At 60.4% G+C, this 113803-nt stretch carries 109 protein-coding genes, 1 tRNA gene and 1 pseudogene (2 of these 111 cut by a window edge); 59 read left to right on the top strand and 52 right to left on the bottom strand.

Annotated features, from left to right (window positions below):
• The 5 genes from alaS to mtnK form a co-directional block, all read left to right on the top strand.
• On the top strand, window positions 1-725 hold the 3' end of the coding sequence (alaS, locus tag HK22_RS08010; RefSeq protein ID WP_086648899.1) for an alanine--tRNA ligase. It extends 1915 nt beyond the left edge of the window; only the last 725 of its 2640 coding nucleotides appear in the window; its start codon lies off the left edge, out of view; the stop codon is at window positions 723-725.
• Between the two features lie 117 nt (window positions 726-842).
• Window positions 843-1526, top strand: coding sequence for a carbonic anhydrase (locus HK22_RS08015; protein WP_062033621.1), 684 nt, complete (start codon window positions 843-845; stop codon window positions 1524-1526).
• A 17-nt stretch (window positions 1527-1543) separates the two neighbouring features.
• Window positions 1544-2386, top strand: a complete 843-nt coding sequence (locus tag HK22_RS08020; protein WP_086648900.1) for an endonuclease — start codon at window positions 1544-1546, stop codon at window positions 2384-2386.
• A 69-nt stretch (window positions 2387-2455) separates the two neighbouring features.
• Window positions 2456-3154 carry a hypothetical protein gene (locus tag HK22_RS08025; protein WP_086648901.1) on the top strand — a complete coding sequence of 233 codons (699 nt, stop codon included), beginning with the start codon at window positions 2456-2458 and terminating at the stop codon, window positions 3152-3154.
• Window positions 3151-4338, top strand: coding sequence for an S-methyl-5-thioribose kinase (mtnK, locus tag HK22_RS08030; RefSeq protein ID WP_086648902.1), 1188 nt, complete (start codon window positions 3151-3153; stop codon window positions 4336-4338). Before HK22_RS08025 ends, mtnK begins: the two co-directional genes overlap by 4 nt.
• A 38-nt stretch (window positions 4339-4376) precedes the next feature.
• Here the strand turns inward: mtnK and HK22_RS08035 are convergent, their stop codons facing one another.
• The 3 genes from HK22_RS08035 to rpsD all read right to left on the bottom strand — a co-directional run bounded on the left by HK22_RS08035 (window position 4377) and on the right by rpsD (window position 7326).
• Window positions 4377-5924, bottom strand: coding sequence for a peptide chain release factor 3 (locus HK22_RS08035; RefSeq protein ID WP_086648903.1), 1548 nt, complete (start codon window positions 5922-5924; stop codon window positions 4377-4379).
• 214 nt (window positions 5925-6138) lie between these two features.
• Complete coding sequence (locus HK22_RS08040) at window positions 6139-6543, bottom strand: hypothetical protein (protein ID WP_233142490.1); 405 nt, start codon at window positions 6541-6543, stop codon at window positions 6139-6141.
• Window positions 6544-6708: 165 nt separating this feature from the next.
• On the bottom strand, window positions 6709-7326 hold the full coding sequence (gene rpsD / locus HK22_RS08045; RefSeq protein ID WP_062033641.1) for a 30S ribosomal protein S4: 618 nt from the start codon (window positions 7324-7326) through the stop codon (window positions 6709-6711).
• A gap of 365 nt (window positions 7327-7691) precedes the next feature.
• Between rpsD and HK22_RS08050 the strand changes: the two genes are divergently transcribed.
• Complete coding sequence (locus HK22_RS08050) at window positions 7692-8162, top strand: BON domain-containing protein (RefSeq protein ID WP_062033644.1); 471 nt, start codon at window positions 7692-7694, stop codon at window positions 8160-8162.
• Between the two features lie 99 nt (window positions 8163-8261).
• Entirely contained in the window at window positions 8262-9476 is a 1215-nt protein-coding gene (locus tag HK22_RS08055; RefSeq protein WP_086648904.1) for an MFS transporter, read from the top strand.
• On the opposite strand, the gene HK22_RS08060 is transcribed toward HK22_RS08055, so the two are convergent.
• Window positions 9430-10827, bottom strand: coding sequence for an MATE family efflux transporter (locus HK22_RS08060; RefSeq protein ID WP_077802401.1), 1398 nt, complete (start codon window positions 10825-10827; stop codon window positions 9430-9432). The genes HK22_RS08055 and HK22_RS08060 overlap by 47 nt on opposite strands.
• Window positions 10828-10912: 85 nt before the next feature.
• Between HK22_RS08060 and cysS the strand changes: the two genes are divergently transcribed.
• Genes cysS through HK22_RS08080 form a run of 4 tightly spaced genes read left to right on the top strand, consistent with a single transcriptional unit; the run spans window position 10913 to window position 14945 of the window.
• A complete protein-coding gene (gene cysS / locus HK22_RS08065; protein WP_086648905.1) occupies window positions 10913-12271 on the top strand; it encodes a cysteine--tRNA ligase in 1359 nt (452 codons plus the stop codon).
• Window positions 12272-12273: 2 nt separating this feature from the next.
• Window positions 12274-13050, top strand: a complete 777-nt coding sequence (locus tag HK22_RS08070) for an RNA methyltransferase (protein WP_062033653.1) — start codon at window positions 12274-12276, stop codon at window positions 13048-13050.
• A 4-nt stretch (window positions 13051-13054) separates the two neighbouring features.
• A complete protein-coding gene (locus HK22_RS08075; protein WP_082780247.1) occupies window positions 13055-14047 on the top strand; it encodes an ion channel in 993 nt (330 codons plus the stop codon).
• 13 nt (window positions 14048-14060) lie between these two features.
• Window positions 14061-14945 (top strand): aldose 1-epimerase family protein, encoded by an 885-nt coding sequence (locus tag HK22_RS08080; protein WP_086648906.1) that lies wholly within the window; start codon window positions 14061-14063, stop codon window positions 14943-14945.
• Between the two features lie 49 nt (window positions 14946-14994).
• Here HK22_RS08080 and gltX read toward each other — a convergent pair whose 3' ends face one another.
• The 5 genes from gltX to alkB form a co-directional block, all read right to left on the bottom strand.
• Window positions 14995-16329: a glutamate--tRNA ligase gene (gltX, locus tag HK22_RS08085; RefSeq protein WP_086648907.1), complete on the bottom strand. Its 1335-nt coding sequence runs from the start codon at window positions 16327-16329 to the stop codon at window positions 14995-14997.
• Window positions 16330-16427: 98 nt separating this feature from the next.
• Window positions 16428-16892, bottom strand: coding sequence for a hypothetical protein (locus HK22_RS08090; protein WP_062110661.1), 465 nt, complete (start codon window positions 16890-16892; stop codon window positions 16428-16430).
• Complete coding sequence (locus tag HK22_RS08095) at window positions 16889-18103, bottom strand: nicotinate phosphoribosyltransferase (protein ID WP_086648908.1); 1215 nt, start codon at window positions 18101-18103, stop codon at window positions 16889-16891. Before HK22_RS08095 ends, HK22_RS08090 begins: the two co-directional genes overlap by 4 nt.
• Window positions 18103-19491 (bottom strand): class II 3-deoxy-7-phosphoheptulonate synthase, encoded by a 1389-nt coding sequence (locus HK22_RS08100; protein WP_062033665.1) that lies wholly within the window; start codon window positions 19489-19491, stop codon window positions 18103-18105. Before HK22_RS08100 ends, HK22_RS08095 begins: the two co-directional genes overlap by 1 nt.
• 47 nt (window positions 19492-19538) lie before the next feature.
• Window positions 19539-20192, bottom strand: coding sequence for a DNA oxidative demethylase AlkB (gene alkB, locus HK22_RS08105; protein WP_086648909.1), 654 nt, complete (start codon window positions 20190-20192; stop codon window positions 19539-19541).
• Window positions 20193-20422: 230 nt separating this feature from the next.
• On the opposite strand from alkB, the gene HK22_RS08110 reads away from it, so the two are divergent.
• Both HK22_RS08110 and HK22_RS08115 read left to right on the top strand, forming a co-directional pair.
• The gene (locus HK22_RS08110) at window positions 20423-20836 is read left to right on the top strand and encodes a hypothetical protein (RefSeq protein ID WP_174694416.1); all 414 of its coding nucleotides are present in this window, start codon (window positions 20423-20425) and stop codon (window positions 20834-20836) included.
• A gap of 66 nt (window positions 20837-20902) precedes the next feature.
• Window positions 20903-21727 carry an alpha/beta fold hydrolase gene (locus tag HK22_RS08115; RefSeq protein WP_062033674.1) on the top strand — a complete coding sequence of 275 codons (825 nt, stop codon included), beginning with the start codon at window positions 20903-20905 and terminating at the stop codon, window positions 21725-21727.
• Between the two features lie 6 nt (window positions 21728-21733).
• Here the strand turns inward: HK22_RS08115 and HK22_RS08120 are convergent, their stop codons facing one another.
• The 3 genes from HK22_RS08120 to HK22_RS08130 all read right to left on the bottom strand — a co-directional run bounded on the left by HK22_RS08120 (window position 21734) and on the right by HK22_RS08130 (window position 26165).
• Window positions 21734-23773: an FUSC family protein gene (locus tag HK22_RS08120; protein WP_062033676.1), complete on the bottom strand. Its 2040-nt coding sequence runs from the start codon at window positions 23771-23773 to the stop codon at window positions 21734-21736.
• A gap of 80 nt (window positions 23774-23853) precedes the next feature.
• Complete coding sequence (gorA, locus tag HK22_RS08125; protein ID WP_198945509.1) at window positions 23854-25248, bottom strand: glutathione-disulfide reductase; 1395 nt, start codon at window positions 25246-25248, stop codon at window positions 23854-23856.
• A 29-nt stretch (window positions 25249-25277) separates the two neighbouring features.
• Complete coding sequence (locus HK22_RS08130; protein WP_086648912.1) at window positions 25278-26165, bottom strand: ferredoxin--NADP reductase; 888 nt, start codon at window positions 26163-26165, stop codon at window positions 25278-25280.
• Window positions 26166-26300: 135 nt separating this feature from the next.
• Between HK22_RS08130 and HK22_RS08135 the strand changes: the two genes are divergently transcribed.
• A complete protein-coding gene (locus HK22_RS08135) occupies window positions 26301-28820 on the top strand; it encodes a helicase-related protein (protein ID WP_086648913.1) in 2520 nt (839 codons plus the stop codon).
• 38 nt (window positions 28821-28858) lie between these two features.
• Here the strand turns inward: HK22_RS08135 and HK22_RS08140 are convergent, their stop codons facing one another.
• From HK22_RS08140 to HK22_RS08185, 10 genes are all read right to left on the bottom strand, one after another.
• Window positions 28859-29470: a helix-turn-helix domain-containing protein gene (locus HK22_RS08140; protein WP_197460462.1), complete on the bottom strand. Its 612-nt coding sequence runs from the start codon at window positions 29468-29470 to the stop codon at window positions 28859-28861.
• Between the two features lie 255 nt (window positions 29471-29725).
• Window positions 29726-30493, bottom strand: a complete 768-nt coding sequence (locus tag HK22_RS08145) for an META domain-containing protein (protein WP_062110674.1) — start codon at window positions 30491-30493, stop codon at window positions 29726-29728.
• A gap of 12 nt (window positions 30494-30505) precedes the next feature.
• On the bottom strand, window positions 30506-31768 hold the full coding sequence (gene serS, locus HK22_RS08150) for a serine--tRNA ligase (protein WP_062033681.1): 1263 nt from the start codon (window positions 31766-31768) through the stop codon (window positions 30506-30508).
• Between the two features lie 24 nt (window positions 31769-31792).
• The gene (gene tatC / locus HK22_RS08155; protein WP_062033683.1) at window positions 31793-32578 is read right to left on the bottom strand and encodes a twin-arginine translocase subunit TatC; all 786 of its coding nucleotides are present in this window, start codon (window positions 32576-32578) and stop codon (window positions 31793-31795) included.
• Window positions 32575-33186, bottom strand: a complete 612-nt coding sequence (gene tatB / locus HK22_RS08160) for a Sec-independent protein translocase protein TatB (protein ID WP_062033685.1) — start codon at window positions 33184-33186, stop codon at window positions 32575-32577. Before tatB ends, tatC begins: the two co-directional genes overlap by 4 nt.
• A gap of 9 nt (window positions 33187-33195) precedes the next feature.
• On the bottom strand, window positions 33196-33795 hold the full coding sequence (gene scpB / locus HK22_RS08165; protein WP_086649107.1) for an SMC-Scp complex subunit ScpB: 600 nt from the start codon (window positions 33793-33795) through the stop codon (window positions 33196-33198).
• A complete protein-coding gene (locus HK22_RS08170) occupies window positions 33792-34550 on the bottom strand; it encodes a ScpA family protein (RefSeq protein ID WP_086648914.1) in 759 nt (252 codons plus the stop codon). The genes scpB and HK22_RS08170 overlap by 4 nt, the downstream gene beginning before the upstream one ends.
• A gap of 10 nt (window positions 34551-34560) precedes the next feature.
• On the bottom strand, window positions 34561-35697 hold the full coding sequence (locus HK22_RS08175; RefSeq protein ID WP_086648915.1) for an SPOR domain-containing protein: 1137 nt from the start codon (window positions 35695-35697) through the stop codon (window positions 34561-34563).
• Window positions 35694-37502 (bottom strand): arginine--tRNA ligase, encoded by a 1809-nt coding sequence (gene argS / locus HK22_RS08180; protein ID WP_086648916.1) that lies wholly within the window; start codon window positions 37500-37502, stop codon window positions 35694-35696. The genes HK22_RS08175 and argS overlap by 4 nt, the downstream gene beginning before the upstream one ends.
• A 43-nt stretch (window positions 37503-37545) precedes the next feature.
• Window positions 37546-38721 carry a deoxyguanosinetriphosphate triphosphohydrolase gene (locus tag HK22_RS08185; protein WP_062033709.1) on the bottom strand — a complete coding sequence of 392 codons (1176 nt, stop codon included), beginning with the start codon at window positions 38719-38721 and terminating at the stop codon, window positions 37546-37548.
• A gap of 200 nt (window positions 38722-38921) precedes the next feature.
• Between HK22_RS08185 and HK22_RS08190 the strand changes: the two genes are divergently transcribed.
• Both HK22_RS08190 and HK22_RS08195 read left to right on the top strand, forming a co-directional pair.
• Window positions 38922-39266 (top strand): iron-sulfur cluster assembly accessory protein, encoded by a 345-nt coding sequence (locus tag HK22_RS08190; protein WP_086648917.1) that lies wholly within the window; start codon window positions 38922-38924, stop codon window positions 39264-39266.
• Window positions 39267-39270: 4 nt separating this feature from the next.
• Window positions 39271-40047: an exodeoxyribonuclease III gene (locus tag HK22_RS08195; RefSeq protein ID WP_086648918.1), complete on the top strand. Its 777-nt coding sequence runs from the start codon at window positions 39271-39273 to the stop codon at window positions 40045-40047.
• Window positions 40048-40089: 42 nt separating this feature from the next.
• Here the strand turns inward: HK22_RS08195 and HK22_RS08200 are convergent, their stop codons facing one another.
• Window positions 40090-40362 carry a YXWGXW repeat-containing protein gene (locus HK22_RS08200; RefSeq protein WP_062033715.1) on the bottom strand — a complete coding sequence of 91 codons (273 nt, stop codon included), beginning with the start codon at window positions 40360-40362 and terminating at the stop codon, window positions 40090-40092.
• A gap of 340 nt (window positions 40363-40702) precedes the next feature.
• Between HK22_RS08200 and HK22_RS15315 the strand changes: the two genes are divergently transcribed.
• A complete protein-coding gene (locus tag HK22_RS15315) occupies window positions 40703-41167 on the top strand; it encodes a hypothetical protein (RefSeq protein ID WP_086648919.1) in 465 nt (154 codons plus the stop codon).
• Window positions 41168-41279: 112 nt separating this feature from the next.
• Here HK22_RS15315 and aspS read toward each other — a convergent pair whose 3' ends face one another.
• The 3 genes from aspS to HK22_RS08220 form a co-directional block, all read right to left on the bottom strand.
• Window positions 41280-43076 carry an aspartate--tRNA ligase gene (aspS, locus tag HK22_RS08210; protein WP_086648920.1) on the bottom strand — a complete coding sequence of 599 codons (1797 nt, stop codon included), beginning with the start codon at window positions 43074-43076 and terminating at the stop codon, window positions 41280-41282.
• Window positions 43077-43169: 93 nt separating this feature from the next.
• Window positions 43170-44741: an FAD-dependent oxidoreductase gene (locus HK22_RS08215; RefSeq protein WP_086648921.1), complete on the bottom strand. Its 1572-nt coding sequence runs from the start codon at window positions 44739-44741 to the stop codon at window positions 43170-43172.
• Between the two features lie 143 nt (window positions 44742-44884).
• Window positions 44885-45652, bottom strand: a complete 768-nt coding sequence (locus tag HK22_RS08220; protein ID WP_062033911.1) for a DUF2076 domain-containing protein — start codon at window positions 45650-45652, stop codon at window positions 44885-44887.
• A 154-nt stretch (window positions 45653-45806) separates the two neighbouring features.
• Between HK22_RS08220 and HK22_RS08225 the strand changes: the two genes are divergently transcribed.
• From HK22_RS08225 to HK22_RS08235, 3 genes are read left to right on the top strand one after another with little or no spacing between them, the layout of a single operon-like run.
• Window positions 45807-46685, top strand: a complete 879-nt coding sequence (locus HK22_RS08225) for a glycine--tRNA ligase subunit alpha (RefSeq protein WP_086648922.1) — start codon at window positions 45807-45809, stop codon at window positions 46683-46685.
• Window positions 46678-48732: a glycine--tRNA ligase subunit beta gene (gene glyS, locus HK22_RS08230; protein ID WP_086648923.1), complete on the top strand. Its 2055-nt coding sequence runs from the start codon at window positions 46678-46680 to the stop codon at window positions 48730-48732. Before HK22_RS08225 ends, glyS begins: the two co-directional genes overlap by 8 nt.
• 4 nt (window positions 48733-48736) lie before the next feature.
• Entirely contained in the window at window positions 48737-50773 is a 2037-nt protein-coding gene (locus HK22_RS08235; RefSeq protein ID WP_086648924.1) for a DNA/RNA helicase domain-containing protein, read from the top strand.
• Window positions 50774-50845: 72 nt separating this feature from the next.
• On the opposite strand, the gene HK22_RS08240 is transcribed toward HK22_RS08235, so the two are convergent.
• From HK22_RS08240 to HK22_RS08265, 6 genes are all read right to left on the bottom strand, one after another.
• Entirely contained in the window at window positions 50846-52078 is a 1233-nt protein-coding gene (locus tag HK22_RS08240) for a hypothetical protein (protein WP_143412393.1), read from the bottom strand.
• Between the two features lie 34 nt (window positions 52079-52112).
• Window positions 52113-53300 carry a rod shape-determining protein RodA gene (rodA, locus tag HK22_RS08245; protein WP_086648926.1) on the bottom strand — a complete coding sequence of 396 codons (1188 nt, stop codon included), beginning with the start codon at window positions 53298-53300 and terminating at the stop codon, window positions 52113-52115.
• Window positions 53297-55333, bottom strand: coding sequence for a penicillin-binding protein 2 (gene mrdA / locus HK22_RS08250; protein ID WP_086648927.1), 2037 nt, complete (start codon window positions 55331-55333; stop codon window positions 53297-53299). The genes rodA and mrdA overlap by 4 nt, the downstream gene beginning before the upstream one ends.
• Before the next feature lie 63 nt (window positions 55334-55396).
• The gene (locus HK22_RS08255) at window positions 55397-55963 is read right to left on the bottom strand and encodes a hypothetical protein (RefSeq protein ID WP_062110700.1); all 567 of its coding nucleotides are present in this window, start codon (window positions 55961-55963) and stop codon (window positions 55397-55399) included.
• A 5-nt stretch (window positions 55964-55968) separates the two neighbouring features.
• Window positions 55969-56898, bottom strand: coding sequence for a rod shape-determining protein MreC (mreC, locus tag HK22_RS08260; RefSeq protein ID WP_062110702.1), 930 nt, complete (start codon window positions 56896-56898; stop codon window positions 55969-55971).
• 17 nt (window positions 56899-56915) lie between these two features.
• Complete coding sequence (locus HK22_RS08265; protein ID WP_062033912.1) at window positions 56916-57965, bottom strand: rod shape-determining protein; 1050 nt, start codon at window positions 57963-57965, stop codon at window positions 56916-56918.
• Window positions 57966-58275: 310 nt separating this feature from the next.
• Here HK22_RS08265 and HK22_RS08270 point away from each other — a divergent pair, with 310 nt between their 5' ends.
• Complete coding sequence (locus HK22_RS08270) at window positions 58276-58530, top strand: YMGG-like glycine zipper-containing protein (RefSeq protein WP_062110705.1); 255 nt, start codon at window positions 58276-58278, stop codon at window positions 58528-58530.
• 47 nt (window positions 58531-58577) lie between these two features.
• The gene (locus tag HK22_RS08275; protein WP_062110707.1) at window positions 58578-59078 is read left to right on the top strand and encodes a hypothetical protein; all 501 of its coding nucleotides are present in this window, start codon (window positions 58578-58580) and stop codon (window positions 59076-59078) included.
• Between the two features lie 28 nt (window positions 59079-59106).
• On the opposite strand, the gene HK22_RS08280 is transcribed toward HK22_RS08275, so the two are convergent.
• From HK22_RS08280 to HK22_RS08290, 3 genes are all read right to left on the bottom strand, one after another.
• Window positions 59107-59874, bottom strand: a complete 768-nt coding sequence (locus HK22_RS08280; RefSeq protein WP_077802375.1) for a sulfite exporter TauE/SafE family protein — start codon at window positions 59872-59874, stop codon at window positions 59107-59109.
• Between the two features lie 165 nt (window positions 59875-60039).
• Window positions 60040-61611 carry a 2-isopropylmalate synthase gene (locus HK22_RS08285; RefSeq protein WP_062110709.1) on the bottom strand — a complete coding sequence of 524 codons (1572 nt, stop codon included), beginning with the start codon at window positions 61609-61611 and terminating at the stop codon, window positions 60040-60042.
• 209 nt (window positions 61612-61820) lie between these two features.
• Complete coding sequence (locus HK22_RS08290) at window positions 61821-62669, bottom strand: N-acetylmuramoyl-L-alanine amidase (RefSeq protein WP_143412394.1); 849 nt, start codon at window positions 62667-62669, stop codon at window positions 61821-61823.
• Between the two features lie 577 nt (window positions 62670-63246).
• Between HK22_RS08290 and HK22_RS08295 the strand changes: the two genes are divergently transcribed.
• Complete coding sequence (locus HK22_RS08295) at window positions 63247-66087, top strand: Rne/Rng family ribonuclease (protein WP_086648928.1); 2841 nt, start codon at window positions 63247-63249, stop codon at window positions 66085-66087.
• 90 nt (window positions 66088-66177) lie between these two features.
• On the opposite strand, the gene HK22_RS08300 is transcribed toward HK22_RS08295, so the two are convergent.
• Both HK22_RS08300 and xseA read right to left on the bottom strand, forming a co-directional pair.
• Window positions 66178-66537, bottom strand: coding sequence for a hypothetical protein (locus HK22_RS08300; RefSeq protein ID WP_086648929.1), 360 nt, complete (start codon window positions 66535-66537; stop codon window positions 66178-66180).
• Between the two features lie 35 nt (window positions 66538-66572).
• Entirely contained in the window at window positions 66573-68126 is a 1554-nt protein-coding gene (gene xseA / locus HK22_RS08305; protein WP_086648930.1) for an exodeoxyribonuclease VII large subunit, read from the bottom strand.
• Window positions 68127-68192: 66 nt separating this feature from the next.
• On the opposite strand from xseA, the gene purD reads away from it, so the two are divergent.
• Together purD and HK22_RS08315 are read left to right on the top strand one after the other, a co-directional pair.
• Window positions 68193-69422, top strand: coding sequence for a phosphoribosylamine--glycine ligase (gene purD / locus HK22_RS08310; protein WP_086648931.1), 1230 nt, complete (start codon window positions 68193-68195; stop codon window positions 69420-69422).
• 40 nt (window positions 69423-69462) lie between these two features.
• A complete protein-coding gene (locus HK22_RS08315) occupies window positions 69463-70443 on the top strand; it encodes a hypothetical protein (RefSeq protein WP_086648932.1) in 981 nt (326 codons plus the stop codon).
• Between the two features lie 23 nt (window positions 70444-70466).
• Here HK22_RS08315 and HK22_RS08320 read toward each other — a convergent pair whose 3' ends face one another.
• Genes HK22_RS08320 through polA form a run of 3 tightly spaced genes read right to left on the bottom strand, consistent with a single transcriptional unit; the run spans window position 70467 to window position 75564 of the window.
• Window positions 70467-72122 (bottom strand): ABC transporter substrate-binding protein, encoded by a 1656-nt coding sequence (locus HK22_RS08320; RefSeq protein ID WP_086648933.1) that lies wholly within the window; start codon window positions 72120-72122, stop codon window positions 70467-70469.
• A complete protein-coding gene (locus HK22_RS08325; protein ID WP_062033780.1) occupies window positions 72123-72731 on the bottom strand; it encodes an SCO family protein in 609 nt (202 codons plus the stop codon).
• 13 nt (window positions 72732-72744) lie between these two features.
• The gene (polA, locus tag HK22_RS08330) at window positions 72745-75564 is read right to left on the bottom strand and encodes a DNA polymerase I (protein WP_086648934.1); all 2820 of its coding nucleotides are present in this window, start codon (window positions 75562-75564) and stop codon (window positions 72745-72747) included.
• 146 nt (window positions 75565-75710) lie between these two features.
• On the opposite strand from polA, the gene HK22_RS08335 reads away from it, so the two are divergent.
• Both HK22_RS08335 and HK22_RS08340 read left to right on the top strand, forming a co-directional pair.
• Complete coding sequence (locus HK22_RS08335; protein ID WP_086648935.1) at window positions 75711-76640, top strand: alpha/beta hydrolase; 930 nt, start codon at window positions 75711-75713, stop codon at window positions 76638-76640.
• An 86-nt stretch (window positions 76641-76726) separates the two neighbouring features.
• Window positions 76727-76803 (top strand) — tRNA-Arg (locus HK22_RS08340).
• A 6-nt stretch (window positions 76804-76809) separates the two neighbouring features.
• Here the strand turns inward: HK22_RS08340 and HK22_RS08345 are convergent.
• The 6 genes from HK22_RS08345 to HK22_RS08370 all read right to left on the bottom strand — a co-directional run bounded on the left by HK22_RS08345 (window position 76810) and on the right by HK22_RS08370 (window position 79882).
• Complete coding sequence (locus tag HK22_RS08345; RefSeq protein WP_233142493.1) at window positions 76810-77901, bottom strand: tyrosine-type recombinase/integrase; 1092 nt, start codon at window positions 77899-77901, stop codon at window positions 76810-76812.
• Entirely contained in the window at window positions 77898-78137 is a 240-nt protein-coding gene (locus tag HK22_RS08350; RefSeq protein WP_062033789.1) for a hypothetical protein, read from the bottom strand. The genes HK22_RS08345 and HK22_RS08350 overlap by 4 nt, the downstream gene beginning before the upstream one ends.
• Before the next feature lie 377 nt (window positions 78138-78514).
• Window positions 78515-78763, bottom strand: coding sequence for a hypothetical protein (locus tag HK22_RS08360; RefSeq protein WP_167383449.1), 249 nt, complete (start codon window positions 78761-78763; stop codon window positions 78515-78517).
• The gene (locus HK22_RS15095) at window positions 78760-78897 is read right to left on the bottom strand and encodes a hypothetical protein (RefSeq protein ID WP_158093548.1); all 138 of its coding nucleotides are present in this window, start codon (window positions 78895-78897) and stop codon (window positions 78760-78762) included. The genes HK22_RS08360 and HK22_RS15095 overlap by 4 nt, the downstream gene beginning before the upstream one ends.
• Window positions 78887-79351, bottom strand: coding sequence for a hypothetical protein (locus HK22_RS08365; RefSeq protein WP_233142495.1), 465 nt, complete (start codon window positions 79349-79351; stop codon window positions 78887-78889). Before HK22_RS08365 ends, HK22_RS15095 begins: the two co-directional genes overlap by 11 nt.
• Before the next feature lie 87 nt (window positions 79352-79438).
• A complete protein-coding gene (locus HK22_RS08370) occupies window positions 79439-79882 on the bottom strand; it encodes a helix-turn-helix domain-containing protein (RefSeq protein ID WP_158093549.1) in 444 nt (147 codons plus the stop codon).
• Here HK22_RS08370 and HK22_RS15510 point away from each other — a divergent pair.
• Entirely contained in the window at window positions 79881-80120 is a 240-nt protein-coding gene (locus HK22_RS15510; RefSeq protein ID WP_062110739.1) for a helix-turn-helix transcriptional regulator, read from the top strand. The two genes, HK22_RS08370 and HK22_RS15510, sit on opposite strands and share 2 nt — an antisense overlap.
• 677 nt (window positions 80121-80797) lie before the next feature.
• On the opposite strand, the gene HK22_RS08380 is transcribed toward HK22_RS15510, so the two are convergent.
• Window positions 80798-81049, bottom strand: a complete 252-nt coding sequence (locus tag HK22_RS08380) for a hypothetical protein (protein ID WP_086648940.1) — start codon at window positions 81047-81049, stop codon at window positions 80798-80800.
• 64 nt (window positions 81050-81113) lie between these two features.
• Between HK22_RS08380 and HK22_RS08385 the strand changes: the two genes are divergently transcribed.
• The 4 genes from HK22_RS08385 to HK22_RS08400 are packed head-to-tail and all read left to right on the top strand — an operon-like array spanning window position 81114 to window position 83479.
• Complete coding sequence (locus HK22_RS08385) at window positions 81114-81563, top strand: hypothetical protein (protein ID WP_086648941.1); 450 nt, start codon at window positions 81114-81116, stop codon at window positions 81561-81563.
• Complete coding sequence (locus tag HK22_RS08390) at window positions 81560-82762, top strand: hypothetical protein (RefSeq protein WP_086648942.1); 1203 nt, start codon at window positions 81560-81562, stop codon at window positions 82760-82762. The genes HK22_RS08385 and HK22_RS08390 overlap by 4 nt, the downstream gene beginning before the upstream one ends.
• Window positions 82759-82971 (top strand): hypothetical protein, encoded by a 213-nt coding sequence (locus HK22_RS08395; RefSeq protein ID WP_086648943.1) that lies wholly within the window; start codon window positions 82759-82761, stop codon window positions 82969-82971. Before HK22_RS08390 ends, HK22_RS08395 begins: the two co-directional genes overlap by 4 nt.
• 13 nt (window positions 82972-82984) lie before the next feature.
• The gene (locus tag HK22_RS08400; RefSeq protein ID WP_233142497.1) at window positions 82985-83479 is read left to right on the top strand and encodes a hypothetical protein; all 495 of its coding nucleotides are present in this window, start codon (window positions 82985-82987) and stop codon (window positions 83477-83479) included.
• Window positions 83480-83529: 50 nt separating this feature from the next.
• Here the strand turns inward: HK22_RS08400 and HK22_RS08405 are convergent, their stop codons facing one another.
• On the bottom strand, window positions 83530-84459 hold the full coding sequence (locus HK22_RS08405) for a DUF4435 domain-containing protein (RefSeq protein ID WP_086648944.1): 930 nt from the start codon (window positions 84457-84459) through the stop codon (window positions 83530-83532).
• A complete protein-coding gene (locus HK22_RS08410; RefSeq protein WP_086648945.1) occupies window positions 84452-86008 on the bottom strand; it encodes an AAA family ATPase in 1557 nt (518 codons plus the stop codon). Before HK22_RS08410 ends, HK22_RS08405 begins: the two co-directional genes overlap by 8 nt.
• A gap of 519 nt (window positions 86009-86527) precedes the next feature.
• Here HK22_RS08410 and HK22_RS08415 point away from each other — a divergent pair.
• The 3 genes and pseudogenes from HK22_RS08415 (at window position 86528) to HK22_RS08425 (ending at window position 88226) form a co-directional block, all read left to right on the top strand.
• Window positions 86528-87379 (top strand): annotated as a pseudogene (locus HK22_RS08415) (tyrosine-type recombinase/integrase).
• A 41-nt stretch (window positions 87380-87420) separates the two neighbouring features.
• Window positions 87421-87618 carry a hypothetical protein gene (locus HK22_RS08420; protein WP_086648946.1) on the top strand — a complete coding sequence of 66 codons (198 nt, stop codon included), beginning with the start codon at window positions 87421-87423 and terminating at the stop codon, window positions 87616-87618.
• On the top strand, window positions 87615-88226 hold the full coding sequence (locus HK22_RS08425; protein WP_062105699.1) for a DUF3164 family protein: 612 nt from the start codon (window positions 87615-87617) through the stop codon (window positions 88224-88226). The genes HK22_RS08420 and HK22_RS08425 overlap by 4 nt, the downstream gene beginning before the upstream one ends.
• Window positions 88227-88324: 98 nt before the next feature.
• Here HK22_RS08425 and HK22_RS08430 read toward each other — a convergent pair whose 3' ends face one another.
• Together HK22_RS08430 and HK22_RS08435 are read right to left on the bottom strand one after the other, a co-directional pair.
• The gene (locus tag HK22_RS08430; protein WP_062105701.1) at window positions 88325-88591 is read right to left on the bottom strand and encodes a type II toxin-antitoxin system HicB family antitoxin; all 267 of its coding nucleotides are present in this window, start codon (window positions 88589-88591) and stop codon (window positions 88325-88327) included.
• A complete protein-coding gene (locus HK22_RS08435; protein WP_086648947.1) occupies window positions 88588-88857 on the bottom strand; it encodes a BrnA antitoxin family protein in 270 nt (89 codons plus the stop codon). Before HK22_RS08435 ends, HK22_RS08430 begins: the two co-directional genes overlap by 4 nt.
• A 51-nt stretch (window positions 88858-88908) precedes the next feature.
• On the opposite strand from HK22_RS08435, the gene HK22_RS08440 reads away from it, so the two are divergent.
• From HK22_RS08440 to HK22_RS08525, 18 genes are all read left to right on the top strand, one after another.
• Window positions 88909-89223: an HNH endonuclease signature motif containing protein gene (locus HK22_RS08440; RefSeq protein WP_086648948.1), complete on the top strand. Its 315-nt coding sequence runs from the start codon at window positions 88909-88911 to the stop codon at window positions 89221-89223.
• 187 nt (window positions 89224-89410) lie between these two features.
• Window positions 89411-90010 (top strand): hypothetical protein, encoded by a 600-nt coding sequence (locus HK22_RS08445; protein ID WP_086648949.1) that lies wholly within the window; start codon window positions 89411-89413, stop codon window positions 90008-90010.
• A gap of 43 nt (window positions 90011-90053) precedes the next feature.
• A complete protein-coding gene (locus tag HK22_RS08450; protein ID WP_233142499.1) occupies window positions 90054-91775 on the top strand; it encodes a terminase large subunit in 1722 nt (573 codons plus the stop codon).
• The gene (locus HK22_RS08455) at window positions 91772-93094 is read left to right on the top strand and encodes a phage portal protein (RefSeq protein WP_086648951.1); all 1323 of its coding nucleotides are present in this window, start codon (window positions 91772-91774) and stop codon (window positions 93092-93094) included. The genes HK22_RS08450 and HK22_RS08455 overlap by 4 nt, the downstream gene beginning before the upstream one ends.
• Entirely contained in the window at window positions 93087-93905 is an 819-nt protein-coding gene (locus HK22_RS08460; RefSeq protein WP_086648952.1) for an HK97 family phage prohead protease, read from the top strand. Before HK22_RS08455 ends, HK22_RS08460 begins: the two co-directional genes overlap by 8 nt.
• Before the next feature lie 66 nt (window positions 93906-93971).
• Window positions 93972-95192: a phage major capsid protein gene (locus HK22_RS08465; protein WP_086648953.1), complete on the top strand. Its 1221-nt coding sequence runs from the start codon at window positions 93972-93974 to the stop codon at window positions 95190-95192.
• A 26-nt stretch (window positions 95193-95218) separates the two neighbouring features.
• Window positions 95219-95860: a hypothetical protein gene (locus tag HK22_RS08470; protein WP_086648954.1), complete on the top strand. Its 642-nt coding sequence runs from the start codon at window positions 95219-95221 to the stop codon at window positions 95858-95860.
• Window positions 95860-96186, top strand: coding sequence for a hypothetical protein (locus HK22_RS08475; RefSeq protein WP_086648955.1), 327 nt, complete (start codon window positions 95860-95862; stop codon window positions 96184-96186). The genes HK22_RS08470 and HK22_RS08475 overlap by 1 nt, the downstream gene beginning before the upstream one ends.
• Window positions 96183-96605 (top strand): hypothetical protein, encoded by a 423-nt coding sequence (locus tag HK22_RS08480; RefSeq protein ID WP_086648956.1) that lies wholly within the window; start codon window positions 96183-96185, stop codon window positions 96603-96605. The genes HK22_RS08475 and HK22_RS08480 overlap by 4 nt, the downstream gene beginning before the upstream one ends.
• 48 nt (window positions 96606-96653) lie before the next feature.
• Window positions 96654-97610, top strand: coding sequence for a phage tail tube protein (locus HK22_RS08485; RefSeq protein ID WP_233142502.1), 957 nt, complete (start codon window positions 96654-96656; stop codon window positions 97608-97610).
• A gap of 52 nt (window positions 97611-97662) precedes the next feature.
• A complete protein-coding gene (locus HK22_RS08490; protein ID WP_086648957.1) occupies window positions 97663-97926 on the top strand; it encodes a hypothetical protein in 264 nt (87 codons plus the stop codon).
• A gap of 182 nt (window positions 97927-98108) precedes the next feature.
• Window positions 98109-98303, top strand: coding sequence for a hypothetical protein (locus HK22_RS08495; RefSeq protein ID WP_086648958.1), 195 nt, complete (start codon window positions 98109-98111; stop codon window positions 98301-98303).
• Window positions 98304-98306: 3 nt separating this feature from the next.
• Window positions 98307-99041, top strand: coding sequence for a hypothetical protein (locus HK22_RS08500; RefSeq protein WP_086648959.1), 735 nt, complete (start codon window positions 98307-98309; stop codon window positions 99039-99041).
• 3 nt (window positions 99042-99044) lie between these two features.
• The gene (locus tag HK22_RS08505; RefSeq protein WP_086648960.1) at window positions 99045-103760 is read left to right on the top strand and encodes a phage tail length tape measure family protein; all 4716 of its coding nucleotides are present in this window, start codon (window positions 99045-99047) and stop codon (window positions 103758-103760) included.
• Between the two features lies 1 nt (window position 103761).
• Window positions 103762-105438, top strand: a complete 1677-nt coding sequence (locus HK22_RS08510) for a hypothetical protein (protein ID WP_086648961.1) — start codon at window positions 103762-103764, stop codon at window positions 105436-105438.
• 6 nt (window positions 105439-105444) lie between these two features.
• Complete coding sequence (locus HK22_RS08515; RefSeq protein WP_086648962.1) at window positions 105445-106200, top strand: hypothetical protein; 756 nt, start codon at window positions 105445-105447, stop codon at window positions 106198-106200.
• Window positions 106200-107279: a hypothetical protein gene (locus HK22_RS08520; protein WP_086648963.1), complete on the top strand. Its 1080-nt coding sequence runs from the start codon at window positions 106200-106202 to the stop codon at window positions 107277-107279. The genes HK22_RS08515 and HK22_RS08520 overlap by 1 nt, the downstream gene beginning before the upstream one ends.
• A 68-nt stretch (window positions 107280-107347) precedes the next feature.
• On the top strand, window positions 107348-107692 hold the full coding sequence (locus HK22_RS08525) for a hypothetical protein (protein ID WP_086648964.1): 345 nt from the start codon (window positions 107348-107350) through the stop codon (window positions 107690-107692).
• 70 nt (window positions 107693-107762) lie between these two features.
• On the opposite strand, the gene HK22_RS08530 is transcribed toward HK22_RS08525, so the two are convergent.
• Window positions 107763-109151: an SIR2 family protein gene (locus HK22_RS08530; RefSeq protein WP_086648965.1), complete on the bottom strand. Its 1389-nt coding sequence runs from the start codon at window positions 109149-109151 to the stop codon at window positions 107763-107765.
• Window positions 109152-109469: 318 nt separating this feature from the next.
• On the opposite strand from HK22_RS08530, the gene HK22_RS08535 reads away from it, so the two are divergent.
• From HK22_RS08535 to HK22_RS08560, 6 genes are all read left to right on the top strand, one after another.
• Window positions 109470-109973, top strand: a complete 504-nt coding sequence (locus tag HK22_RS08535; protein ID WP_086648966.1) for a lysozyme — start codon at window positions 109470-109472, stop codon at window positions 109971-109973.
• 86 nt (window positions 109974-110059) lie between these two features.
• Window positions 110060-111502 (top strand): hypothetical protein, encoded by a 1443-nt coding sequence (locus tag HK22_RS08540; protein WP_143412395.1) that lies wholly within the window; start codon window positions 110060-110062, stop codon window positions 111500-111502.
• A gap of 67 nt (window positions 111503-111569) precedes the next feature.
• Window positions 111570-111905 (top strand): hypothetical protein, encoded by a 336-nt coding sequence (locus HK22_RS08545; protein ID WP_062105780.1) that lies wholly within the window; start codon window positions 111570-111572, stop codon window positions 111903-111905.
• Window positions 111906-111988: 83 nt separating this feature from the next.
• Window positions 111989-112489, top strand: a complete 501-nt coding sequence (locus HK22_RS08550; RefSeq protein ID WP_086648968.1) for a hypothetical protein — start codon at window positions 111989-111991, stop codon at window positions 112487-112489.
• 73 nt (window positions 112490-112562) lie between these two features.
• The gene (locus HK22_RS08555) at window positions 112563-113315 is read left to right on the top strand and encodes a hypothetical protein (RefSeq protein WP_086648969.1); all 753 of its coding nucleotides are present in this window, start codon (window positions 112563-112565) and stop codon (window positions 113313-113315) included.
• Between the two features lie 88 nt (window positions 113316-113403).
• Window positions 113404-113803 carry the start of a hypothetical protein gene (locus tag HK22_RS08560; protein WP_086648970.1) on the top strand. Its footprint extends 1043 nt past the window's final position, so the window shows 400 of its 1443 coding nt (coding positions 1-400); the start codon lies at window positions 113404-113406; its stop codon lies beyond the right edge, outside the window.

Consider the following 113803-nt stretch of genomic DNA (forward strand, 5'->3'; position numbering starts at 1 on the left):
CGGAAGGCGCCATGGCGCTCTTTGGCGAAAAATACGGCGACGAGGTCCGCGTGGTGTCGATGGGCAAGGGCGACGATGATCGTACGGCCTATTCCATCGAACTGTGCGGTGGCACGCATGTGGGCCGCGTGGGCGAGATCGGACCGTTCCGCATCGTGTCGGAAAGCGGTGTCTCGGCTGGCGTACGCCGGATCGAGGCGGTCTGTGGTCTGGCAGCGGAAGCGCTGGCACTGGAAACCGAGAACCGCCTGAAGCAGATCGCGGATCTGCTCAAGGTTCCCGTGACCGACGCTGCCGCCCGCGTGGCCGCACTGCTGGAAGAGCGCAAATCCCTGACGTCCCAGGTTTCCGATCTTCAGCGCAAGCTGGCGACCGGCGAAGGAGCGAGCGCCACGGAAAGCATCAACGGCATCACGCTTTCGGCGCGCGATCTGGGAGATGTCAGCCCCAAGGAGCTCAAAGGACTGGCAGAAAGCATCTCCCAGCAGATCGGGTCCGGCGTGGTGGCGCTGATGTCCAATGCCGATGGTCGTGGCAGTATTGTGATTGCCGTGACAAAAGACCTGACGGACCGTCTGGATGCGGTCAAGCTCGTCCGTGAGGCGTCTGCTCTAATGGGCGGAAAAGGTGGCGGCGGACGGCCGGATATGGCTCAGGCTGGCGGTCCGGATGCCAATGCGGATGTGGTCTTTGCAATGCTGCGCACGACATTGGGAGCAGCATAAGCAATCGCATCATGGTATGTCAGGGCAGTGACAAAGCATGGGTTGGCCGGAATCATGCTTTACCTGTCCTGATAAAGCCTTCTAACTGCCCGGTAGTTCAAGATGAAGGAGAACACCATGGCCTGTGGTCGTGATACTCTGGCGAAACTGCTGGGCGGCGTCCGGAAATTCGAAACCGACGTTTATCCCGAGAGTGCGGAACTGTTCGAGAGCCTGGCCTCCAGCCAGTCTCCATCAACCCTGTTCATCACCTGCGCAGACAGCCGGATCAGCCCAAGTCTCATCACCCAGACAGAGCCGGGTGAGCTGTTCATCGTACGCAATGTCGGCAATATCGTGCCGGCTTATGGCGAAATGCTAGGTGGAGTATCGTCCGCGATCGAATATGCGGTCGGTGCGCTCAAGGTGAAGAACGTCATTATCTGCGGGCATTCCAACTGTGGCGCCATGGGCGCCCTGATGGATCTGAATTCCCCAAAGCTGGACAATCTTCCGACGGTCAAGAGCTGGATGCGTCATGGCGAAGCGGCCCGGGCGGCCCTTGGGAATCTCAAGGCCGAAGATGCCGGTCCGGAAGATATCCGTTCTCTGGCCGAATACAACGTCATGCTCCAGCTTGTGCATCTTCGCACCCACCCTGCCGTCGTACGGGCACTGGCGCAGGGCGAACTGAAGCTTCAGGGCTGGTTCTACGATATTCCCAAGGGCGAGATCCTCATCATTGATGAGAGCACCCGCAAGACACGCTCCGTCGAGAACGTGCTTGAGGAAATGTGCGCCACCGAAGGACAGGCGGCCTGAAACAGGCCACTGCTTCCATGCTGGCCGGTCTCATCGGGATCGGCAGCATGGGAACGGCTTCAGCACATATTCTGAAACTCTCGACCTGGAACATGGATTGGCTGACCCTGCGCCCTTCGGGCGATGAGGCGCTGCCCGATGATGTTCCAGGTGGAGAGCATCGCGATTTTTCAAAGCTCGCGGCCTATGCCAGACATCTGGATTCAGATGTTGTGGCCTTTGAGGAAGTGGACGGTCCGATCGTCGCTTCCCGCGTTTTCAGCCCCAAAACATACCAGATCGTCATGACGCCTGATGCGGTGGTGCAGAGGGTGGGGGTCGCCGTACGGCGCGATCTGCATGTAACAGTCAATGAAGAACTCTCTGCCCTCAATGTTGCTGCTCCAGACGCACCTCATCAGTTACGCGGCGGGCTGGATGTCACCATCAGCGACGCGCATGCTACTTTGCGCCTGCTGGTCGTGCATTTCAAGACGGGATGCTGGGACCAGCCGCTGAACCAGCGCCAGCACTCTTGCCCTACCCTGTACCAGCAGGTTCGCGTCATGCAGGACTGGATGCTCGAACGACAGGACGAGGGCGAGGCCTATGCCGTTCTGGGAGATTTCAACCGGCGCCTGACGCTGCATGACCCCCTGATGCAGCAGATCGAGACTGAAACGCCCGTGACACTGACGACTGCGGGCAAGGCCAGTCCCTGCTGGGGCGGCGAATATTTCATCGACCATATCCTGCTGGGCAATGCCGCACGCAACTGGCTCGTGCCGGACAGCCTGCGGGTCATGACTTACAGAAACGATACGATCCCCGCCGGACTTTCGGATCACTGCCCGGTTTCGGTCCGGCTGGACATGCCCTGAGAGGCGTTGCGGGCCCGGAGGTTCCGGTCCATGAAAGAGCTCTTTCCGCCGTCCTGTCCGGAGCGACCGATGCCAGATTTCCGATCCGCATGGTTCGTGACCCCTTTAGCCCCTCAGGTCAGGGTTCAGGTTGAGCGGGAAATGCCGGAACTGCCTCCGGAGATCGAAAGCCGTGTGACATCTCACTGGAACGCAGCACTTGCGCAACATCCCACGCTCTATAACGGGCGCGTTTTCTGTGCCGACGTGATCGGAGCAGAGATCATCAGCGGGCACTGGTCGGAATACCGGCGGGTTCTGGCCCAGATGCGGGACCCTGATATTTATGGACCCGAAGTTCTGCGTCCACTGGCGGTTGTAGGACTGCTGCGAACAACGGACGGGATCGTGATCGGGCAGCGGTCGGAGAACTCCATCTATCTGCCTGGATACTGGCAGGGCGCGCCAGCAGGGAATGTGGAAAGCCGCGAAGGTGAAACCCGGATTGATCTGGCCGCACAATTGGCGGCGGAATGTCTTGAAGAACTGGGGCTGACAGATGTGGCATGTCAGGTCGGAGCGTGTCTTCTGGCCTGCGAACATCCGCAGACGCATATCGTGGATGTCGGGATGAACATCACCACCTCGCTGGATTTCGAAACGCTGAAAGAGCGTTGCAGCCGTCTGGGCAATGCGGAATATCAAACATTGATGCTGATCCGGCCTGAGATGACACTACCCGCCCCCCTCGTCCCAACCCTGTCTGCCATGCTGGAGCAAAACCGATGACCTATCGTATTCTGGACGCTACAGGGCTGCGGGAATGGCTTGCACAGCAGCCGGATCTACCAGAGCGGCTTGGAGGTGAGGCTGCGGACTGGACCATCCGGGAGGTCAGCGACGGCAACCTCAACACGGTATTTCTGGTCACGGGTCCGACGGGGGCACTGTGCTGCAAACAGGCGCTGCCTCATGTCCGCGTGGCGCCGGACTGGCCCATGCCGCTGGAGCGGGCTCTGTATGAATCGCGCTATATGCAGACTGTGGCGCCTGCAGTTCCGGGGCTGATGCCGGAATTGTTCGCCTATGATGCCGATCTGTTTCTGATCGTCATGGAATGCCTGACGGTCCATGAAGTCCTGCGATCGGCATTGATCGCGGATCGGGCCGTGCCGGGATTTTCTGCCGTCATCGGGACGTATGTCGCCAGAACGGTGCAGGCGACGGGATGGGTGAACCAGCCATTCGAAACGGGCGCGCGCCTGCTGGAGCAGTTCTCCGGCAATACCGCCCTCACCCGCATTACGGTCGATCTGATCCTGACGGACCCGTATCGCGTCTGCGGCCGCAATCCGGCGCCGGAAGCCGGTCTGTGTGAGGATGTGAAAGCGCTTCAGAACGACCAGACGCTGCATCTTGCTGTCGGCCGACTTCAGGAGCGCTTTCTGACGGTAAGACAGGCGCTCCTTCACGGCGACCTGCATACCGGTTCCATCATGCTGGACGGTTCGGATGTGCGCGTCATTGATGGTGAATTCGCGACGATGGGGCCGATCGGATTCGATTGCGGGCTTTATCTGGGCAATCTGGCGCTGCATCTCTGCGCAGCACCCCACAAGGCTACGATGCTTCGAAGCGAAATGCTGGCCTTCTGGCAGAGCTTCTCAAAAGAACTGCGCTCTAGCCTCTCGAAGGAAGGTGGCGATCTGTGGGCGCTTTCCGGCCCTGCGGCTCGTCAGGACCTGATCGAGACATTCCTGAACGGCATCCTGCGCGATACGGCAGGGTTCTGCGGGCTCGAGATGATCCGGCGCACAGTTGGCTTTGCACAGGTCGCCGATTATGGATTGTGCAACACGGATGCAGCGCGCCTGCTCGCACGCCAGAAGGCGCTCCAGATCGGACGGACGCTGGTTGTGCAGGGGACGCCGCTGCGATCTTTTGCCGACATCCTGTCCCTGATGGGACTGTAAGAAAAACCCCCGCTCCTTACAGAGCGGGGGTTTTCCTCTCAGGCGGCTGACATGCCGATCTGCTTGATGTCGTGAAACGCCAGATCGGGGTTCATCTCGATAGTCCGGCGCATCATGAAGGAGGATGTTGCGAGGAAAACCGGATCTCCATCCAGATCATCGGCCATGGCGGAGCGGTTCATGTCCTGGAACATCTCGATCTTGGTGCGGTCTCCGGTCACCCAGCGGGCCAGCGAATAAGGCGTGCTCTCGAAGCCGATGGTCACACCATACTCGCCCAGAAGACGGGACTGGAGCACGTCAAGCTGAAGCGTTCCAACCACGCCCACGATCGGCGAAAGGCCGTCCTGCGGGCGGAAAAGCTGGACAACACCTTCCTCGGCCAGTTCCACGAGGGCCTGACGCAGCTTCTTGGCCTTCATGGCGTCATCAAGACGGACACGCCGCAGGATTTCGGGTGCGAAGTGCGGCACGCCGGTGAAACGCAGGTCTTCGCTCTCGCTCAGCGTATCGCCGATCCGCAATGTGCCGTGATTTGGAATACCGACGACGTCACCACCGAACGCCTCTTCGGCAAGCTGGCGGTCACGGGCAAAGAAGAACTGCGGCGTGTGCAGGGCGAACTGCTTGCCGGTCCGAACATGCTTCAGCCGCATCCCGCGGGTCAGACGACCGGAACAGACGCGGGCGAAGGCCATACGATCGCGATGGTTCGGGTCCATATTGGCCTGGATTTTGAAAATCAGTGCCGTAACCTGATCTTCGGAAGCCTTGACCTCGCGGGTTTCGGTCTGCTGCGCGCGGGGTGCGGGACCGTAAGCCACAAGCGCGTCGAGCAGGTCCGTCACGCCGATTTCCTTCATGGCCGAGCCGAAGAATACCGGAGACAGATGGCCCGCATCGAAGGACTCCCGATCGAACAGGGGCAGTGCAGCTTCGGCAAGCTCGACTTCCTCGCGCATCTGGATGATACGGGGGTCGTCTTCGCCGACGGGCTCTTTCGTATGCACTGTCTGCGTCCGCAGATCGTACGTGCCAATGAACTTGGCGGCGCGTCCAATCGGCCATGTGGCCGGAGACGTGTCCAGCGCGAGCGTGTTGGCAATTTCGTCGAGCAGCGCAAAACAGTCCTGTGCTTCACGGTCCATCTTGTTGATGAAGGTAACGATGGGAATGTCGCGCAGGCGGCAGATCTCGAACAGTTTGCGGGTCCGGTCTTCAATACCCTTCGCAGCGTCGATGACCATGACCGCACAATCCACGGCCGTCAGGGTACGGTAGGTGTCTTCGGAGAAGTCTTCATGGCCCGGCGTGTCGAGCAGGTTGAAGACGCAGTCGCCATATTCGAAGGTCATGACAGAGGTTACGACGGAAATGCCACGGTCGCGCTCGATGCCCATCCAGTCGGACTTCGTGCGGCGGCGCTCACCCTTGGCGCGGACATTGCCCGCCATCTGGATCGCACCACCCGCCCGCAGGATGCGTTCGGTCAGGGTCGTCTTACCGGCATCCGGATGGGAGATGATGGCAAAGGTGCGCCGACGTGCGATCTCGCGGTTAATTTCTGCGCTCAACGCCTCTGACATGATGCCTCCGGTAAAAAGAAAGACCCGGGACTGGAACCTTCATGGTGCCCAGACAGAGTGCCCAGGCAGGCAGATCACCGGGCAGCAGAAGCAGAGGACAACCCTGATCGAAGCCTATTCCATCGGGAGGCGGCAATGTGCAGAAGGACCCCTTCCCCGTCAAGAGACCGGAGGGCTACTCTTCCGGGAAATGCCGGTTTGGCGGCACCTCTTTCTAGTCCACGGTGTTCCCATGGGGTGCGATCCCGCTTCCCATCGGGCCGGATGTTGCATAGGCCTCGCCGAATTTCCCGATGGCGCTCCCTGAAACAGGGTCATGTAGACTGCCAGAATTAGAGATATCTCCCTTCCCGCCGGGCAGAACGCTGCGCAGGAACTGCCAGGCTTTTCCTGCACGCGTGAGACGGAGTGGGGGCGGCGCCATGGCCCGTGCCTGCGGGGCGTCCACATAATGCCCGGAACCTTCAGAGGTTTGCGCAGACGTCACGGCGTAATTCCGTGGAAGGTCGACCGGGACGTGCACTGGCGGGACAAAAGTATTGATCCCTCGGGAAAGGGCAGGCGCACTGATCAGCGCCGGAAGCATCAGGCATAATCCCCCAGCGGTAAGAGCGCGCATCCCCGGATCCTTTGCAAACGTCATGCAACAGTAATGACCAGTAGACTATCCGTGCAACAGGATACGGCAGCCTGCGGCTCGGGCACAAAAAAAAAGCCGGATGGGAGAACCCATCCGGCTTTTTCCGGTCGCATTCCGATCCGGGCAATAAAGCCCGGCTCAGGATCAGCGGGAGTAGAACTCGACGACCAGGTTCGGTTCCATCTGCACCGGGTACGGCACGTCCGAAAGAACGGGAACACGCAGGAACGTGCCCTTCATCTGGCGGTGATCGACTTCAACGTATTCCGGCGTGTCGCGCTCACCCGTCTGGACAGCGTCGAGCACAATGGCGAGCTGCTTGGAGGTGGAGCGGACTTCGATGACGTCGCCTTCCTTCACGAGGTAGGACGGGATGTTCACCTTCTTGCCGTTGACCGTAACATGGCCGTGGCTGATGAACTGACGCGATGCGAACGGCGTGATCGCGAACTTCAGACGGTACACAACGGCGTCCAGACGACGCTCGAGCAGACCGATCAGGTTCTCGGACGTATCGCCCTTGCGACGAACGGCTTCGTCATAATACTTGCGGAACTGCTTCTCGCTGATGTTGCCGTAGTAGCCCTTGAGCTTCTGTTTGGCCATCAGCTGGATGGAGAAGTCGGACGGCTTCTGCTTGCGGCGCTGACCGTGCTGGCCGGGGCCGTATTCGCGACGGTTGACCGGGGACTTGGCACGGCCCCACAGGTTGACGCCGAGGCGACGGTTGATCTTGTACTTGCTCTCAAGACGCTTTGACATGGGTTGACCCCTGTACTCATCAGAACCGCCCCATGCTGCATGGCGGTCCGTTTTGTTGTGCCGGTAGGCCCTCTCCCGGATTGGAAAGGGCGGGCGCGCACCCAGATGCCGGACCGGCGGGATTGCAGACTCCCGCGCTGTTGGACCGGCCGGTACGTCCACGTTTCCGGCTGTGCCGTCGCGCCTACAGGAGTCCCCGGACGGGGTCAATCAAAACCTGCTTGCAAGCCATGTCATTTTCTTGCAGTGGGGGCGCGGAAAGTACGCAACCACATCAACTCCGGCTGCGCTAACTGTCCGGAACTCCCCTTCGCTTTTTCCCGAGCACTCCTGAAGGGGAGCAACACGTTTTTTCGAGTTTCCGCATGAAAACCTACCGCTTCAATCCCAAAGCCGGCCGTATCGGCGAAGGTTCCCTCGAAGGACTGGTGCAGTCCCTTGATGCGCCTCTGCCCCCCAAGCCCGGGGAGAGCGTCATCAAGCGTGCCTTCAAAAGATTCGGCCTCGCCCAGATGCACATGTCCCATCTGGTGATCGACGACCGCACGATCTATCTGCGCGGCAAGGCGGACAACGCCAAGGACCGCGACCAGATGATCCTTGCGGCAGGCAATGTCGCGGGCGTCTCGGCGGTTGAAGCCGAAATCGCCGTTCCGGCCGGAACGCCGGAGCCGGAGTTTCTGGAAATCAAGACGAGCAAAACGCTGGACGAAGTGGCTGACAAGCTGCCGCAGGACATCACCGGCGATGAGCTGCTTGACGCAAATCAACCGCTTGTCACAGCCAAGGATGACATTTATCCGGGTCAGACCATCCGACTGCCGACCGAGAACTGATCTGTTCGTCGCGGCTCCTCCGAGATGGGGAGCCGCGACAACGTTTCACGATCCGGTACTGGCAGGACGGTCCTGACCTCCATTCCCGGAATTCCCCTTATGGACTCCATCGAACCTCTCGACGTCGAACGGGTGCGCCCACCCCACGGTGTCGGACCGGCCATGCTGTCCCTCATGCTGGCAACATTCACCATCGGCACCGGCGAATTCGCCATGATGGGTCTGCTGCCGGAATTCTCGCACTCCCTGAACATCACCATTTCGCAGGCAAGCTGGGCCATTTCGGCCTATGCCATGGGCGTCGTCATCGGTGCCCCGCTGATTGCGATCCTGGGCGCGCGCCTGCCACGCCGCACGCTCCTGCTCTGCCTGTTATGCCTGTTCATTGCGGGCAATATAGGCAGCATCCTGATGCCCAGCTTCGCGGGCATCGAACTCATGCGCTTCATCACGGGCCTGCCTCACGGGGCTTTCTTTGGCGTTTCGGCTCTGATCGGCGCGTCGATGGTCGAGCGTGCCCGACGCGGACGGGCGGTCGGACGGGTGCTGTCGGGCATCATGATTTCGACTGTTATCGGGTCGCCCCTCTCGACCTATGCCGCCAATCACGTGGGATGGCGCGTGGCCTACGGCACGATCGCGGCTCTGGGCGCCGTATGCTTTGTGGGGATCTGGTTCTTCGCACCGCGTGACAGGCCGCATCCGGGCGCAACCGCACTGACCGAACTCGGTGCGTTCAAACGCCCGCAGGTTCTGCTGACGCTGCTGACCAGCGCGGTCGGGTTTGGCGGGCTTTTCGGGATCTACACGTTCCTGACGACCGGCCTGACGGAGGTCACACAGCTTCCGGGCTGGCTGGTGGCCGTCTATCAGGTCGTGTGGGGACTGGGCATGGTGGCGGGCAATGCGTTTGGCGGGGCCATGGTTGACCGCAGCATCGACCGGACGGTGATCGTCTCCCTGACGGCAAGCATTGTCTTCATGCTAGGGTTCTGGCTGCTACTGCCCTCGCCCTACGCCATGCTGCCAGTCACTTTTCTGGTTCCGGCCGGGATCATCATGCTCTCCCCTGCCCTCCAGACCCGCCTGATGGAAGTCGCCGGGGATGCACAGACCCTCGCCGCCTCGCTCAACCATTCGGCGTTCAATCTCGCCAATGCCTTCGGAGCATGGCTGGGGGCGGTGCTGGTCAGCTCAGGGCTCGGGCTGGGATCCGTTGGCTGGGGCGGGGCGCTGTTCTCTGCGCTGGGACTGGTGATCTACGGACTCACGATGTGGCAGGCACGGGCTTGCGCATCACGCGAAGCAGCCTGATCCCGAAGGCCACACAGGTCGTGGCCAGCGCCAGCGCCATGCCGATCCAGAGGCCTTCCACGCCTACATGCTGGTGGAAGGCCAGCCATCCTCCGAACACCAGACCGACCAGACCATAGCTTGCCACGGCAATCAGCATCGGCGTCACGGCGTCTCCGCAGCCCCGGAGTGCGCCGCTGAAGACGCATTGCAGGCCATCCGCGATCTGGTAGAGCCCCGCAATTTTGAGAAGCGTCACGACCAGCGCCGTGGTTTCGGGGTCCGGCGCACGATTCGAGAAATAGAGCGGCAGGATCTTTTCCGGCCAGAGCAGCAGTAGCGAGGAAGTGGCCAAGCTCCACATCAGGACGATGCCGATTCCGGTCAGAGCCGCACGACGCCCCTGCTCCATGCGGCCCGCTCCCCGCCAGTACGCCACGCGCACATTCGTCGCCTGACCGATCGCCAGACACACCATAAACAGCAGCGAACTGACATTGACCGCCACCTGATGGGCCGCGAGGCTGTGTGTTCCGAGCTCACCGGCGCGCAGACTGGTGATCTGGAACATCAGGATTTCGGCCGCCGCCCCCATCATCATGGGACCGCCCAGCTTCAGCAGATCCTTCATGACAGCCCACTGCACAGGCGCGGGCTTCAGCACCGCCCGCACGCGCTCATGGGTCAGACAGAGGCCGAACAGGGCAAAACTGACGACCCAGCCGGTCAGGGTCGTCGCCGTTGCGGAACCGTAAAGCCCCATCGCGGGAAGCCCCGCCCAGCCGTGGATCAGCGCCGCATTGGTCAGCCCGTTGCAGATCGCCATGGCCGGCATGATCCAGAGCAGCAGCGTCTCGGCGCCCAGCGCCGGCAGCGCGACACGCAGCACCCCGATAACGGCCAGATCAGGCAGAAGTGACAGCAGCAGAATATCAATGAAGCGGCTGCCATGCGTGATCACTTCCGCCGGTTCGCCGATGGAAGTGAAGATGGTTTTTGAAAATGCCAGCAGCAGGGCACACGGAATGAAGACCGCGATGGCGAGCGCGAGCGTCGCGCTCATGACGCTGCGCCCGTCATGGGACGTGCGGCCATGATCCTGCGCGCCACGTCCATGTGACAGAAGCACTCCTGCCCCGCCGAGAACGGCCTGGAACGTCACCATCGTCGTGAAGAAGAACGTGCTGGACAGGCCGCCAATGGCAAGTTCCGTCACCCCGAGACCACCGAGCAGGACCGTATCCGTCACGCCCATCGCCATTTCGGAGAGCTGTGACAGGGCCAGCGGCAGCGCAATCCGCACGAGCGTCAGGGCATGGCTGCGCGGGGTTGTCGGATCGGACGGCGGATGACTGGAAAAGGTGCTGCTCATGCCCTCCTAATACAGGCGTCAAACCTGCCGACAAGAGTAACAAAGCCTGTTGCACCTGAACCAAGGCTGGCGCATTGATCGGCATATGGCCGATCCTGCTGCACACGTGCTCCGCCTGCACGACACCCATCTTCGCGAAAAGCGACCGTTCACGCCCCTCGATCCCGGGAATGTGCGCGTCTATTTCTGCGGACCGACCGTCTATGACCGCGCGCATCTGGGCAACCTGCGCGCCATGATGTGCGCGGATATCCTCATCCGTCTGCTGCGGACGCTGTATCCGCGCGTCACTTACGTCCGCAACGTCACCGACGTGGACGACAAGATCAACGCGCGCGCAAAGGAAAACGGGGAGGACATTTCCGCCCTGACCGAACGCACGACGCAGGCCTTTCATGAAGATCTCGCGTCGCTCTTCATTCTGCCGCCCGATATCGAGCCCCGCGCCACCCATCATATCGACGATATGCTGGAGATGATCGCGCAGCTGATCGAAACCGGACATGCCTATGAAGCTGAAGGGCATGTGCTGTTTGCAGTCCGCAGTTTCCCGTCCTATGGCGCGCTGTCCGGCCGCTCGCTCGATGACATGATTGCGGGAGCCCGTGTTGAAGTCGCGCCCTACAAACGCGATCCTGGCGATTTCGTGCTGTGGAAGCCCTCCGAGCCGGATCTGCCGGGCTGGGACAGCCCCTATGGGCGCGGACGTCCGGGCTGGCATATCGAATGCTCGGCCATGTCACACCGTTATCTGGGCGAGAGCTTCGACATTCATGGCGGCGGAGACGATCTGCTGTTCCCACATCATGAGAACGAACGCGCGCAGTCGATGTGCTGCCATCCGCATGGCAGGTTCGCCACGCACTGGGTCCATAACGGGATGCTGCTGTCGAACGGCGAGAAAATGTCGAAATCGCTCGGCAATTTCTTCACGATCCGCGAAGTGCTGGACCGCTCTCCCGCAGAGCCGCTGCGCCTGCTCTATCTGGGCGCGCAGTATCGCTCCACGCTGGATTTCAGCTGGGACAAGCTGGAGGAAGCCCGTCGGGTTCTGGACCGGCTGTACCGTGCCCTTGAACGCGGCGATGCCCAGCCGGGTGCCGCTGTTCCGGCAGCGGTCATGGACGCGCTATGCGATGATCTGAATACGCCGCTGGCCATCGCCGCCCTTCACCCGCTGGCGGATACCGCCATGCAGGGCGATCAGGATTCTGCCTCAAGCCTGCTGGCCGCCGGAAAAATGCTGGGTCTGTTCAATGTGACGCCTGCAGAGTGGTTCCAGTCCGGTGTGGATGCTGGCGCCATCGAAAAGCTGATCGAAGAGCGTCTTTCAGCCCGCAAATCCCGCGATTTCGCCCGCGCCGATGCCATCCGTGCGCAGCTTGCGGCAGATGGCATTACCCTTGAAGACGGCCCCGGTGGCACAACCTGGCGGAAGGCGTAACCATGACCGGACGTGACGGCGGGGCGGATATCGGCCCCCTTGGAGATTTTGATCCGGTTGTGATCCTGGTACGCCCGCAGCTTGCCGAGAATATCGGTACGACGGCGCGCGCCATGGCGAATGGCGGCCTGTTCCATCTGCGCATTGTCGCCCCGCGCGACGGCTGGCCACAGGAACGCGCCTGGTATGCATCCTCGGGCGCGGACCGGATCCTGGACGCGGCTCAGGTGTTCGAGACGGTGGACGATGCCGTGGCCGACCTGCACCGCATTTTCGCGACGTGCCCGCGCCCGCGCCATGTGGTCAAGCCGGTCATGACTGCGCGAGGTGCCGCCGCCGAACTGCGTGTCGCCTCCACCCGTGGCCTGCGCACCGGCATTCTGTTCGGGCCCGAACGCGCCGGTCTGGATAACGAGGATATGGCCCGCGCCGATACGCTGGTCCGCTATCCGCTCAACCCGAAATTCATGTCGCTGAACCTCGCACAGGCCGTGCTGATCATGGCCTATGAGTGGTTCCTGACCGAAGACATGACGCCACCGCGCGAACTCATGACCAACGAGACGCATGTGGCGACGAAGGGGGAGATGGAGAATTTCATGTCCCACCTCGTCCGCGATCTGGATGAGACCAATTTCCTCAGAAATGAGCAGAAACGCCCCGGAATGTTGCGGAACCTGCGTCATTTCTTCACCCGAGGCGAAGTGACGGAACAGGAGCTTCGCACCCTTCACGGCGTTGTCAGCGAACTGAGCAGCGCTCGCAGGAACAGGAGCTGACCCCATGATTCACTGGCGCCACCGGAAACGGATGCAAGCCCGACCTGATCCAGGGGCGCCAGAATCACAGCACGGACATCCCACCGTCGTCGAGACGGTCAACAGGATCCGGGCGCATGTCCTCGAAGAGAACGGCCGCAGCGACATCATCCGCACAGGTCTGGATTCCGGCGCTCTTGGAGACCTCTATCATACCCTGATGACCATGAGCTGGTTCATGTTCTTCTGGGCCTCGATCGGGCTTTATCTGGTCATCAATATCGCCTTTGCGCTGATGTATTACGTCATCCCGCACAGCGTCAGCGGCATTGCGGACGGGGATTTCCTCGACGATATTTTCTTTAGCGTTCAAACGATTTCGACCGTCGGTTACGGCACCATGTCGCCCGTCGGACGCCTGACGAACACCATCGTCTCGTTCGAAGTTCTGGCAGGCATGATGCTGAACGCGCTCGCCACAGGGCTGGTCTTCGCCCGCTTTTCCCGCCCCCGCGCCCGCGTGCTCTTCAGTCATGTGGCGGTCGTCTCCTATGACGACGTGATCCCCACTCTTACGATCCGCATCGCCAACCAGCGCCGCACCCTGATCCTGTCCGCCAATATCGAGATGACGCTCACGCGCCTTATGCCGGACGAGCGCGGACGTCTGGTCCGGCGGTTCGACCGGCTTACGCTGGTGCAGTCCCATATGCCGATCTTTCGCATCAGTCTGAACGCGACCCATCTGATCGACGCACAGAGCCCGCTTTTCGGTCTGTCAGCCGAGACGCTGATTGATCAGAACGCGGAAATCATCATCACGATGGACGGCACGGACGAAATCTCGTCCCAGACCGTTTTCGCCCGTCATGCCTACGAAATCGGACATGTGAAACACGGCTACCGTTTTTCGGATATGATCGCCAATCGTCCGGATGGACGCGTGGAGGTCGATTTCCGTCGCTTCCACACGACCGAGCCGGGCGATACGCCGCAAACGCCTGATCCTACCCCCTGACAGGAGACATCCCATGACGGATATCGTGACGGACGACAGACATGATTTCGGGACCGGCCTGCTGAAGGCCTCGGTCAGGAGCCATGGCGCCGAACTGGTCGCCTTGCATAACGGGACGGACGATCTGCTCTGGAACGCAGGACCGGCATGGCCGAGACAGTCGCCGGTCCTGTTCCCGATCATCGGCAGGCTCCCCGAGCATGAGATCACGCTCGATGGCGCCCCCGTCAGACTGAAACAGCACGGCTTAGCGCGGGACCGGGTCTTCCGCTGGATCGCGCGGACGTCGGAAGGCTGCACGCTGGAACTGGTGGACGACGTCGAAAGCCGTGCGATCTTCCCGTCCGCCTTCCGGCTGCGACTGGTCTATCTGATCGAGAACAACACCCTGCGCGTCTCGTATCATCTGCATAATCCGGACAGCGCCAGCACGCTCCATGCCTCACTCGGCGCGCATCCGGCCTTCCGCTGGCCGCTGAAGCAGGGCGTGGCAAAAGACAGCTACAGGCTGGTTTTTGAATATGACGAACCCTTGCCCGTCCGGCGCATTGACGCTGACGGACTGCTTTTACCTGAAAAGCAGCATACGCCGGTCCTGGACAACGTGCTTGCGCTGACGGATGCGCTTTTTGAAAAAGACGCGCTCATCCTTGAGAAACCCGAAAGCCGGTCCGTGGACATGGTCGGCCCGGATGGAGCGGGCATCCGGTTCGTCTGGGGCGGCTTCAAAGAACTTGGCCTATGGACGAAACCCGGAGCCGATTTCCTGTGCATCGAGCCTTGGTACGGCTATGCGACGCCAGTGGGCTTCAAGGGCGATTTTTCACAGAAACCCGGCCTGTTACATCTGAAGCCGGGCGAAAGCTGGACGGCGTTCTGGTCTGTCAAGGCGATCTGAAGAGATCGACCCCGTCGCGGTTGTTGAAAAGCGCGACGGGGCAACAGGGTCAGGCCTGAATGGCGTCCCGCAGACGGGCCACCGTGCGTTCGCGCCCCATCAGGCCGAGCAGAACGTGCAGTTCCGGACCGGCATCTTCACCCGTCAGGGCCAGACGCAGCGGCATGAAGAGGGTACGCCCCTTGCGGCCTGAAGCTTCTTTGAGCGTGTTGGTCCAGTCCTTCCAGGTGTCCTCACCCCACGGCTCGGCGGGAAGGGTGTCGAGGGCCTGCTGAAGAAACTCACGGTCTTCCGGCTGTGAGGGTGGGACGATCGTGCCATGCACCACATCCCACCAGTGCGGGATCTCGGCGGAGAGGTCCACGTTTCCGCGCACCGCGTTCCAGAACGTCTCGTCAGCTTCCGGCGGAAGATGTGCCTTCGCGGCCTCAAACGGCAGGCTGTGCAGCGCGCGACGGTTCAGGGCGAGAAGCTGCGTCATGTCGAACCGCGCGGCCGACTTGGAAACATGCGAGATGTCATAGGCCGCGATGGCCTCGTCCATCGTCATGACCTGCGGATCATCTGACGATCCCACGCGGGCGAGATAGGAGACGATCGACATCGGCTCCAGCCCGTCCTGACGCAGGGACTTCAGCGCGAGCGAGTCGAACCGCTTGGACAGCTTCCCGCCATCGGAATCCAGCAACAGCGGCAGATGCGCGAAGGTGAAACGGTTGGGCTTTGCACCCAGTGCCTCGGCAATATCGATCTGCACGCCCGTATTGGTCACATGGTCTTCACCACGGACGATATGGGTGATCCCCAGATCCAGATCGTCGATCACGGAGGCTAGCGTGTACAGGATTGTGCCGTCCCCGCGCACCAGAACCGGATCGGAAATGGCCGTCAGCTTGACCGAGCACTCATCCATGACGAGGTCGTTCCATTTGCGGCTGCCATCGCTGAGGCGGAAGCGCCAGTGCGGGGTCTTGCCGTTGGCTTCGGCACGGGCACGCTGATCGGCCGTAAGCTTGAGCATGGCACGATCGTAGATCGGTGCCTTGCCGCAGCGGATGCGGGCTTCGCGCTTGGCGTTCAGCTCGTATTCCGTTTCAAAGCAGGGATAAAGACGGCCTGTTGCCTTCAGCTTTTCAATAACTTCGGCATAACGGTCTAGCCGCTCGGACTGGCGGACGTATTCGTCCCATTTCAGCCCCAGCCAGGACAGATCCTTGCCGATTGCCTCTTCATATTCGGGCTTGCCCCGGCTGGTATCGGTATCGTCGATCCGCAGCAGGAACTTGGCGCCGTTATGGCGTGCGAAAAGGAAATTGGCGACGGCAAGGCGCGCATTGCCAACATGCAGGTAACCGGTCGGGGACGGAGCGAAGCGCAGTTTCATGACGCCTTAATGCCGCATGATGCGCCGCGTTGCCAGAGCGGGTTTTCAGGAAGGCCGCGCAAAGGATGGGGAGCCTCCCCATCCTTCGTGCCGGATATTCAGTGACGGATCACTTCGTGACGGTTTTCGTCATCTTCGTCATCATCCTCATCCGGCGGACCATTGATTTCCTCGTCGTCGACCAGGCGACGCGGATCAATGGCGCGCCAGTCACGCTCCATCGGCGTGGCGCGGCTGGCCGCGAAGTCTTCGAGCTCGGTGGAGGACTTCCAGCCATCTTCGCCGGCATCCACGACTTCGGCGTTTTCACCGAACGCCAGCCAGTTCTCGATAACTTCCTTACTGCTCGCACCCGGCGTCCGGCAGCGCTCGATGCTGTCGCGAACATAGGCGCGGGCATAGGCGTTGGCGTGCATCAGGTCGATGAAGTCCTTGACCACCTCGACCGTATCATCCTCGCCTTCCGTCGCGCCTGACAGGTCGATGATGCGCACGTTCCACGTCCCCGCCTCAGTGCCGTTTTCGGAGGCGCCTTCGACAGGGTCAATCGTATCGTCGGTCATGAAATGTCCTTGGATGTCTCGTGGCTGTCACGGACCTTCTGGAGCAGGAACTCGCGTCCGAGCTTGACGCGGGGCTGCCCGTCATAGGCCACGATATCAGCCGTTGCATAGGTTTCGGACCAGCGGTCGGGAATGAAGGACCCGCTGCCGATCACGTCGATCGGGGCATGAGCGTCCCGCATCGTCGAACATTTGGCGACGTTGAATCCGGAAGACGCAACGATCCTGACATGATGGAACCCTGCATGGTCCAGAGCCTCCCTCATGCGCCAGATTGCTGCCGCCGACACGCCCGTTCCCACCAGATCGCGCAGCTCCTGATCGGAACGGTAGCGGCGGATGGTGCCCGGCGTGTGACGCTCAAGCACACCATATGAGGTCTGGGGGTCCAGTCCTTCAAGGAAGCGACCGCCATGAGTGTCCAGACGGACACTCAGATGACCCTTCGCAGCACGTTCGGGAAAGCGGCGGCAGACGGCGAGCGCATCCGTGATTTCCTGTCCGAAGTAATCCACCAGAACCGTCAGCGGATCATTCGGATACACCTCGTCATACATCTCCGCCGCACGCAGCGTGGAGCCTGCATAACCGATCAGGGCATGGGGCATCGTACCTAAGCCCGCCTCGAGACCGAAGAAACCAGCCGTGGCGTCATTGGCGTTGCCGATGAAGCCGCGTGCGCCTTCCTTTCGGGCCGCGCGGGAGCCGACACCCGCTGCATAGGCCATCTGTTCCTGCATCTCAAAGCCCGCGCAGTGACGGGCGTCCATGGCAAGGAACGGGATGGAGGGCAGTGCCATGGCCATCTGATAGGCATTATGTGCGGCCACGCAGGTCGAGCCGATCCGCTGGAGCACCAGCGTTTCCAACGGCGCCAGACGGCTGAAACTGCCGCTCAGGTAGAGTAACGGTTCACCCGCGCCGACCCACTCGCCTTCGGCGTACATTTCCCGGCAGTCAAGGTCGAAGCCCTGCGCTTCCGCCACGTTCTTCAGCCACTGCGTGACCAGACCGCAGGCCGCAATCACCGGACGGCGGATGAACACCGCATAGGTGACGCGGGAATCCCCGAAATGCTCCACAATGTGCCGCGTTCGCCCGAAATAGGCGTCCGTCCGCGCTTCGATGGTTTTCTCGTCCAGCGGGCCGAGAGTGCCAAGCGCGCGCCGGAGCGCGGCTTGTGGAGTCTTCTGGGGATCGGAAGCGGTCATTATTTCTTTCCTGCTCGTCCCGTCAATTCCTGAGCAAGAAGGAAGGCCATTTCAAGGGACTGCTCCGCATTAAGGCGCGGATCACAGAATGTTTCATAGCGACCAGCCAGATCGTCTTCGGTAAGGCACTGTGCGCCGCCGATGCATTCCGTGACATCCTGACCCGTCATTTCAAGATGGATGCCACCCGGACGACGGCCTGCCGCCTCGAAGACATCGAAGAAGCCGAGCACTTCGCCAAGGATGTTGTCGAAAGAGCGCGTCTTGATCTTGCTGGACGTGGTCGTGGTGTTGCCATGCATCGGATCGCACAGCCAGGTCACGGTGCGGCCCGTGCGGTTCACGGCATCGAGCAGCGGCGGCAGATGCTCGCGCACCTTGTCTTTGCCCATGCGCGAGATCAGCGTGATGCGACCGGCCTCGTCATTCGGGTTCAGGATTTCGAGCAGCTTCTCGAGATCCGCAACCGTCGTGGTCGGGCCCACCTTGATACCAATCGGGTTCTGCACACCGCGCAGGAACTCAACATGCGCACCGTCCGGCTGGCGCGTGCGGTCACCGATCCACAGGAAATGTGCCGAGCAGTCATAGTAATCGCCGCTCGTGCTGTCCACGCGGGTCAGGGCCTGTTCATACGGCAGCAACAGGGCTTCGTGAGACGTGTAGAACTCCGTCTCGTCGATCTGCGAAGCCGAGCCGTCGAACCCGCAGGCACGCAGGAAGGACAGCGTCTCGTCAATGCGATGGGCCAGATCCTGATAGCGCGCGGCGAGCGGCGAGCGCTCCACGAAGCCCAGATTCCAGCTATGGACCTGATGCAGGTTCGCGTAACCACCATGCGCGAAAGCACGGAGCAGGTTCATCACGCCGGCGGACTGGAAATATCCGGTTTCCATACGGCGCGGATCGGGAATACGGGCTTCGGGCGTGAATTCCGGGCCGTTGATGATGTCACCGCGATAGCACGGCAGCGTCACGCCATTGATCGTCTCGGTATTGGACGAGCGCGGCTTGGCGTACTGTCCGGCCATGCGCCCGATCTTCACGACCGGAACCTTGGCGGCGAAGGTTAGCACGACCGCCATCTGGAGCAGGACGCGGAATGTGTCGCGCACGATGTCGGCGGTGAACTCGTCGAAGCTCTCGGCACAGGCGCCGCCCTGCAGGACGAAGGCCTCCCCGCGCGACGCCGCGGCCAGACGCGTCTTGAGACGGCGGGCTTCCCCCGCAAAGACCAGCGGTGGATATCGATGCAGACGAGCTTCGACAGCAGCAAGCGCCGCTTCATCCGCATAGGATGGAGCCTGGACGATGGGGCGGGAACGCCAGCTTGCAGGAGACCAGGACATCGTGTTGGTGGACGTCGGGGTCTGGCTCGAGGGGTGCATCAAATGCCCTCCGGAAGGATGTGAATGCAGGAGTTGCGGGGGGCTGGTTATGGCCGAAAAAGCGCGACGTTGATAGCGCGAAACGTCAGATTGTATCGCATGGCACCTGTCTGCGGATGGAATGTTTCGCGAATGCGGGAGACCCCGTGCCATGCAAAGCGCGATGCCCCGCCCCAGACCACGACATCCCCATCCAGAAGTTCGATGATACGCTTCGGATCACTCCGGCTCGTGCCGCCAAACGAAAAGCGTGCCGGGATCCCGAGGGAAACCGACACAACCGGCGCTTCCGGCCGCCCCTCATCGCGATCCTGATGGAGCCCCATACCCGCTCCCGGCATATAGCGGTTAATGAGGCAGGACGCCGGATCGAAGCCATCATACCCCGCTTCCGATGCGGCCCGGATGGCAAGATGACGAAGTGCGTCCGGCATTGCGGGCCAGGGCTCGCCGGTTTCGGGATCGGTCCGGGTATAGCGGTATCCGGAGGGATCGGCCGTCCAGCCGCAGGCTCCGCAGGAGGTCATGGCGGCGGACATCGCCCCCATGCGCGTGTGGAAATGCCGGAAGGGCGCGATGGCGCTCACATCCGCAATGGCCTGATGGAGCGCGGGGGCATCCGGCAAGGCAAAACCGGGCAGCCATACCGCACCTTCCGCCAGAACGGTCCGGGGACGCAGAGAGGCGAAAAGATCCTCCATCCGGTTATTCCTCAGACGCTTTCAAACGGCGATAAAACCTCTCGAATATCGGCATGACTTTCATATGGGAGCCTTCTGCGGCCTCTGTCAGGGGAAAAGAACTCTTGAACCCGGCTCAAAGCAGGCCGATTATAGTGTCATATGCCGTCTTGCCGGGAATGTCGGAACATGACGTTCTCTCTCGTCCGGAAGGCAGTCTTGTTGTTATGATCGGCCAAGGACTGGATCACATGTTGTCCTCTTCCCGTTTCTTCTGCCATGCCCTGCTGGCAACTGCCCTGGTGGCCGGGGCGGCACAAGCCCAGACCGCGACATTCGGTCAGCCTTATGCCTCCGGCACGACCCTTCCCGTGCAGCCGGATCAGGGCCAGACGGATGCCAAGCAGCAGGCCACAACCGGCGGCGAGCATTTCCGTGCGCGCGGCCATCGCAAGCCGCCTCCGGGCTATTCCGATACGCCGTCCAACGATTTCGAGCATGGTCCGGACCCGGATCACGAGGCCGGAGTGGAACGTGATTCCGTAACGGGCGCAAACCTGTCCAAGTTCGGATCATCCTATCAGGGCAGCAACAACACGCAGTCCGGCCAGCTCGGCGACGCCACCGGCAACGGCTACGTCGCACCGCGCGGAAACGGCTGGTAAGACACGCAACCAAAACCCCGGCAGCAAGTTCTGATCCCCGTATGAACTCCTTCGAGGATCAGAACCATGCCGTATATCACCGCCACTGATGGAACCAGCCTTCACGTTAAGGATATGGGCGCAGGCAAGCCCGTTGTCCTGATCCATGGATGGCCCTTAACCGGGGACATGTGGGAAAAGCAGACGCTGGCACTGGTGGAAGCGGGTTATCGGGTCATCACCTATGACCGTCGCGGCTTTGGCCAGTCCGGCCATCCGATCGACTGCTACGACTACGATACCTTCGCCGACGATCTGGCTGTCATTCTCGAACAGCTCGATCTGTGGGATGCGACGCTTGTCGGATTCTCCATGGGGGGCGGTGAAGTCGCCCGCTATCTGAGCCGCCACGGCCGCTCGCGCATTTCCAAGACCGTTCTGCTGTCGTCCGTCGTGCCGTTCCTGCTCAAGACGTCCGACAATCCCAAGGGCGTGGACATCTCTGTGTTCGACGGCATCAAACAGAAAATCCGTCAGGACCGTTTCGGCTTCCTGAAAGACTTCATTCCCGAATTCTACGGCGTCAGCATGCTCCATCACCCTGTCAGTCAGGGCGTGCTGGACTGGTCCTTCCTGCTGGCTAGCATGGCCAGTCCGATGGCCACGCTGGACTGTGTGGATGCTTGGGGCACGACCGATTTCCGTTCGGACCTGCAGGCCTTCACCGTCCCGACACTGGTGATCCACGGCACGGCCGATTCTGCCGTTCCGGCTGGCATCTCCGGCGAGAAAGCCGCGGCCGCCATTCCGGGCTCGACCTGGATTTCCTATGAAGGCGCCCCGCACGGACTTTTCATGACCCATGCCGAGCGCGTGAACGAAGATCTGCTCCGCTTCCTCGCCACGCCCTGAGACGCGTCAGAACGCCCCTTTGAGAAACGCCCTGCTGACCGGCATTTCAGTGCGCACGATCAGCAGGGAACCAATGGCCAGAACCAGATCGTGGCGGATCGACGGATCCTGCGACTGGCGTTCCAGTGCATAAAGTTCATCCAGCGTCGGGTCGATGGTCGCTGTTGTATGCGTCAGAGGCAGCTTGCGGCGGGACAGGTTGCGGACCAGCCCGTCCACCGCCGCCACTGCCGTGTCCGGCAGGCTTCCATGCTGTGCCAGCTTGCGCAGCATCAGCACGTTTCGCCCGACCGTCAGCACCGAGAGCGTTCCGCGCAGCATGGCCTCCGCCCGGTCGCTGGACAGAGAGCCCGCAAAACGCACGGCGCGCTCCATGCTCTGCGTGCCTTCGTTGATCCAGACATATTCGTCCATCACGACACCCGGCAACGCCAGACGTCGCAGGCTACGCTTGAGCTGATAGCGCAGCACCTCGCCCGCACGGGCGGGCGTAAACGGCAGGATGGCACGGAAGATCACCACACCCGCCCCGAGGCCCAGCAGCAGGGCAATGGTGGTATTGAACCAGCCGAGCTCGTTGATGCGTCCCTGATTGTCCATCCCCAGCAGGAACGGAAAGAATGTTCCATAGGACGCCGCCATGACCGCCGTGGACGGATTGCGGGCGGCCAGCCCGCCGATCATCATAAAGAACCCGACCACGAGGCAGAAGAACGGATAATTCGCCGTAACCGGCATCACGATAAAGACCGGGATGATGCTTCCCAGAGCCGCAAAAACCGCCCCGTAGAAAAATGCAGAACTCAGCAGCACGGTGTTTTCAAAAGTTGCGAAACGCGCGCAGACCACGGCGATGAAGGTCAGGAACACACTGCCCTGCGGCCAGGCCGTGACTTCCCAGACATAGGCCCCGAACAGCAGTGCGACCGTTGTGCGGATGCCGTTACGCATGGATGCGCGCCAGTCCGGATTCCGGGTCAGGCGATGCCGCTCCGAGACCGGGGCTCCGTCCACGCTGGCCCGATAGGACCGCAGGGTCTCGCACAGGTCGGACAGCATGACTTCCACGCCCGTGAGAATGATTCCTTCGTTCAGGGAGTCCTCGTCGTCGCGGGGCAGAACCGTCTGCATGCGCCCCCGGCACTCCGCCAGAAGGGCTTCGGCCTGCATCAGGGCGCCGATGCCGCGACGATCCGTCACCAGACGCTCTGGCAAGCCGTCCAGAGCATTGGCCATGCTTTCCATGAAGGGGCGCAGGGCTTCGGGCTGATGCGTCACGGACGTCATGCGGGTGCGCAGACCCAGTCCACGCGACAGGACGCGCGCAACCAGCCCGAGCGTGACATAGGCGTGCTCGACCTCGTTGCCCTCGCTGCGGATCTCAATGCGGCTGAATTCGATCTGATCGCTGGAGGCCTGCAAAGATCCCAGCAGCGCGGACAGATCATCCGTCGCGCCCGTTTTCTGGCGCAGCACGGCCGTCAGCGCCGGGACGGCGCGGGTGAGAATGGCCTGAAGACGGTTGCGCAGCTCTTCACGCGCACGACCGGCGACATTGGGCAGCGCGATCATACCCATCGCCGTCTCGCAGATCACGCCGAGGAAAATATAGGTTCCCCGCGCCATCGCGATGTTGAAGACGTGATCCGGCTCTTTCACCGCGCCCAGCGCGATAATGGTGCAGGTATAGCCCGCAAGCACGAGCGCATAACCGCGGAAGTTGTGTGTCAGCGTGGCAAGGCCCGCGCACAGCCCGACCCAGATGGCGAGAGCCGGCAGAAACAGCCATGGAGACTGCGGGAACGCTGCCATGAGCACGATGGCCATCACCATCCCGATGACGGTGCCGACCAGACGCCAGCGTCCTTTGGAAATACTCTCGCCGCGTGAATTCTGGGCGACGATCCAGACGGTCATGGCGGCCCATTGCGGCTCACCAAGTTCCATCCACAGCGCAATCGCCAGCGCCAGAAGCGAGGCGACCGTGGTGCGGAGGGCGAACATGACGGACGTGATGGACGGGGCAAACAGCCAGCCAAACTTCATGCCCGGTCTTGCCCTTCAGAAATTCTGTGACGGCCCGACTGCCGGGCCTCCGTGAGACCAGTACGCGCCGTCATGATGTGTCAGCCTGCTTTTCGGGGAACGTGGCGCGTGAGGCTCCGCATGGTCACGAACTCCTCCGCACTGGTCGGATGCAGGCCGATCGTGCGATCGAAATCCCGCTTCGTCAGCTTTGCCGTGATCGCAATGGCAAGGCCCTGAATGATTTCCGGTGAATCCGGGCCGACCATATGGGCGCCAAGCACGATCTGGCTCTTTGCGTCCACGACCAGCTTCATCAGGGTCTTGCCCTTACTGCCCGACAGCGTCTGGCGCATCGGGGTGAAACTGGATGTGTAGATGTCCACGTCATGCGTCTGCACAGCGTCTTCTTCAGTAAGACCCACCGTAGCAAGCGGCTGGGAGAAGAACACGGCCTTGGGCGTCGTGGCGAAGGACCATTCGCGGCCCGGCTCGCCAAAAAGACGCTCGGCCAGAATGTGACCTTCGGCAATGGCGGTGGGCGTGAGGTTGTAGGTATCCGTCACGTCCCCGATGGCATAGATGCCGGGCACGTTCGTCGTCGCATCGTCGGGCCTGGCCGGAATCCGGCCGTCCCAGGTCGCCACGCCCGCATTGTCGAGCTTCAGCGGCGCCAGATTGGGATGACGGCCCGTTGCCATGAACACGCAGTCTGTCTCAATGACCTCCCCGCCTTCAAGATGCAGTCGGAAGGCCTCGCCGACCTTCTCGATCCGCTCAGGGGAGCGGCCGGGATGCGCTTTGATGCCGTTCAGCGGCAGCAGCTCGGAGAGATGGGCGCGCAGTTCGTTGTCAAAGCCGCGCAAAGGATGTTGCTGGCGGAAGACCAGATCCACCTTCGAGCCGAGCCCTGCAAAAATCCCGGCAAATTCAACGCCAATATAGCCGCTGCCGATCACGGCGACGCGCTCGGGGCGGTCAGTCAGATGGAAGGCATCGTCCGAAACGATGGCATGTTCAGTGCCGGGAATGTTCAGGCGCGTGGGCGTAGAGCCCGTGGCGATGACGATGTTCTTTGCCCGGACGCGCTGGACGGACGCATCCGGCGCGAGTTCGGACGGCCCGATTTCGACCGTATGAGCGTCCACGAAACGCGCATCACCCGTAAACAGCGTAACCCCGGCCTTTTCCAGCATCGAGACATAGATGCGGTTCAGGCGCTCGATCTCGCGATCCTTGGCGCTGATCAGCATGGACCAGTCATGCGCCACCGGCGCGACGTCCCATCCATAGGACGGGGCATCGGCGATCTCGCGGCCATAATCGGCCGCGTAAACCATCAATTTCTTGGGTACGCAGCCCAGATTGACGCAGGTTCCGCCCCAGTGACGGCGCTCCGCAATCGCGACGCGCGCTCCGTTCTGGGCGGCAATGCGCGCGCAGCGCACCCCGCCCGAACCGGCACCAATAACGAACAGATCAAAATCCTGCATCATTCCGGCCTCTCGTACCCTGTTATCAAACCTCAGCGCTCGGCGAAGGCCTTCTCAACGACATACGAACCCTGATGGCTCATATTGCCTTCCTCGAAACCCATACGCTCCAGCAGGGCTTCGGTGTCGGCCAGCATTTCCGGCGAACCGCAGATCATGACGCGGTCATGCTCGGGGTCGAGCTTGTCGATACCCAGATCCTCGAAGATCTTGCCCGTCTCGATCAGCTTCGTGATGCGATCGGTCACGGCATAGTCTTCGCGGGTCACGGCCGGGTAGTAACGCAGCTTGCCGGCGACGAACTCACCGAGGAACTCGTGTTCCGGCAATTCGTGGCGAATGTGGTTCTCATAGGCCAGCTCGCCCGAAATGCGGACGGTATGGCTGAGAATCACGTTTTCATAGCGCTCATAGGCCTCGGGGTCCTTGATGAGGCTCATGAACGGCGCCAGACCCGTGCCCGTGGACAGGAAATACAGGTTGCGGCCCGGCTTGAGGTTGTCGAGCAGCAGCGTACCAACCGGCTTGCGGCCGATCAGAACCGTATCACCAACCTTCACATGGCGCAGACGCGAGGTCAGCGGACCATCAGGGACAGCAATGGAAAGGAACTCCATGTTGTCTTCGTAATTGGCGGAGGCGATCGAATAGGCGCGCAAAAGCGGCTTGCCTTCGACTTCGATACCGATCATCGCGAACTGGCCGTTCTCGAAACGCAGGCCGGGGTCACGCGTCGTGGTGAAGCTGAACAGGCGGTCCGTCCAGTGATGGACCGTCAGCACCTTCGCCGGATACAGATGCGCGTATTCCTTGCTTGGCTCGGCAAGACGATACTGCTTCGGATGGCCTTCGAACGGCACCAAGCCGGTCAGGGGCTCGTCGATCTCGGGGGTGGGGGCAGCAAAAGTCGGGGTAGACATGTCTGGTTCTGTCTCCGGTGCGGAACGGATAACAGGTCTCGGACCTGATAAGGGTCGGGTCTTTTAGCCCAATCGTCACCGCTCGGGAAACCCATCCGCGTTGAAGCGCATGCCGGAATGACGCACAAGACTCTTATGACAGACGACTCCATGCCGGACGCCCCTCTTTCCGACACACTCTCTCCGGCCGAACGCGCCCTTCAGCGGGCCGAGGCCGAATTCGGAACTTCGCTCGACATCACGTCGCGCGAACGCCCTGCCCTGCTGCGCCAGGTTGCGCGCCGGCTTGAAGGCCCGGAGGCAAGCCTGTCCCATGACGGGCTGATCGAGGCGCTATGCGTTGTGCGCCGCAAGACCTGGGCATCCCAGCTCATGAATCTGTGCCGCAGGGCCGGTGAAGTCTGGGTGAGTAAAGCCGACACGCAGGACGCGGCGGCCCGCACCCATGACCCGCGCGCCGACATGCCTGCCCTGCGCCGGACACTGGACGACGTTCTGATGACGCGCTGGCAGGAGATGGGCGATTCTCCGCGCGCCGTTCTGGAGGATGTGCGTGCCGATCTCGCCGACACTGGACTGATCCTGTCGAGCGGCCAGCTTGAAAAGCTTTCACAGAGCATTGCTAGCGCCTTCGGCAGCGTCGATCTGGGCTTTGAGGACGATCTGCGCATTGCGGAAGAACGCCGCGCTCGCGAACAGGCCGACATTCAGGCCCGTGCCGAAGAACGCCGTGCCCGTGAGCTTGAACGCCTGCGGCAGTGGGAAGAGGGACTCGTCAGCTTCGATGATCTGCCCGGCGTTCTGCACTGCTCCCGCCGCGAGGCGCTGCGCTGGGTTGCGGAAAACCGGATTCCCGTTGCGCGCCGCGAAACGCGACCGGACGGAATCGAGCTGTTCTTTTTCGATCCCATAGAACTCAAACGGCTTCGGACATTCCTGCCACAGTGGCGCAGCGGAACGAAAGACCGGCCGGAAGTTCTGGATCTGGGCAACAAGGCGGGCAATGCGGCCATTGCCCGCGTCGCGGCTCTGGACCGGTTCGCGGCCCATTTCCGCACGGCACGCGCGCTGAAACGGCGTATCACGCTCGTGACCGGACCGACGAACTCCGGCAAGTCCTATACCGCCCTTAATGCGCTGGCGAATGCCGAAAGCGGGCTGGCACTCGCGCCCCTGCGCCTGCTCGCCCATGAATTCCGCGAGTCTCTGCTCTCACGCGGCGTTCCGGCATCCCTGTCCACGGGCGAGGAGCGGATCGAAATGCCCGGCGCGCGCCATCTGGCGGCAACGGTCGAGATGTGTCCGTTCCACAATCCGGTGGATGTCGCGATCATTGACGAAGCACAGATGCTCGCCGATCCGGACCGTGGTGCCGCCTGGACGGCTGCCATCATGGGTGTTCCGGCACGGCATGTCTTCATCCTTGGCGCGCCGGACTGTATCCCGCTGGTCAAGCGCATCGCCGAGCTTTGCGATGATCCGGTGGATGAGATCCATCTCGAACGCAAAAGCCCGCTCAAAGCGGGTGAGACCTTACATCTCGATGAACTGAAGCCCAGCGATGCCGTCATTGCCTTTTCGCGCCGCGAAGTTCTGGATCTGCGCGCCGAGCTCATGGCGCGCGGGCGTCGCGTGGCTGTAGTCTACGGCGCCCTGAGCCCGGAAGTCCGTCGTGCCGAAGCCGCCCGGTTCAACAATGGCGAGGCAGACATCCTGATCGCGACGGATGCCATCGGCATGGGCCTGAACCTCTCGATCCGGCGGGTCGTGTTCAGTGCGCTGCGCAAGTTCGACGGACGCCAGACGCGCGATCTGGTCTCGCAGGAAGTCAAACAGATCGGCGGTCGCGCCGGACGCTATGGCAAGCATGAAAACGGACTTGTCTGCGTGCTGGCCGGAGCGGGCAGCCCGACCTTCGTCAAGAAGATGCTGAGTGCGCCACCTGAAGTCGTCACGGAACTCCGCCCGCTGGTTCAGCCGGATTCGGATATCGTCCGGGCCGTTGCCGAAGAAATTGCCAGCGACAGTCTCTACGGCGTTCTGACGCGCATCAAACATGCCGTTCTGCGTGCGGATGACCCGAACTACCGCCTGGCCGACATGGAACAGGCGCTGGAAATCGCAGCCGCTCTGGAAGGCGTGGAAAACCTCGACCTTTCGACACGCTGGACGTATGCCATGTGCCCGATCGACGAGCGGGACAACGGGATCCAGCGCCTTGTCCAGTGGGCGGCGGATCATGCGGCCGGGCGACCGGTACCGCCGCCGGGCACGGGACGTCTGCCGCATCCGGAGCAGGCGGGACGCGAGGAGCTGGAGCGGGCCGAGAAACGTCACAAGCGGCTGGTGGCCTGGCGCTGGCTCGCACTGCGCTTCCCTGACGCCTATCCGGCCCGTCAGGACGCGGAAATCAATACATCCATTCTCAATGACTGGATCGAACAGGTTCTGCGGACCCAGAGCCGGATGCGCGAAAGCCAGAAACAGCAGCGTATTGGAGGGCGTCCAGGGCGCGGCGGCGAAAGATCCGGCGGCAGACCGGGAGACAGAAGCTCCTTTTCCGGGCCGAAAAAGCCGGGAGGCCATCCAGGCGGGCGAAGTTTTCCTGCAAAAGGCGGCAAGCGTTCGGGGAGCACGCGCAAACGACCTTCGTAATTCGCGCACCGGCCTGACGGATGTCAGGCCGGTTTTAATCAGGCGGACTTAGGCGAACGACCCGTTTTTGCGTTCTGGATTTCGCTTTCACTATGACGCACGCGTCGTTCGATCCATTTCTGGGCCTGCAACTTGATGAGCGGATCGAGCTGCCGGTAGAGGGCAAGCATCGTGTCTTCATCAGGCGTCAGGGTGGCCTGAATCGCCTTGTAAGCCATGCCCGTCAGAAGGACTTCGGGCTCCACTCCCAGAACCTCGGCTAGACCGCCCAGATGTTTTCCCACATGGCCTGAGCGCCCCGTTTCCCAGAAAGCCACGGCCGAACGCGAAATTCCGACCTTTTCGGCCAGCTGATTCTGGCTCAGGCCGGCCATTTCCCGCAGAAGCCGAATACGACGCCCAAGCTCAAGTCCGGGGGAAAGCTGCGCCTGTGGAATGGCATTTTTGGTCAATACGGCCTCCGTTTCTCTGATCCATGCCTTGTATGCCGCTTCGGAAGTCTGTGTTGGAACGAGCGATTTTCCTTCAGTTCTGAAACAGACACGTCCTGCCGCAAGCGTTACGATTTCGCGGACCTCGCGCACTGACCGATCAGATGCGGAATAAGACGTCCATTTCTGCCCAAGCCCGAGCTGAAGTGTCGTTTTCATGTCTAAGCCTCCGAACTGACGGCCACGGCGCGTTCTGTTCTGCGCCTGTCGTGCAACAGAAATTTCCCGCCCGTCAGGGTTCCCGCGCCGTCGCGCAAAAACCTCTGTCTGCTCGATCCATTTTGGAAGATAGCGGTAGCTGGATCAGATTAGTCCTCTTTCGCTTTTCAGGAAAAGAGGGATCATACCCCCCTGCCCTTTTAAAAATTCACAAGACGAAAAGTTTCCTGAAAAACCCCGTCTTTTTGAGTCTGCTTACGGTGCATCCTGCGGAACGAGCACCATCGTGTCAGACGTCTTGCTCCCGTGCAGGACAAGGTGATTCTCTCCTTCCCGCGACCAAGACGTCACGGTCGGCAGAAATGCGCCGATCTGTCGTTCCTGTTCCATCAGCGGCGACAGACACGCCTTGCGCGTCATGGCCAGTGGCTGAAAGCGAAGTGTCCGGGCCTCAAGTCTGAAGTGGCCCATTAGGCGGTTGCAGCCATCCGTTCCGTAAACCGTCCCGTCCTGCTGAAGGGTCAGGCCCGGTGCTTCAGGCGTATTGGGGAAATTCAGGGCACCGACACTCTGGATTCGCCACGTTCCATAAGGCGCCCGAACGGTCGTTTCCGCGACACGCCGCAGCAGAAGCTGCGGGTGATCGAGTGGTACGCCCCCATCCGGCGTGGCGAAAAGCCGCCGTCCCTCTACCGTGATTTCCGCATTCAGCACATAATGCCCCCCCGGCGGCAGCGCGGGATAGGTCAGCGTATAGGGAATGGGAACGCCATGATGGATCTCGTCGCGCTGCTCGGCCATGACGAGGGGCGCGCCATGCGTGGCGCCCGTATCCTCGATCCAGACACTCAGAACCGCGCCCGGCGGCAGGGCCATGCGCTCACGATACAGCGCCTGACCGTGCAGCGTGTGCATGGCATTCGCCCGATCCACCGTTGGACTGGCGGCATAAACAGGCAAACTGGACAGGGCAGAGCCTGCGGCCAACAAGGTCAGGACGAAGCGGCGGAGCGTGATCATCATGCGCAGGGTTCCTCAACCGATGCGGTTCAGCCCACCCATATAGGGACGCAAAACCTCGGGAATATCAATGCTGCCGTCTTCGTTCTGATAGGTCTCCATGACCGCGATCATCGTCCGGCCGACAGCAAGACCGGACCCGTTGAGCGTGTTAACGAAGGCCGGTCCATTTTCCGCACGATAGCGCGCATTCATCCGGCGCGCCTGAAAATCGCGCGTGTTGGAGCATGAGGAAATCTCGCGCCATGCCTTCTGGCCCGGCAGCCAGGCCTCCAGATCGAACGTCTTGGCCGCGCCAAACCCCGTATCGCCCGCGCAGAGCAGCATCCGACGAAACGTGATGCCGAGACGCTCCAGAACCGTCTCGGCGGCCTGCGTCATGCGCTCATGCTCGGCCTCGCTGTCTTCCGGCCGCACGACCGAGACCAGTTCGCATTTCGTGAACTGGTGCTGGCGCAGCATGCCACGCACGTCACGCCCGGCGGAGCCAGCTTCGGAGCGGAAGCACTGCGAGAGTGCGGTCATGCGGATCGGCAGGGCATCGGCGGGCAGGATATCGCCCATGACAGAGGCCGTCAGCGGCACTTCGGCGGTCGGGATCAGCCAGCGGCCGTCTTCGGTGCGGAACGAGTCCTCGGCGAATTTGGGCAGCTTGTCCGTGCCATACATCGCGTCGTCATTGACCAGAAGCGGCACGCTGGTTTCGCTGTAGCCGAACTCGGTCGTATGGGTGTCGAGCATGAACTGGCCAAGGGCGCGTTCCAGACGCGCCAGCGCACCGCGCAGAACCACAAAACGTGTGCCCGACAGTTTGGCCGCGGTCGGGAAGTCCATCTGGCCCAGCGCTTCGCCAAGCTCAAAATGCTGTTTCGGCTCGAAAGCCAGCTCGCGCTTTTCGCCTCGGACATGGACGACGACGTTGTCGTCTTCGCTCCTGCCGTCCGGGACGGAGGCGTCAAGACGGTTTGGCAGGGCTTTCAGCACATCGTCGATCCGGGTCTGGATCGTGTTGGCACGCTCTTCAAGCCCGGCGATCTGATCCCGCAGGGCTACGGCCTTTGCTTCAATCTCAGCAGTGTCGAGCTTCTGCCGCTTGAGCAGGCCAATTTCCTTGGCGATCGTCTTGCGGGCGGCCTGTGCGTCCTGAAGCGCGACCAGAGCAGCGCGGCGCTCTTCGTCTTCGCTGACGAGCTGCTGTCCCACGGGTGACAGGCCCCGACGTGCGAGAGCAGCGTCAAAAGCGGCCGGGTCGGCGCGCAGGGCTTTCAGGTCATGCATGGTTCAGGGCTCCGGCAGGTGTCATCAGTCTTCGTCGGCGGCCATCGGTTTCGGTTCCACGAACCGGGCCGTCAGGATGGATACCTCGTACAGTGCGACGAGGGGAATGGCGAGGCTCAGCATCGTAATCGCATCGGGCGGGGCAATGACGGCCGCAACAGCAAAGGACGCGACGACAGCATAGCGACGGAAACGCTTGAGTTGCGCCACGCTGAGCAGGCCGACGCGGACCAGCAGCGTCAGAATGACGGGCAGTTCGAAACAGACCCCGAACGCCAGGATCATTTTCGTGACCAGCGTCAGATATTCCGAGACCTTGGCCTGAAGCTCGATCTGCATGCCGCCATCAGTGTTCTGCGGCGTCTGGAAAGAGAGAAAGAACTGCCACGCGTAAGGAAACACGACATAATAGGCGAGTGCCGCGCCGATCAGGAACATGATGGGCGTGGCGATCAGGAACGGCGCAAAGGCGCGTTTTTCGCTGCGATACAGTCCGGGCGCGATGAAAATCCAGGCCTGGATGGCGATCATGGGAAAAGACAGGCAGGTCGCGCCGAAAACGGCCACGCGGATATAGGTGAAGAAAGCCTCATACAGCGCGGTGTAGATCAGGTGCGGCTGTTCGCCGTTCTTGCGCATGATGTTGCCGAGCGGGGCCGCCAGAAAGCGGTAGATCTCGCCCGAAAAATGGTAGCAGATGGCAAAGGCGATCACGAAGGTCACGATCGACCAGATCAGGCGTTTGCGCAGTTCTACGAGATGCTCGAGGAGCGGCATCGGCGTGTCGTTGATGCTGTCGGTGTCGGTCATTCGCCGTCCTTTCCGCTCGCGATGGGGATGCGCCGGCCAGCATGGATGGCCCGGACGGGCGGCAGGATGTCGGGGGCACGCCAGCGGGAACGTTCATGCTGAAGCCGCCGTGCCGTGCTGGGCGGCAGAATGGACGGAGCGCCCGCGACATCTTCGTTGACGTCCGGCTCCTCCTGCGCGGGCAGGTCCACGGCCGGCTCGAACTGCGGACGGGCGTTGTAAGGCACCGTTTCCAGATCGGTCAGGGACGACGCAGGCGGTGGCGGAAGCGGCGGTGCGGCTGGAACCCTGGGCAGTGCAGCGGCCGAAGCCTTCGTGGAGGCATCCAGATCCAGACTGCGCCGGATGGAATTGTCACCGTCGATGGCTTTCGTGACGCGGTCGCGCAGGTTGAAGCTCTTCAGATCCCGGAACTGGTCCCGAGCCTCGGACAGATCGGCCTCACGGACCATCTCGTCCACATGGGACTGGAACTCCGAGGCCATGCGCCGCATCGCCTTCAACCCGTTGGACAGGGTGCGGATGGCAACCGGCAGGTCCTTCGGGCGGATGAAGACCATCGCCACCATCACGAACAGCGCGATTTCCGAGAAACTGAAGTCAAACATGCGACATTCCTAGCCTGTCTGCTCCGTTCCGCCTACGGCAGAACCGTTCGGCGCATCGTCTTCCACTTCTGTGGAGGCCCGATCCAGCAGGAAATCTTCCCTGCGCGGCAGAGCGGCAAGATCCGGGAGGGCGAAACTTTCCAGAAAATGGGCCGAGGTGCCCCACAGGACAGGGCGACCGGGCACCTCCTTGCGCCCTTTCGGAGCGATCAAACTGTCTTCCAGCAGGGCGTCAAGAATGGCCTGCCCGAGCGAAACACCCCGAATGGCCTCGATTTCTGCGCGAGTGCAGGGTTGGTGATAGGCCACGATCGCCAGCGTTTCCATCGCCCCCCGGCTCAGGCGACGCGGCTTTTCCACGATTTTCGTCAGAGCCGAGGCATATTTGGGGCGGGTGCGGAACTGCCAGCCGCCCGCAACCAGCACCATTTCGATGGCATGATCGACATAGAGTGTACGGACGGCCTCAATCGCCTCCTCCGTTGCGACGGCAACGGACTGGGCTCTGAGAAGTTCTGCGATTGCAGACGGTTTGACGGGTTCAGGACTGGCGAAAACCAGTGCCTCCACCAGACGGCAGGCCCGGTCGAGCATTCTGGAGTCGCTCATGATACGGGGCGCCATTCGATGATGCCGAAAGCCTCGGGCTGACGCAGTTCGAGCGCCCCGCCTTTCGCCATCTCCAGCCCCGCGAGGAGCGTCCCTGCCAGTGCTGCGTTGCGTCCGTAAGGCCCTTCTTCGCCATCCAGTTCGTCCGGGTCCGGCAGGAGGGAGGTCAGGGTGTGCCAGCCGACCACGCTGTTCGTTCCAAGGAGGCGTTTGAGACGGGACAGCGCGTCCTGCACGCTCCAGTAGCGGCGGGCACGCGGCACATAGACTGTCCGGCGCCCTGTTCTGCGCCGGGCAGACAGATAGGCGGTGATGAGCGCAGGCATGTCCACGCGCAGGCCGGAGCGGTCGATTTCAGTATGGTCCTCGCCCTCCCCGCGCCGGAACACGTCCAGAGCAAGCCGGGGCTGTTCGGCCAGCCACCGGGCGGCGGCACGCATCCGCTCGAGTTCGATCAGGCGTTCCTGCAGAAGCTCGATGGCGTCTTCGGCGTCCGGGTCTTCGTTTTCGGCGGGAAGCAGCAGTTTGGATTTCAGCCAGGCAAGCCAGGCCGCCATGACGAGCCAGTCCGCCGCCAGTTCCAGCCGCAGGCTCCGCGCCTCCGCACGGGCCTTGTCCACCACGGCCAGATACTGCTCCACCAGTTGCAGGATGGAGATTTTCGCCAGATCCACCTTCTGCCTGCGGGCCAGATCGAGGAGCAGATCGAGCGGCCCCTCAAACCCGTCAAGCGTCAGATGCAGTGTCTCGCTCAAACGCCAGCGCTCAGAACTGGGCTGGCGTACAGGCGACGGACTGTGCGTGCAGCTTCACACAGTAAGCCCGCGCAGCTTTCAGATCCGCAAATCCGCCGATCCGCAGACGCACGAACGTATGATCCCCACGCGTGGTCTTTTCGAACAGCGGTGTATGCCCGGCGAGCAGGGCCGGCGCCTGATGGCGCAGACTGTCCCATTCCTTACGGGCCGCAGCTTCACTGTCGAGCGCGCCGAGCTGCACTTCATGCGAACCACTGGCTGCCTCGGTTTTCTCCGCAGCCGGAGCGGCGGTTTTGGGCGATGCGACAGCATCGGGATTGGGCACAGGCGCGGGCAGCGGCTTCTCCACCGGTCGCGCCGCATGATGGACTGGCGCCTCTTCCTTCTTGGGGGCTTCCTTGACAGGCCCAGCCTTTGGAGGCTCGGCCGGGGCAGCAGCCTGATCCTGCGGCTTTTCCGGAACTGTGGCAGGCAGCGCGGTCCCTGGAGACATCTGCCCCGTATCCGCAGGCGCAGCCGCTTCGGGCGGGATCGCAGGCGTCTGGGCTGTCGAAGCCTTGTCCGGAGTGGCGGCTCCCTGTGCCGGGGCATCCGCTTTCGGTGCGTCTGTTGCAGATGTTCCCGGTGCCGGTGTGCCGGGAGGGACGCCGTACTGACGGGCCAGCGCCTTCGTATCGGGTTGCTCGGGGCCGGGCGCGAGATGCGCCTCGCCGCTGCCGGTCATGTCGGTTTCCCCGTCATCACCACTCATGATCTGCATTCCGCCCGGATCGGCGGGACGGTCCTTCACGGGGCCCGGCGGCGGACCGATGATGGGGATGCCACCATGGTGGCCGCCCATGAGCGACCAGCCGCCGACCGCCAGCATCAGCACCACGCCGATGCCAACCGCACCGCCGACCAGCTTGCGCGTGGCAGGATCACTACCCAGAACCGATGTCAGACGCCCGGCTCCGGAGGCTCCCCCGGCAGCAGCCGGACGGCGGCGCGGCGGGGGCTCGTCGTCATAATCGTTGCTCAGCCGCTCGCGGTCGAAACGCGCCTGCGGGCGTGGTCCAGAAGCCGGACCCGCAGGTTGTTTCGGGGCGCGGGCGTAATCGCCGGGATCGGGGCGGTTGCGATCCTGATCGTTTTCCGGGCTCATCGCATTTCCTCTACCGGCACGACGCCGAGAATGGTGAGGGCACAGCGCAGCGTTCCCGCAATGGCCGAAACCAGCGCCAGCTTGGCGAGGCTGGTTGCGCGGTCGTTCTCGTGCAGGAAGCGCAGGGTGGTATCTTCGCGGCCCCGGTTCCACAGGGCATGGAAGTCGGAGGCCAGATCAATGCAATAGGTCGCGATGCGGTGCGGCTCACGGGCCGTAGCCGCGGCTTCGACACTGCGCGGGAAAGCCGCCAGACGACGCAGGACGGCCAGTTCGACGTCCGAAGACAGGTTGGCCAGGTCAGCGCTGCACAGGGCTTCCGGCATCACGGCGTCCGCGCCGAACATCGTCTCGGCCGAACGCAGGACCGAACGGCAGCGGGCATGGGCGTACTGGACGTAGAACACCGGATTGTCGCGCGTCTGGGCGACAACGGCGTCCAGGTCGAACTCCATCTGCGCATCGGCCTTGCGGGTCAGCATCGTGAAGCGCACGGCGTCACGGCCCACTTCATCCAAAAGGTCGCGCAGGGTCACGAACGTGCCAGCGCGCTTGGACATCTTCACCGGCTCGCCGTTCTTCACGACGCGCACGATCTGGCACATCACGACTTCAAAGCCGGTCTTGCCATCCGTCAGGGCCGAAATCGCGGCACGCATGCGGGAAACGTACCCGCCGTGATCGGCGCCGAGGACGTCGATCAGGACGTCGGCATTCTCGGCCTTCTGGGCGTGGTAGCCGATGTCGTTGGCGAAATAGGTGTTGGTGCCATCGGACTTGCGGAGTGCGCGGTCCTGATCATCGCCGAATTCGGTGGAGCGGAAGAGCGTCTGCGGACGGGCTTCCCAGTCTTCCGGCATTTTGCCCTTGGGCGGCTCGAGCACGCCTTCATAAAGCAGGCCCTTGCTGTCGAGCTTTGCGATCGCGGCATCCACACGACCACTGGCCAGCGTTTCGGCCTCGCTGGCGAAGACTTCGTGCGAAATACCCAGCGCTTCCAGATCCTCTCGGATGGCCGCCATCATCTGCGTCAGGGCTTCACGGCGCACCGTCTCGAACCAGACGGACGGATCGGCGGGACCACCTTCGGCATTGGCGAGCGCGCGACCATGCGTCTTAACAATGCTCTCGGCAACAGGGATCAGGTACTCGCCCTGATATTGCAGGCCATTCGGGGTCAGCGGGCTGAAATCGTCTGCGGAAATCTCCGTGCCGATGGCCTGAAGATAGCGCCAGTATGTGGCCCAGGTCAGAGCGACGACCTGCGTTCCGGCGTCGTTGATGTAATATTCGCGCGTCACCGGGCTGCCTGCGGCTTCGAGCAGGTTTGCCAGCGCGTCACCGACCACCGCGCCGCGACAGTGACCGACATGCATCGGGCCGGTCGGGTTGGCGGAGACGTATTCCACGTTCACGCGCGTCCCCTGCCCCATCGTGGAGCGGCCATAACGGTCACCCACCTTCAGCACGGAGACGGCCACGCCCTGCAGGACTTCGGGCCTGAGCGTCAGGTTCACGAAGCCCGGCCCTGCCGCTTCGGCCTTCGCGATCTCCGGAAGTTCGGAGAGCTTCGCGACCAGTTCGGCGGCAATATCGGCGGGTTTGCGGCGTGCGGGCTTGGCGGCCAGCATCGCAGCATTCGTCGCCATATCGCCGTGGGACGGGTCCCGGGTGGGGGTCAGGTCGACGCGCTGCACCACCTCTTCCGGCAGGCCGGGGACGACCGATCGCAGAGCATCGCACACCTGAACCCGGGTGCGGGCAAAGAGACAGTCAGTCGTAAGGGTCGTGGTGTCAGCGGCCATTTCAGCTCGATTCCTGTAACGCGTCTTCAAATCAGAGGCTCTATCAGCCCAGCACGGAGAGGTCCGTCAACCGTCGATGTTCTTCCATCGCGAAACGATCGGTCATTCCGGCAATATAATCGGCCACCAGACGCCTGCGCTGCACGTCATCGGCGGCTTTCGCACGGCCCCGCAGCGGATCGGGCAGAAGGCCGGGATCTTCGGACAGGATGTCGAAAATTTCGCGCACGGCGATCTTGGCCTTCCGCGCCATGCGGTTGACGCGCCAGTGGCGGTACATGTTGGCATAGAGAAACTTGCGGATGGTCTTGTTGGCCTCACGCATTTCCGGGCTGAACGCCACCACGGGATAGCCGGCATTACGGATGTCGTCGGCCGATTGCGGATTGAGCGCTTCGAGGTTCCGGCGCGTCTGGTCCGTCAGGTCGGTGGCGAGCTGGTTGATGACGACGCGGATGGTTTCATGACGCACGCGCTGGGCCTGATCAGACGCCTCACGCCCGATCTGACGCTCCATCTCGCGGGACCGGCGCAGGGCGTCTCCGACCAGCGGCAGGTCTTCAATATCCTCAAAAGACAGCAGCCCGGCGCGCAGACCGTCATCGAGATCGTGGCCGTGATAGGCGATATCATCTGACATGGCCGCCACCTGCGCTTCGGCCGAGGCGTGGCTTTGCAGGTCGAGATGATGTTTTGCGTCGTATTCCGCGAAATAGGGCGTCGGGCGTTTGACCGGGCCGTTATGTTTGGCGAGGCCCTCCAGCGCTTCCCATGTCAGGTTCAGGCCATCAAAGGCGTGGTAGCGGGCTTCGAGCGCGGTCACGAGCCGCAGGGACTGGGTGTTGTGATCGAAGCCACCCCAGTCCTTCATCGCAAGTGCGAGGGCGTCTTCCCCGGCATGGCCGAACGGCGTGTGACCGAGATCGTGAGCAAGCGCCACGGTTTCGGTCAGATCCTCATTAAGGTCCAGATTGCGGGCGATCGAGCGGGCGATCTGCGCGACTTCGAGCGAATGTGTCAGGCGTGTGCGGAAAAAATCGCCTTCGTGATTGATGAAGACCTGTGTCTTGTATTGCAGGGTCCGGAACCCCGCAGAATGCAGCACGCGGTCACGGTCCCGCTGCCAGGGCGAGCGGACCGGGCTTTCCACTTCGGGGTAGAGTCGGCCTCTGAAATCCGTAGGGGAGCCGGAATCCTGTACCGCGTAGATCGCTACCATCAAGACATGTCCTGCGTGAGCCGTCGGGCCGAGAGAGCGCCGTTTCGGGCGGCCCACGGGGTCATTCTACGCCAGCATTGTGCCCGCGCAAGCATGCCTCCTCTACCCACCCCTTTGCTCTGGGGGACGCTCTGGCCATATAATCAGGACCGCAGTTGTCTTTTCAGAGTGTCTTTACCAGAGTCCGGGAAACAGAACCCATGTCCGACACCGTGCCTTTCAGCGTTTCCGCCAGTGCGGCCGCCCGCATCAAGGAGATCATCGCAGCCCAGCCCGAACCCGAGGGGCTTGCGCTGCGTGTTGCGGTTCTGGCCGGAGGCTGCAACGGATTTCAGTACCAGTTCAAACTGGAACGCGATCAGGCCGCGGATGATGTCGTCATCGAACGTGACGGTGCGCGCGTGTTCGTGGATACGACCAGCCTCGACCTGCTGGAAAACGCGGAGCTGGAATTCGTGGACAAGCTGATGGGGGCGCATTTTACGGTGACGAACCCCAATGCGGCCTCGTCCTGTGGCTGCGGCACCAGCTTCTCGCTGGCCTGATCAAATGAGCACGACGCCGTTCACCTTCGCGAGCTGGAACATCAACTCCATACGCGCCCGCGCCCATCACGTTCAGGACTGGCTGGAACGCCATCCGGACTGTGACCTGCTGTGCCTTCAGGAAATCAAATGCGAAGACAGCCAGTTTCCGGCCGTGTTCGCAGAAGCCGGGCTACATGTCGCAACCTCGGGACAGAAAGCCTATAACGGCGTCGCCCTGATCGGACGCCGGCCTTTCACGGTGACGCACCATACGCTTCCGGGCTTCGATCATCCGTCTGCCCGTTATATCGAGGCGGAACTCGACGGCATCACGATCGGCAATCTGTATCTGCCCAACGGCAATTCCGGCGGCGAAGATGGTTACGCGACCAAGCTGGCGTTTTTTGACGCTTTAGCGGAACGCGCGCGTGTTCTGCTCGATGCAGAAAAGCCGTTTGCGTTCATCGGCGATTTCAATGTCTGCCCGACAGACGAGGACCTGGCGCCCGGCGCGCTCTCACCGGATGACGCACTGGTGCGACCCGAGACGCGCGCGGCATTCCGCAGGTTAAAATGGATGGGGCTAACGGATGCCCTGCGCGCCCTTCACCCTGCGGGCCGGCATTACACGTTCTGGGATTATCAGGCGGCCGCGTTCCAGCGAAATTCGGGCCTGCGGATCGACCATGCGCTCCTGTCAGCCCGCCTGACGGAGCGTCTGACAGCCTTCGTGATCGACCGGAACGAGCGGACGAAGGAAAAGGCCTCCGATCACGTTCCGGTTCTCGTTACGGTTTGAAGGCGTAAGGGGAACAGGCCACCCTGTCTCCCTTACGTCCCCTCATGCGTGTCGCAGACTGGGTTTTCGACTCAGATGGCCCGGCTGCCACTGATACCCGTTGCCGCTCCAGCGCCAGTAGCCCGGCACCCAGTGCAGGTCTCCGCGATGGGGGGGAATGGTCTCCGGAAGCGTGTGCGGCGGCGGCGGGGGCTGCCGGTATGGGCCACTATAGGGCACGAACTGGGCATGGGCTGTTCCCGACATCGGCGCAATCGCCATCGTACCTGCAAACAGGGCGGAAACAGCCAAGATCCCTGACAGATGTTTCAGCATCAATGCTCTCCTTCTCATGACGCCTTGTCACGGAAAGATGATGCCGGGAATGTGTTGTCGCAGCTGAGGCGCATCTGTGGCGGAATCCGGGCAAACCATGATTTTGTGTTTCATGCATGATGCCTTTCCCTACGCCTGTAACGGAAAGATACAGAAGTTGATATGTGTCTTTTAAGATACAAATTTAGAACTGAATTTATTTCCAGTCTTTGAATTTGAATATCTTATATTGACTGTATCATTTGTGACACACAACGTAGTGTGCGCCTACATCTTGCACATCCGGTTCGCACGCCATTACCGCAGACCCTCATTTCGTTTTTTCGTTGGGGGTTTCATAATGTACACAGACTGGCGGCTTGCGGCCTGTATTCTCGGCAGCGTCTGGGCCTTCCCGCTTCGCGCCCAGGCCCCCGCCTATTTCATGCCCGCACATCATACCGCCCGCACACGGATGCCCCGTCCGGATGCCCTGCGGGATCCTGCGCTGCTGGACAGCATGACAGGTCGATCCGGGTCAGGTGGATTAAGTTTTGACCAGACAGGAACGTCCCCCGTAGTGCGACGAGAGTGGATGAAGCTGGATCTGTCGAATCTCTCAAAAATTGGCCCTCTGGACGTCGAGCGGGCAGCACAATCGCCGCTAATGGAAGAAAAAGGCGTGACGACGACTTTTGCCTATCCGCTGAAATCACTTCCGGGCGTGGACCTGACGGCGAGCTTCTTCGGAGGACACCGCGATACCATCCAGGGTGCCGCAGGCGGCAGTGCAGCTGTGACAGCGGGCATCCGGGTACACTGGTAGTTTCGCGGCCCACACCTGGAAATAACGAAGCCAACAGGCAGCATGAAAAAAAACCGGCACCTCCCGAATGGAAGATGCCGGTTCCGAAACAGCGAATGAGGCTGCTTAAGGCTTACTTGCTGGCAGTCGGCTTGGGCTTCGGCAGGTCGAGCGCCAGATGAAGCTCTTTCAGACGGGCCGGTTCGACCGGGGCCGGGGCTTCCATCATCAGGTCTTCGCCACTCTGGTTAAGCGGGAAGAGAATGACTTCGCGAATGTTCGGCTCATCGGCCAACAGCATCACGATACGGTCCACGCCCGGTGCGGCACCACCATGCGGCGGGGCACCGTAACGGAAGGCGTTCAGCATGCCGCCGAAACGCTCTTCCACGACCTCGGGGCCGTAGCCTGCGATTTCGAAGGCACGCAGCATGACTTCCGGCAGATGGTTCCGGATCGCGCCCGAGGACAGCTCCACGCCATTGCAGACGATGTCGTACTGGTAGGCGTTGATCGTCAGCGGATCCTGCGTGTTCAGCGCCTCAAGGCCACCCTGCGGCATGGAGAACGGGTTGTGCGAGAAGTCGACCTTCCCGGTTTCCTCGTTCAGTTCGAACATCGGGAAGTCCACGACCCAGCAGAAGCGGAACGCGTTCTTCTCGATCAGGTCCAGTTCGGTTGCGACCTTGGTGCGAACGACGCCAGAGAACTTGGCAACTTCGTCCCCCTTGCCAGCAGCGAAGAACACGGCATCCCCGGCCTTGAGACCGCAGGCTTCACGAATGCTCTCGACGCGCTCGGCTTCAAGGTTCTTGGCAATCGGGCCCTTGCCGCCTTCGGCCTCGAAAATGATGTAGCCCAGACCACCGGCACCGCTCTCACGCGCCCAGGTGTTGAGCTTATCGAAGAAGCCGCGCGGACGATCACCCGCACCCGGAGCGGGAATGGCGCGGATCTGGCCGCCCGAGGCCGCGATCTTGGCGAACAGACCGAAACCGGAATCGCGGAAGGCTTCCGTGACGTCCTTAATGATCAGCGGGTTACGCAGATCCGGCTTGTCGGAACCGTAGTCGCGCATGGCGTCGGCATACGGAATGCGCGGGAATGCGCCGTCCGTGATTTTCCAGCCTTCGGGCGTGAACTCGTTGAACACGCCGGCGAGGACGGGTTCGAGCACCGTGAAGACGTCTTCCTGCGTGACGAAGGACATCTCGAAATCGAGCTGATAGAACTCGCCCGGGCTGCGGTCAGCGCGGGAGGCTTCGTCACGGAAGCAGGGTGCAATCTGGAAGTAACGGTCGAAACCGGCAACCATGGCAAGCTGCTTGAACTGCTGCGGAGCCTGCGGCAGGGCGTAGAACTTACCCGGATGCAGACGGGCCGGGACGAGGAAGTCCCGTGCACCTTCAGGGGACGAGGCCGTCAGGATCGGCGTCTGGAACTCGGTGAAGCCCTGCGCGATCATGCGCTGGCGCAGGCTCGTGATGACCTTGCTGCGGAGCAGGATGTTCTGATGCATCTTGTCGCGGCGCAGGTCGATGTAGCGATATTTCAGGCGCAGTTCTTCGGGGTAGTGCTCGTTGCCCGCAACCTGGAACGGCAGGACTTCGGCGCTGGAACGGACGTCCAGAGCCTCAGCCAGAACTTCGACGTCACCGGTCGGCAGGTTCGCGTTGCGCTGCGATCCATGACGCACCACGACCTTGCCGGTCACGGTGATGACGCTCTCGACACGCAGGCGCTCAACCTTTTCCAGCAGGTCCGTGCCCGAGGGGATGACGATCTGCGTCACGCCATAATGGTCGCGCAGGTCGATGAACAGCAGGCCGCCGTGATCGCGCTTGCTGTGCACCCAGCCGGAAAGACGGACGGTCTGCCCGGCGTTCTCTTCACGCAGGGCGCTACAGTCATGGGTGCGGTATAGATGCATGTCGGGCCTCTTCAACGTCCTGTGCGGATAAGTGGGCGCAGGAAGCCGGGACGGCCCTCTGATGTCAAGTTTTCTGCGACTTCAGGGGCGCGTTCAGACCTTTTCCTTCATGAAACCGTCGAAATCGACCGCAGCCCGCGCCATGTCGGCCGCATGCCCGGCTCCGGCCAGCGCGATGGGTTTGCCATCCTTGAGATAGGTCGCAAGGAACTTGAAACCGCGGATATCGCCTTCCAGCGCAACGTTGTCGAAGCTCTCGCCCCATCCCAGAAGCTCGATTTTCTTGCCAAACTGCTGCGTCCAGAACCACGGCATGGGCACGTTCGGAGTATCATGTCCCATCATCGCCAGAGCCGCGATCCGCCCCTGCACTTCGGCATGACGCCAGTGCTCGATTCGCCGTGGCGCGCCGTCATGGAAGACAGCCGAGGCGTCTCCCGCGGCATAGACACTGGGATAGGCCCCAACGTCGTCGCCCCGCGTCACGCGCATCTGGCCGTTCACGACAATCGCGCCGCTTTTGTCGCGTTCGAGACCCGAAACATAATCCGTAACTGGCATCACCCCGACGCCCAGAAGCACAAAAGCGGCGGGCAGACGCGTGCCGTCTTCCAGTTCAACGCCAGACGCCGTCCCCTCTTTGCCGTCATCGGCATAAATCTTCGTCACCCGCGCGTCCGAGACGAACGCCACGCCGTTTTCTTCATGCAACTGACGGAGACGAATGCCAATTTCGCGGCCGAACTGCTTTTCCATCGGGATTTCGCTGTCGGAAATGATTGTCACACCAACGCCCCGCTGTCGCAGGGATGAGGCTGCTTCAAGCCCGATGAATCCCGCGCCCACGATCGTCACCGCCAGGTCGGGGTCCAGAATGGCGGCGATCCGCTCAGCGTCCGCTTCGCGATGCAGCGTATAGACGCCTTTCATCTCCACCCCCGGAATATCCGGCTTTTTAGTGACCGCACCCGTGGCGATCAGGACATGATCGGCTGTCAGTTGCGTCCCATCCTCCAGGGTTGCGGTCCGGGTCTGCGGATCGAACTGCGCCACATGCCCCCGGATGCGCGTGATGTCGCGCTCGGTATAGAATTCTTCTTCCCGGACCGGAGGCGCATGCGCTTTTTCGGATTCGCTGACGAGGACGGTCTTGCTCAGGGCCGTGCGGTCATAGGGAAGATCCTTTTCCTCGCTCACCATCGTAATGGTGCCCGCAAAGCCTTCCGCCCGAAGCGTGACTGCCGCACTGACAGCTGCGGCTCCGGCGCCAAGAAGCAGGACGCTGTCCCCTTCCTGTCGTTTCTGCGGCGCGACACGCTGCATCGGCTTCAGTCCGACCAGAACGCGTCCATCAACGATCCGGGCCGGGTAGCGCGGCAGGGGATCAAGGGCCAGCGGTTCGACAAGGCTTCCATCCGTCGCATCAAAAACCGCCTTGTGCCAGGGGCAGACCAGCACGCTGCCTTTTTCGGTCCGACAGAACGCCCCCTGTTCCAGCGGCGCTTCCTTATGCGGGCATTTTCCTGCGAAGGCGTGGATTTCTTCACCATCGCGAATAAGAACCACCGGTACCCCGTCCAGAGAAAAAGGGGTGATCCTGCCGTCCTCAAGCGCGTCGAAGGCTGAAAGATCACGGAAATCGGCGTTCTGGACGGAATGGGACATCGGATGGGGCCTCCCGGTTGGGAAAGAGGTCAGTCATGAGAGCGAACGCAGCATAAGGCGACGGGTTGGCAAACATCAAAAAACCCGCCCGGACATCACGTCCGGACGGGCTTTTGAAAAACATCTGTCCGGTGGAGACAGGCTCAGAACATGTCGTCGAATCCGCCGCCGTCACCGCCGCCGAAGTCTCCTCCACCGGAATCGCCACCGCCGAAATCGGAGTTGGAGAAGTTACCGGCATCGGTACCCGAACCGCCAAAGGGATCGGCCGTCGACGCATCACTGCCGTAATTGTTGATGATCGTGTCACCACCCGCGCCCCAGCCGCCGGCTGCGTCGCCGCCGCCACCGTGATGGTCGGAGAACAGGCCTTCAAGCGCGTTGGCAGCCATCATGCCGCCAGCAACGCCCGCAGCCGTGGTCAGAGCCGAGCCGAGGAAGCCCGAACCGCCGCGCTGAAACATGCCCGGCTGGTAACCTGGCGGATAACCATACTGCTGCTGCGGCATGAAGTTCGGCGGAGGCGCAGCCTGTGCGCCCCAGCCCGGCGGAGGAGCGGACTGCTGCGGGCGGTTGCCACCGCCGAAGAAACCACCGAAAAGCCCGCCCGACTTGCCGCCGCCAGACTGCTGCGCCTGTGCGAGCTGCTGCTGGGCCTGCTGGAGCTGGAATTCGAGCTGGCGGATACGGTTCTGCGCCTGCGCCAGAGCGGCTTCCTGCACCACGGCCATCTGGGTGACGCGGTAGCGTGCTTCCGGATACTGCTGGAAGTTTTCGGCGATGAAGCGGTCCGCTTCGGGGTCTACAGGCGGCAAAGGGGCGGCCGGTGGCTGGCCGGGTCCCGTGACCTGCGGCCCTCCCCCGACACGGGCGACGAAACGGGCGATCAGATCGCGTTCTTCGTTGTTCATCGTCATCATCCTTCCAGATGAAGAAATTGCTGAGCCTCCATCATATGATGCAGCCACGAGCACTCTACAAGATCAACCGCAGGAGGCTCCCTTCCGGTTCAGGGCCTGTGCCTGTAAGGTGACGCCCGATTTCTGCCAACCGGAGCCTATCGAATTGTCTGCGACCCGGCCGCTCTGTTTTCAGGACCTGATCCTGCGCCTTCATCAATTCTGGTCCGAGAAGGGCTGCGCCATTTTGCAGCCTTACGATACCGAACTCGGAGCAGGCACGCTCTCCCCTCACACTACGCTTCGCGCGCTCGGTCCCAAGCCGTGGGCCGCGGCCTATGTGCAGCCCTGCCGCCGTCCGTCGGATGGCCGTTATGGCGAGAACCCGAACCGTCTTCAGCACTATTACCAGTATCAGGTGCTGCTCAAGCCGACGCCGGAAGACAGCCAGCAGCTTCTGCTCGACAGCTATCGCGCCATCGGGATCGACCCCGAACTGCACGATATCCGATTCGTCGAGGATGACTGGGAAAACCCGACCATCGGCGCCTGGGGACTGGGCTGGGAAGTCTGGTGTGACGGAATGGAAGTCTCGCAGTTCACCTATTTCCAGCAGGTTGGCGGTATTCCGACCGTCATGCCGTCTACGGAGCTGACCTACGGGCTCGAGCGCCTAGCGATGTATGTGCAGGGCGTTGAGAACGTCTATGACCTCGATTTCAATGGCCGTGGCCTGACCTATGGCGATGTGTTCCTGCGCGCCGAGCAGGACTATTCGCGCCATAATTTCGAACTCGCCGACACGCAGATGCTGCTCACCCATTTCAACGATGCCGAGCGGGAGTCCATGCGCCTGTCCGAGGCCGGCGTGGCCCAGCCTGCCTATGACCAGTGCCTCAAGGCCTCGCATCTGTTCAATCTGCTGGATGCGCGGGGCGTGATTTCCGTGTCCGAGCGCGCATCCTATATCGGGCGCGTCCGAGCGCTTGCCAAAGCCGCCTGCGATGCCTGGCTCGCCGGTGAGGAGGAGACGTCCCATGGCTGAACTCTTTATCGAACTGTTCAGCGAGGAAATCCCCTCCGGCATGCAGGCCCGCGCGGCGAACGATCTGGGTTCGCTGCTGACCAAAGCGCTCGACGGCCTGAACCCGCGCGACCTGCGCATTTTCTTCGGCGCCCGGCGCATTGCGGCAGTCCTGAGCGTTGATGCCGAAATCCCGGCGCGCAGCGTGTCCGAACGCGGGCCGCGCGAGGGAGCTCCAGAAAAGGCGCTGGAGGGCTTCACCCGCAAGCATGGCGTCACGCCAGGGGATCTGACGCTGGAAAACGGCTTCTGGGTTCTGAACAAGTCCCTCGACCCGGTGAGCGCGGAAAGCCGAGTGGCCGAAGCCGTGCCGGAGCTGCTGTGGAAATTCCCCTGGCCGAAATCCATGCGCTGGGGTGCGAGATCGAACTTCACCTGGGTCCGCCCGCTGCGCCGGATCGCGTGTCTGCTGGACGGACACGTCGTGCCGTTCGCCCTCGCCCGTGACGGGGACGACGCGCATGGGCTGAAGGCGTCCAACCTCTCCGAAGGTCACCGCTTCCTCGCGCCCGGCGCGTTCGAGATCCTGTCCGGCCAGCAGTGGAAGGACGAGCTTGAAACCCGCTCGGTCATCGTGGACATGGACAGCCGCCGCGACATGGTGCGCACCGGCGTGGCGCGTCTGGCGGACCAGCACGGCATTACGGTCGTGCAGGATGACGGGCTGGTCGATGAGGTCTGTGGGCTGGTCGAGTATCCGGTGCCGCTTCTGGGCCAGATCGACGCTGCGTTCATGGATCTGCCTGCGGAAGTGATGCAGGTCTCCATGCGGATCAACCAGCGTTATTTCGCGCTCCGCAATCCGGACGGCTCGGCTGCACCCTATTTCGCCTTCATCGGCAATCTGCCGTTTAAGGATGGTGGCAAGCTGACCACGGCGGGCAATGAGCGCGTGCTCCGCGCCCGTTTTGCCGATGCCCGACATTTCTGGGATCTGGACCGCAAGACCAAACTGGCTGACCGCGTTCCGGCTCTGGCAGCGGTGACGTTCCATGCCAAGCTGGGCACGCAGGCCGAGCGCGCCGAGCGGATCTCGAAGCTTGCGGGCACCGTGGCGCAGGCCATGGGGCTTGATGGCGCGCAGATCGCACAGGCCGAGCGCGCGGGTCTGCTGGCCAAGGCGGATCTGACGACCGGCATGGTCGGCGAGTTCCCGGAACTTCAGGGCGTCATGGGCGGCTATTACGCGGCGCATGATGGCGAAAACGAAGCGGTCTCCCGCGCCGTGGCCGAGCATTACCTGCCGCGCGGTCAGTCCGATGAGACTGCAAAGGCGCCGGTTTCGGTCGCTGTGGCACTCGCGGACCGGCTGGACCTGCTGGCCGGGTTCTTTGCCATCGGCGAACTGCCGAGCGGTTCGGGCGATCCGTATGCGTTGCGTCGTGCGGCACTCGGCATCATCCGCACCATCCGTGACAACGGGCTGCGTCTGGACCTGACGGAACTGTTCACGCAGGCCGCGAATGGCCGGACGGGCGGCGAACTGGCCAAGCTGCAGGACTTCATTGCCGAGCGTCTGCGCGTGCAGCTTCGCAGCGAAGGCGAGCGGCATGACGTTCTTGCGGCCATTCTGACGCGCGGGCTGGACGGCGATCTGGTCCGGCTTCTGGCCCGCACCTCGGCGCTGTCGGAGATGATCCAGACGGAAGACGGCCGCAATCTGCTCGCTGCTGCCAAGCGGGCCGCCAACATCCTGCGCATCGAGGACAAGAAGGACGGCCCGCATACCGGCGCGCCCAATCCGGCCCTCTATACGCAGGACGAGGAACGCGCTCTGGCTGCCGGTCTGGATCAGGCTGTTCCCGCGATTGAAACAGCTCTCAAAGAAGAGCGTTTCACCGATGCGATGCAGGCCATTGCGGCCCTGCGCCCGACGCTGGACCGGTTCTTCGAAGCCGTGACGGTCAATGCGCCGGAGCCGGAGGTACGGGCCAACCGCCTCAGGCTGCTGTCCCGCTTCCGCGAGACAACCGCCCTGATCGCCGATTTCGGCCAGATCGAGGGCTGAGACGATGGGAGCGTGGTGGTCCGGATCCGTCACCACGTTCCTTCACACGCCTCCGGACCAGCTCTGCGCCGCTTTGGCCCATAAGGTGGTGCAGAACCGTTTTCAGGGCGAGCCGCAGCAGGCTCGTGCCTGGGAAGCGCAGATCGATCTTCTGCATGAAATTCTCTCCACACTTCCCAACGCACAGGACTGGCAGGTTCTGTTCGAGTTTCCGATCCCGCGGCTTGGCGGCCGGATCGACACGGTTCTGGTCTCGCCCGGCGCGATTTATGTACTGGAATTCAAAATTGGCTCGTCCAGCTTCGACGCGGCCGCTCTCTCCCAGACGGAGGGCTATGCGCTCGACCTGCTGGATTTTCATGCCGCCAGTCGGAAACACCCGCTCATTCCAGTTCTGGTCGCCACGGATGCGCCGCCCCGCGCCCAGACAACGCCGCTTCTGCTTCCCCTGGGCGTCACAGAGGTTCAGTGCGTCAATGCAGCGGGACTGAAAACGCTCCTGACCACGCTGGCGGCACAGACGGCTCATCCCGATCATCCGCTGCTCCCCGCGCAATGGGAACATGCTCCCTACGATCCGGTCCCAAGCATTGTGGAGGCGGCCCGGCAGATTTACGCGACACATAGCGTTGCCGACATCCACACCGCCCGTGCCGATGCGACGAACCTGACACAGACCTCGGCCTGCATCGCCAGCATTCTGAACACGGCCCGGACAGCTGGGCGCAAGGTGATTGTGTTCGTGTCGGGTATTCCGGGCGCGGGCAAGACGTTATGTGGTCTGAAAGCGGCTTTCGCAGATGGAAGCGACGCAACTGGCGCCACGTTTCTGACGGGGAACCCGACCCTTGTTTCGGTTCTGCGGGAGGCCCTCACGCGCGATACCGTCAGTCGTGGACAAAAGCGCCTGCTCGTGGAGCAGCGGATGGAATCCACCATTCAGTCCCTGACGAAATTCCGCGATCATTATGTCGGGCGGCCTGAAGAATGTCCGCCTGAACAGATCATGGTCATTGACGAGGCCCAACGGTGCTGGACGCAGGCTCAGGCCGTGCGCAAAAGTACATCGCGTCACGTGAAGCTGACGGACTCCGAGCCTGCGCATCTGCTGGATATCATGGGACGGCATGAGGGGTTTGCAGCCATTCTGTGCCTGATCGGGCATGGACAGGAAATCAATGATGGCGAAGGCGGTCTGGCCTGTTGGGGCGAGGCACTTTTAAGCCGCCCGGTATGGTCGGTGGAGGCCGCTCCGGATGTGATCGGGCCCGGGGACCTGACCCATCTGCCATCAGCACTTGCGGCGGGCCGGCAGCGCTTTTTGCATCTCGGGGTGGCAATCCGCTCCCTGCGCGAAGAAAAAGCACCCCGCTGGGTCAATGCCGTATTGAATGGAGACGTCGAGACAGCGAGAAGTCTGGCCGGGCAGACGGATCTGCCGTTTCGGCTCACACGCAGTCTGGATGATCTGCGGGCCGGGCTCCGTCATCGCTCCCGCCTGACCTACCGGTGCGGGCTGGTCGCAAGCTCCAAAGCGAAACGTCTTCGCGCCGAGGGGCTTGGCTGTGAAGTTCCGCATATGGACGACAAGGCTGTCTCCCAGTGGTTTCTGAACCGCTGGGTTCCGGACAGGGATATCCGGGCCTCTGATGCGCTGGAAACCTATGCGACGGAGTTTGCAATCCAGGGGCTGGAACTGGATTTCGTGGGGCTGTGCTGGGATGGAGACCTGATCCGCGCCTCATCAGGCGATTGCTGGCAGCCACGTCGTTTCTCGGGCACGAAATGGGCCAATGTAAAATCTGAGGAAACGGCGCTATGGCGACTGAACACCTATCGCGTCCTGCTGACACGGGCCCGATACGAGACCCTGATCTGGGTGCCGCAGGGTAGTGCAGATGATCCGACACGCGATCCCGAAACACTGGACCGGATCGCAGATTTTCTGATGGCATGCGGTGTACCCCTTCTGGGAACTGTCGCTGATACCGCTCCGCCCTTTACCGTGCAGAACGATCTGGCAGATCTGCTGAGCGGTTAACCTTCATCGTATTCCAGACCTGGGTCCCAATGAGCCTCCCGCTTATGATTTACGCGAGGGGACCGTCGGTTCTCAGCGCTTATGGATCTGTGCGGTCATTGGCGAGGGCTGAATTCCGTAGGTGATGACCGTTCCGGCAGGGGCGCGTTCGAACTCTGCGGCTTTCGTATAGAAATCGGACATCGGAAAGAACGGAAAGTGCCAGTCCCGGATACAGGCTGCTGTGACGAGCAGGAGCGCCGAGACCCCGGCTGCCTTCAGCGCAGGGCGCGGGGCCCGGGCAAGAACGAAGAATGACCCGAGCAGGGTCAGCATCGCGAAGATGTAATACCGATCGCTCCAGCCGGAATACTGCATGACATGCCACTGGGGCTGATCAATGGACACCTGAGGATGCGCCAGGGCAGCCGCAAAGGTCAGCCCGGAAGCAAGAAGCGCCTCACGGAAAATCGTAGGGCCACGCATGCAGGCATAGATCAGGACGGCGATCCCCAGAAGACAGAGCACGACCGGCAGGCTGCGATGCTGCCACCACAATGCCGACCCCGCCACATCTGCAGCCGCATGCTGTCCGAACAGGAGGCCGATCTCGATATTGAGGGCGATGATGCGCACCCCGGTGATGAGCGAGGCCCCGAGTTCAGTGCCGACCCGCTGATGTGCCTTGTGCAGATAGGTGATTGCCTGCAGGCCCACACAGAGACTGACGAGCGCAAGCCGTATCAGATGTGAGCGGTCCCGGACCGCCGCAAAACGGAGCAGGGCGACCGGAAACAGGAAGACGCAGAACGGCCCTGTCAGCCCTGACAGCAGCAGGACTGCTCCGCCTAACAGGCGCTGCCCCCAGCCCTGCGGCGGCGTGCTTTGGAGAACCAGAAACGCCAGAATGGCGAGGTGCCACTGGGAGTTGGTGAGATTGACCTGCACTTCGTAGGAATTGGGCAACGCAACCATGAACAGCGCGAACAGCAGGCGCGACGTCCTGTCCGGCCATGCCTGATCCAGACGTCCGGTCAGCAGAAACAGAGGTGGTGCGAGTTGCACCAGAAAGGCCACGACCGCAAAAAGGGTCGGAGCCAGATGGAACGGCAGGCCCTGCGCCAGAAGGCCGATCAGACGTGGGAAAGTCTGGAGATATCCTGTCTCCGGATTGAGCAGGCTTGCCACGCCCTGTTCATAGGCCTGCGGATACCAGACCCATGAATCCTCGCCCCAGAACTGCGCCATCAGCAGCGCGCCCGGATGTCTCAGGAACAGGGCCACCGCGAAGACCAGTCCCCAGAACACCAGCCGGGACGCCGGCATACCGCCTTTCAGCATAAAAAAAGCAGGCAGGCGCTCAGTCCTCATCGTCTTCCGTCCCCGGATCGCGTTCGTTCCGATGCACCCAGGCGGACATGAGCAGGCCGAAACCGAACATCATCGTCAGCATCGCCGAGCCACCATAGGAAATCAGGGGCAGCGGCACACCACCGACGGGGATGGCACCCATGACCATCGACAGGTTTACGGCGCAATACAGGAAGAAATCCATCGCGATGCCCAGACCCAGCAAGCGCCCGAACTGGTTGCGGCTGCGGATCGCAATGAGCATTCCGCCCATGACGAGCGTTCCGAGCAGCGCGATGACGGCAACCCCGCCGACGAAGCCCCATTCCTCTCCGATCATGGTGAAGATGAAGTCCGTCTGTTTTTCCGGCAGGAAATTCAGCTGTCCCTGACTGCCATGCAGGTATCCCTCGCCCCACATGCCGCCCGAACCAAGGGCGATTTTGGACTGGATGATGTTGTAGCCCGCGCCGAGCGGGTCATGTTCGGGATGCAGAAAGGTGTCGATCCGGGCCTTCTGGTAGTCATGCAGATGGCTGTAGATCAGCTTTCCCATGAAAGGCAGCGGCGCCACCAGCAGCAGGATCTGCCACAGCCGCATTCCCGCCGCGAAGAACATCGTCGCCCCGATGACGCCGATGATGGTGGCCGTTCCAAGGTTGGGTTCCTTGAGCACCAGAAGGACCGGCAGCAATGTCAGGAGCGCTGGCGGGATCAGGCGCAGCGGGTTTCCCATCCGCTCGTTGCCGATGCGGTGAAACCAGGTCGCCAGCATCATGACGAGGCCGATTTTGGCGAATTCGGAGGGCTGGAACTGCATCCCCGCCAGATTGATCCAGCGCTCCGCCCCCTTCCCCACATGGCCCATCCGCAACACAAGGGCGAGGAGCGTGACCGAGAGCAGATAGACCGGAGCCGCCGCCATCCGCAGAACGCGCGGACTGACGAGCGAGACCGCAATCATCATGACAAGGCCGAAGCCGAACCGCACCATCTGCGGCCCGGCAAACGGCTTGGCCGAGCCGCCGCCTGCGGAATAGAGGGCAATATAGCCTACGCCCGCCAGCACACAGACCAGGAGGACATACAGCCAGTTAACCTGAAGCAGCCGCGCCATGGGCCTGAAATCAGGCTCCGCGCGCAGGAGGCGCCGGTCGGATTTCAGAAAACCGAACGTGTTCAGACCATTACGCTTCATTGCGCTGCCCCCGGCTGCGGCTGGGTTTGTGCAACAGACGGGTCCGTGGGTACAGAAGTGGCGGTTTCCGCGGGTGCGGACGGCATTTCCGCTCCGGCGGGCGGTGGTGCAGCATTTGGGACAACGCTGGAAGCCACACCAGGGGCAGCAGGGCGGACGTCACTGGCCGGGTCGCGCAGCAGGGTATCGGTCATGATGAGTTTGGCGAGCGGGGCTGCTTCGTCCGCGCCCGCATTGCCGTGTTCCACGACCACCGCGACGGCATATTTCGGGTTGTCGTAAGGCGCAAAACAGATGAACAGCGCATGGGGACGGTATTCCCACGGCAGGTTCATGGAATTGAAATGCCCGGACTCACGCAGCGCACGCGAGACGCGCCGGACCTGCGCCGAGCCTGTTTTTCCGGCCATCTGGATCCCCGGCAGGTCCAGCCGCGCCTTGGGGGCCGTGCCGTGCTGATCGTTGACGACCGCAAACATGCCGCCACGCACGACATCCAGAAATTCCGGCGGCAGATCGACCTTTGGCACATCGTCCGCGGACGCCATTGTGGAAATCTGGTCATTGGTCGCCCGCAGCAGATGCGGCTGAACATTGCGGCCCGAAGCGATGCGGGAGGTATAGGTGGCAAGCTCCAGCGGGGTAACCTGGACGAACCCCTGCCCGATGCCCGCATTCACTGTATCGCCGCCATTCCAGTGAAAGCCGTGCTTCTGACGCCATTCGGGCGTCGGGATCACACCGGAACGAACATGTGGCAATTCAATTTCCGGTTTGACGCCCAGCCCCATCGTGTTGCCAACCGCCTTGATCGGGTCCATGCCACAACGGCGCGCCACTTCATAAAAATAGACGTCGCAGGAGAATTTCAGACCCTCACGCATGTTGATCATGCCGTGGCCCCAGCGGTTCCAGCAATGGAAACGCACGCCACCCAGATCGTAATATCCGGGGCAGTTGAAACGGTCCTGCGCCGTAACGGAACCGGATTTGAGGGCTGCGAGCGCCACGGCGGGCTTAAAGGTCGAGCCGGGCGGATAAAGACCGGATACGGCCTTGTCTACGAGCGGCGTGCGCGGATCACTGGCCCATTCGTTCCACTGGGCATGACTCACGCCTGAATCGAACAGGGACGGATCAAAAGACGGCGTGCTGACCATCGCCATCACTTCGCCGTTGCGACAATCCATGACGACCGCACTCGCCACACGGTCTTCAAGACGATCCAGCACCTGCTGTTGCAGGACGGAATCCAGCGTCAGGCGCACGTCCTCACCCTGCTGCCCTTCAACGCGGTCGATCTCGCCAATGACGCGCCCGACCGCGTTGACTTCCATCTCCACGGAACCCGGTTCGCCACGCAGCGAGGCTTCCTGCGTCTGTTCGATCCCTGCGCGACCGACGCGCATTCCCGGTAGGGAGAGCGTCGTGTCCTTCGCCACGTCCTCTTCGTTCGGAGGCGCAACATAACCCACGATATGGGCCATCAGATCCTTGAACGGATAAAGACGTGTCGATCCCACATCGACCAGAACGCCCGGCAAAGAGGGCGCGTTCAGTTCGATCCGCGCCATGTCGTCCCAGGACAGGAACTCATGCAGCGTGACGGGGACATATTTATGGACATGGCGCAGATCACGCTCGATACGCGCGCGGTCATGCTCGTCCAGAGGCACGATCTGGGAGAAACGTTCGATGACGGCCGGGATATCCGTCGTCTCTTCCGGCATCAGCAGCGCGCGCCAGCTGACCTTGTTGTCTGCAAGAGGCACGCCAAAACGGTCATGAACCGTGCCCCGGGCCGGGGCGAGAAGGCGTTTGCTGGTGCGATTGCGTTCGGCGAGCTGTCGCAGATGGCCGCCATCCACGACCTGAAGATTATACAGCCGCCGCCCCAGCACACCCAGAACCCCGGCCTGCACGGCCATGACCAGCAGAGCGCGGCGCGTGAAGACGCCACGTCCTGACCGCACAGGCTCAGCCTGACGTTTCTGGCGTATCCGCGAGCGGAAAGGGGTCTTTCGGGAAAACATCAGGGCAGGAATTCAGATCCGGAAAAGAAAACAGCCTTCAGCGCGGCACGCAGAAGGACGCTGTCAGGCCTGATCGGGATTGGCAAATGTGCGGCGTCCCCAGACGAACAGCGCTGTCAGGCTGGGATAGATACCGATTGTCAGCGCCGCCTGAAAGAGGCCAGGTGCGGGAGAGAGAAGTGCAACCGCATGCAGGCACACGAGGGACCACTGGAAAAAGGAGGCCAGAACAGCAAAAATGCTGAAAATCAGCCACCCCATGAGAAATCCCAGACGCGACAGGCCATAGCGCCAGTGATGCGCCACACCATAGATCACCAGAAGTGACAGCAGCACCGTTCCCGGTGGTCCGAAACTGAAAATTTCCACAACCAGCCCGCACAGGAAGACCGCAAGCGCCGGCATGGAGCGGGGACGGCTATGGGCCCAGAACCAGACCGTACACATCGCAATCCCAAACTGAAGCTGCGCCTGTCCGGGAATTCCAAACGGCGCGGACAGCAGGATGGCGGTGAACATGATGAACAGCGACGGCATGGCCGCCCGACTGGACATGTCGAGGGCGCGACGGAAGGTCTGTTTGGGTTCAACTGCGGAATGCAGATGGGGCGTGGAGTTTTCGGCAACCATAACGCTTACTGCCCTCCCCGTCCCGGCATATCCGGCAGGTTAGGCAGCCATGAGAACGGCAGCGGCCCGGTGAGCGGATTTTGCGGCAGTTTTTTCACACGCACGCGGCCCGGCGCATCCGGCGCCTGCGAATCGTCGTCGCCATAATCGAACACGCGCACGATATCGAGACGGTCCAGATCCGCATCCGGCACCACAACCGGGCGGTTCGGCGCGCTGTAATGTACCGTCCCGACCGGCAGCCCGGCGGGCATCGTGCTCTGGCCCCGCGTCTCGACGCGCTCGCCTTCAATGGGGTGATGGTCCTGCGGATAGAAGATCAGGCGCGGCGCGGCGGTATCGTCACCGGCCATGATTGCATCCCCGTGCGAGGACGCCAGCGTGACGGGAATGCGGCTGGCATCATCATTGATCATCAGAACGCGCACCGTATGCGGCCCGACTTCCGTCACGCGGCCCAGTAATCCGGCGGCATCAAGCGCAACGTCCCCGATCCGGACCTGATGGCCGCTGCCGACGTCCAGAAGAACGGCGCGCGAATAAGGGCCACCATCGTCACGGGTGACGCGTCCGGTCACGTATTGGGGAACGGTCTGCGGAATCCAGTGCAGGCTGTTCTTCAGGCGCCCGTTTTCCGCCGCCAGCGCGACCGCGACGTCATACCAGTGTCGCAGGGCGCGGTTTTCTTCCCGCAGACGAGAATTCTCTTTGGCCAGATCGGTCGCACCGCGCAGATCCGTCAGCCAGACGGCCACACGCTCCTGCGGCCAGACCAGCCCGTGATAGGCCGGGGCCATGAAGTCCGTCGCCATCAGTCGCACGCCATCAACGGCCGGACGTCGGACCAGTCCCAGAAGGACAAGCCCGACCGCCAGCAGGATCAGGAGAGGCAGGATGGCCTTTGCAAGCACCTGCCGGGCATGGATAGACAGCATCCGGCGTCAGCCAGTCCTCAGTACATGCTGCTTAGAACACTGCGCAGACGACGCATTTCCTCAAGCGCCCGCCCCGTTCCGAGCGCCACGCAGGACAGGGCGTTCTCCGCAACCGTCACGGGCAGACCGGTATAAAGACGCAGCACTTCGTCCAGACGATACAGAAGTGCACCACCACCCGAGAGAACGATGCCCTTGTCCACGATGTCGGCGGCCAGTTCGGGCGGCGTGTTTTCAAGCGCGGTCGTCACGGCATCGACGATCTGCATGACGGGTTCCGCCAGGCTCTCGGCGATCTGGGCCTGACTGACGACCACTTCACGCGGCACACCGTTGATAAGGTCGCGGCCCTTGATCTCCGTCAGGGGGCCGTCGGGATTGGCGGGATCGTCCGGCATCATGGCGGAGCCGAGTTCGATCTTGATCCGCTCGGCCGAGCTTTCGCCGACAAGAAGGTTATAGGTCTTGCGGATATAGGAGATGATGGCTTCGTCCATCTTGTCTCCGCCCACGCGCGCGGACCGGGCATAGACAATGCCGCCAAGGGAAATGACCGCAACTTCCGTCGTGCCACCGCCGATATCCACGATCATGCTGCCCGATGGCTCCGTCACCGGAAGACCAGCGCCGATGGCTGCCGCCATGGGCTCCTCGATCAGCATGACCTTGCGTGCACCTGCGCTTTCCGCACTTTCCTGAATGGCCCGACGCTCCACCGCTGTCGCGCCGGAAGGCACGCAGATGATAATCTGCGGGCTGGCGAAAGCGCGGCGGTTGTGAACCTTGCGGATGAAATGCTTGATCATTTCTTCCGCGACTTCAAAGTCCGCGATCACGCCGTCGCGCAGCGGGCGGATGGCCGTGATGTTTCCCGGCGTGCGGCCGACCATCTGCTTGGCTTCATTGCCAACCGCAAGAACCTGTTTCTTGCCACGCACTTCGGCGATCGCCACAACGGAGGGCTCATCAAGGACAATGCCGCGACCCTTGACATAAACGAGCGTGTTGGCAGTGCCGAGGTCGATGGCCATGTCGGCAGACATGAGACCCAGCAGACGAGAAAACATCCAAAACTCCTGGAGCGGCTCTGTGCGGGTGACAGATAGCGGATCGTGATTGCGAGGCGGTTCCCCGCGGGTGGACTTAACCAGACGCGACAGGTTCAGCAAGGCCCGGAGAGTCAATATAATGCGCGCGACGAGATCGGGGCGTCCAGATCCCATTTTCCGGATCCCGTCCGGGGACATGCAAAAAAATAATCGTGCGCCCTGATCCTGCCACCCTTCTGTCACGTTGTATGTGTCTAGAAGTGCGAAACTGTTCCTTCCGAACCGATCACCGGAACGCGGACCGGAACGTCTAACAGGATGTTTTGTCATGAAGACCCTTACAACACCCCGCTTTCTGGCAGCTCTGGCTCTCTGTGGCGTTGCCCTCACCGGCTGTGGCAGCCCGTATGACAGCGGCTCCCGCGCCGGGTCCGGCGCACTGATCGGCGCAGGCGGTGGCGCAGCAATCGGCGCTCTGGCAGGGGGTGGCCGTGGTGCGCTCATCGGCGCTCTGGCAGGCGGCGGCACGGGTGCGGCAGTCGGCGCCGCAACGACCCCCAACCGCCCACGCAACGGATATTGAGCTATAAGCAGCGCTCACTCCGTTAGAGACGATCAAGGATTCGGACTATGAGGACCGCTTTTTCCCATACTGGCCTGCGCTGCACGGCGCTGGTCGGAGCATTTGCCACGATCATGGCTCTGGGTGGATGTGAAGGGAATTACGACCCTGGCTCACGCGCACTGGGCGGCGGCCTTCTGGGCGGCGGAACGGGCGCTGCGATCGGCGCGCTGGCAGGTGGCGGCCGCGGTGCGGCAATCGGCGCTCTGGCAGGCGGCGTTCTGGGTGCCGGCGCGGGTGCGGTGACGACGCCCAATCGCCCCGGCTACCAGAGCGGCTACTCCAATGGCCAGCAGCAGGGCTATTATAACAACCAGCAGGGCACTTACCCGCAGCAGCAGGGCCAGTACATGCAGCCACAGTACCAGTGCCCGCCGAACACAAACTGCCAGCAACCCCAGTATCCCAACGGATATCCGAACAACAGCTACCCGCCCAACAGCGGATATTCACAGCAGAGCGGCTACCAGCAGCAGCCCCAGAACTATCAGGGCGGTTACGGCTACTAAGCCGCAACACCACCCCGACCCATCGGCCTCAGATCATTCTCAGGCCGATAATTGCCAGAAGGATGCCCAGAAACCATCTCTGCGCATCCTCTGGCAGCCGTCCCGCCAGAAGCGTTCCAAGCAGAATTCCGGGAATGGACCCCATCAGCAGTTCCACGAGCACAACGGAATCGACCGCGCCCTGAAGCCAGTGTCCGCCACCGGCCAGAAGTGCCAGCGGCACGGCATGTGCAATATCCGTCGCCACAAGCTCCCGCGTACTAACACGCGGATAGAGCACTGTCAGAGCGGCCATGCCGATCGCCCCGGCCCCCACGGAAGACAGCGTGACCAGCGTTCCCAGAACGATACCAAGCACAACCGTTAGCGCATCGACCGTCTGTGGACGAAGGGTTCCTGCATTGGCTGACCATTTCTGAAGCTTCGGCTTGAACAGGATGGCAGGCACCGTCAGCAGGAGTGCCACACCCAGCACTTCGGTAATCAGTTTCGAAACGAACGGGCTCGGACCGAAATGACGCAGGAAGATGAGACACAGCAGACCGGCTGGAAGACTTCCTGCCATCTGAAGAAGAACGATTCTCCAGCGTACAACGCCGTGATGGCGATTGAGCGCCGTACCGAAGATCTTGGTAATAGCGGCATAGAGCAGGTCCGTGCCGACCGCCGACTGCGGCTTGACGCCGAATAACAGGATCAGCAGCGGGGTCATCAGGGAGCCACCGCCTACGCCGGTCATTCCGACCAGAAAGCCCACCAGCAGTCCTGAAAGCGTGTAAAGCCATGAATGCGGCATGAGGGTTCCTTGTCCGGCCAGATAAGAAAACCATACCGTTCGTGTTATATTTGTCTACTTCTTATATAAACTATTTTATATCGTTTATAATCGTTATTCATAAAAAACGGGCATGCAGAAATCCTCCACATGCCCGCTGACTGAAAAAATGTCGCCCCGGACGGATCAGGACAGTGCTTCCGGCTCCCGACGCTCGCGCTTGGTCAGGAGCTTGTTCAGTGCATGAATATACGCACGGACCGCAGAGACCACCGTATCGGCATCAGCGCCTTGCCCATCCACGAGCTTGCCGTTTTCCTGTAACCGCACGGTCGTACGCGCCTGTGCATCTGTGCCTTCCGTGACGTTGGCCACCGAGAACAGAGCAAGTTCAGCCGTATGCGGGAACGCTTCGCCAATGGCGCGAAAGGCTGCATCGACCGGACCGTTGCCACTGACCGCAGCATACTGGATGGCGCCATCCACGCTGATTTCGAGCTTGGCCTGGGACTTCTGCTTCGTGCCAGAAGCCAGTTCCAGCGAGATCAGATGCACCCGCTCATGGTCGCGACTCTCGTCATCCACAAGTGCGCGGATATCGTCGTCGAACACGACTTTCTTGCTGTCGGCCAGATCCTTGAAGCGCGCAAAAGCGGCGTTCAGGGCATCGTCTTCCAGCGGCGGATAACCAAGCTGCGCCAGCTTGTCGCGGAATGCCGCACGGCCGGAATGCTTGCCCATGACCAGCGAGGTCTTGTTCCAGCCTACGCTTTCCGGCGTCATGATTTCATAGGTCGCGGCGTTTTTCAGGATCCCGTCCTGATGGATGCCGCTTTCATGCGCGAACGCATTACGTCCGACGATGGCCTTGTTCGGCTGCACGTCAAAGCCCGTGATCGTCGCCAGCATACGGGACATGCCCAGCAGCTTCGTCGTCTCAATACCGGTCGTCTTGCCATACTGATCGTGACGGGTGCGCAGCGCCATGACGATTTCTTCGAGCGCGGCATTGCCTGCACGTTCGCCGATACCGTTGATCGTGCACTCGATCTGACGCGCCCCACCCTCGACGGAGGCCAGTGTGTTGGCAACACCGAGGCCCAGATCATTGTGGTTATGTGCGGAGAAAATCACCTGATCCGCACCCGGAACGCGCTCACGCAGCATGGTGAAGATCGCACGCATTTCTTCTGGCGTGGCAAAGCCGACCGTATCGGGAATGTTGATCGTGTTTGCGCCATTGCGGATCGCCATTTCCACGCAGCGGCACAGGAAGTCCGGATCGGTCCGGGAGCCATCCTCGGCCGACCATTCAACGTCATCCGTGTACTGACGGGCCTTCTGGTTGCCGGACGCGATGATTTCCAGCACCGTTTCCGGCTCCATCCGCAGCTTGTACTTCATGTGCAGCGGGGACGTGGAAATGAAGTTGTGGATCCGCGAACGCTCGGCCTTCTTCAGGGCCTCGCCACAGGATTCGATATCCCGCTTGCCACCACTGCGGGCCAGACCGCAGATCACCGATCCACGGACATCCTCGGCAATCCGGCGCACACTCTCGAAATCGCCTTCGGACGCCACGGGGAACCCGGCTTCAATCACGTCCACGCCCAGAGCGCTCAGCGCATGGGCCATGCGAAGCTTCTCTTCGATATTCATCGAAAAGCCGGGGGACTGTTCGCCGTCGCGCAGTGTGGTGTCGAAAATAATGACGCGGTCGTCGGCGATATTGCCGAAGGACGGGTGCTGGAAAGTCATGATGGAGATCGTCTCGTCTGGTTCAGGGTGGCTTTCTGTCTGTTATCCCCTGAACGCAACGGAGCGCTGTCCGCCTAGGATAAGGCGTTCAGGGGCCAATAAGTCGAAGCGAGAGGATCGAAAGAAACATCATAGGCGCGTTAAATGACCGATTCTTGCGTCATGCGCAACCCGCATGAGCATAAAGCCTCCCCTGCGCAAGAAGCGGATCAGCCCGTCATCACGCCGACATGCGTTGCAAAATAACGGTCTATGGCGGTTTTCATGGCACTGGCGACCTGTGTGCGATGGACGGCCTGACGCAGCGCGGCCTCATCCAGCCGGTTCGACATGAACCCCATCTCAACCAGGACCGATGGAATTTCGGAAGATTTCAGAACCACGAAAGCCGCATGACGTGAGGGATGGGTCAGGAGCCCGATCCTGTTCCGGAACGAATTCACCACACTGGCCGCCATATGCGCCGACCCCCGACGCGTTTCTTCTGAAACGAGGCTGGCGAGGATCTGCTGCACATCGGGCGACATGCCATGAAAGGCCGGTCCAGCGAAACGATCGGCGCTGTTTTCCGTCCGTGCGAGGGATGCCGTCTGTGCGTCCGAGGCACCACCCGAGAGCGTATAGACGCTTGCGCCCCTCACATCCCTGTCATGCAGGGCGTCGGCGTGCATGGAAATGAAGAGATGCGCCTGATGCCGCTGTGCCAGTTCGACACGCCCTTCAAGCGGAATGAAACGGTCTTCGGAGCGGGTCATGGCGACGCGGTACTGTCCCGAAGCCAGAAGCTGGCGACTCAGTTCGGAGGCTGCGGCTTCGGCGATATGCTTTTCGTAAGTGCCCGAAATCCCGATGGCGCCGGGGTCCTTGCCGCCATGTCCGGGGTCCAGCATCACAAGAGGTTTCGGCGGTGCGGCTCCGCGATGAACGGCAGGAGCGTGCAGCTTTCCGTGAAGCGGACCATGAACCGGGTGACGCCCGAAGGCCGTCAGGGGCGCCAGCAGCGATACTCCCGAAAGGCCACCGAAAAAACCACTGGCCAGTGTGCGTCGCGTCAGCATCCCTTGTTTCCCGGTTGCAGCGGTGAATGACGAAAGAACCATACAGCACGAAACCCTGTCAGGAACATGGCAGAAGACTTCCGGGAGCTTCTTCCACGGAAAAATGAAAAACGCCGCTTTTCCCCGCCGGGCACCCGGACTTGCCACAGACAGCGGTTTCAGTCATCCTGTGCGACAGGGACCTGTAAAGTGCGGTCCGACCGGCTACGGACTTTAACCTTTCCCGTACCGCTCCCGCCTTTTCCTGTCCCCACCACGACGTCCCGTCGTTTGACAGATGCGCGACTAGCCTTCCGTACCCTGTCCTGACCGGATCGAACTGGTGATATGTCACTCCGGTACAGGCCAGACGCCCGTCCGGATCAGGTTTTTCATCCGGCTCCGGATTTCCGGACCGGCCGTCTGTTCAGGGGACGAATGTCACTCAACGTGCTCGCAGCCAGCAACCTCAGCGAAACGGGACCCAACATGTCCCGTCGCTGTGCGTTCGGACTGCGCCGTTCCCTCCACCCCACACAATCTGACGTTCCCCCCGGCCCAGGCAGCCATTGCGGAGCGTCGTGGAGTTCAGTGTTCCATGACCAAGCGTATGCTCATCGACACCACACACGCGGAAGAAACGCGTGTTGTGGTCATGGATGGTGACCGCGTCGAAGATTACGACGTCGAGACATCGACCAAGAAGCAGCTCAAGGGCAACATCTATCTTGCCAAGGTCATTCGCGTAGAGCCGAGCCTTCAGGCCGCTTTCGTCGAATATGGCGGCAACCGCCACGGCTTCCTCGCCTTCAGCGAAATCCACCCGGACTATTTCCAGATTCCTGTCGCAGACCGCGAGAAGCTCATCGCGCTCCAGGAAGAAGAAATTGCCGAGCGTGGTGATGCGGCGGATGATGCCGAGACCGAAACGGTTTCCGAAGACGGTGCCGATAACGAAGACGGCGACAACCACGACCGTCGCGCGCCCGAAACCGTTGGTGGCGAGCATGATACGGGCGAGGAAAGCGCGTCGTCGCGCCGCACGGCCCGTTTCCTGCGCAACTACAAGATCCAGGAAGTCATCCGCCGTCGTCAGGTGCTGCTGGTGCAGGTCGTCAAGGAAGAGCGTGGCAACAAGGGTGCAGCCCTGACCACCTACATCTCCCTTGCCGGGCGCTATTGTGTCCTGATGCCGAACGCCCTGCGTGGCGGTGGTGTTTCGCGCAAGATCACGTCCGATGCCGATCGCCGCCGCCTGCGCGATGTGATCGCGGAACTCGACCTGCCGAAGTCCATGGCGATGATCGTCCGGACCGCCGGTGCCGGTCGCCCGGCACAGGAAGTGACGCGGGACTGCGAATACCTGCTCCAGCTCTGGGACGATATCCGCTCCCACGCCCTGTCCTCGGTCGCGCCGACGCTGGTCTATGAGGAAGCAAGCCTCATCAAGCGCGTCATCCGCGACCTGTTTTCCAAGGATATTGAAGACATCCTCGTGGATGGTGAAGCGGCCTGGAAGAACGCGCGCGAGTTCATGCGCCTGCTGATGCCCAGCAACGCCAACAAGGTCAAGCTGTGGCAGAACCGCGGGCAGAGCCTGTTTGCGCGCTACAATGTCGAAGGCCATCTGGACGCCATGTTCTCGCCGACGGCCCGTCTGCCGTCCGGTGGCTATCTGGTCATCAACCAGACGGAAGCCCTCGTCGCCATCGACGTGAATTCCGGCAAGTCCACCTCGCAGCGCAACATTGAGGAAACGGCCCTGCGCACGAACCTCGAAGCCGCCGAGGAAGTGGGTCGCCAGCTCCGTCTGCGTGATCTGGCCGGTCTGGTCGTGATTGATTTCATCGACATGGAAAGCCGCCGCCACAATGCTCAGGTGGAAAAGCGCCTCAAGGAAGCCCTGCGTTCCGACCGTGCGCGCATCCAGGTCGGGCATATTTCCCATTTCGGTCTGCTGGAAATGTCCCGCCAGCGCCTGCGCCCGTCCATTGCGGAATCCGTCCTCACGCCCTGCCCGCACTGTCAGGGTACCGGCTTCATCCGTGGAACGGAAAGTTCGGCCCTGCACGTCCTGCGTGCTATCGACGAGGAAGGCGCACGCCAGCGTTCAGCCGAAATCGAAGTCTATGTGGGCTCCGAGATTGCCCTCTATATCCTCAACCACAAGCGCTCCTGGCTGGCTGACATCGAACGCCATCATCGGATGCAGGTCATCTTCCGTACGGAAGAAAACCTCGCTGCCGCAGATATGCGGATCGAGCGCCTGAAAACCCAGACAGCGGCTCCGGCACAGACCCGCGCTCCGGAACGGACGGAACGCGCCGTGGAGCGTGCGCCGGAAAGCGTCCGCACGATCGAGATCATCGAAGAACAGGCCCCCGTCGCCCTGCGGGTGGAAACGCCGGTCGTCGATGCGGAAGTCATTGAAGATGTTGTGCCGTCGGAAGGCCAGGAAGACAGCAACGATGGTCGCCGCCGCCGCCGCCGCCGCCGCCGTGGTGGCCGTCGCGAGCAGAACGGAGACGTCGCAGCGGACGCACCGCAGGACCATAACGTCCATGCGCCTGAAGAGCGTGAGACCCCGCCCGCTGACAATGTTGACGAAAACGGCATCATTCCGGGCCGCCGTCGCACCCGCTTCAAGCGCATCGTCAAGGAAGCCGAGGGCTCTGAAGCGCCGCGTGCAGAACCCGTGGCCGAAACCCGTGACGTAGCGCCACGGCGCCCCGCACCGGCACCACGCCCTGCCGCACCAGCTCCCGCAGCGCGCAATCCGCGTCGCCGGGAGGAACGCGAGGAGCGTCCCGCCCAGCATCGCTACACGGGCCCTACGCCTGCTGATCCGTTCGGCGGCAGCTTCGACATCTTCGACGTGATTGAGCAGGCGGAATTTGAAGGGACGACACAGGCCCTTCAGACCGGGATCAGCCTGCCCACGGACGTCGTGATCGAGCATGTCCCGGCTGTCGAAACGGCTGTTGCCGTGGAAGAGCCAACAGCGGAAGCTCCGGCACCGGAAGAGGCTCCCAAGCCCCGCCGTGGTCGCGGACGTCGCCCGGCCCGTGCCAAGGCTGCAGATGCCGCTCCTGCCGAAACGGTGACGGAAGCCGCGCCTGCAGTGGAAGTCGCTCCTGCTCCGGCTGTCGAAGAGCCTGTGGCCGAAGAGGCTCCCAAGCCCCGTCGGACCCGGACGCGGCGCACTCCGAAGGCGGAGGCCGTGGCTACTGAAGCCCCGGCTGAACCCGCCCCCGAAGCTGCGCCGGCTCCGGCAGAAGTCGCAGCGGAAGAGACCGCCAAGCCGAAGCGCAGCCGGACCCGTCGCGCGCCAAAGACCGCCGCTGCCGAGGCTCCGGCCGAGGATGGAAACATTCTTCAGCCGGTAAACATTGATGAAGTCGCTCCGGCGAAGCGTCGTGCAGGATGGTGGAAGCGCTGATCCGTCAGCACTTTCCACAGCCATAAAAAAGGCCGGTCAGGAAATCCTGACCGGCCTTTTTCTTTGTCCTGCTGAAACACGGCGCTCCAGTTAGCGGCAGACGCTCTGCGCCCCGGTTGCCGCGATATAGGTGCCAGTCAGCGGCTGGAAACAGGCATTGCGCGGACAGGAACTCGTGCTGGCCAGACTTTGCGGATACAGCGCCGCACCAGCCCGCGCCTGTTCCTGTAGCGCTGTGCCACACAGCGGTGTGTTCAGCGGGGCAGACGGATCGTTGAACAGCTTCTTCTTGCCGTCCTCGGGGGCCTCTTCCGCCAGACCCGGCGCGAAATCCTGCGGCGGGATCCTGGCCTGCGACGCGGGGGCAGCAGGGCGCGCGGGGGCCGTGGGCTGTTCAGCGCAGGCTGCAAGCAGTGGCAGGGCAACGAGACTCAACCAGAACGAACGCATGCAGACTCCGGATCGCAGATCAGATGGGTGAAAGATTAAAGCCCAAGATCGCCCTGCGGCGACAGGCTGTCCAGTTTTGCGCCACGATCTCCATCCGCGAAAGACAGAACGACGCGATCGGCAACAGGCCGGGCTTCCGCACTCGTAACGGGTTGACCATTCACATCCTGCACAAGCACATAACCGCGGCTGAGAATAGCGCGGGGCGACACGGCTTCAAGATGGCTGCTCAGCCCGTGAAGCCGCATTTTCTGAAGGCGGATGGCGCTTCTGAGAACATCCGGCGACAGGCGCTGGCGTTCGGTGCGCAGATGAAAAGTCTGGAGCGAACGCTGCCATGAGGCATCCAGACCGCTGGAAACCATCCGCAGGGCGGCACGGCGGCGTTCGATCAGTAGTTCGGGGTTCGGCAGATGTGTGACTGGCCCGTTCAGGCGGGCTCGTGCACGGCTGACGAGAAGTTCTGGCGCAGGCAGACGCAGGGCCTGCAGACGTGCCTGACTGCGCCCGATCAGAAGCTCCGGCGATGGCAGATGCATGCCCGGCGCATCAAGCCGGTTGCGGATGCGCATGACGAAAGACGGCAACGCCAGATCGAGCCGCTGGCCACGATCATCCAGACGCATCCGGGCGGAATCCAGCAGTCCCGGCAGGTCCGGCAGACGGGCGGCGGCCTGATCCAGCCGTGCACGCGCCGTCTGGATGATACGGGTGAGCGCACCCGTCAGACGTGCATTGCGATGCGCCATGTCCGCGACCATTTCCGAGCGCAGCGGCACGGCCATTTCGGCGGCGGCGGTCGGGGTGGGCGCCCGACGGTCCGAGACAAGGTCAATCAGCGTCGTGTCGGTCTCATGCCCGACTGCCGAAATGACAGGAATGGGACAGGCCGCAACGGCGCGCAGGACGCGCTCGTCGTTGAACGCCATGAGGTCTTCGAGAGACCCGCCCCCCCGCGCAATGATCAGCACATCCGGCGTGCGCGGACGACGCACGGACATGCTTTCGATGGCGGCAGCAATCTGGGCTGCCGCCCCTTCGCCCTGCACAGGAACCGGCCACAGGAGGACGTCCCGCGGGAAACGGCGGCTGACGGTCGTGATGATATCGTGCAGCACCGCGCCGGACCGCGACGTGATGACACCCACGAGAGACGGCAGGAACGGGATGGCTTTCTTGCGCTCGGGGTCGAACAGACCTTCTTCAAGCAGTTTGCGGCGCAGGCGCTCGATATTTGCGAGCAAAGCCCCCTCGCCCGCAAACTCCATGCGGTCGATGACCAGCTGATAGCTGGAGCGTTCGCCGTAGGCCGAGACGCGGCCGGTTGCGATGACCTCGTTGCCGTTTTCAGGAGCCATGCCGAGGCGCGAGACACTCCCGCGCCAGATCACACCGGCGATCTTACCACCTTCGTCCTTGAGCGAAAGATAAATATGGCCGGACGGATAGCGCTTGAGTTCCGTGATCTCACCGCGCACGCGGACACGGCCGAATCCGCTCTCCAGCGTGCGTTTGATCGCCCCGGAAATCTCGGAAACCGAATATTGCGGCACATTCCCGCGGATCGACGCGCCATCACTCTCCATCATGGCGTCAGTCTATGCTACGCACGCCCTCAAACGAAGCCCATGATTGCATAATAAAGGATAAGCGGAATGCGCGTTTTGCTGGTCGGGTCCGGAGGGCGTGAACATGCCCTGGCTACATGTCTTGCGCGCTCGCCGAGCCTGACGGCTCTTTATGCGGCTCCGGGCAATCCCGGCATGGCGTCCGTTGCCACGCTTGTTCCGCTAAAGGCCGATGACGTTCCGGGCCTGGTCCGGTTCGCGCAGGAACAGAAGATCGACCTGATCGTCCCCGGCCCGGAAGCGCCGCTGGTGGCAGGCCTGGCGGATGCCTGTGCCGAAGCGGGCATTCCGTGCGCCGGTCCGACGAAGGCGGCGGCCCTGCTGGAGGGCAGCAAGGCGTTCACGAAGGATGTGGCAGACGCAGCCGGCATTCCGACCGCGCGCTGGGAACGATTTGAAGACGAGGCTCCGGCCATCGAATTCGTGCGTCGTCGGGGGGCGCCTATCGTCATCAAGGCGGACGGTCTGGCCGGGGGCAAGGGCGTCGTCGTGGCACAGAGCGTGGACGAGGCCGAAGACGCCATTCGCAGGCTCGGCATGCCGCTCGTGATTGAGGAATGTCTGGTGGGCGAGGAAGTCTCGCTCTTCGCATTCTGCTCAGACGACAAGGCCGTACTCATCGGTGCTGCGCGCGATCACAAGCGTCTCGGCGATGGCGATACCGGTCCGAACACGGGCGGCATGGGGGCGATTTCGCCTCCCCCCGCGTTCGGACGCGAGATGCAGGAAAAAGCGCTCGACATCATGGTGAGACCGATGCTGGCCGAGATGGTCCGTCGTGGCACGCCGTTCCGGGGTGTGATCTTTGCAGGGCTGATGCTGACGAACGAAGGGCCCAAGCTGATCGAATATAACGTCCGTTTTGGCGATCCCGAAGCGCAGGCCTTGCTGATCCGACTGCAATCGGACCTGCTGCCGATCCTTGCCGCACTGGCACAGGGCAATCTGGAACACGCAGCCGCCGAGTTCTCGGACGAACATTCGATATCGCTGGTTCTGGCCGCCAGCGGATATCCGGATGCTCCGAAAAAGGGGGGCCGGATCAGCGGGATCGAGCGTGCGGAAGCCGTTCCGGGCGTTTCGGTTTTCCATGCCGGAACCAGACTGGCAGATGGCGTTCTGGTGGCGGATGGCGGGCGTGTCCTGACGGTCTGCGCCAAGGCTGCAACGCCGGAAGACGCCAGAAAACTGGCCTATGAAGGGGCGTCTGCGATCCAGTGGGAGGACAAGATTTTCCGGAACGATATCGGGCTTTAATACGCTCAGAATCGTTGAGCACCAACCGAGGGAAGCCCGGATGACCCGTCTGTGGAAACTGCTGGTTTGTCTGGCATTGTGCAGCGTGAGCAGCGCACATGCTGCATCAGACGGACGCGTCATCCCTACAGCGTTCGAAGCCGGGCATTTTTATGCCACGCCCAGAACCTTGAAGGGACAGACGGTCCGGCTTCTCGTCGACACAGGTGGTGGAGGAATGGGCATCCTCTACATCATGAAAGCGGCCGCCTTGAAACGGATTGGTGGCCAGGCCAGGCCATGCCGCCTGCCCGGCTTCAGTTTTGATGGAGCCCGCATGCCTCCCTTCACCGCCGCGACGCGTCTCCCTGCTCCGGCAGGACCAGAGGCATGCGGCGCTGCGGCGGCGGTCGTGAACACTCTACCCGACCTTGGATATGACGGAGTCCTTGGAGCCGCCTATCTTTCGCACTTCATCTGGACATTCGATTACCCTGCGCAGCGCCTCATCGTTGAAAGCCCGTCATGGCAACCCGATGGTCATGCGACACACGCGCCATTACTCTTTGCCCGGAATTCCGCGGGCGAATGGCTCAGTGACTTTCCTGCCGTTACGCTGACTATTGATGGTGAAGCACTCAGTTTGCTGCTCGATACCGGAGCAACCGCGCTGCCCACCCCATCCGGCGCAGCGGCCCAGCACATCGCAACCGTGAATGGGATCGGCGTTACCTCTTATATCATCACGAGCATTTTCAACCGATGGCATGCCCGTCATCCGGATTGGCCCGTCGTCCTGAACGGCGATCGCCTCATCCCCGGAACACGCCTGATCCGGGTACCGGATGTCACCATTGGTGCCGTTCATGTCGGGCCCGTATGGTTCAGTGAAAGGCCCGATGTGAATTTCGGCCCCGAGCGCATGAGTCTCTGGATGGGCCAGACGGTGGTCGGAGCAGCGGGCGCGAATGTTTACGGGCGCTTCAGAGTGACCGTCGATTACCCGCATGAAACGTTATGGATGGCTTCTCCGGCACCGTAAGCCATCATCGACAATACGCACCCTTACTGCACCCACACATGTGAAAACAGCATGTGGTTCAGAGATGTTGAAAAGTAATTCCCCAGCCGTTTCGAAACAAAATCGACCGTCTTCATCTGGATCATGGGTGCGCCGGGCATCTGCTGCATGACAGCGTGGCCGGCCTCCTGCCAGATTGGGGCGGCTTTTGCCGGGTCCGTCTGGGCTTTCGCCTGATCGAACAGGGACTGGATGTGCTGATCGCAAAAACCGGTGACATTCGGGGAGACGGCTGAATTCGGATGGTAGTTGTCGCAGCCGAACAGGTCGTCGAGAAAGGTTGAGGCGGACGGGTAGTCCGCAAACCAGTAGGACAACGCGATCTGGACGTGATTGGCGGTGTTCTGTTCGTAGGATTCCGCAAGGCCCGCCGTGATAGGGCGAAGCTGCGCGTTCAGGCCCACGGCCTGCAGAGCGTTGCGCAGATAAGTGCCCATGCCGAGCTCCATGGCGCGGTTGGGGACGATCAGTGTCACCGACGCCCCTTCTGCCCCGGCTTCATGGATCAGGCGGCGAGCGCCTTCCACATCCTGCGGGCAGTCCAACCCGAGATCTGCACCGGAAATCCCATGCGGCACCATCTGACACAAAGGTACGGAGATCGCGCTGCCCCCGAACAGGATCGTCATGGCATGGCGGTTGACGGCCATGCTGACCGCCCGGCGCACCCGCACATCGGTGAAGGGTTTTTCATGCGTGTTCATCGCCAGATAATACAGGCCCAGCAAGGGCTCGATATGAACCTGGGCAGTGTATTGTGCACCGAGTTCGCCCAGACGGTCTCCGGGCTTGGCGTCCAGCATCCAGTCATACCGGCCCTGCTCGACCGCCGTGACCTGTGCTTCATCCGACAGGCCGAAATCGTATTCGATACGGTCCACGAAGCCATCCGTCTGGGCCTGCGGGTTCCAGACATGGAAATACGGATTGCGCTCCAGAACCATACCGTGTCCGGGATCGTACTGCGTGATGCGGTACGGCCCGGTTCCAGGAACCGTGGTTCCCCCCATGTCATGAGTTGGGGTGGTGGCAGGCACAATCACAGCGTGGGGAAATGCGAGTTTGTAGAGAAATTCGCCGTCGGGTTTCGTCAGATGAAAGACGATCTCGCCCGTCTCCGGGTGTCCTTCGACGCCGGGAAGCGTGCAGCGGTCAGGCTTGGCCAGACAGTCCGCAGCCCCCTCGATACCGCCATAGAAAGATCCCGCAGTCGGGCTTCCGGCGCGGTAGATCCGGCGGAAAGATGCCACCACATCTTCCACACGCACCGGGGAACCATCGGAAAAATGCAGGCCGGAGCGTAAATGCAGCCGCCACGTCAGGCCATCGGGGCTGATGACCGGCATGGCATCGGCGAGGTCCGGTACCACGTCCAGTCCGGCGGCTCCGCGCGCCAGACGAAACGTCAGCAGGGGGTCGTACATATTGACGAACACCTGCATGTACTGCGTGCCGTAATTGATCTGCGGGTCCAGCGTACCGCCAGGGCCGTCCGCCGTCAGATGCAGGGTCCCGCCACGATGGGGGCTGCCGAGCGTAATGCCGTTCCACTCCGGCGGGGTCTGCTCCTGTGCGTGGGCCTGAAAAAATCCAGACCCCAGAAGCAGACTTGCCGCGAGAAGCGCTACCCCGCGCCTCATTCAGCGCTTCGCAAGTTCGCGCAGACGCGCGATCAGGGCATCCGCATTGCCGTCAGCCGGGACGGTACCGGCATAGCGCGCATTCGGGTCCATGATGACGATCTGCGGCGCAGGAACAAAATGATCCCCCTCCTTCTGAAGCGGCGCATGATATTCGGCCGTCATGGCCTTGATCATGTTCGGGGTCCCGGTGAATGGCATAACATGGGGGGCGACGGGCAGAACGTATTCCCGAAGCGGGTCCGCCTCATCAAACGGATTGAGCGACACTGCGAGCGGCGAGACGCGGATGCCCTGCGCCCGGAGCGTCACCAGTGCCTGATCCATGCTTTTCAATACGGGCTGGCACTTGTCCTCGGGGCAGTTCGCATCAAAGAACCAGACCAGCATCCAGGTATTGTGGAAATCGCCTTCGGTAACCGTGCTTTCACCCAGCGAGTCCAGACGGAAGCTGCCACCGATTTCGTTGCCGTTGGATTGAACCAGAAGACCCGGCCCACCATTGGACGCCAGATGGAAGCCGACATATCCCAGAACGGCCGCCACGGCGAGAACGCTCCAGATGATGCGATTGCCGACCCGCTTGCGGCGTTCGTGATTGGTCTGCATGACCTTCCTGTCTTTAATGTGCGTCAGCCCAGCTTGGGCCGATACCGGTTTCTACTTCAAGGGCCACGTCAAGTTTGGCGGCCCCTTCCATTTCCGTGCGGACGAACTCCGCCAGAGCCTTCGCGTCCTGCTCCTCGACTTCGAAGAGCAGTTCATCGTGTACCTGAAGAACCATTTTCGCCTTCAATCCCGTTTGGGGGAGGCGTTGTGCCAGATGGACCATGGCGCGTTTGATGATGTCCGCAGCACCGCCCTGAAGCGGAGCGTTGATGGCCTGACGCTCCGCATAGGCGCGACGGGCACCGTTTTTCTCCGCGATGCCCGGCACATAGCAGCGACGTCCGAACGGCGTCGTGACATAGCCGTGCTTTTTCGCCTCTTCCTTGGTCCGCTCCATATAGGCGCGGATGCCGGGATAGCGGGCGAAATAGGCGTCGATATAGGAGCGTGCCTCGCCCGGCGAAATCTGGAGCTGCTGCGCCAGACCGAAAGCCGAAATGCCGTAAATAATGCCGAAATTGATGGCCTTGGCCCGGCGACGGGTCAGCGGGTCCATGCCCTCAAGCGGAATACTGAACACTTCGGACGCCGTGCGGGCATGAATGTCCTGCCCCAGACGGAACGCCTCAAGCAGCGGCTCGATCTTCGCAACATGGGCCAGAAGGCGCAGTTCGATCTGGCTGTAATCCGCCGAGAGCAGAACACAGCCGGGAGCGGCGACGAATGCCTTGCGGATGCGTGCGCCTTCTTCGGTGCGGATGGGGATATTCTGAAGGTTCGGCTCGTTCGATGACAGGCGCCCCGTCGTGGTGATGGCCATCTGAAAAGATGTATGAACCCGCTGCGTGTCCTGATCCATCTGCTGGACCAGCGCATCGGCATAGGTCGATTTCAGCTTGGCCAGTTGCCGCCAGTCCAAAATCTTGCGCGGCAGGTCATGCCCCTGCTCGGCCAGCGATTCCAGTACCCCGGAATCGGTACCCCAGCTTCCACTTTTCGTCCGTTTTCCGCCGGGCAGGCCCATTTCATCAAACAGGATCTCGCCAAGCTGCTTGGGGGAGCCGACATTGAAACTCCGCCCCACCTGCTCATGGATGTCCTGCTCGATCATTCCCATGCGTTCGGCAAAATCAACGGACATGCGACGCAGTTCGGTGGCGTCCACCTTAATGCCGACGTCTTCCATATCCGTCAGGATCTGGATGAGCGGACGCTCTATTTCCTCATACAGCGATAGCGCCTGACGGGTCCGCAACTGCGGACGCAGCACCTGCCACAGACGCAGCGTGACATCCGCGTCTTCGGCGGCATAGGCGGTCGCCGCGTCAATCGCGACCTGTGCGAACGGAATGCGCTTTCGGCCTGTTCCCGTCACGGAATCATAGGGGACAGGCGTGTGCCCCAGATGCAGTTCGGACAGCTCGTCCATTCCCTGCCCGTGCTCACCGGCGGATTGGGCGTAGGAAATCAGCATCGTATCGTCGATGGGCGTGATCTCGGGAATGCCAGCGCCACGAAAGACAGTCAGATCATATTTCGCGTTCTGAAATACCTTGAGAACGGACGCATCCTGCAACAGGGGCTTCAGACGCTCCAGTGCCTCGGTACGGTCCAGCTGACGGACGGCAGCTTCACCGGTCGAATCTTCTTCCAGAAGGTCTCGTACGGTTTCGTGCAGGAATGGCACATAACAGGCCTTCCCTGGCGCAACCGACAGCGACAGCCCAACCATATTGGCCTGCCGCGCATTGAGACTGTCCGTCTCGGTATCGACGGCCACCACACCCGCCGTCCGGGCCTCTGCGATCCAGCGGTCCAGCGTCTCCAGATTCGTGACGGTTTCGTAGGGGCCATAAGGCGCATCGGGGATCGCGACAGCCGCAGCGTCTTCTTGTTCCGCTGCCTTGTCCTCAGGCCGGACAATCTGGCGCGTGAACGGACGCGGCTTTGCGGCCAGACCCAGCCCCATGCGCTGGATGGTGGAATGGAATCCCATGTCCTCCAGCCAGTCCCGCAGGGTCTCGCGAACCGGCTCTCGGCAGCCCAGTTCGCTGATCGGCTGCGGCATCGGGGCATTGTCGTCCAGCAGGACCAGCTTGCGGGACATGCGCGCGGCCTCGGCATGTTCGATCAGATTGTCGCGCCGCTTGGACGCCTTCATGCCAGGGGCTGCGGCGAGGATCTGCTCCAGTGTGCCGTATTCGTTAACGAGCTGCGCGGCTCCTTTCGGACCAATGCCCGGAACGCCGGGCACATTGTCCGTTGAATCTCCCATCAGTGCCTGCACATCCACGACCTGATCGGGGCGTACGCCGAACTTGGCTTCGACCTCGGCTTCTCGGATCGGCTTCTGCTTCATGGGGTCCATCAGTTCGACGCCGGGACGCACAAGCTGCATCAGATCTTTGTCGGATGAGATGATGGTGCAGCACCCGCCCTCCTCCACGACCGCCTTGGCATAGGCGGCGAGCAGGTCATCCGCCTCCCAGCCTTCAAGCTCGATCGACGGCACATTGAAGGCGGCCGTGGCATCACGGATCAGACCGAACTGCGGGCGCAGGTCTTCCGGGGCTTCCGGACGGTGCGCCTTGTACTGCGGGTAAATCTCGTTGCGGAACGTCACGCGGCCAGCATCGAAAATCACCGCCAAATGCGTGCCCACATGGTCCCGCAGCAGACGCGACAGCATGTTCGTAAAGCCATAGACCGCATTGACCGGAACGCCCTGCGGGCTGCTCATCGGCGGCAGGGCATGGAACGCACGGAAGATGAAACCAGATCCGTCGATCAGGACCAGATGGGGCTTTCCCGAATCAGGCTTTTCTGGCGGCACGAATGTCTCCCTTCTCGCCCCGAAGGAGCGGACGTTCTAAAATCTGCGCGATGATAGGCCCATTCCCTTCCGTTTCAAACCGCCTCAGACGTCTTTCCTGCGGGCTACTTGGCCTGCTGGCGTTACAGGCGTGCACAGCACCGCCTATGCCCGACCTGCATCCAACGGCACGGGAGACAGCCCTCATTCCGCCGAATGTGACGCTCGACATGTCGGACGGGGCCTCGATCCCACTGCGCCTCTACCCCGCTGCCACACCGGAACCACGCGGCATTATTCTGGCACTGCATGGATATGGTGACAGCCGGGACGCCTGGGAATTCGCGGCTCCAACCTTCACCTCCGCAGGATTCATGCTCGCAGCCCCGGACATCCGCGGCTTCGGACAGGCTCCGAACCGGGGCGGATGGAGCAGCACGGCAAGGCTGGTGCAGGACGCCCGCGAACAGGTGCTCTGGTTGCACGCCCGTTATCCGCACGTCCCCATTCACGTCATGGGGGAAAGCATGGGGGGTGCCATCGCCCTGCTACTGGCGACCACCGACACGCCGCATATCAGCAGCACAATCCTGCTCGCCCCCGCCGCACTGGAGATCGGCCAGCCCTGGGAAATCGTTCTGGGGGGAATGGATGTTCTGGCGCCGCACTGGAAGCTCGACGGATCGGCGGTACCGGGTCATCGCGTCGCGAGCGACAACATTCAGGCACTGCGCCGGATGTATTTCGATCCCCTCACTCTGCACAACTCGACAATCCACCCCCTCTACGGCCTGACATTGCTGATGCGGAGTGCCTACGAGGCCGCTCCAAAAGTACGGACACCCCTGCTCATCATCTTCGGAGGCCGGGACCAGTTCGTCCTGCCCCCCTTCACGGCCCGTCTGCTCCGCAGATTGCCCACCGGCACCCGGACCGACGAACTGCCGGGCGCCCACCATCTCCTCAGCCGCGATCGCAGAGGCGCCGCACAGGATGCCGTCTCATGGTTGACACAACCAGATCGTCTGCTGCCCTCAGGCGGCGATATCGCCGCGGCCGCATGGCAGGCCACGGCTCAGACAGAAAGTTTTCCATGACCACCTTCCGATCACGCAAATGAACAGCAGAACTTTCAAAAAGAGGGCTGGCAATCTTTCGCCGAAGCAGTTATCTGAACCCCTATGGACCTGTAGCTCAGCTGGATAGAGCGTTGCCCTCCGAAGGCAAAGGTCACGCGTTCGAATCGCGTCAGGTCCACCACCAATCTCAAAAATCGCTATCTTCCGTCAGTTTTTCGGCAGGTTTGACACCTTCCGGGATAGGTTTGACATTCGGCCTCAGCCTTGACATCGCCGATCTTGCCAATGCCATCTGCTCAGCAGCACGGGTGTAACGGGCGACCTCGCTGAGGCTCCGGTGCCCCGTTATGGCGGCGATCTGGTGGGTTGTGCAGCCGGCTTCTGCGAGCCTTCGGGCCGCGGCTTTTCTCAGACCATGCGGGCTGCATCCAGGCGGCAATCCGGCTTCACGACACCAGTCGATAAACTGATTGTAGAAGTTATTCACTGACATCGGACGTCCCTTCTCAGTCGCCAGGAACGTCCCTGCCCCGTTCGGCTGCCACTGATCCAGTTCGATGCGCAGCTGCTCGTGAATAGGGATGACCAGTTCGGTACTTGTCTTCTGCTGACGGAGGTGGATGCCGTTCGCACTTACGGAACTTGGCCCCATCTTCACCACGTCGCTTCGGCGCTGCCCCGTATAGAGCAGTAAAGCCAATGCCAGACGCTCTTTCGTGCCACTTGGCCAGCGGGCTTCGTATCGGGCAATCTCATCATCTGTCCATGAATGGATGCCGTCGCTTTTGATCTTCATGCGTGGAACACCAGCCGTCGGATTGCTCTCGGCCCAGCCCATATGGATGGCGTGTTCCATCAGCATGGAGAGCAGTCTCAGCATCCGGTTCGCAGTCGTCGGCGATTCGTTATACCGGCTCATGATCATCCGCACATGACGGCTTTCCATGAGCAGGACGGGATTGGCGGCGTAGTCTGCGCCTCTCATGCGTTCCAGCAAGCGCCGATAAACGGCCTTCGTGCTCTCTTCGAGCGTCTTGAAATGCGCGGTGGCGTACCAGGACTCGATCACATCTCTCAGACTGCCAGTGGGCGTCACCTGCGCTGCGTCGAGCCCTCGCGGCTCCGCACCTGAAACCGCAGCCTGATAAGCAGCGATGAAACCCGGATCCCGCAGATCCGGAAGCGCCATCCGTTTCTGACCCTTCTTGCGGAAATAGTATCTGACCTTCCCATGCCGATCCCTGAAACGCTGGATGTAGGGCAGTCTAAGGGTGGTCAACTCATCATGTCCCAAGGGTTGGCAGAAGCTGGCAGCTCTGTCCCGCCGCCAGCCTGCTGATCGATCCAGCGGTCCAGATCCGAGACAAGATATCCCCGCCGACGAGCCGACAGGGCAATCTGGCGCACATGGGGAAGAACCTGAGTTCTGAACGTCCCGACCGACATCGCCAGATAGGATGCCGCATCGCCAATATCGAGAACGCGCGGCGGCATCTGAACAATTTTCCCGCTCATGCCCGTTCCTCCCCGTCCATGGCTGTATCCAATGTGTCTCGCAGGATTAGGCCACTGCCCAGTTTGCGACACTGGGGCCCCGAACAATCCCAGATAATCCACATATTGATTCGATGGTTTGGGTCCCCTCCGAACTGATGGAAACCAGCCGTCAGTTTGTTAGCCTCCAACCAGTCCAGCCGCTCCGTGTCAGTGCGCTGGGTCATCACCATGTATCCAGATGAATGTCGCTGCCCTGGTATTCGTCATCAGTCCACTTCGGAGGTGGCGCAGGCTCTGCAGTAAGGGCGCGCCAGATCTTCTTGAGCCATTTCTTCATTTCGCGTTGGCCCTGAGTGCTTCCCGCTTGATTGTGGCGAGTGCGTTGTGGATTACATTCATGCGTAACGGCTCCCGAAGTCCGTCAGGTCTACCGAGATTTTCCCAGCGAAAGACGGGGCGCTGACGGTCGCGACCAGACGGCTGCCGAGATAGATATCGTGGGCGCAGATCGTGCGGCGCGTGTCTTCTTTGGCGCGGCGTTCGGCGTCGCGATACTCGGCAAAGCCTTGATCCCGCTGAGGGCTGGGTCGCATTCCCAACAAGGTGACACGAAAGAGATCCGGTGATCTGGATGACGCTCTCATGGCGCCTCCTTCGGGCCGAGCCCCTGCATCCATGCATCAGCCTTGGCGATGACAAGGCCGGTAATGAGCCCTGCCCCGTACAACCCGACGACGAGAGCGCACGGGAGGAACACGTCCATGATCTCAGTGGACATCGCGCGCTCCCGGAAGAAGGTCCGTGCAGAAGCGAACGAAGCTCACGCTACGAAGACCGCGGGCTGGCGGGGCTGAGCGCTCGAGCAGCTCGTCCAGCGTGTGCGGGCCGGACGCGACGGGTGGCTCGGGAAACGGCACCGGATCGGCCGGCCGTGTAGCGTGCAGCAGAGCGACCAGTTCGTCCTCTACTTCGTTCGCTGTCTGAGCATAGGCTTTGGCGATGCCTGCGTTGGGCGCATCTTTGGCCCGCTCCCGCGCATAGATCAGGCAGACACGTTTCTCACGTGCCTTGCCCTGAACGGCGACAGACCGGCCCGACAGATATTCTGCGAACGTGCGGTCCGTATGACCCCGCAATAGAGGGTGAAGCGGGCGCAGTAAGGGAGCGGAAGCGGCAGCACTGAGGCTGATGGTTGCGTGAGACTGGCGCGCCTCACCTGCAGGCAATGACATATCGATCTCCATCGCGTTCGTGCGATGGAGATAGTTTCACCAGAAGAAACTTATTGGTCAATAAAAAATTTCATTAGAAGAAATTTCTTATTTTCCTTTCATTGCTTTTCCAGCATTGATCCACGCATCAAATGCTCCAGCATCCAAGCTAGCTGCCAATGCAGCAGCCTCTTTATATCGCTGTGACATATCGAGCTCAGAAGGATCGAAGAGAAGGGACTCCGGGGTAGTTTCAAGAATTTCTGCTACCCGCACGAATTGCGATAACGTCATATTAACCTTGCCATTCAGCCATTTAGAGACTGACGGCTCGGACATATCTAATGCTTCAGCCAATTTCCGTTGCGTATATCCCTTGAGCTTCATCCATGCCTTAACAAACCGAAGAGTGTGACGGTTTTTGGCGACTTCTTGAGGGGAGAGCTCTTTCTCGATCATGCTGCCATTTTGGCGCCTAAAGCGAAGGAGCGGGATACCTCCACATGAAAACTTTCTTGACCTGAAAGTTTCATCAGAATAAATTTTCTGCATGTCGTTGAAAGCTATCCTCATCGAGCGCGGGATCACCCAGACTCAACTGGCTGCACAAGTGCAAATGAGCGAGCCGACCGTATCCCGGTGGGTGAAAGGGGCTTCGTACATCCCCACGCACAAGCTGAGAGAAGTCGCGTCAGCTCTGAATGTCTCACTGGACGCTCTCGTGCCGCTTCCTTCGACAAGATCCAATAACGATCCGCAGCAAGGTTCGACTAGGGGAGCAGCAGCATGAGCATCCTTCATACCCTCAAACGTAAACTCCGCTCATGCCGCCGTCAGCAAGATGGTGTCTTGCTGAGCTTACAGTCTTTCATCTCACCTCCGATCCTTGCGATGAGTGAGACCTCTCCCTTCTTGCAGTTTTCGTTAAAGAGCAGGCTATTCGTTCCGATTTTTGAAGTAACCACCCGGGACGATCACGATAATCAGCCTATTGTCAGAGGCTGGTCCTATGTACGGTGGCGACATTTTATCGCCCATATTCTCATCGCAGGATGGCCGGATCTTAGCGACGAGGCCAGTTTGCGGTCATTTCGTTACACGACTTTGTTGCAAATTGGCATCCGATGCTGCCCTGTCTACCGTTTTCGAAGCCGGGATTCTGATCATGCCAATCCAAACAACGCTTCACGGAAAAACGATCAAGTAAAGTTGACTGAAAATGGTTGCGCTCGCCTTTGGCTTCGAACCGTGCTCCGCATTTTTCGCAGCTGCCGATTTCATACATGCAAATCGTCTCCTGTTGGTTGTGAGAAACACAGGATGAACGATCACAGTCGAGGATGCGAGTCCTCGACTGCGCTTACTGGAGCAGCAGTGTGAGCATTTCCGACAATTTCTCGCGTGTGCTTGGATCAGACTGCTGCTCACAAAAAAATATTGCGCAGGATGCGGTAAAATCAGCGGGCTTTAATGCATCTCGCCTTTGGGTTTCTGGAGAAGAATTTCGGCAGCGTCGAGCAGGTCGCGTCCCAGTTCAGCAGCCGTCTGCGGCGACAGGGAAAACTGCTCGAGCTTATCGCCTTCCGGGAAGTGCTCTGGCGCGGTTGCGGCCTTTACCTGAAGCACGACAGCACCGTCCTGAATTACCACCGTGCGGAAGCCTGTCAGGCTCGAGATATCGAGATTTCCGTCTTTCTTCAGTTTCCATTCGTCAGCCATGTGTCATCGCTCCATTCACTATAGATGCGCGCAAGATGGCTGATCGTGCTGCGGGGGTGAAGCCATGAATCACGCCCCTGCCCTCAAGACGGCTACGCAACTGGCCGTTCGTGCGATTGGCGGCATTGATGCTGCGGCAGCTGTTACCCGCGTCGGTCGGGCTCGGATTTCGGAATATCAAAACCGAAACTCCACGACGACAGTCCCGGTGGATATCGCCATTGTGCTGGACGAGTTCGCCCAGGAGCCTTTCATTCTCCAGACCATGGCGCATGAGCTCGGCTACAACCTGACGCCGATCCAGTTGGGTCATGGGGATGTGGCCGAGATCATGGAGGACGTGGCGGATAAGGCCAACGACACCATGAAGATGACGATCCGCGTTCTGGCGGATGGCATCGTGACGGTCGAGGAAGCCCACAGCCTTGGCCACGAGCTGACCAAGCTGCGCCGCGTTGTCGATCATGCCCTCAAGATGGTGCGCGGGATAGAAAAGACGGGAGCCTCGACATGACGCTCCAGATCCCCGTCACGTTCGATCGGGACAACATCCCGGCCATGGCCTTCCTGAAAGTTCTGCCGGCCGAATTACGCGGCGTTTTTCATTCTCTGATGGATGCTCTGAAATCGGCCCGTGACGTGGTGTTCCGTGTCGGTGGCCGTGCGCTGGATGATGTGCAGGTCGCACAGATGGCCTGTGAGAACGTCGAAGTATTGCGCCGCGTCCTGCCGGAACTCGAGTTCACGCGGTTTATCCTGCGAGACGAAGACGGCGCGCTCTACAGCCCTCACCTCGTGGAACGGCAGATCAGGCGCGCAGAGCGCGCTGCGGCCCGTGCCGAGCAGCAGCGTCGTCTGGAAGAGTTTCAGGCTCGTCAGGACGCAGGTGAATTCGCGCCGGAAGCGTCTGTGAAAGTGATGACCTCCCGCGCCAATGCGGCCAAAGGTGGCCGTCCACGCAAGGGCGAGACATCCGAGCAGGCACGGGAACGCCGTGAGCGCGAAGCTGTTGAGCAGCGTGAAATGCGGTTGCTGTCGTCTATCGACGGTGGGGCGATTTCAGAAACCGAAAACCAAAACCAGTTTTCAAAAGCGGTTTTGGTTTCCGGGGTTTCGGTTTCAAAACCGGTTTCTGGGTTTTCCGTAGATCTAGAATTAGAGAAAGATATATCCCCTTCTGATTCTAATTCTACGAAACCGGCAGAAACCGAAACCGACAAACCGGCCTTGGAGATTTCAGAAGCCCTGATCTCCCAGACTGTCGCCCGCGTCCTCAAGGTTGGACGTCTGCCAGACGGTCAGGCCGGGTTCGCCAAGAGCATCTGCGGGCGTTTCCTTCGGGATGGCGTTCCAGCCAATGTGCTGGTCGAGGCTGTGAAGCAGCATGCCGAGAAAATGGCTCTGAATGGCGACACAGCTTACAAAATGGGCGCTTTCCGCAAGCCGATCGAACGGTTCTGGGCCGATCATCAAGCCGGCGTCTCAACCGCACCTGCCCCGGAGCCAGTGGCTCGGGAAGACTGGGAAGATCAGGCACTGGAAGTCTATGCCAAGGCACAAGAGGTCTGGAGCGAAGCCTTCCGCCTGAAACGAGACTTCTCGGCTGTTAAGCGGGACTGGCCGGAGCTGGCGAAAGCCCATGATCTGCCGACCTGCCCTGTCGAGCGCGCCGCATATCTGGACTGGTACCGCCCGCAGGCGCAGGCCGCATGAAGGCGCTGCGCAGAGCCCTCGCCTCTTTCACCCATTCCGAATTCCTCACGATCCGTTCTGAACGTGACCAGGCGCAGCATGCTGCCCTGGCACTGAAGCGGATCGTCGCGGATCAAGCCCTGGAGATTGTCACGCTCCAGGCCCGTCTGGCTCGGCTCGCCTCGAACCGGGACGCCGACGGCCGATTTATGAAGCGCAACCCCACATGAACGTGGAATGCAAATGACTACTGCCGCTGAGGCAACTCGACCAATTGAAGAAGCCGTCCCCATGCAGGGGGCTTGGAAAAACCGCATTGCTCTGGCTGAACTGGACCAAGGAAAAGACCGACCACCAACCAACGTCCTGCGCCGAGGAGCTGGTCTCTACGGTTTGCTACGCTCCGGCACGATCACACAACGCCACGTCGACGCCGCCCAACGATGGGCCCGTGATTTCGAGACCGGCATCATGGGCGCCTCAGATCCTGAGCGCCGCGGATCCGGTGGCGGAGATATCCACGACATGCTCATTGCCCGTTCCGCCGCTGTGGCACGCTGTGAATACGTCCGGCGGACCTTGGGGCGATATGCGTCAGATCTGCTGGTGTTACTAGTCCTTGAAGGGCTTTCGTTAGGGAAGATCGCCGAGCATTACGGAAAAAATCGCCAAGGTATTGCCGGAGCGATCGAGCTTTTATTGGAGCAGCTATGCGAAATAATGAATAATAAAAAATAGTCTTAGCGTAATTATCGGAATACTCTATAAGTAATATCCGATAATTACATTTATTTCATATTTTTTGCAAAAACAGAAAAAATATTTGGCAATTGACATTTTGATGCAAAATTACTCAATGTAATTTCGGCTCTACGAATATTACCTTTTGGTTTAGTATCTCCAAGCAATCCCGTTGTCCATTCAGAAAACTCCACGGCTAGTTTTTCCAGCCATACTGTAAAGAATTTAAGAGCGAACTTACCTCTATAACGTGTTTTATCATCAAGAGCACTGAATTCTTTTTTCAACGCAGCAAGCGTTACAGGATCAGGCTCTGTTTTGAACGGAACAATACTTTCAGCCGAGAAATTTGCAGCAGTTACACTGCCAACGTTAATTATTGCGATCTGCGTAAGAGTTTTTGGTAAGCGCTGGGAGATCTCTATATGGTTTTTCCGAGCGATAAAAATTCTTTCATTAATCCGATATGTAATAGAAAGAAAATTTTTATAATCATCAACAAATAATTCTATTATTTTATTTCTTAAGCCCGGAACCTCATGACATGGAAATACATCTCTAAGCAAAGAGCTTAAAGTGTATACACTAACTAAGTAATTTTCTACAGAATAATATGAGGTAAGGAAAATATTATCTACTGCGCCAAATCCATGAAGATCATCATAATCTCTATCAACAAAGAATGTAATACCTTCTTTCGCACCACTTCTATCTTTATGTAGTGAATTATATAGAGTTCTAACCTCCTTTTTCCCACCACATGGGAAAGGTTCATAATCCCACCCCGGTTTCACCATCTGTAACCACTGTCCATAAATTATTTTATCATCATCTCCTTCCAAGACGATTATTTTAACATTAGAAAAATTTGATCTGAAAGATAAAAACCTAGTCTTTATAACTGCGCTTGAATCTCGTGAAGATTTTAGCCTCTCTAAATACATATTATCTATAACGCCTTTAGAGGGATTATTCATCAATATCTTCCTCGTTATTATAAATTGTATTTACTTCACCTGCCTCTTCAAACGACTGAATTGCTCCCGCGAATGGCTCGAGATCATTGTCAAAAACAAAGGGGGAGTGAGTTATAGCAATGACCTGACTGCAGGAGGGGGCACCCAAAACATCAACTAGAATTTCTCTTTGCCAATCAATAGATAAAGAAAGCTCTGGCTCATCAATCAAGACAATCTTTTTATTTGGGTATAAAAACATTTTAGCAAACAGAGAAATCATCTGTTTTTCGCCTGATGAAAGCGCATCAAGCGCCACCCGTCTGTTTCCAGGAAGACTTTCGACATGCACCCGGAAATTAGATCTATTTATTTTTAATATCTTCCCATCAAGACGCATTGACGGAAGCGCACCTATTTCTGTGCTCGGCTCGCTTGAAATTAAATATTTATTGCAATTTTCAATAAAATCATCGACTGGCTTTTCGATTTCTTTTATAGATTTAATAATTGAGTTTAATTTAGATAAAAAATAGCTTAAAAACTTGCTAGATGACGTATCCACTCCTTCCCGTGTATTAATTTTGGTAAGATTCGGAAGTGAGATCGTTGGAAAAGGCTCTTTTCGTCTACTATTTCTTAATCGTTCAAAGAATATTTGTAGTTCATCTTGATCGGGAACTTCAGAATAAGATGCAGAATCAGATTCAAACGAACCGTCCAATAACTCATTGATAATATCTGCACTAATTTTGCGATATTCTTCGTTAGAGTTAACAATAATGTGATGATTAAGGTAACTCAGTCTTTCTGAAATATCCGATAATCCGAACTGAATTTCACCCGTAAAAAGACTACCATCAGCAACTTCAAATATAGGTTTCCGTCTCTTTCTATATAGTTCACTCGGATCACCACGTAGAGTTAATTCAACACGCCTATATGTTGGAAGATAAACAATTTCATAGCCATTTAAGTTCTCTTGTATAGTAGAAAATATTTTCCATATATTTGATTGCCTTTCATAAATATTAAATCTAACCCTATCAAGAATTGTGAATAATTCTTTTCTATTGTAATCAAATGAGCTCAATAATGATCTTGATATATTAGAATCGTATGGGTATTCAAAAATTTTATGTTTGTCGTCATAGTCATCTATTATATAATTAAATAGATCTGTAGGCTCAATGCCAGATCTTGCAGCCAGTGATACAAAAGCTACTTCGTTAGGAATCTGTAAAAATTCAATTATTTCTGAGTGAGTTAAAACTAGATCTTCATTTTCATTCGATAACCTGCACCTTATCTCTCTAAACTCTAAATTTCTTAAGCGTGAAAACTGAAGACGCAAAAAAGCATCTAAAGCGCCAAGAAGAGTTGTTTTACCCGAACCGTTCCGAGCGATTAAAATAGTTGCAGCATTTTTCGATGTAAGAGAGATAGATCGATAACCATAAAGGCCTTCAATTCCAAAATATTGGATCAAAGCAGGTTTAGAAGCTTGTGAAAATGTTTGAGAATCTTCGCGAATAGATTTTCCGTTTGGGGGCAAGGGTAAATTTTCCATAAATACCTTCCTAGAACTTGGATAGACGCTTCCATAAAATTTGACACAACACAAGAAAATTATCTTATTGTGTCTACATGAAAACAAACCATATATATGCTAGTAATTTAAAGGTAATATTTTTGATTATCTTCATATTTAAAGGTATATGTGTTTTTCACTTATAATTAACTGATACGAATTTTGATTTGTAGAATATCATATTTTCCCTCCTTGACCCAAAACAGAACTATACGGTAAACGTTTAATCTCTTCCGAGGTCTGTGCCCCAAAGGCCTTACGAAGTTCCTGTTATTCTGCTCTCTATCTTTCATAAAGTTCTCCATATTACGGATTGAACTACTGAAACCCGACAGGATAACCCATGGTTATCTGACAATCCTATCGAGAAAGAGCGTCAGATAACCCGCTACCAGAACCTAATACCCGTCCGATAATCAGCGTTATCTGACGGTTTTTCGGGGTTTCCGCAGGACCGGAAACCTTTATAAATCAATGACTTGTCGGAGAGTTGGGCCAATGGCACCAGCGATGGGCGCAAAAACGTCCCGTATCTCTGATGACGATCGCCTCCTGAATATGTGGCTCCATAATCGCTCCGGGAACACGGCCCGCGCCTATCGCGCAGACGTGGGCAGCTTTCGCCAGTGGGCTGACAAGCCTCTTGCAGATGTCGTCCTGGACGACCTGCAAGGGTGGTTTGACTATCTCAAGGGATCGGATGCCACCCGCCGCCGAAAGCTGGCATCCATCAAATCGGCTCTGGCCTTCGGGGTCCGCGTCGGTTTTCTGGATGTGGACGTTGGCGCGGCGCTACGCCTCGAGCGCGGGCGAGATCGTCTCAGTGAACGCATCCTCACCGAAGAGGATGTGCGGCGTATCATCGACATGGAGGAATGCCCACGAAAGCGGGTTGCCCTTCGCGTTTTGTATTTCATGGGTCTGCGCATCTCTGAGATGTGCGCCCTCACCTGGCGAGATATGACACGGCGTCAGCAGGGAGGCGTGGCCTCCGTGTTCGGCAAGGGAAACAAGACACGGCATGTGCTTGTGCCCGCAAAGCTGTGAAAAGAGCTCGTGGCTGTGAGAGCTGATAACTGGCGTCCTGAAACGCCAATTGTCCCCGGCCACGATGGGAGCGCGCTTCACTTGAGAGCTGCACATCGCCTCGTGAAGCGGGCGGCGAAGCGTGCCGGATTACCAGATGCCTCGGCGCACTGGTTCCGGCACGCCCACGCATCACACGCCCTGGACAACGGCGCGCCTGCGCATGTCGTCCAGCAGACTTTGGGACATTCCGACCTGAAGACCACGACACGCTACGCCCACGTCCGCGAGGGCGACGGCGGCGCCAATTACCTAAAAGACTGACGCCTCACGAGACTGCGGCGTCGGGCACCATTGGAGGACACATGAGCCATCGATACCGACGCCGACCCGAAACGCCTGCCGAGATCCGGGCAGAACACGTAGACTTCTGGACGCGTGCGGCCGAGCGCTACGAACGCACGGCGCAATATGCGCGAATGCCAGGAATGAAGATCTGGGCTGCAGCCGAGGCGCGCCACGCCCGCGCCATCGAGACCAAGCGCAAGCGAGAACAGGCATGACCCACAATCCCGACGATTACATGATGGATTCCGCTGGCCGTCTGGTGCCGCGGGCGAACGTGAAGCCGGAAGACCTTTTGCAGGACGAGCTGGTGCGCAAGCTGTTCGAGCAGGCCCGCACTATCCGCGAAACCATGCGTCAGTTTCGTGAGACTGCGGACGGCGACATTCGCGCCTTCCTCGACCTTCTGGCTGATCAGTATGGAGCCAAGAAAGGCGGTGCCAAGGGCAATCTGACGCTGTCGACCTATGACGGCTGCGAGCGCGTGACGATTGCCATCAGCGACACCATCACGTTCGGCCCTGAGCTCCAGATCGCCAAGGAACTGGTGGACAGCTGCCTGACGCGCTGGACGGAAGGCGGCAACGCCAATATCCGCGCCGTCGTCACCGATGCCTTTGACGTCGGCAAAGAAGGCAAGCTGAACGTGTCCAAAATCCTCGGACTGCGCCGGCTTTCGATCGACGATGATGAATGGAAGCGCGCCATGCAGGCCATCACTGACGCGGTGAAGGTGAACGCATCGCGCAGCTACATCCGTTTCCATGAACGCGCATCACCGGACAGCGCGTTCATTCAGGTCCCCCTGGACATCGCCAAGGCATAAAAAGGCCGGAACAGCGGTCGGCCTTTCAAAGTTAATGGCGCCTTCTCCTGATTGAGAAGCAGCAGGCATAATCTCTGATCTGGCATACGGGCTGAGCATCAGTCTTCACGCAGGTTTACTCTGACGATGAACGCCATACCCGATTCGTTATTCGGATCTCGCATAATAGTTTTGAAGGATGATGGAGCCGGAATGTCACATCCTTCCTCGATCATTCCTTCGATGTGAAACGTCAAAGCCTCATGAGCCATGACGCGTGCATCTTCCAAGGTGTCGCCAGCCGTTGCGCATCCCGGAAAGTCCGGGAAACTAACACCGAAATCACTATCGGGATCTTTGTGGATGATGCCGAGGTATTCAGTCATCGCACTGTCTCATGAGACAGTGCGGCTTTAAGCGCCTCGTTGATCCTCGTCTCCCAGTCCGAGCCTTGTCGCTGGAAAGCCTCAAGGATGTCAGCATCCAGCCACAAAGTGACCTGCTGCTTTGGGTGCGGGTCGACCAGACGGCCGCGGCGCACGACTTTCTCACCCTTTCGAAATGTCGCGGCTTCAAAGAAAGCATCAGTGAGTTCCGGAATGTCGTCCGGGTCAATCCATTCTGGCTTCCCACTGTTGTTATCTGTCGTCATGGCTGCACCTCATGGACTTAGGGTAACCACACATAACAGGCGACAAACATCATGGCACTGCTGCGTTGCATCAACAGCGGGCTGACAGTGCTGGACACCAGCATCGCCCGCGACCCGCCCAAGCGCGCAGACGCGTTCTATGTCTCGAAGGAATGGCGCGCCCTGATGGGCACCATCCTCAAGCAGCGTGGACGCGTCTGCGAGCGCTGCGGCCGGTCTGGCTGCCGGATCTTCGGCGACCACATCGTCGAACTGAAGGACGGCGGCGCCAAGCTCGATCCGGCGAACGTCCAGCTGCTCTGCGGCTCGTGCCACACGGCCAAGACGGCGCGGGCAAAATCGCAGCGCGCGGCGAAAAGCTGGTGAAAAACGTCTGAAAACCGCCATTTTCTCGCGTTTTCGACCCAAAAGGCGACCGAAACGGTACAGATTGAGGGGGCGGGTCAAATCTTCGGCCCGACCCCAGGGGCGTAACCGCGCCAGTTCCACGCGTGAAAAATTTTTCTGAAATTACGAAATGAGGTGCGCACCATCCTGCGCAGGACGGTCCAGAATGTCGAAAAAACCGCCCGCAAACTGGGAGGAGATTGCCAGCGCCTACTGCGCAGGAAGCCTGTCAAACCGCCAGATTGCCAAGCAATTCGGGATTGCCGAAAGCACCCTGCGCAAGCGCATCGCGTCTGAAGGATGGGAGAAAACAGGTGCGCAAAAGGTGCGCACTTCCGCTCCAAAAGTGCGCACGCCTACGCAATCCAGAGCAGTTGAGCAAAAGCGCCCCTTGCCGATCGTCGCCGAAGCCATCCCGGACGACATCGAGGGCCGCCTGCTCTGCCTGGCAGAACGCATGACCGAAGAACTGGAGAACGCGACGACGCATCTCGACGAGATCATTGAGACCATCGACGAGGAAACCGCTGACGACAAAAGCCCTCGGCGCAAAGCGGAAATGATGAAGGCCGTCAGCCACACAGCGCGGGCAAATATTCTCAAGACGCTTGCGCAGTCCGTCGTGCTGCTGGGCGGTAAGGCTACGGGAAAAAAGGGCAAAAAGGAGCAGCTGAAGGATGCTGCTGACACGGCATCTTCAGGGAAATTTGCGCCCATGACTCAACCCAAACTGGTAGTGAACAATGGCAAGCGACAGGACAGTTAAAGTCAGCTCTCGGGGGCGGAAACCTGCATCCAGACGGACCGGAATGCGCAAGGCTCTCAAGCAGGCTCCTGTCATTCCTGCGCTTACCTGGTCAACGGCGTGCCCCACCTGGGAAAAGCGCATTGTCGCCGGCGAAAGCATCATCCCCTGCCCGCCGCTTTTCCCTGAGGCTGCCAAACAGGGCATGGACGTCTTCAATGCCCTGAAGCTCGTCGACGTGATGGGCGAGCCGACGATCGGGGAATCCTGCCGGCCATGGCTGAAGGACTTCGCGGAATCCTTCTTCGGGTCCTACGATCCGGAAACCGGCGTTCGACACATCAGCGAGTTCTTCCTGCTGGTCAGCAAGAAGAACACCAAATCGACCATCGCAGCCGGCGTCATGCTGACCCAGCTGGTGCTGAACTGGCGGCGATCGGCTGAATTTCTGATCCTGGCACCAACCAAGGAAGCGGCTGACAACGCCTTCAAACCGGCACGGGACATGGTCCTGAACGATCCGGATCTGGACGCGATCTTCCACGTCCAGCAGTACAACCGCATCATCACCCACCGGCAGACCGGGGCGACGCTCAAGGTCGTGGCCGCTGACGGTCAGTCGGTGGTCGGCAAGAAGGCGACCGGCATTCTCGTCGACGAGCTTTGGGAGTTTGGCAAGAAGCCGACAGGCGAGAACATGCTCATGGAAGCCATGGGCGGCATCTCGTCGCGCCCTGAAGGTTTTGTGATCTATCTGACCACCCAGTCAGAGGAAGAGCCAGCCGGCGTTTTCAAATCAAAGCTGGACTATGCCCGCTCCGTCCGGGACGGGAAGATCCAGAACAGGAAGTTCTTCCCGGTCATCTACGAGTTTCCGGCCGCGCTGATTGAGGCTGAGAAGCACAAGGATCCGGATTACTGGTACGTCACCAATCCGAACCTCGGCCTGTCGGTCGGAACCGAGTTCCTGATCAGCCAGTTTGACCAGCAGAAAGAAGCTGGCGAAGGCCCGCTTCGGGTCTGGATGGCCAAGCACCTCAATGTGCAGGTCGGGCTTTCCTTGCGAGAGAAAGCCTGGGCAGGCGCGAAATACTGGGAGCAGCGAGGGGATCCCAACCTCACCCTGGACGATGTGGTCAGACGCTCCAGTGTCCTGGTCGTGGGGATCGACGGTGGCGGCCTGGACGATTTCCTGTCCATGGCCGTTCTGGGCTGCGATGCCGAGACCGATGAGTGGCTGCACTGGCAGCGCAGCTGGGTCTATTGCGACGTCCTCAAGACCCGCAAGGAAGAAGCGCCCCGTTATCTCGATTTCCAAAAACAGCGTGATCTCGTGCTGGTCACAACGATGCAGGACGACATCATCGAACTGGGCGAAATCGCCGCGGATCTGAACCGGTCGGGAAAACTGGCGCTGATCGGGCTCGACCCGGCTGGCGTGGCGGAGATCGTCTTCGAGCTACGTCGGCAGGAGATTGAGGAAAGCCAGATCGTCGGTGTCAGTCAGGGCTGGAAGCTCACTGGCCCGATCAAGACGCTTGAGCGCAAGCTGGCAGATGGCTCTTTCCACCATGGCGGCCGGCCGATCATGGCCTGGGCCGTTGGCAATGCAAAAGCCCAGGCCAAAGGCAACAACATCGAGATCACCAAGCAGCTGGCGGGCGGAAAGAAGATTGATCCCCTGATGGCGCTGTTCGATGCGGTGGCCTGCATGTCCAAAAACCCAAGCCCTCCCAAGAACGGGCGCGTCGATGACTTCCTGAAAGGGGGGATGCTTAGCGCATGAAAATGCCAAAAGCCCTCACCGGGCTGCTCACCAAGGCGGCCAATGCGATGGCCCTGTCCATCACAGGGGTCAGCCTGACGGATCTGCGCCTCGGGGCATTCATGGCGGGCGGCCCGACGCATTCCGGACAGATGGTCACCGTTGATACGGCAATCCAGCTGGACACGGTCTGGGCCTGCATCCGGCTTCTGTCCGAAACCATCGCCTCCCTTCCGCTGAAGCTCTACCAGCGGGAGACAGAGAACACGTCCAACGTCGCGCGCTCACATCCCCTCTTCTCGATCCTGTACGATAAGCCGAATGCAGACATGACGGGCGTCGAGTTCTGGGGCTGTATGGTGGCCTGCCTGCTCGCCTGGGGGAACGCCTTTGCCCAGGTGGTGAGGCGTGGCGACGGAACGATTATCGCGCTCAACCCGCTTCGGCCGGATCGCATGACAGTGCGACGGGATCCGAACACGGGCGCGCTGATTTACACCTACGCCTGGCAGCAGCAGATCCTGACGCTGTCCGAAACCGAGATTTTCCATATCAAGGGAATATCGTTTGACGGCCTGATGGGTCTGTCACCGATCACGGTCGGTCGGCAGAGCCTTGGCACGGCCATGGCGGCTGAAGAAACCGCCGGAAAGACCTTCCGGAACGGTCTTCAGACCCAGAATTATATCAAGGCTCCCGCCTACCTGACAGACGAGCAGCGCAAGCTCGCGAAAGCCTCCCTTCAGGACTATGCGGGCGCGATCAATGCTGGGAAAACGCCTCTTCTGGAGGGCGGATGGTCCGTCGAAAGCATCGGCCTGAATCCTGAAGCGGCGCAGCTGCTCCAGAGCCGCACTTTCAACGTGCAGACCATCTGCCGGTGGTTCGGTGTCCAGCCGGTCATGATTGGCAGCATGGAGAAATCCACGGCCTGGGGCACCGGCCTGGAACAGATGAACCTCTGGTTCCTGCAATATGCCCTGATGCCCTGGCTGGTACGGATCGAGCAGGCCATTTCACGCTGCCTGCTCAGTCCTGCAGATCGTCTGTCCTACTTCGCCAAGCACAATGTCGACGCCCTGCTGCGGGCCGACACGGCCGCGCGGACGGCCTTCTACATTGCGGGGCGGCAGAATGGCTGGATCACGGCGAATGAGGTTCGGGAGAAGGAAGAAATGGCCCCAATGGAGGGCGGAGACATGCTGACCGTTCAGGCGCAGATGATCCCGCTGTCCGATGTCGGAAAGTCTGCCGTGCAGCCCACGCTGAAGCCCGTTCCGGGCGGTCAGCCCCCACCAGATCCGGCGCAGTCCGGCTCAACAGGAGATCCAGATGTTTGATGGCGATTTCCTCGCCGCGCCTTTTGAGGTGAAGTTTGCCGATAATGGCGCGCCGGGAACCTTTGAAGGCTACGGCAGCGTGTTCGGGAACGTGGACGCCCATGGCGATATCGTCATGCCTGGAGCGTTTGCGGGCTCACTGGCCGAGCGTAAGGCGCAGGGTCGAAACATCGCAATGCACGTCATGCACGGCTTTTATGGTGGAGACGGTCTGCCTGCGGGTGTGTGGACCGACGCCTCGGAAGACAGCAAGGGCCTGCACCTGAAGGGTCGGCTGTCCGGTATGGATACCGATTACGGCAAGCGGCTGTATGGTCTGGTCAAGGACGGCGCGCTCGGCGGTCTTTCGATCGGCTTCAATATCCCGACAGGCGGCGCGGTAAAGGCTGCCCAGGGCAGCGGGGCACAGCGTCAGATCAACCGGGTCAACCTCCATGAGGTCAGCCTCGTGGATGATCCGTCCAATGCGGCATCCCGTGTCACCGAGTTGAAGCGCCGCATGGGGGATTTCGGGCTGAAAACGGCTTTGACGCCGGAAAAAGCCACGGATGCAGTGGCTTCTGCCATCGCCCTCCATCAGGCGGCGCTGAAAGGTGGCCATCCTCCGACCCAGGAGGAATGTGACACCATGCTTGAGCATCTGCAGGCCGCCCATTCGGCCCTGACAGGCGCTCCGCTGGCACTGACGAAGAAAGCCCCGTTCTCGGATGATTTCCGGCGGGTGCTCGATGCGCTTTCGGGACTGGGGACATCGTCCCCTTCCCTCGCCGGCTTCACGCTTCCGGATCTGACCGGAGCCTCCGGCCTCTGAGCCGGCTCGACTGATCACACTGCAATGCAAGGCACCTTCGGGTGCCTTTTTTTATGGGAAATACGGATGTCCACCGAAAACGAATACAAGCAGGCCGTCGCGGATCTCACGAGGGCCACGGATCAGGTCAAGACTTTTGCCGAGACTGCCCGGACTGAGCTGAAAAACCTTGGTGAAGTGACTAGGGAAACCAAGGCCAGTGCAGACAAGGCCCTGACTGAAATGAACGGTCTGGCAGCACGGCTGACAGAACTGGAGCAGAAGGGCGCGCGCGGCAACGCTCCGGAAGACCAGACGGCAAGCCTGTCTCTTGGTCAGCGCTTCATCCGTTCGGACGTGGTGAAGGCCGCTATGGCTGAAGGAAGCGCCTGGCGCGGCAGCGTGAAGCTGGACGTGAAGTCCATCACCTCTGCCAGCTCGACGGGCGTGTCTGCCACGACGGGTCTAGTCGTTGCCGATCGTCAGCCCGGCATTGTTCAGGTCGTTCCGAACCGCTCTCTGGTTATTCGTGACCTGCTGATGCCTGGAAACACGGCATCGAGCGCAATCGACTTCGTTCGTGAAACCGGCTTTACGAACAACGCAGCGATCGCGCCTGAAACGACCCAGAAGGCTGAATCTGATCTTCAGTTCGATCTTCAGAACCTGCCTGTTCGGACAATCGCACACTGGGTCCAGGCCTCGACCCAGATCCTTGCTGATGCGCCGATGCTCCAGAGCTACATTGATGGCCGTCTGCGCTACGGTCTCGCGTTCGTCGAGGACAATCAGCTGCTGAACGGAGATGGTACCGGTACGAACCTCAAGGGCCTGATGGTTCAGTCCACGCCTTACGCCAAGCCTGCCGGTGTGACCGTCAAGGGTGAGACGATGATTGATCGTCTGCGTCTGGCCATGCTTCAGGCGGTACTGGCGCAGTATCCGGCCACAGGTCACATCCTCAATCCGACCGACTGGGCCTCGATTGAGCTGACGAAGGACGCGCAGAGCCGCTACGTCTTCGCCAACCCGATGGGACTGACCGGCCCTGCCCTGTGGGGTCTGCCTGTCGCTGAAACGCTTGCCATCGCGGCAGGCAAGTTCATGACCGGTGCCTTCCGCTATGCCGCGCAGATTTTTGACCGTGAAGATGCCACGGTCATGATCTCCACCGAGGACCGCGACAACTTCATCAAGAACATGGTGACGATCCGGGCGGAAGAGCGGGCTGCACTGGCGGTCTACCGTCCGGAGGCCCTGATCAACGGCAGCTTCGCCGACCTGACGGCGGCACCGACTGGCGGCTGATCCTGAACGTTACTCTGGAGGCAGGTATGGCAAGCCTGACTGACGGGACACAGGCGGATCTTCCGCTTGTGTCCCTGCAAAGCCTGATGGACTCCTTGTCCATCACAGACGGAAATGCCGGGGGCGCACTGGCCGATATCCTGCTGCGCGCGTCGCAGGCTGTCACCAGCTATATCGGACGTCCGCTGCTGATTGCTGACCGCCAGGAAACGATCAGGATCCGACCCGGTGACACACTGCTTTCCCTGCGGATGGCAGTGCGGCCCGTTTCCGGGATTACCGCGGTCATGAGAGATGGCAACTCTCTGCCTGCCCCCGAGGATGGCTGGGATTATGATGCAGGATGTGGGCTTCTCTACCCGACAGCAGGGGCGTTCTGGGGGCCAGGACGGTATGTTCTGCAGTACCGCGCGGGGTGGGTTGCTCCTGACCAGGTGGATGACGACGGCAGTGCCATCGTATCCACCGTGCCGGCTGATATCCGGTCTGCCGTTCTGACGACTGCCCGTGCTTTCTATTATGCGGGGGATCGTGATCCACTCCTGAAGTCGGAGACCGAACAAGGGGTCGGCTCGTCGTCCTGGGCAACGCCAGACGCTGAAAACGGCGGTCTCCCAGCTGATGCTGCTGCGTTTCTGGAACGGTACCTTCCTGGAGGGCTTTCCTGATGGGGCAGCGCACTGATCGTCGTCGTCGGCAGATCCGCAGGAAAGGCCGGCTGATGACGCTGTCACGGCCGAACGAGGCCAACCCGGTCACGCTGATGGCCTATGCCGCACCGCCCGCGACGGCCGCACTGGAATCAGGCGTGTCGGTCATGCCCTTTGTGGCCGAGACCCTGAACGACGAACTGGCGGCAGCGGGTTATGGGCAGCCCCGGAATGCCGACATCCTGACGGATGGCGGTCGTCAATACGCGCTGACAGATGCCACGCCTGTCTATGACGGCAGCCTGCTCTGCGGCTGGAAACTCATTGCAGCAGGTGGAACATGACTTCTCCCGTCGTCTGGCAGGATGCCTTTGATCGCGCCACGGCCGCCGCCACATCGCTAGGACTGGTGGTCAAGGATGCACTGGCACAGGATCAAGAGACGAACACCGGCCCGTGGATCTATTTCGAGACGGCCAGCGCCTCCTCCGGACGTCTGGGCATGGGCGAGATCGTCGACGAAGAGACCGGCCAGATCTGGCTGCACCTGATGGTGCGGCGTGGAACGGGCGCGATCGACGCCGTCACGAAACGCAAGGCTCTGTCCGTCGCGTTTCGGGTTCCGGTCGCGCCGCTGCCTGCCGGTTTGTTCTACGACGATCAGGGCTTCGATCCGCCCGATAACGATCAGACCGGCAACTGGGTCCACTTCTCCCTGATGGTGGATTATCGCTATCAGGACATCGTCCTGCCGGCATCCTGAAATTCCTGACACAGCCACCTTCGGGTGGCTTTTTTTATGAGGTGAGACATGCCTTTTACCGGATCCACGGCAGGCTATCAGGCTGCCGCGCAGGCGAACGATACCGCCATTTCCTATGCCATGGAGACGACTTACGGCGTCCCGGCCACAGGAAACTACCAGCGCACCCGCTTTACGGGTGAAAACTTCAAGCCAACGGATACGACCCAGCGTCCGGACGAGGTCAATGCCGATATCGAAGCCGCGCAGGCAGTCCTGACGCAGAGGTCTGCGGCCGGAACGCTGTCTGGCGCACTGTCTTACGGCACCTATGACGACATGTTGGCAGCAGTCGTCGGTGCGGACTGGAACAACAACGTCGTGCAGAACGGCGCTGTCGTGAAGACCTGGACCATCATCGAGAAGCTGAACGGCAAATGGGTGGTGCGTCCGGGCAGCTACTGCACGCAGGCGCAGCTGACCTTTGCCCAGGGCAGCTTTGCATCGACGTCTTTCGACTTCTCCTGCAAGCAGCAGACACTTGCAGACGCCGATCCGGCCGCAACCTACACCGATGCTCCATCCGGCCGCGTGTTCAATACGGTCGATAACTTCGTCGGCATGACTGTGAACGGGCAGGCTCCGGACGGCTGCGTCAAGCAGGTGCAGATCACGCTGACCCGTGATGGCTCGGGTTCGGATTATGGCATGGGCCATGCCGATGCCTGTGGCATCCGCCCAGGTCAGATCCTCGCCTCCGGCTCGACCCAGATCTTCTTCAAAACCTGGGACATGTATCAGGTCTGGGCCAGTGGCACGCAGGGACCGATTGCTGTCACGGTAAAGGAGGCGGATGGCAATAGCTACGTCCTGACCTTCCTGAATGCGGCGCTGCGCAACCCGGTCATCAATGCCGGCAGCAAGAACACCTCGATCATCGCCACCTTTGACATCGAAGGCAATCCGCAGGCTGGCGGTGGCACCTTCAAGATCCAGCGCATCCCGGCAGCTGCTCCGAGCGGCTGATCCCCCGGAAATCTGCGCTTTTCATCCCTCATTTCAGACTGGAAAAATTAACATGGCCAAGCTCTCCACTTTTTCCCGCGATCTCAGCAAGGTTTCCGAAGGCGAAGAGATCGAAGTCGGTCCGGAAGGCAATACCTTCTTCATCACCACGCGCGGCTTCACGCCGGCCTACCGTGACACGCTCTATGCCCTGCGTCTGGAAGCCGCCCGTGAGCTGAACCGCTCGCAGCGTGCCGGTGCCGGCTTCTATGCTCCAGACGCCCTGCCACCGACCACGGATGACGTCTGCCAGGGCAAGGCCGCAGCGGGAAACTGATCGCGGCGCTCCAGTGGGAACTGGAATGGGGTGCCTATACCGGGGAGAATGAAATCCCCGAAATCCGGGAAACGGCCCTGCAATACCGGGTCCTTCCCGATCCCTGGAATGAAGTCCCCTGGCGGGCGTGGCATGAACTCCAGCATGACCGCGCCTGGACCTCTGATGGGGTCGGGGCATCCATGGGTATGATCCGCATCGTCTCGCGGCCGGGGCCGATCTTCTGGCTGGCCATTGACCGTTGGTGTGAGGCCAACCGCGTGACGGACGAGGAACGGGTTTACGTCCATGACCTGATCCGCGCCCTTGATGCCGTGTTTCTGCGGTTCCGCAATGCCGCGATCAGCCAGGACATCCAGACCTTCATGAGGAAGTGAAAGATGCCCCGTCGCGCAGCGGCTTCGTTTGTTGAAGAAATGAGCCGTTTCGTAACGGATGATCTTTCATTGGATGAAGTACGAAACGCGTTAATTTCCGATGTCACGGCGGAACGTGAACGCCTGATTTCTTTAGGGGAAGCATCCTCACATTGGACTCGATCAGTAAACGGCGAGGAAGGCACGCCAGAAACCAGCCTTCAGGTCGGTGGAAGCATTGTCTACAATTTCGGTCAGATTTCTGAAGTCGTGGCCTTCGCTCTGGCGCAGTGTCAGGCAAAGTCACCAGCTCATTCTGGATCGTACCGCAACGCGTGGACGGTGCAGGTCGGCGGTCAGGTCTGGACAGGCGATCTGGAAGATCTGCCGTTCGGAGCAGAAGTCACGATCGTCAATCCTGCCCCCTATGCCCGCAAGATAGATGTCGGGGCGATGCCGAAAATGTCAGCTCCTCCGGGCATCATAGAGGCTGTGCGTCAGGCGATTTTTCGCAAATACCCGACGATGACGGTCTGGCGGAAATTCATCAATCTCAGTGGATCAGCGGGCGGGTTCGAGACGCCGTACATTCTCAAGAATGGCGCGGCGAGACGTCTGGCGAAGCGGGACATGCGCTCCTCCGCCTATCGTCGTGGTCAGGAATACCTTGCACGACGCAAAGACCTCGCCCCCGGGCAGCCCATTACCTATCCCGCGCTCGTCATGAGCGATCCAGCCTATTCGTCATCGGAGTCCTGAGACATGGCAACTCGCGTTTCCGAACTGATTGCCCGGCTTGAAGACCAGTTTTCGCAAAAGGCAGAGCAGATCGCGCAAAGCTCCCGCGCGATGGGAGATTCCGTCGATAGCGCCTCGAAGAGTATTGATGCCCAGAACAGCAGCCTGAAACAGACCGCTCAAACGACGGCACAGTTTGCTCAGGCATCAGATGGCGTTCAGAAAGCCATCAACCGGACCGAAACTGCTTTTGCGAGGATGGAAGAAAGGCTTGAGCGCGCGAGCAGCGAGCTCGCAAAAGGCGCGATTGACCAGCAGAAATATAACGACATCGTTGCGACGCAGACGGCGATTTTTGAAAAGGTAGAAGCGGCCTCGGCTAAGACGGTCACTGCCCTTCGTGAGCGTTCCAAGGCTCTTTCCGATGGGGCGAAGGCGACGACAGACGCCAACAAGACCATTGAGGAGACTGCCGAAAAAGCTGGTCTCTCCAGCCAGAAGATGGGCATTCTGGCCGACGAAGCGCACAAGTTCTTCGATCAAGTGATGTCGGGTGGATCCGCTATGCAGGCGGCGTTTTACCAGGTGCCGAACATGATCCAGGTCATGGGCGGTTTTGGTGGCGCTCTTGAAACTGTCGCGGGCTGGATGGTCGGGCCAGCCGGTGTTGCGCTCGCCGCGGGAGCAACTGCGGCTTCCGTCTACAAACTCGGATCTGCGGCCGAAGCAGAGCAGGAGCAACTGGCGACGCTGTCGCAGCACCTGCGGGCAACCCGTGATGATTATACGGCCATGGCGAGCGCTGCTGAAAATTCAGCCCGCCAGCTCTCCGCCAGCAGCGGCCTGTCGCTCGATGACAGCCGCAGCGTCACCACGACCTTTGCGGCCGTGCCCACGGTCGACAGTTCCAGCCTGACGTCGCTGACGCAGGAAGCACGGGATCTGGCGGAAGTCATGGGCGAGACCGTACCTGAAGCCGCCAAGGAAATGGCAGACGCCTACACGGATCCGGCCAAAGCCGCGCAGGACTTTGCCGACAAGGGGCTGCTGGGCGTTCATCAGGGGCTGGTCAGTCAGGTCAAGGATCTTCAGGACAGCGGCAACCGGATGCAGGCTTGGCAGCTGCTCATGGGCCAGCTTGAATCGGCCACGCGCGGCGCTGTGGATCAGGGGCTGACGCCGTTTCAGCAGTCGGTCCGCAATCTCAAGGATGCCTGGGCCGGTCCGATGGAAGGCGTCGAGAGTTTCGGCAACAAGGTCGGGGACTTCCTGGTCGCGCAGACCGCCAAAACGATCGACGGCCTGACAAACCTGATCAACAAGGTCAAAGAACTCAAGGGCTGGATGGACAGTTTCCAGCCAGAGCATACCGCCTATGTAGCCCAGCAGCAGCAGATCCAGCAGGGCACCAGCTCGGGCATGTCAGGGCTGATTGATACGGTCGGCCAGCAGATCGGCGCGACTTCGGACGTCATCTCCCTGGCACACCGGATCCAGCCAGTCGAAAGCGCGACGGGGCAGTATGACCGCAATGGCGCGGTCGTGACCTCCTCGGCAGGCGCGATCGGCGGCATGCAGGTCATGCCGGCGAATGCTGCCGGCAACGACCTGACGGATCCGACCGGCAACGTCACGGCGGCCGAGCGTCTGCTGGTCCGGCTGTATTCCAAATACAGCGGCAACGAGCAGCTGGTCGCCATGGCCTATAACTGGGGCGAAGGGAACGTCGACAAATACCTTCAGGGGAAAACTACGGTCCCGCAGTCCGTGCAGGACTATGCCCAGAAGGTCACGGGTGGCCAGATGTATGGCGCAACCACACTCGCCACGATGCAGGGCAAGGTCGATGACGCTCTGAAGACTTCGGACGGCTCGACGGCGTCCCAGGTGACGGATCAGACCAATGCCATCAAGCAGCTGACCTCTGCCCAGGAGGCACTGGACACGCTGTACAAGGCCGGCGCTGTGTCGGATGCCGATTATGCGGCGAGAACGCAGGATCTGACGCAGCGGCTGATGAAGCACAAGGGCGCGCTGAATGATCTGCGGGATCCGATGCAGGAGCTGGCACATCAGCAGCAGCAGGCGACGGATGCGGCCTGGGCTGGCACGGCGGCGCAGAAAGCCATGGTTCAGGTCGACCAGCAGGTCGAGGAAGCCGCCCGCAAGATGGGTCAGTCCCATGCAACGGCAGCGCAGATCCTGAAGGCGGAATCAAACGAGCAGCAGGTTCTGACGGGAGAGTTCAACAGTTCGATTGATGCGATGGACCGCAAGACAGCGGCCCAGAACACGCTGCTGTCGTCCTATGATGCCAGCAAGGGCAGCCTGGACGACTACCTACGATCGGTGGAAGCCTCGGACACGGTCCAGGCGACTTCGGTCGCTGGGACAAAGGAGCAGGCCCGCCAGACGGCAGTCCTCACGGACGCACTCAAGCGGCAGGCCGAAGCGCAGGTGGACATCACGACCGCCCGTAAGGCGTACAGCCAGAGCCTCGATCTCAGTTATATCAAGGCCGAGACGGATGCGATCGGACAGGATTCCGATGCGGTTTCGGTACAGATGGCTGTCCTCAAAGAGCGCAATGCGCTTCTGAAAAACGGTGCGGATCTGACATCCAAGGCCTCGCAGACCGATCTGGAGAACGTCGCGGCGATCCAGACGGCCACGAACGCCTACCAGAAGCAGCAGGACACGCTGAATGAGCTGACCAGCGATATCTCTTCGGCGGCCGACACGCTGTCGAGCAGCTTCACGCAGGCCCTGGTCAACGCCTCGAATGGCGGGGTGACGTTCAAGTCGGCCATGCAGGGCGTGGAAAGCCAGCTGATCTCGGTGATCGCCAAGCTGGCGCTGATCAACCCACTGCTGAACGCGATCGACGGCAAGAGCCGCACGACCCTGGGCGATGTCTCGTCCATTCTGTCGGGCAGCTCTTCGTCTTCGATGAGTGCGGGAGCGACTGCGATCAGTCAGGACTCCGGTGGCTGGGGATGGAATCCCCTGACGGCAACGGGCAGCTCTGGCGGCTCCACGTCCTGGCTGTCCTCCGGCCTCAAGACCAACCTGTTCGGCACGGCCACGGTGGGCAACCTCCTGGGCGGGATCGGCGGGGGTTTCGGGCTCGGCTCGGCCCTGTCCGGCATCGGCGGTGGGACGAAGACCAACGGCATGATCGGAAGCGGCGTCGGGGCGGCAGCAGGCGCTGCGGCCGGATCGTTCATCCCGGTGATCGGGACCATGCTGGGCGGCCTGATCGGCGGCGGCCTTGGCGGTCTTCTGGGGGGGCTCTTCGGGCACAAGAAAAACCCGTACACGATCGACCAGGTCATGACGACGGGAGGCTCGCTGTCGCTTGGCAAGACCTGGAACCAGGCCCAGACCGATCAGATCACGGAGCAGCTCAAATCCGACATCGCATCGTTCAACAAGGTCCTATCCACGGACGGGGTCACGATCGGCGGCGGCAATGGCGGGCTGCTGGGCACGGTCCGCGATGACAGGAACAACAAGGACAAGTCCCTTCAGTCCGTCTCGCTCACGGATCTGCTGAAACAGGCGACCTACAGCACGTCAGACGCCACGTTCCAGCAGGCCCTGCAACAGGGGCTGCCGAGCGATGCAACATCCGTCTCGGATTATGCAACGGCGATCGCCAACCTGAAGACCATGGCCGACACGGTCGACCAGCTGGGCGTGGCCGTCTCGAAGTTCAATTCGGACGGCACGGTCACGGTCGGCAGTTTCACCAAGGCTACCGGCGATCTGAAAACGGCTCTGGATACCGCGCTCGATGGCAAGTCGCTGTCGACGTCGGATCTCCAGACCCAGATCTCCACCATCACGACCTTCGTCGACACGACGATGCCGGGGCTGCTCAAGGCCACGGTCTCGGGACAGCAGTCCTGGGTGGATCAGATGGCCACGCTGAAACAGACCTATGAGGCAGCCGCCTCGCAGGCCAGTCAGTACGGGCTCGACGGCACCCAGCTGAATGCGAAGTACCAGTCGCTTTACGACCAGGGCTTTGCCTCCCAGCTGGACACGCTGCGACAGAGCGATCTGTCGGTTCAGGCGCGGTACCAGACAGCCACGGGCGATGATGAAGGGGCAGCGCTGACGAACTTCGACATCAGTGCGGACCAGCAGCGCCAGCAGCTGGCGGACAACTGGAAGAACTTCCTCGGGGACGCCTACACATCCCAGCAGGAATATATCAGCCAGTCGGCCGACCTGGAGAAGACGCTCTCGGCCGAGCGCCTGAAGATCCAGCAGCAGTACAATGACCAGGCGCTGCAAAGCGCTGAAAGCGTCATGTCCAGCCTGGAGACCTATGGCGCGGGTCTGGCCACGTCGGATGCCTCTCCGCTGTCGGCCGCCGATCAGTACAAGGTCGCGAATGACAACTTCACGACCGATCTGACGGCAGCCCAGGGCGGCAGCTTCACGGCGCTTCAGGCCATGCAGGGCGACATGCAGACCCTGCTGGCCCAGAGCAAGACCTTCAACGGGTCAGGCACGGCCTACGCTCAGGACTATGCCCGCGTCATGCAGGCACTCCAGAGCCTGGGGAGCATCGGTACGGACGATCTGACGGCTTCCGTCATGAAAGAGGCGCTGAAGACGTCCACCGACACGCTCAACACGACGCTGGCGCAGCTGGTCGATCTGGCCACGAAGCAGCTGAATGAGACCCGCATGCAGAGCATGAAATCCACCACCGGAAAGGCAGCATGACATGACAGTGATCCGGGCAGTCGAGATCGACCTGGTCGATACCCTGGCTGTCCAGGTCGATGACCTGCCGGCCCATGGCAGCCGGCCACGCGGAACGCTGCGGCGGAGTGCGGGGTCTCTGGAGACGATTGAGACCCTGCGCTTCTCCGACATGGGGTACGTCGATGAAAACCATGTTCCCTATGTCCCGATCGTCACCCAGGCGTTTGATCTGGACCGTGGCATTTCCCTGACCTCGGACGCCCTCGGGGGCACGTCATCATTCGGTTCGGTCACGCTGATCAATGATGGCTCCCTCGACACGCTCGTGGCCAGCCGCACGAATGACCATCTGCCCATCCGGATCCTGAGCGGGCGTAAGATTTTCGACCGGGACCGGGGGATCTGGCAGGATCCGAAGCGCGCGGATCTCCAGCCGGTCTTTGCGGGTCTGGGCACGCTCTGGCAGCCCGGACGTCGCACCCTGACCGTGCCCCTGCTCGGGGCGCTGTCCTGGCTCGATGTCACCATGGCAGGTCGGATCTATGGAGGCACGGGCCGTCTGGACGGAGATGCCAACGTCTCCGGCCGCGTCATGCCGACCCTGCGGGGGACGGCGTGCAACATCACACCCGTCCTGATTGATGCGGTCAATTACGTCTATCAGGTCAGCGATGCGCCGGCCGAGATTTCCGCGCTCTATGAGGGCGGCTTTGCAGGGGGCATCGCCTTCGGCGGGCTGGTCTCGGATCTCTATGCCCAGTCTCCTGCTCCTGGAACCTATCAGATCCAGAGAGGAGGCACCGGCACATGGATCCGGCTGGGAACACGTCCCGTCTACGGCATCACCGTGGACGCGGTCGGGTCGTTCCCCTCCGGAGCCGCGCCGCAGAACGTCCTGGACATCCTGCGCACGATGCTCCTGGAGGACTTCGTTCTTCCAGAATCCTACATCGACGTCCAGTGGCCGGCGCAGAGCCCGCTGGCCCCCTGGCGGGCGGGATGGTTCTGGGATGGAACAGAAACGGTCACGGGACAGGACGTCGTCCGGACGCTGCTCTCGGGGCTGGCGCTTTCGATCGTGCCAACGCGCTCGGGCACGCTGCGGCCTGTTCTGCTGGAAGCGGTCGATGACCTGACCGCCTCGACCCTGACGCTGGATGCGACTGTCATCACCGACATCCAGTCCGTGTCTCTGGATGCCTCCCTCAGTCCGCCGACATGGCGCTGGCGCATGGGCTGGCAGCATAATTTCACGGTCCAGACGGCCGGATCGGGTCTGCACCCGCAGGCCCCGGCCGACCGGCCGGCCCTGATCGCCGCAGCCGATCGCAATGCCGTCTGGTCCGATGCGACCCTGCGGACGCGCTGGCGGGTTCCGAACGATCCGACGCCGGTCGTCACGGCCCTGGCATCCTCGGAAGACGCCCAGACCGTCGCAAATTCACATGGCCAGCTCTGGGGTGCCTATCGCACCCTCTGGGCCATCACCATTCCGGTGGAACTGAGCTGGCAGGTCGACCTTGGCGATACCGTCTTGATTCAGGCTCCCATTCCAGGGCTGTCCTATGCATGCCTGGGCGTGGTTGTCGCGGAGCATGTCCGGGGCGGCGATGCGACGGCAACCCTTCAGATCCTGACCCTATGGACCATCCCGCAAGACGTGGACGGCGGTGATTTTGGGCCAGACATTATGTGAGACCTCATGGAAAACTGTGGACTTGGCTATCAGAACGCCGTGCTCTCCGCTGTCCTGTCGACCGACAGCGCCGCCGCAACGCTGCCTGTCACGAACCTGACCTCCCCGCAGGGCAATCCGGCCTATGCCTGGCGGGCAGACGTCACGACAGCGACCCTGACGGTGGCGCTGTCACAGCGCGGGGGCGTGCGGGTTGTCTCGGTGCATCGCACCAACCTGACGGCGCAGGCCAGCTGGCGGATCGTCGTCAGCAGCGCCGGCAACGTCCTGCATGATGCAACCCAGCCCATGGCGATCGTGGCGGGTCAGGCGGCCTGCGTTCTGCCGGCTGAACTGTCCTGCGACGTCGTGGCGATTACGATCGCGGATCCGGGCAATCCGGACGGGTATCTTTCAATCCCGCTGGCCTATGTCGGGCCGCTCTGGCAGCCGGTCCGCAATTTCTCCACCGACAGCAGCTCGGGATTCAATCTCGGCGTCGATGAAGTAACGGCGCTGTCTGGCGCGGAATTTCCGCAGATGCGCTGGATCCAGCGAAAGGCCTCGATCGCGCATCAGTCCTATGGCGCGGCCGAGACCGCAACCTTGCGGGAGATCCAGCGGGTCGCGGCGGTCGGGGAGAATATTCTCTTCCTCCCGGATCCGGGCGCGGCCTCCCAGGAGGAAGCGATCTTCGGGCGTCTGAGCGGCGGCGACATCGGCAATCCTTACGGCCCCGCCGATCGGCGGAGCTGGACCTTCACCCAGACGGAGCGACTGTGATGACCATGCTGGCCAATTTTGTTCTGGAGACCGCCAGCAGTCCGGGTGTCGGGGACTTCGTGCTGAACGGCTCGGCCGCGGACCGCAGGGCGTTCTCCCAGGCGTTTCCGAGCGGGGGCCGGGTCTTCTATTTCGCGGATGACGGGACGCAGGCGGAATGGGGCGTGGGCACGCTCACGATCGGAAATCCCTGCACGCTGGCCCGCAGCCGGGTGATCGGCAACACACAGAATACCACGGACCTCCTCCGCTTCTCTGGAGGGGTGCAGGTCTATAACGAGATCCCGGCCGAGTTTCTGGTCCTGCTGGATGAGAACGGCGCGGCGAGCCTCAAATCGCTGACCGTGCTCTCCGAGCTACTGGTCCCGCAGGTCTCGGACTGGAGCAGCAGTCAGGCCGTCAGGGCCGTGGATGCGAAGAACCAGTTCGTCAAACAGGGATGGGGCTTTGCCAATTTCGGGGGCAATCAGGTCTATGTCGGCTTGCGCACGGATGGGTCAGGTGTGGGCCTCGGCGTCGACCAGACGGATTTCGGGAATATTGCCTTCCAGTCCTGGGTCGGAAAAAACTATGCGACCACGGTTCAGCTCAATACGGCGATGTCGTCCGCCAATTCTGCGCAGGGGACTGCGAACTCTGCCCTGGCGGCGGCGAATAATGCGAACGGCAACAAGCTGGACATCACCGATGGGACGGCCACCCGTCTGACGGTCAATTATGGCACCATGCGAGCCCAGTTTCAGGGCGACGGGAATTTTGTTCTCTACTCCGGGAATGCGGCTGTGCTCAGTGTCAGCCAGCAGTCCATCAACTGGAACGGGCATGGCTTCGCCTTCACGCAGGACCTGCCCACGGATCCGGGGCAGAAAATCGTCATGGACGTCGCGACAGGCGTGTCCGCCGGTGGTCGCGTGACTTTCGCCGTCCCGTTTTCGGATACGCCGAGGGTCATGGCCCAGAATTTCGGGGATGGGGACGTGAACTGTCACGCCTATGCGCCGGACAAGAATGGCTTCTCGCTCCACATCAACAATGGCGGGACAACAGACATCACCTACATCGCCAAGGGTCCGAAGTAACCAGCCGCCCTCCCGCTCCGCATTCTTCTGTCTGCCACCTTCAGGGTGGCTTTTTTTATGGAAAAACGATGCCTGACTCCCAGACGCCCACCATGGTCGCAAGCCTGCCTGCTGCTCTGTCTGCCGAAGAGCGGATCCGCGTTCTCGAAGACCGCTGCCTGACACTGGAGACCCAGCTCTCCAGCGTTGGCAACAGCCAGTCCGATCTGCGGGCCGAGATGCGTCAGGAAATCGCTTCGCTGCGCAGTGAGATTGAGGCGCTTGCGAAATCGATGGAGAGCAGCAACCGCCAGATCAACGGCAAGCTCGACCGCCTGTTCGGCGCGCGCGCCGTTGTCACGGCTGCGATCACCCTGCTGACCTCAATCCTTGGATCGGGCGTCGTGCACCTTGTTGTCTCGATCGGGAAGTGAGGTTGGCTTTAGAAAAAGAGAATCATTTCCACTTCCTGAGTAGAATTTCGAAGATCCTTAATTATATCCATTATTCTTTCTGAAGTTCGTATTTTTGTCTGTCACGAATTTTTCCTAGTAGTACTAAAGCCTCTTCCGAATACTTATGAAATTTTGTTTTGTTTACCAGTTCTGCGCGATGATAGATATTATCAGAAGATTTCATATTCCATCCAGATTCTCTTTTAAGTCTTTCAATTAATTGATTAGCAAGATGCCAACTTCTTCCGCCTAAGGCTTTTCCAAGTTGTGTTGTGCTAAATTTGTAATGCGCGGATGCTGCAGAATATTCTTTGATGCTTGCAACTCCAAAAAGCTTAGCAAAAGAAGTTGAATTTTCGACACTACTATTTAGCATTTGGAAGTCTGCTTCTACTTTTGATTTTGGAATATCATGGCGTACTAGATCGTATGATCGAGCAACCAGCGCTCTGAGAGCTCTAGGATTAACATCATTCATGATCGGATTTGCAGAAAACGCATCAAACACCCAATCAAATTGATTCGCCTCGATAAGTTTTACGCGAACTGATCGATCTTCTTCAGTCGCAATTATCGTCTCTCGGGCTGGATTGCTTTCCTCCGTGATCTTAGAATTCCATTTAAGAATATATACATTGGGAATGATGCCGCCTTTTTCGGGAAGAGCCTCGTCAATGTCAGATAGAATTGCGCGGATGTTTGGGTCTGTTGCGCTGTATCCAATAAATATTAGAGGATGCTCATTGAAAAAAGTAAGAAGCTTGGCGCTAAGAAATTTCTTTTTTTTCGCAAAAACTTCATAATCTCTACTTGTGAACACCAACCCTGAGGGATCACTTACGCAGCCGTGAATTTTGAAAATTTCGCCGATAGATACCGACTGACTCTTGAGAATCTGTTGACCAACAATAGGCTCTAAATCTGGAAATAATGCTTCGATCATTTGATCATAATTTGTAGTAATTATGGCATGTGGTTTAATTGCTTGAAGCGCGATTATCTCATCTAAATTGCCATTTTCCTTCAGTTGGTCAATATTTTTTGGTGTAATTGACTTAAAATACTGTGATATTTTGAATTTAATGTAGGCATCTGCCGCTATATCATCCGAAAACATTTCCTTTGGAAAATCGTTCTGACCTGCAGTCCAAGCCCATTCCTGATATTTTTGTGCGAACGCTTCACCAATTGCCATTGGTGTGCCAAGTGACTGTTTGTAAAAACCTAGTCCCTTGTCGATAAGGGAACATTGGTTTGCAAGGTGTGTAAGTAATTCGTCCCAGTTTGGTGCTGAGAAGTACCTCTTTGCTAAACCAGATCCGACAAAAAGGATAGGCTGGCAACCAAGTTGTTGCACGATTTCTGATATATCTAACGTTATTTCTTCAATATAGCGCTGATAAGAAGACTTTTCGCCTTCATCATTCGTATCAATCATTTATTTATAGATCTCCATCATTCTGCTAAGGATTGTAGCCGTTGAATCTGATTACGTAAAATGCTGCATATGCAAAAATATGTAGGATAAAAATCTGAATTACTATTCACTGATAATGATAAATATATATTACATTTATGAAAATTTTTTCTAATATATAAGAAGATATGGGTTATTCGGGTAATCTGGAGATCCCAGTACCAACGGTAAATAAAATAGACTCTATAGTTTGATATTGAAAAATCTATCTATTTTTTCTTATCCCCGTTTCACCAAAGCTGCCCCAACTGGGCGGCTTTTTTTTTATGGAAAATTCCCATGCATGAAACCGCCATCACTCTGGCCACGGCGCTGCTACGGCGACCGGGGTTCGAGGGCTTTTGCGCATCGCCCTATGTCTGTCCGGCCGGGTACTGGACGATCGGCTATGGCAGCCGGTGGCTGGCCAACGGACAGCCCGTCACGGCCCGGACTTCTCCCATCGATGAGGCGGATGCCGGCAGCCTCCTGCTCCAGACCGTCACGGCGCTGGATGCGACGCTGTCCCGCCTGATCCAGGTGCCGCTGTCGGGCGTCCAGCGCGCGGCCCTGCTGTCCTGGCAGTACAATGTCGGGACACCCGCCGTCGAAAGCTCGACCCTGCTGCGCAAGCTCAATGCCGGAGATTATGCCGGCGCGGCCGACGAGCTGCTGCGCTGGGACAAGGCCACCGTGCGCGGCCATCTGGTCGAGCTGGCCGGCCTGAAAAATCGCCGTGCCCGTGAGCGCGCCATCTTCCTCGGCCTCGCAACTCCCATGACACTGAAGAATAGAAACGTCTGATGGTCCAGAGTTTTACACTGCTCCGAAAATCCGCCATCGGTACAGGAGAACTCTCCTCACGGTGCGACATGACCGGAGCAATGAAAATGCGGGTATTTCCTCTTATCGTCGCATGGACGTTTCTGGCTGTGCCTTCAGCCTTTGGGCAGAGTATGCCACTCTGGAAATCCGCTACCCAGACGGGAAACGTCCGGGATCTTGTGCTGTCGGCAGGAAGCGACAACTCGGTCGCCGCGTGGCTAGGAAAAAAGACCGACACCCAGAACGGGCGTTTGCAAAACCCGGTCATCAATCAACGAAGCATCACGACTGGCCCCTTGCAGCTGTCGGATGTCGGATCCTCTCTTGGCGTGGCTGCTCTGGATGCCGCAAGTGCGGTCCGGTCCGTGGGCATCGCAAACTTCGACTATCTGAAAATTGATCCTTCGTCAGCAACCGGACGCCTGCTGGTGCCTGTGCCCTCTGTCAAATGCCCTGGAGCAATGGGAACAACGTCTCCAGCCGCAAACTGCCTTGCCGTGCGTGCAACGACAGGGAACGCCGTCGTGGCGCAGATGCTGAGCCTGATCAACGAGGATCAGACTACGGATGCATCTGAACTCCAGGTCGCTCAGGCTATTGGCGTTCTTCAGGACAGCCCAAACTCGGCAGCATGGGGGCAAAATATTGTCATGACCCAGGGCCCCGGGACGGCTGGCGTTGCTGGAACGGAGATCGACATCAACCGCGCGGCAACGTGCGATACGGCCGTGGATAGCTGGTCAGACCCCAAATGCCCTGGAGCAACCGGCTCCTGGATTACCGGCATGCCTGTTTCCGGCCATACAGGCAGTCCGGGGTACGTCCTGACAAGCGCGTCAGGAACTACGCCCCTTTTCAACGTTGGATATGGCGTGTTCGGGAATGCCGTTCGTGACACCGGCTTTCTGGATAGTTCATCCTCCCATACCGGCTTCCGTCTCTATAACGGGCACACCTATGGCTTTGATTGCAGTACTGCCAACCTGTTCGATGCCTGTTTTGCCATGGTGGATGCAAACTCCTTCACCCAAGGCCGACAGGGGATTTACTGGTTCCCAAAGTCAACCGTAGCCGGCGGAGACAATCAAACTCCGGATGGATATCTGACAATGACATCCGGTGCCTTGAGACTGGAGTCTGACACAACAGGTACCTTCTCCATTAATGCTTCAGCGGACGTGGATACCAGTTTTGACGTTGGATCGACCTATCATACGCATACCACCAACATCAATCTGCACAGCGTCAACTCTGGAAATGCCTATGATGCGCAAATCCAGTCGACGGGAGGGGCGGCCGGAGCCAATGGTGGTGGCACACTCAGCCTGACGGCTTCGCGTATCAGCCTGAACGGCCTGCTGCATATTCAGGCGCTCACCAAAGCGCAGATCCTGGGCGTCGCCAATCCGGTTGAAGGGATGATTGTCAATGACAGCGATGACCATGTGCCTGTCGTTTACGAAAATGGGCACTGGTATCCGATGACACTCGGGTCCGCTCTTCAGTAAGCGACAAAACATTATCTCTTAAAACAGCCGCCTCCGGGCGGTTTTTTCATATCTGGAGAACACTCTCATGGACTGGACAACCCTGTTCCAGACGGTCCTGCCGTACCTGCCTGCGCGGTATGCGGGGGACATCGTCTCGATCCTCACCTTCCTGATCGCGGCGGCCGCTCTGGCCATGCGCTTCTGGAAACCACCTGCGGCCGGCAGCAGGCTGGCGCTGCTCTACAAGATAGTCGCAGCCCTGGCGCAGTCGAAAGGCTGGAACACGAACGCCTATCAGCCCGATGCCAAGGCCCTGATGATCCCGGCCGAGGCCAGCCGCACGATCGAGGCCGCCAAGCTGGGTCTTGATCCGGCTTCCACCCATCCCAGGGCGGGCGCGCCTCCCAAACCGACCGCCTGACCCGAAGGAGGTAGGCTCCCGCCTGTCAGACCGCTCTTTCTTCCGCCGCCCTCTGAGGCGGTTTTTTTATGTCCGGAGACATCATGCGCAATCGCTTTCTCGCCCTCAGCCTCGGTGCCCTTCTTCTCGGCTCCACGACCGCCTGCACCACGACCGCCAATACGGCCAGCTTCAATACGGCCGCGCTCAACAGCGACGCCACGGCCATCGCCTATGCCGTCCAGGCGATCGAAAGCATCCCCGAACTGGAAAGCCATCTGTCTGCTGCAGACAAGGCGAAGTTCGACAACCTGGTCGCGCAGATCCGCAGCGTGACGGCGCAGGTGGCGGCCAACTCGAACGGCTCCATCACGGTGGCGACTGGTAAGGACTGGGCGAAGAGCCTCGGCACGGATCTCGAAACCCTGCTGGCGATCGCAACCCCGATCGTGAAGGTCTACTCGCCCTCGGCTGCGACCTACATGCAGACGGTCCAGGCGATGATTCCGCTGGTTGAAGCGCTGGCCGGTGTCACGGCCGCACCTTATGCCGCACCTCTCCAGTCGCCGGAGCTGGTCCGCGCCCGGATCTATCAGGGCGTCTGATCTTTCGATCCCGACCAGCATCAGGGGGAGCGCCTTTTGGCTGCTCCCCTCTTTTTTTGTATCCGGAGATCCCATGCAGGACAGAAGACTGGGCAAGCGCGCCCCGAAACATGATCCGCGCACCTATCGCCTCGGCCGGGTGCTGGCCGTGCGCCTGCCGGCCGTGCCCGCCGCGCAGGACTGGTCGCAGAACGTGCCCTATCAGATGTGGGGCAATGACCGCTTCGGCTGCTGCGCGTTCGCCGCTCACGCTGCCCTGGTGGCGACCTGGACGAAGGCCGCGCAGTCTCTGGTCATGCTCTCGACCGAAACGGTGCTGGACAACTATGCGGCGCTGACAGGCTTCGATCCGGCCACCGGGGCCAATGATGACGGCACCATTCTGCTGGACGAACTCAACGCCTGGCGCCGTAACGGCCTGCTCCGCCCCGGACAGACCCGCGATTACCTGACCGCCTATGGCTCGATTGTGCCCACGGACGTCGTGGGCATCCGCCGTGCCATTGCCTATCTGGGCGGCGTGCTGGCCGGTGTGCAGGTGCCGCAAGGCTTCCTCGATCTGGGTCTCGGTGAAACCTGGGACTGGGATGCCATCTCCAACCATACGCCTGCCGGGGGCCATGCCATCGCGCTGGTGGGTTACAATCCGGACGGCGTGTTCTTCAACACCTGGGGCACGCGCACCTTCATGCCGTGGAGCACCTTCACGCGGATCGCGGATGAAGCCTATGGCCTGCTGTCGCGCGAGAACTGGCTGGGCATTCCCGGCACGGCTCCGACCGGTGAGGACTTCGACGCGCTGCTGGCGGAAGTGAGGGCCGCATGAATAACGAAAGAAATCCGCACCTCTTTCCCACTATGCGAAAGGCGAAGAAAGGCTTTCGCGGCACAATGTCGGCAAAAGCGAGGACCGCATGACCACGGTTCACAATCTCACGCCGTCCCCGCTGCGGACGGTGATGCTCCAGTCCTGCACCGGGCTGTTTGCCCAGGTGATGTGGACGCCGAAAGCTTCGGCTGACTGTCTGGACTATGTGCTGGACTTCTCCACCCTGCTGGCCGGCACAGGCGACACGCTGACCGCGATCCGCTCTGCCGTCGTCACCACGGCCACGGGCGGGGAGTATGACCTCAAGGTCATGTGGTCGGCCGTGGCGGGATCGCTGGTCGTGGCCTTCCTCGCCAGCGGGCAGCCCAATACGGCGCAGAAGATCCTCTTTGAGATCACGACCCAGCAGGGCCGCGTCTATTCCGTGATGGCGGTCCTTCAGATCACGACGCTGACCGTGGCGACGACGCCGCCCGGTGACTTCC

The sequence above is a fragment of the Gluconobacter sp. DsW_056 genome (genome assembly GCF_002153595.1).
GTDB classification, from domain to species: Bacteria; Pseudomonadota; Alphaproteobacteria; order Acetobacterales; family Acetobacteraceae; genus Gluconobacter; species Gluconobacter albidus.

Bases quoted from the DNA above. Each gene is read 5' to 3' on its own strand.
- HK22_RS08465 (WP_086648953.1), top strand. From the start codon at position 93,972: ATGTCCACCGAAAACGAATACAAGCAGGCCGTCGCGGATCTCACGAGG.
- HK22_RS08315 (WP_086648932.1), top strand. From the start codon at position 69,463: ATGACCCGTCTGTGGAAACTGCTGGTTTGTCTGGCATTGTGCAGCGTG.
- HK22_RS08485 (WP_233142502.1), top strand. From the start codon at position 96,654: ATGCCTTTTACCGGATCCACGGCAGGCTATCAGGCTGCCGCGCAGGCG.
- HK22_RS08440 (WP_086648948.1), top strand. From the start codon at position 88,909: ATGGCACTGCTGCGTTGCATCAACAGCGGGCTGACAGTGCTGGACACC.
- purD (WP_086648931.1), top strand. From the start codon at position 68,193: ATGCGCGTTTTGCTGGTCGGGTCCGGAGGGCGTGAACATGCCCTGGCT.
- HK22_RS08530 (WP_086648965.1), bottom strand. From the start codon at position 109,151: ATGATTGATACGAATGATGAAGGCGAAAAGTCTTCTTATCAGCGCTAT.
- HK22_RS08270 (WP_062110705.1), top strand. From the start codon at position 58,276: ATGAAGACCCTTACAACACCCCGCTTTCTGGCAGCTCTGGCTCTCTGT.
- HK22_RS08275 (WP_062110707.1), top strand. From the start codon at position 58,578: ATGAGGACCGCTTTTTCCCATACTGGCCTGCGCTGCACGGCGCTGGTC.
- HK22_RS08285 (WP_062110709.1), bottom strand. From the start codon at position 61,611: ATGACTTTCCAGCACCCGTCCTTCGGCAATATCGCCGACGACCGCGTC.
- mtnK (WP_086648902.1), top strand. From the start codon at position 3,151: ATGACCTATCGTATTCTGGACGCTACAGGGCTGCGGGAATGGCTTGCA.
- HK22_RS08215 (WP_086648921.1), bottom strand. From the start codon at position 44,741: ATGTCCCATTCCGTCCAGAACGCCGATTTCCGTGATCTTTCAGCCTTC.
- HK22_RS08135 (WP_086648913.1), top strand. From the start codon at position 26,301: ATGACAGACGACTCCATGCCGGACGCCCCTCTTTCCGACACACTCTCT.
- HK22_RS08500 (WP_086648959.1), top strand. From the start codon at position 98,307: ATGCCCCGTCGCGCAGCGGCTTCGTTTGTTGAAGAAATGAGCCGTTTC.
- HK22_RS08190 (WP_086648917.1), top strand. From the start codon at position 38,922: ATGTCCGACACCGTGCCTTTCAGCGTTTCCGCCAGTGCGGCCGCCCGC.
- HK22_RS08335 (WP_086648935.1), top strand. From the start codon at position 75,711: ATGCCCGACCTGCATCCAACGGCACGGGAGACAGCCCTCATTCCGCCG.
- HK22_RS08140 (WP_197460462.1), bottom strand. From the start codon at position 29,470: ATGAAAACGACACTTCAGCTCGGGCTTGGGCAGAAATGGACGTCTTAT.
- HK22_RS08070 (WP_062033653.1), top strand. From the start codon at position 12,274: ATGACCGGACGTGACGGCGGGGCGGATATCGGCCCCCTTGGAGATTTT.
- HK22_RS08240 (WP_143412393.1), bottom strand. From the start codon at position 52,078: ATGCCGGCGTCCCGGCTGGTGTTCTGGGGACTGGTCTTCGCGGTGGCC.
- HK22_RS08015 (WP_062033621.1), top strand. From the start codon at position 843: ATGGCCTGTGGTCGTGATACTCTGGCGAAACTGCTGGGCGGCGTCCGG.
- HK22_RS08120 (WP_062033676.1), bottom strand. From the start codon at position 23,773: ATGAAGTTTGGCTGGCTGTTTGCCCCGTCCATCACGTCCGTCATGTTC.
- HK22_RS08545 (WP_062105780.1), top strand. From the start codon at position 111,570: ATGGACTGGACAACCCTGTTCCAGACGGTCCTGCCGTACCTGCCTGCG.
- HK22_RS08410 (WP_086648945.1), bottom strand. From the start codon at position 86,008: ATGGAAAATTTACCCTTGCCCCCAAACGGAAAATCTATTCGCGAAGAT.
- HK22_RS08130 (WP_086648912.1), bottom strand. From the start codon at position 26,165: ATGTCTACCCCGACTTTTGCTGCCCCCACCCCCGAGATCGACGAGCCC.
- HK22_RS08080 (WP_086648906.1), top strand. From the start codon at position 14,061: ATGACGGATATCGTGACGGACGACAGACATGATTTCGGGACCGGCCTG.
- HK22_RS08520 (WP_086648963.1), top strand. From the start codon at position 106,200: ATGACCATGCTGGCCAATTTTGTTCTGGAGACCGCCAGCAGTCCGGGT.
- HK22_RS08075 (WP_082780247.1), top strand. From the start codon at position 13,055: ATGATTCACTGGCGCCACCGGAAACGGATGCAAGCCCGACCTGATCCA.
- serS (WP_062033681.1), bottom strand. From the start codon at position 31,768: ATGCATGACCTGAAAGCCCTGCGCGCCGACCCGGCCGCTTTTGACGCT.
- HK22_RS08280 (WP_077802375.1), bottom strand. From the start codon at position 59,874: ATGCCGCATTCATGGCTTTACACGCTTTCAGGACTGCTGGTGGGCTTT.
- HK22_RS08175 (WP_086648915.1), bottom strand. From the start codon at position 35,697: ATGAGCCCGGAAAACGATCAGGATCGCAACCGCCCCGATCCCGGCGAT.
- HK22_RS08540 (WP_143412395.1), top strand. From the start codon at position 110,060: ATGCGGGTATTTCCTCTTATCGTCGCATGGACGTTTCTGGCTGTGCCT.
- HK22_RS08320 (WP_086648933.1), bottom strand. From the start codon at position 72,122: ATGAGGCGCGGGGTAGCGCTTCTCGCGGCAAGTCTGCTTCTGGGGTCT.
- xseA (WP_086648930.1), bottom strand. From the start codon at position 68,126: ATGATGGAGAGTGATGGCGCGTCGATCCGCGGGAATGTGCCGCAATAT.
- gorA (WP_198945509.1), bottom strand. From the start codon at position 25,248: ATGATGCAGGATTTTGATCTGTTCGTTATTGGTGCCGGTTCGGGCGGG.
- HK22_RS08365 (WP_233142495.1), bottom strand. From the start codon at position 79,351: ATGTCATTGCCTGCAGGTGAGGCGCGCCAGTCTCACGCAACCATCAGC.
- HK22_RS08060 (WP_077802401.1), bottom strand. From the start codon at position 10,827: ATGAGCAGCACCTTTTCCAGTCATCCGCCGTCCGATCCGACAACCCCG.
- mrdA (WP_086648927.1), bottom strand. From the start codon at position 55,333: ATGTTTTCCCGAAAGACCCCTTTCCGCTCGCGGATACGCCAGAAACGT.
- HK22_RS08435 (WP_086648947.1), bottom strand. From the start codon at position 88,857: ATGACGACAGATAACAACAGTGGGAAGCCAGAATGGATTGACCCGGAC.
- HK22_RS08470 (WP_086648954.1), top strand. From the start codon at position 95,219: ATGGCAAGCCTGACTGACGGGACACAGGCGGATCTTCCGCTTGTGTCC.
- HK22_RS08555 (WP_086648969.1), top strand. From the start codon at position 112,563: ATGCAGGACAGAAGACTGGGCAAGCGCGCCCCGAAACATGATCCGCGC.
- HK22_RS08195 (WP_086648918.1), top strand. From the start codon at position 39,271: ATGAGCACGACGCCGTTCACCTTCGCGAGCTGGAACATCAACTCCATA.
- HK22_RS08385 (WP_086648941.1), top strand. From the start codon at position 81,114: ATGAATCACGCCCCTGCCCTCAAGACGGCTACGCAACTGGCCGTTCGT.
- HK22_RS08525 (WP_086648964.1), top strand. From the start codon at position 107,348: ATGCCTGACTCCCAGACGCCCACCATGGTCGCAAGCCTGCCTGCTGCT.
- HK22_RS08405 (WP_086648944.1), bottom strand. From the start codon at position 84,459: ATGAATAATCCCTCTAAAGGCGTTATAGATAATATGTATTTAGAGAGG.
- HK22_RS15095 (WP_158093548.1), bottom strand. From the start codon at position 78,897: ATGTCCACTGAGATCATGGACGTGTTCCTCCCGTGCGCTCTCGTCGTC.
- HK22_RS08510 (WP_086648961.1), top strand. From the start codon at position 103,762: ATGACAGTGATCCGGGCAGTCGAGATCGACCTGGTCGATACCCTGGCT.
- HK22_RS08255 (WP_062110700.1), bottom strand. From the start codon at position 55,963: ATGGTTGCCGAAAACTCCACGCCCCATCTGCATTCCGCAGTTGAACCC.
- HK22_RS08055 (WP_086648904.1), top strand. From the start codon at position 8,262: ATGGACTCCATCGAACCTCTCGACGTCGAACGGGTGCGCCCACCCCAC.
- HK22_RS08040 (WP_233142490.1), bottom strand. From the start codon at position 6,543: ATGCGCGCTCTTACCGCTGGGGGATTATGCCTGATGCTTCCGGCGCTG.
- tatB (WP_062033685.1), bottom strand. From the start codon at position 33,186: ATGTTTGACTTCAGTTTCTCGGAAATCGCGCTGTTCGTGATGGTGGCG.
- glyS (WP_086648923.1), top strand. From the start codon at position 46,678: ATGGCTGAACTCTTTATCGAACTGTTCAGCGAGGAAATCCCCTCCGGC.
- HK22_RS08265 (WP_062033912.1), bottom strand. From the start codon at position 57,965: ATGTTTTCTCGTCTGCTGGGTCTCATGTCTGCCGACATGGCCATCGAC.
- HK22_RS08495 (WP_086648958.1), top strand. From the start codon at position 98,109: ATGGGTATGATCCGCATCGTCTCGCGGCCGGGGCCGATCTTCTGGCTG.
- HK22_RS08035 (WP_086648903.1), bottom strand. From the start codon at position 5,924: ATGTCAGAGGCGTTGAGCGCAGAAATTAACCGCGAGATCGCACGTCGG.
- HK22_RS08490 (WP_086648957.1), top strand. From the start codon at position 97,663: ATGGCCAAGCTCTCCACTTTTTCCCGCGATCTCAGCAAGGTTTCCGAA.
- HK22_RS08295 (WP_086648928.1), top strand. From the start codon at position 63,247: ATGACCAAGCGTATGCTCATCGACACCACACACGCGGAAGAAACGCGT.
- rodA (WP_086648926.1), bottom strand. From the start codon at position 53,300: ATGAAGCGTAATGGTCTGAACACGTTCGGTTTTCTGAAATCCGACCGG.
- HK22_RS08050 (WP_062033644.1), top strand. From the start codon at position 7,692: ATGAAAACCTACCGCTTCAATCCCAAAGCCGGCCGTATCGGCGAAGGT.
- HK22_RS08460 (WP_086648952.1), top strand. From the start codon at position 93,087: ATGTTTGATGGCGATTTCCTCGCCGCGCCTTTTGAGGTGAAGTTTGCC.
- HK22_RS08475 (WP_086648955.1), top strand. From the start codon at position 95,860: ATGGGGCAGCGCACTGATCGTCGTCGTCGGCAGATCCGCAGGAAAGGC.
- HK22_RS08025 (WP_086648901.1), top strand. From the start codon at position 2,456: ATGCCAGATTTCCGATCCGCATGGTTCGTGACCCCTTTAGCCCCTCAG.
- HK22_RS08200 (WP_062033715.1), bottom strand. From the start codon at position 40,362: ATGCTGAAACATCTGTCAGGGATCTTGGCTGTTTCCGCCCTGTTTGCA.
- HK22_RS08455 (WP_086648951.1), top strand. From the start codon at position 91,772: ATGAAAATGCCAAAAGCCCTCACCGGGCTGCTCACCAAGGCGGCCAAT.
- tatC (WP_062033683.1), bottom strand. From the start codon at position 32,578: ATGACCGACACCGACAGCATCAACGACACGCCGATGCCGCTCCTCGAG.
- HK22_RS08145 (WP_062110674.1), bottom strand. From the start codon at position 30,493: ATGATGATCACGCTCCGCCGCTTCGTCCTGACCTTGTTGGCCGCAGGC.
- HK22_RS08390 (WP_086648942.1), top strand. From the start codon at position 81,560: ATGACGCTCCAGATCCCCGTCACGTTCGATCGGGACAACATCCCGGCC.
- HK22_RS08020 (WP_086648900.1), top strand. From the start codon at position 1,544: ATGCTGGCCGGTCTCATCGGGATCGGCAGCATGGGAACGGCTTCAGCA.
- HK22_RS08445 (WP_086648949.1), top strand. From the start codon at position 89,411: ATGTCGAAAAAACCGCCCGCAAACTGGGAGGAGATTGCCAGCGCCTAC.
- HK22_RS08290 (WP_143412394.1), bottom strand. From the start codon at position 62,669: ATGCTGACGCGACGCACACTGGCCAGTGGTTTTTTCGGTGGCCTTTCG.
- HK22_RS08400 (WP_233142497.1), top strand. From the start codon at position 82,985: ATGACTACTGCCGCTGAGGCAACTCGACCAATTGAAGAAGCCGTCCCC.
- HK22_RS08550 (WP_086648968.1), top strand. From the start codon at position 111,989: ATGCGCAATCGCTTTCTCGCCCTCAGCCTCGGTGCCCTTCTTCTCGGC.
- HK22_RS08360 (WP_167383449.1), bottom strand. From the start codon at position 78,763: ATGAGAGCGTCATCCAGATCACCGGATCTCTTTCGTGTCACCTTGTTG.
- gltX (WP_086648907.1), bottom strand. From the start codon at position 16,329: ATGAAACTGCGCTTCGCTCCGTCCCCGACCGGTTACCTGCATGTTGGC.
- HK22_RS08505 (WP_086648960.1), top strand. From the start codon at position 99,045: ATGGCAACTCGCGTTTCCGAACTGATTGCCCGGCTTGAAGACCAGTTT.
- HK22_RS08325 (WP_062033780.1), bottom strand. From the start codon at position 72,731: ATGCAGACCAATCACGAACGCCGCAAGCGGGTCGGCAATCGCATCATC.
- HK22_RS08110 (WP_174694416.1), top strand. From the start codon at position 20,423: ATGTTGTCCTCTTCCCGTTTCTTCTGCCATGCCCTGCTGGCAACTGCC.
- HK22_RS08425 (WP_062105699.1), top strand. From the start codon at position 87,615: ATGACCCACAATCCCGACGATTACATGATGGATTCCGCTGGCCGTCTG.
- HK22_RS08350 (WP_062033789.1), bottom strand. From the start codon at position 78,137: ATGAGCGGGAAAATTGTTCAGATGCCGCCGCGCGTTCTCGATATTGGC.
- HK22_RS08480 (WP_086648956.1), top strand. From the start codon at position 96,183: ATGACTTCTCCCGTCGTCTGGCAGGATGCCTTTGATCGCGCCACGGCC.
- HK22_RS08515 (WP_086648962.1), top strand. From the start codon at position 105,445: ATGGAAAACTGTGGACTTGGCTATCAGAACGCCGTGCTCTCCGCTGTC.
- HK22_RS08395 (WP_086648943.1), top strand. From the start codon at position 82,759: ATGAAGGCGCTGCGCAGAGCCCTCGCCTCTTTCACCCATTCCGAATTC.
- rpsD (WP_062033641.1), bottom strand. From the start codon at position 7,326: ATGTCAAAGCGTCTTGAGAGCAAGTACAAGATCAACCGTCGCCTCGGC.
- alkB (WP_086648909.1), bottom strand. From the start codon at position 20,192: ATGGAGGATCTTTTCGCCTCTCTGCGTCCCCGGACCGTTCTGGCGGAA.
- HK22_RS08535 (WP_086648966.1), top strand. From the start codon at position 109,470: ATGCATGAAACCGCCATCACTCTGGCCACGGCGCTGCTACGGCGACCG.
- HK22_RS15315 (WP_086648919.1), top strand. From the start codon at position 40,703: ATGTACACAGACTGGCGGCTTGCGGCCTGTATTCTCGGCAGCGTCTGG.
- HK22_RS08420 (WP_086648946.1), top strand. From the start codon at position 87,421: ATGAGCCATCGATACCGACGCCGACCCGAAACGCCTGCCGAGATCCGG.
- HK22_RS08235 (WP_086648924.1), top strand. From the start codon at position 48,737: ATGGGAGCGTGGTGGTCCGGATCCGTCACCACGTTCCTTCACACGCCT.
- HK22_RS15510 (WP_062110739.1), top strand. From the start codon at position 79,881: ATGTCGTTGAAAGCTATCCTCATCGAGCGCGGGATCACCCAGACTCAA.
- HK22_RS08220 (WP_062033911.1), bottom strand. From the start codon at position 45,652: ATGAACAACGAAGAACGCGATCTGATCGCCCGTTTCGTCGCCCGTGTC.
- HK22_RS08300 (WP_086648929.1), bottom strand. From the start codon at position 66,537: ATGCGTTCGTTCTGGTTGAGTCTCGTTGCCCTGCCACTGCTTGCAGCC.
- HK22_RS08430 (WP_062105701.1), bottom strand. From the start codon at position 88,591: ATGACTGAATACCTCGGCATCATCCACAAAGATCCCGATAGTGATTTC.
- scpB (WP_086649107.1), bottom strand. From the start codon at position 33,795: ATGAGCGACTCCAGAATGCTCGACCGGGCCTGCCGTCTGGTGGAGGCA.
- cysS (WP_086648905.1), top strand. From the start codon at position 10,913: ATGGCCGATCCTGCTGCACACGTGCTCCGCCTGCACGACACCCATCTT.
- HK22_RS08115 (WP_062033674.1), top strand. From the start codon at position 20,903: ATGCCGTATATCACCGCCACTGATGGAACCAGCCTTCACGTTAAGGAT.
- mreC (WP_062110702.1), bottom strand. From the start codon at position 56,898: ATGCTGTCTATCCATGCCCGGCAGGTGCTTGCAAAGGCCATCCTGCCT.
- HK22_RS08095 (WP_086648908.1), bottom strand. From the start codon at position 18,103: ATGACCGCTTCCGATCCCCAGAAGACTCCACAAGCCGCGCTCCGGCGC.
- aspS (WP_086648920.1), bottom strand. From the start codon at position 43,076: ATGCATCTATACCGCACCCATGACTGTAGCGCCCTGCGTGAAGAGAAC.
- HK22_RS08100 (WP_062033665.1), bottom strand. From the start codon at position 19,491: ATGCACCCCTCGAGCCAGACCCCGACGTCCACCAACACGATGTCCTGG.
- HK22_RS08450 (WP_233142499.1), top strand. From the start codon at position 90,054: ATGCGCAAGGCTCTCAAGCAGGCTCCTGTCATTCCTGCGCTTACCTGG.
- HK22_RS08380 (WP_086648940.1), bottom strand. From the start codon at position 81,049: ATGGCTGACGAATGGAAACTGAAGAAAGACGGAAATCTCGATATCTCG.
- argS (WP_086648916.1), bottom strand. From the start codon at position 37,502: ATGGCCGCTGACACCACGACCCTTACGACTGACTGTCTCTTTGCCCGC.
- HK22_RS08370 (WP_158093549.1), bottom strand. From the start codon at position 79,882: ATGCAGAAAATTTATTCTGATGAAACTTTCAGGTCAAGAAAGTTTTCA.
- HK22_RS08185 (WP_062033709.1), bottom strand. From the start codon at position 38,721: ATGGTAGCGATCTACGCGGTACAGGATTCCGGCTCCCCTACGGATTTC.
- HK22_RS08090 (WP_062110661.1), bottom strand. From the start codon at position 16,892: ATGACCGACGATACGATTGACCCTGTCGAAGGCGCCTCCGAAAACGGC.